Source organism: Paenibacillus sp. FSL L8-0502 (assembly GCF_038593055.1).
In the GTDB taxonomy this organism is placed as follows: domain Bacteria; phylum Bacillota; class Bacilli; order Paenibacillales; family Paenibacillaceae; genus Paenibacillus; species Paenibacillus polymyxa_D.
In genome coordinates, this window is sequence record NZ_CP151958.1 from 4,902,203 (window position 1) to 5,005,000 (window position 102,798).

The window sequence follows — 102,798 nt, forward strand, 5'->3', positions numbered from 1 at the left end:
CGTTGTACTAAAAAATCACCATGAATCACTATTCTCCTTTCTAAGGATTCGGCCGAATTTTAGAATTGAGTTTTAGTACAACGTTTTAGTATAACGTTGTACTTATTGACAGACTCATTTTATATCAATAAAATGAGCAAATCAAGGTTATGTTCTACTTTTCACAATTGTTCACATTTACTGAAAATTAGATTATGATTATATTTAAGGAAAGTATGACCAATTATTTATTAGATTGGAGACCTTTAGATGGTTACACTGAAGGATGTTGCTAAATTGGCTGAGGTATCCGTTTCGACGGTTTCCATTGTCATTAACGGCAAAACCAAGGAACGGAATATTCCCTTGAAAACCTACAATAAAGTCATGAAAGCCATAGATGAATTAGGTTATCAGCCGAATGTTAGTGCAAGACGTTTACGCAATTTAGATCGGGCCAAGCCGATCATTGCCTTATATTGGACATTAGATGCCCGGACGAACATGCTCACGGCACTGTTGGCGGGGATTCAATCCGAAATAGAAAAAAAACAATTTGATTTCGAGCTTGTTATACGTATTTATACGAATGATCAAATCGCAAAAGACGCTAAAGAGATCATGAACAATACGTATAATGGAATTATTATAGGTGCTACTTCCGAGGCGGATCTTGCGTATTTGGAGTCATTGTCGCCCCGCATGCCAATCGTTTTGATTAATCGCCAATCCAAAAAATTCTCCACAGTTTATGTTGACTCCGGCGAAGTTGCAATAGAGGCAGTTTCTTTGCTTACTAAACAGTCGGTACAACAAATCGGAGTGGTTGCAGTGGAAAGTCCTTATGTTGCTTCCAACCAGCGTATCAATGCGTTTCTTGAAGAGTGTAGGAAGCAGCATATTTCGGTTGATCAACCACATATTATGATGGCACCAAATACGCTTGCCGGTGGAGTTGCAGCGGCCGGGAGATATCTCCAAATGACGGATAGGCCTAAAACTATATTCTGTGAATCGGATACCATTGTTCTGGGAATGACCCATGAATTTAACCGTTTGAATATTAGAATCCCTGAGGAAGTTGCTATTATATCGATCGGGATGACCGGACCGGATGCTACCCAATATTCTACACCGCCCATTACGGCCATCGATATACCATCCGAGAAAATAGCCGCAGCAGCTATATCTATACTTTATAAATCGTTATCCAAGAAGAACCTACATGAACGGATGTTGCCCGTTCATCAAAAAATAGCTCCAACAACTTATATTCGAGCGTCATTTCCGTTACCGCCGGATGATGTCCTTAACTTTCCGCGGATATAAAAGGTTGATCATATGCCCGTTCCTGGATTTTTGCAATCTTCGCTTTACTCTCATGGAAATGAAGTGCCTGCCTCTTTAAAATAGATGGAGCAGGCACTTTTTCGTGAACATCTTTCATGTTTGTTGTCTATCTTTTTCTTTTTAAAATTAACCTAAAAATTTAGAGTTTCCAAGACTCCTCTGCTTGAACCCTGCTAATTCACTCGCCATAGTTAACCTTTATCCGCTAGAAAAGCAAACATCTTCGCACAAACAGAGTAACATATCCCTAAACCATTCCATCCAAATCTCTCTGCATTTTTATTATGAGGGTACTCCCCTTGCCCGCTTTGCTTTCAACAGAGATTTCACAGTCCACAATATCTACCACTCGCTTCACTTCCAGATTGATACCACAGCCAGTATCCGAAACCTTCACTACTGCAAATCCTTCTTCTATTTTCAGTCTAACAGTCACCTTAACGCTTGGCTCGCTAACTTTATGGCATTAGAAAAGAGATTGTTCCACACTAAAGCACTCGATCTTCCAGTTGCGTAATCCGGTAGTAATCGTTTAATTCTTCTAACGCCCCGTTAGTTGAATAAGAGCACAACTTGTGATTTATTAGGAGGGTAGGAATTGATGTATCAGCAGAACAACTTTCACACATAAGAATTATTGGAGGAATTTATGGATAATAAAAGGTATTTTTCAATTGGGGAAGTTTCCAGATTAAAAAATGTTACGATAAAAACCTTACGTTATTATCATAATATTGGTTTATTAATACCTGCATACACTAATCCCGATAACGGTTATCGCTATTATACAGTTAATCAATTTATCTATCTGGATATTATAAAAATTTGTAAGCAAAGTAATGTAAGTGTTAAAGAAATTAAAGCCTTATTTGCTAAAGCCGATACTAATTACCTTAAACTTTACTTAGAACAGAAAAATGAAGAAATTCATAAAGAAATAAAGAAATTAGAGAAACTTAATAAACAAATAGAAATTTTAAAGGCAGCTATCCATTCATCTGAAGATGAACTTATGAACAATGGATTTAATATTCAGACATTTGAAGACAGATACTTTTTAAGTTTACCTACATCAGGTGGAGAACTTAATGAGATAAAGTCATTCGATAAATTAGATGAAAAATTAGGCGAATTCGCAACTCATACGTTTCAGTGTGGATTAATTTATTCATGTCAGTATGATAATTGGAAAATCAGTGATGTATTTCGTCTAATAACATCAGATGATTATAGATTGCTTAAAGATACCTTTAATATATCTGAATTACCAAAAGGAGAATATTTAACTGTTAATTGTACGGGAGATACTGAGATTGAAATATTTCAATTGGTAAAAGAATATTTGGAGAAAAACAGTTTGACGTGTAATAAGGTTTATTTGTTTTATTTAGTGACAGATGTTTTTAATCAATATAATCACTTCTCCCAATTTCAAATAAGTCTAAAGCCCACCCCATAAATAAGGTAGGCTGACTTTTAGCTGCTTAAAGTTTGTATTCATAAATAAAATTTGTATTTTCGAGTTTACCGTTAGGTAGATTAAATACAGTTACTTCTTCATCAAGACGAACAAATCCATTATGGTCATAGAATCCATAGTTACTCATTGTATCTGTATACACATAAATTTTATTTGCTTTTGTATTTCTTAAGTAAGAGATGAGCTCATTAAATAATTTTTTCCCTACTTTTTTTCCTCTAGCTTCTTCAGAAACAGCAAAGAATTCTAAGCAACCCTGAAACTCATCTTCTTTTCCTCTAATTAACTTGCTGTATGCCTCATTAGTCATAGAGGTGAGTTCAACAAATACTTTTCGTTCTATGTCATTTAGATTTAAGAGTTGTAGCAATTCACTTGTATAATCTTCTTGTAGCAATCTATAAGATGTTATTTCACCAACTCTTGAACCAAAAATTACACCAATAACTTCTCCATCTAATGTAGCTACTCTTCCAAAAGTACTTTTATTTAATATTGGACTTATGAACTTCATTGTAACTGCTGCATTTATTATGCCGTCATCCTCTATAAAATCCTTTGCGTTCCAGGTATCTGCAATAATCGCTTTAATACGTTCTATATCCTCTTTTCTAATGTCTCTAATATCTAAGTTCATTTTGACTTCCTCCTTTTAATTGATTAGCTTACAAATTGAGTTTAGTGTCTCCCCTAATGGGGAGAGTCAAGTATTTATTGTAATTCTATTTTCAACTAGCCGTTTATTGAATAAAAAAGCTCTCCTTATTTCAGGAAAGCCGCCGTTAGTATAATAAAGATGTAAATCCCATATATCCGTCATCCTTCATCTCTCCCTCCAGGGCTCACTTACAAGGATAGACGGCTAATAGTCATGTTAAATTGGGAAGAACCTGAAATTGCCGGACTCTATTATAAGGAGTCCGGCAATTTCAGGTGAAACAATAAATATCCGAATATCAATAATTGAATACAATTCAGTCAAGAATATATTCAACTCTTCAATAGTCATAACGTATTTACATTCTAATTGAATTTGCCTTTTGAAAATAACTCCGTAGCTAACGATGTCAGTTAAAGCTTCTTCTAAAGCCTTCTATGGAATGCGGAGAAGCTCCGCTTCCTAAACCTCTTATTTCAGATATCTGTATTTCTTCCTGTAGTCTTCGTGTGCCTTTTGTTGTTCTTCTGGTGTCATAGTCAAAAGATTAAACTCGTCTGCAACGATCGGCAATTACTTCTTTTCGTTTTTCGTGTATTCGGATTTTATGGTGGAATTATCTCTGTTTAAATGGTTTGATTCTTAGTATCCCAAAGGTAAACTAAGTTTTCTGTTGTGTTTTGTCGATTTTCCAATAATTGAAATAGTTACTCAGCGGCACTTGACGTCAGATTCCTGTGGTGGATTTTTCCTCTTTATTTGAAAAAAAACACCCGGCAGGATGCGTACCGAGAGAAATACGGCATACACCCAAGCCGGGTAAGGGATTAGAAAATAATATCAATGGCCTCTAGCACATCTTGCTCCTGTTCGGATTGCCCGTTCAGGGAAATATCCTTCAACAGCACCGAAGGCTGTTCGCAAATTTGGGTGATGATCACGAGCAGGTCCTGAGCGAAATTGTCGATCAGATTGCGCGTAAACAACTTGGTAGCATATTCAAACTGCCCGTTCATTCCCTCATCCAGCAACGAAATGACCAAGGTAAGATCAAATTGGGAAACCGTATGAGTTTCCGGATAAGATTCGATCTTGATATCCCCGAAGCTTTGAACGTTATCTTCCTTGGTTTCCAGAACAAACATGACATCGAATACAGGATTGCGGCTTTGATCTCGCGGTGCCTGCAGCTTTTTCACAAGCTCCTCGAACGGATAATCCTGGTGGTCGTAGGCCCCCAGCATCGTTTCTTTGACTTCGTTCAAGTAAGCGAGGAACGTCTTCTCCCCGGACGGATAATGGCGAATCGCCAAAGTGTTGACAAACATTCCGATGAGCGGCTCTAGGTCGGCATGTGTGCGGCCCGAAACCGGCATGCCTACAATGAAGTCTTCTTGTCCCGAGTACTTGCTGAGCAGGATTGAATAGGCCGCCAATAACACCATATAAAGGGTGGCGCCGTTCTCATCGGCGATGCGCTGCAAGCTGTCGGTCATCTGCTTGTCGATGCTGAAAGGCAGCACATCTCCCTCAAAGCTGCGAGCGGCAGGTCTGACAAAGTCCGTAGGCAGTTCAAGCGTCGGCAGTTCGCCTTCCAGCACGTCCAGCCAGTAGGCTTCCTGACGTTTCAGTCGCTCTTTTACAGGTTCGGACTGCTGCCAAGCGGCGAATTCCTTGTATTGAATCCGAAGCGGTTCCAGAGTCTCGCCGTTATACAGGCGCAGCAGCTCTTCGACAAAGATGCCCATCGACATGCCATCCGTGACGATATGATGAATGTCCAGCATGAGCAGTTGCCGTTCCGCTTCCCATTCGACTAAGCCCACACGCAGCAGCGGCGGCCGCTCCAAATCAAAGACGCGCACAAAGCCGTCTACGATGCTCTTCGTTTCACTTTCCGTCGCTTTCGTATACTCGACGGCAAACTTCAAGTCCGGATAAATCCGTTGTACCGGTTCGCCGTCGACCATTTCGAAGCCGGTTCGCAAAATTTCGTGACGAGCTATCAATTCTTTGAGCGCCGCCTCGAATTGATTCCGTTCCAAGCGCCCGACGAGAACCGTCATGCCGGACATGTTGTAGCTAAGCTCGGCGCCTTCCATCTGCTGCTGGATGTACAGCCGTTTTTGCACGGAGGAAAGCGGATAGTAATCCCTCTTATCCAGAACCGGAATGGAGAGGTGTTCCTGCCGCTCCAATTGGCTGATCGCTTCGGCCATCGCTTCGATGGTCGAGTGCCGGAACACATCGCGCAGCGGCAGGTCCACGCTCAGCTCCTTGTGCACCTTGCTGACCAGTGTCGTCGCCCGCAGGGAGTGACCGCCGAGGTCGAAGAAGTTGTCCGTCACGCCAATCGTGACCGCCCCCAGCACGTCCTGCCAGATGGCGACCAGTTTCGCCTCCAGTTCGGTGCGCGGCGCCACATATTCGCGGCCTCCGCCTGCTCCCCCTTCCGGTGCCGGCAGCGCCTTCCGATCGATCTTTCCGTTCGGCGTCAAAGGCAGGTGCTCCAGCTCCACGAAGTACGACGGGATCATGTACCCCGGCAGCTCGCTGGCAATCGCCCGCTTCAGGTCCGCCGCCGTCAAGCCTTCTTCCGCTGTATAATAAGCGCACAAAGCTTTCTGACCTTCTTGATCTTCCCTGACGACGACGACCGCTTCCTTCACGCCACCTACACTCAGCAGCTTCGCTTCGACTTCACCCGTCTCAATCCGGTACCCCCGGATTTTCGCCTGGTTATCGATCCGGCCGATGAAGTCCACGTTCCCGTCCTCCATCCACCGCGCCAAGTCTCCCGTGCGGTACAACCGCTCGCCCGCGGCGAACGGACTGTCTACGAACTTCTCTTCTGTCAGCTCCGGACGGTTCAAGTACCCGCGCGCCACTCCGACTCCGCCGATAACCAGCTCGCCCAGCACCCCCACCGGCACCGGGTTCAGGTACGCGTCCACGATGTAGAATTTCGCATTCAGCCACGCTTTGCCGATCGGCACATGGCCTGTCTGCGGCAGCTTCGTCAGCTCCTCGTCGTAGAAACTGGAGTCGATTGCCGCTTCCGTCACACCGTATGCGTTGATGATCCGGAACAACGAGCCGAAGCGTTCCTGCAAGGTTCGGTAATCCGCCACGCTACAGCTGTCCGAGCTCGTGATCAACAGCTCCATCCAGCTTATATCCAGTTGCTGCTCGTGCACGTACTCCAGGAACGGCACGATCAGCGCTGGCGTCGATTCGAAGATGGTGACCCGCTCTCGCTCAATCCAGTAGTGCAGACGAGACGGATCGATCCGGTCGTCCTTCGGCACGATCACCATCGTACCTCCGTTGTACAGCGTCCGCGCGATATCTCCCACGAACACGTCGAACGAGAAGCTTGCGAGCTGCAGCAGCCGCACCGGGAACTGATCCAACCGGTATTCCCGCCGGTAGCCCGCCGCCGTGTTCACCAGACTGCGGTGCTCGATCATCACGCCCTTCGGCTTGCCCGTCGTTCCCGACGTGTAGATCACGTATGCCAAATCCTCCGGACGGGCTTCATGGAAGCTGTCGGCATTCGTCCGCTCGTCGCTGTACGACGCTTCGTCGTCGAGGTACAGCACCGCCGCCAGCGCCAGTTCCTCTTCGCCGAGCCAGGCTTCGGCACGCTCTCGCAGCGGCGTTTGCGTTAGCAGCACCTTCGCTCCACTGTCTTCGAGCATGAACCGCACGCGGTCCGCCGGATAATCCGGGTCGAGTGGCACATACGCCCCGCCCGCTTTCCAGACGGCCAGCACGGCCACCAGCAAGTCCACCGAACGCTCGGCGAGAATGCCGACGATCGTCTCCCGGCCGATGCCGCTTGTGCGCAGCGTAGCCGCCAAGCGGTTCGCCCGCTCGTTCAGCTCCGCATACGTCAGCCGGTCGTTCTCGTACACGACGGCCGCCTCTTCCGGCGTGCGCTCCGCCTGTTCCTCAAACAGCCGGTGGAACGCGGCCGCCGGAGTCGCTTCCGGCTGCGCCGGGTTAAACGCGCCGAGAATTTGCTCTTTTTCCGCCGGTGTCAAAATACCCATCTCGGCAATAGTCGCCGACGGGTTGCGGAGAATGGATTCAAGCAGCTGCAAGTAGTGAGCGGCCAATTTCTCCACCGTTTCGGTTTTATAAAGAGCAGTGGCGTATTCAAACAGATATTCCAAGCCTTCCTCGATCTCCGTGACGTCCAAGCTGAGATCGAATTTAGAAACAATTTCTTCGCTGGCATACGTCGACAAATGGAGTCCGGGAAGCTGGATTTCCAAATTCTCTGTATTCTGCAAAGCAAACATCGTATCGAACAGCGGATTGCGGCTTAAATCGCGAGCTACGTTCACCTTATCCACCAGTTCCTCAAACGGATAATTCTGATGTTCAAAAGCGCCCAGCGTCGTCTCCTTGATTTCCTTCAAGTAGTCAAGGAACGTTTTACCGGCAGCCGGATAACTGCGGATGGCCAGAGTATTGACGAACATCCCAATCAGCGGCTGAACGTCGCTGTGATTTCTTCCCGCAATCGGCGTACCGACCACCACGTCTTCTTGCCCTGTATACTTATGCAATAATATTGTATAACCAGCAAGCAGAACCATGTAAAGCGTTGCGCCGTTCTCGGCTGCAAGCCGTTTCAGACCCTCGCTTTTCTCGCTATCCATAAACAATTGCAGCGTGCGGCCCTCGTAGCTCTGCATAGCCGGGCGCGGATAGTCCGTCGGCAATTCCAAAACCGGCAGCTCTCCGCGGAACATGTCGAGCCAGTAGGCTTCCTGCTTGGCAAGCTGAGCTTTCTGCTCATCCGATTGCTGCCATACCGCATAATCTTTGTACTGAATGCGGAGCGGCTCCAACTGCTCCCCGCTGTACAAGCGGACGAACTCTTCGATCAGTACGTCAATCGAAACGCCGTCGGATACGATATGATGCGTATCGAACATTAGTATGTGCCGGTCCGGCGCCAGTTCGGCAAGGCCTACCCGCAGAAGTGGCGGCTTCGCTAGATCAAACGGACGAACGAATTGGCGCACCGTTTCTTCCGCCTGCTCCCCGCTGATCTGCACATATTCCACCTGGAAGGCGGCTTCTTCGTAAATCCGCTGAACCGCTTCGCCTTTTACCATCTCAAAGCCGGTACGCAGCGTCTCATGACGAGCTACGAGCCCGCGGAACGCTTCTTCAAACCGCTGCCGGTCGAGCTCCCCTTCGAGCAGCATAGCTCCCGGTATGTTGTAGCTCAGCTCGGCTCCTTCCAGCTGGTTCAAGATATAGAGACGTTTTTGAGCGGAAGAGAGCGGATAATACTCGTTAGGTTTCGCAGCCGGAATAGCCGTGAACGAGCCGATCTCCAGCCGCTCCATAGCCGCGGCCATTTCCTCAACCGTCGAGTAGCGGAATACGTCGCGAAGCGGGAATTCAATGCCCAGCTCCTTATGCATTTTGCTGACAAGCGTCGTCGCCCGCAGGGAGTGTCCGCCGAGGTCGAAGAAGTTGTCTGTCACGCCTACCGCCTTCTCCCGAACAAGCACATCCTGCCAAATGGCGGCCAGCTTCGCCTCAAGTTCGGTGCGCGGCGCCACGTATTCGCGGCCTACGCCTGCTCCCCCTTCCGGTGCCGGCAGCGCCTTCCGGTCGATTTTCCCGTTTGGCGTCAGAGGCAGGCGCTCCAGCTCCACGAAGTACGACGGGATCATGTACCCCGGCAGCTCGCTGGCAATCGCCCGCTTCAGGTCCGCCGCCGTCAAGCCTTCTTCCGCTGTATAATAAGCGCACAAAGCTTTCTGACCTTCTTGATCTTCCCTGACGACGACGACCGCTTCCTTCACGCCACCTACACTCAGCAGCTTCGCTTCGACTTCGCCCGTCTCAATCCGGTACCCCCGGATTTTCGCCTGGTTGTCGATCCGGCCGATGAAGTCCACGTTCCCGTCCTCCATCCACCGCGCCAAGTCTCCCGTGCGGTACAGCCGCCCGCCCGCGGCGAACGGGCTGTCTACGAACTTCTCTTCTGTCAGCTCCGGACGGTTCAAGTACCCGCGCGCTACCCCGACTCCGCCGATAACCAGCTCGCCCAGCACCCCGACCGGCACCGGGTTCAGATGCGCGTCCACGATGTAGAATTTCGCATTCAGCCACGCTTTGCCGATCGGCACATGGCCTGTCTGCGGCAGCTTCGTCAGTGGCTCGTCGTAGAAACTGGAGTCGATCGCCGCTTCCGTCACGCCGTATGCGTTGATGATCCGGAACAACGAGCCGAAGCGTTCCTGCAAGGTCCGGTAATCCGCCACGCTGCAGCTGTCCGAGCTCGTGATCAACAGCTCCATCCAGCTCATATCCAGTTGCTGATCGTGCACGTACTCCAGGAACGGCACGATCAGCGCCGGCGTCGATTCGAAGATGGTGACCCGCTCCCGCTCCATCCAGTGATGCAGACGAGATGGATCGATCCGGTCGTCCTTCGGCACGATCACCATCGTACCTCCGTTGTACAGCGTCCGCGCGATATCTCCCACGAACACGTCGAACGAGAAGCTTGCGAGCTGCAGCAGCCGCACCGGGAACTGATCCAACCGGTATTCCCGCCGGTAGCCCGCCGCCGTGTTCACCAGACTGCGGTGCTCGATCATCACGCCCTTCGGCTTGCCCGTCGTTCCCGACGTGTAGATCACGTATGCCAAATCCTCCGGACGGGCTTCATGGAAGCTGTCGGCATTCGTCCGCTCGTCGCTGTACGACGCTTCGTCGTCGAGGTACAGCACCGCCGCCAGCGCCAGTTCCTCTTCGCCGAGCCAGGCTTCGGCACGCTCTCGCAGCGGCGTTTGCGTTAGCAGCACCTTCGCTCCACTGTCTTCGAGCATGAACCGCACGCGGTCCGCCGGATAATCCGGGTCGAGTGGCACATACGCCCCGCCCGCTTTCCAGACGGCCAGCACGGCCACCAGCAAGTCCACCGAACGCTCGGCGAGAATGCCGACGATCGTCTCCCGGCCGATGCCACTTGCGCGCAGCGTGGCCGCCAAGCGGTTCGCCCGCTCGTTCAGCTCCGCATACGTCAGTCGGTCGTTCTCGTACACGACGGCCGCCGCTTCCGGCGTGCGCTCCGCCTGTTCCTCAAACAGCCGGTGGAACGCGGCCGCCGGAGCCGCTTCCGGCTGCGCCGGGTTAAACGCGCCGAGAATTTGCTCTTTTTCCGCCGCCGTCAAAAGCTCCAACTGATTCACGCGGATGTTCGGGTTAGCCGCAACCTTCTCCAGTGCCCGGGCAAAATGACCGTGGATCAGCCTGATGTCTTCCTCTCTGAACGTCAGCGCATTGTACGTAAACCGCAGCAAAATATGCTCTTCCGGAATGACGGTAATGTCCAGGTCGTAGTTCGTTTGCTCCGGCGAATGGATATTAGCGATTTTCAGCGCTTCTTTGTCTCCGCCGACGACCTGCTCAATCTGTTCTTCCATCGGATAATTTTCAAAGACCATGATATGGTTGATCAAGTCGCGCTTTTGCTCGCTCAGCGACTGAATCTCGAACAGCGGGAACGTTTCGTAAGCTCCCGATGCCAGCGCTTGGTCCTGGGTTTTTCTCAAGATATCGGCTACCGTCTCCTCGGCTTTGCCTTGAATACGGACCGGGATCGTATTAATAAACAGGCCGATCATGCTTTCGATGCCCGGAATTTCCGCCGGACGCCCGGATACGACGGAGCCGAATACAACATCCTCGCTGTTGTTGTATACCTGCAGAACCAGTCCCCATACGGTCTGCATGAACGTATTGAGCGTCACCTGCTGCTGGCGCGCCACCCGCCCGATTTGCCCGGTCAGTTCCTTGCTGAGTTCCACATCGATTTCAGCTGCTTCAAAAGCGCCCTGCTTCAGCTGCGTTTTCTCCTGGGGCAGCTTGGTCTGCTGATCGTAACCCGCCAAATACTCGGACCAGTAACGCGAAGCTTTCGCGGCATCTTGAGCTTCCAGCCATTCGATATACCGGGAGTACGAGGTAACCGGAGGAAGCTCCAGCGTCCGCTTCTCGTGGAACGCGAAGTAGGTGTCGAACACTTCCTTGATCATGAAGGACATGCACCAGCCGTCCATCAAAATGTGATGGTGACTCCAGATCACATGGTAGGACTCGTCGCCCGTGCGCAAAACTGTCACGCGCATAAGAGAGCCTCGGGCCAAATCGAACTTGTTCGCTTTATCCGCGCTGACAAAATCGGCTATCGTCTTCTCCGGGTCTTCATCGCTTACCGAGCGAATATCTTTGAAGTACACTTCACACTTCCGCTCGCGGAATACCACTTGAAGCGGCTCGTCTCTCCAGCCAGTAATAAAGTTGGTCCGCAGCGCCTCATTCCGCTGCACCAGCGTATCCAATCCTTGGGTGAAGGCTTCGACATTCAGGCTTCCGTACAGATCGAAGGTCACCTGTTCGAAGTAAGCTTCCGAATCGGCATCCAGCAGGCTGTGGAACAACATCCCTTTTTGCAGCGGAGTCAGGGTGTATACATTCTCCAGTTCGCCGAGCGCCGCCGTATGTTCGGACAGCCGCTCCAGTTCTTCCACCGTCACATCTTGAAGCAGTACGTCGCTAGGCGTAAGCTCCGGCCGCTCTTTCGATACGCAATGGCTGATGACTTCACGCAAGCTCGATTGAAGCAGGGTGCCCAGGCGCTCTACCGTTTCCCGTTTATACTGGGTTTCCCCATAACGGATCGTGAGTTCCAGCACTCCTTCCGACACCATACCGTTAATATCGAGGACAAAATCCATCACTGCATTCGGGCTTGAATCGGAGCCCGGGCTGAACGGAGACGGCTGCGAGTCGCTGCTTTCGTAATCCTGGTCGAACTGACCCAAATAGTTAAAGCTGATCTCCGGCTCCAAAGCGAAGCGCTCGCCGTCACGCGACGCCGACAAATAACGCAGGATGCCGTAGCCGATTCCTTTGTTCGGAATGCGGCGCAAGCTTTCCTTAACCTGTTTCACCTGATGACCGAGCGCCTGGGCGTGACCCGGCTCCAGAACGACAGGGAATTGGCTTGTAAACCAGCCTACTGTGCGCGTAATGTCCACATCCGGCAAAATATCTTCCCGGCCGTGGCCTTCGAGATTCACCAGCACGCGTTCCCGGCCGCTCCAAGCTTGTACCGCGAGGCCAAGCGCAGCAAGCAGCAAATCGTTCATTTCCGTATGGTAAGCACGGTGTGCCTGCTTCAGCAGCTGTTCGGTTTCCTCTGCCGTCCAGCGAACGGTCACGAGCCCGCTGTCCTTCAGCTTGGATCTGCCTTGTTCAAAATCCTTCGGAAGCGGCTCATAGGTCAATTGCTCGATATGTTGCCAATACTCTCTCTCGCTTTCCATCGCCGGACCGTTCGCATAATCAGCGAGCTGTTTCGCCCACGTTTGGAATGAATCCGTTTTGAGCGGCAGACGGATCGGCTGCCCTTGCAGCGCCTGCTCATAGCCGGCAGCAAAATCCTCAAGCAGAACCCGCCAGGATACGCCGTCTACGACCAAGTGATGGATCGCGATGAGCAGGTGGTCGCCGTCGTCGCAGCGGAACAAGCCGAGCTTCACCAGCGGACCGTTTTCCAGATCGATGCTCGCTTGAATGTCATTCGCCTTAGCCTCTACCGCTTCTTTCACGTCGCCGACTCCTTTGAAATCGACAACTTCCAGATCGAACAGTGCTTCGTTCTCCCCGGCGCCACGGTTCCATGCGGTATAGCCGTTCTCGGTTTGGCGGTAAACCGTACGGAGAGCATCGTGATGCACAACAAGCTGACGCACCGCTTGGCGTAAAGCTTCTTCGTCAAAGCCTTGCTTGGAGAACTGCATGAACGCCTGGTTGCTGTGATGTACGTCAGCCGGATTTTGTTCAAAGAACCAGCGCTGAATCGGGGTCAAGATGACCTCTCCCGTCACTTCGGTCTGGCTTGCCGTTCTCTCCGCCGTTTGCAGATGCAAACTAAGGGCGGAAATCGTCGGGTAATGGAACAAATCTTTCATGACCAGCTTGTACCCCGTTTGCAAAAGACGGGACGATACCTGCAAGGCCTTGATCGAATCGCCGCCGAGCGCAAAGAAATTGTCCATCGTGCCGACCTGATCCACGCCCAGCACCGACTGCCAGACCGACGCAAGTGCTTGCTCGGCAGGAGTACGAGGCGCCGTGTATGCAGCCTCGACACGAATGCTTCCTTCCGGCACAGGCAGCGCTTTACGGTCGATCTTCCCGTTCGGCGTAAGCGGCATTTGATCCAGGCGCATGATGCGCGAAGGCACCATATGGGAAGGCAGCGCGGCGTCCAGATGGGCCACAAGCCTTTCCAGATCGAAGCTGGAATCCGCTACGACATACCCGCACAAATATTTCTGCCCCCGCTCGTCCGTCCGGTCGATGACAAGCGCTTGACGCACGCCGGCAAAATTTTTCATGGCCGCTTCAATTTCACCAAGCTCGATCCGATAGCCGCGAATTTTAACCTGGTTGTCGATCCGGCCGATGAAGTCCACGTTGCCGTCTGGCATCCAGCGCGCCAGGTCGCCCGTCCGGTACAGCCGCTCCCCAGCGGCGAACGGGCTGTCTACGAATTTCTCCGCCGTCAAATCCTGGCGGTTCAAGTAACCGCGGGCCACACCCGCTCCGCCGATAACCAGCTCACCCAACACCCCGATCGGCACCGGCTTCAGATTCGCATCCACGATGTAGAACTTGGCGTTCAGCCACGCTTTCCCGATCGGCACGCTGCCCGTCTTCGGCAGCTTCTCCAGCGGCTCGTCATAGAAGCTGGAGTCAATCGCCGCTTCCGTTACGCCATAGCTGTTAATAATACGGAACTGCGAGCCGAAGCGCTCCTGCAAGGTGCGGTAATCCGCTACGCTGCACGCATCCGAGCTTGAGATCAGCAGCTGCATCGAGCTGAGGTCCAGACCCTCGGCATGCACATGCTCCATGAACGGCACGATCAGCGCCGGAGTCGATTCGAACACCGTCACGGCGTAGTCGCGAATCCAGCCGTAGAGGCGGGTTGGATCAATCCGGTCGTCCTTCGGCACGATGACCATGGTGCCGCCGTTGTACAGCGTCCGCGCAATGTCCCCGACGAACACGTCGAACGAGAAGCTCGCGAGCTGCAGCAGCCGGATCGGGAACTGATCCAGGCGGTATTCCCGCCGGTAGCCCGCCGCCGTGTTCACCAGGCTGCGGTGCTCGATCATCACGCCCTTCGGCTTGCCCGTCGTACCGGAGGTGTAGATGACGTAAGCCAAATCGCGCGGCTTGTTCACATTCGCCGGATTCGATGCGAGATCCGCCGCTAGTACGTTCTTCTCGGCTTCTGCCGTGGCGGACATTTCGGCAGAAGCCGTTTCCGCTTGCGCCAAAGCCTCCGCCTCTGCGCCTGCTTCGCCCAAAGCTTGTACGCCCACAGCCGCTCCGAGGCTGTACGTCGTGGCGTCGTCAAGCGCAACCACCGTTTGCAGCACTAGAGCTCCGTCGCTGCGCCAAGCTTCCGCCTGCTCCAGCAGGCGGGTCTGCGTGAGCAGCACCGACGCCCCGCTGTCCGCGAGCATATACTCGATCCGCTCCGCCGGATAGTCCGGGTCGAGTGGCACATAAGCGCCGCCCGCTTTCCATACGGCGAGCACCCCGATCAACAGCTCCGCCGAACGGCCGGCCAAAATGCCGACCACCTGCTCCGGCTTCACCCCGCGCGCCCGCAGTGCATACGCCAGACGATTCGCTTTGGCGTTCAGCTCCGCATACGTCAGCTTGCTGTCTTCGTAGACAACCGCCAGCGCTCCCGGAGTGCGCTCCGCCTGCTCCTCGAACAGCTCGTGGAACGTTCTCTCTCTCCACGACTCATCCGCTTCCAAACCTGTACCCTCTGCGGCGGGTTGCTTCGCAAGAGCCGAAGACGACACGTCAAACCCGACCAGCAAATCATGCTTTTCGCTGTCCGGCAAGATATCCAAATCTGAAATCCGCGCACCCGGCTGAGCCAAGATCGACGCCAAAAGCTGCTCGTAATGACCCGCCAGCCGTTCCATCGTTTCCTGTCTAAACAACGAGGTAGCGTACTCGATCTTGCAAACCAGCTCGTTATCGGCTTCCACGATATCAAAGCTAAGATCAAACTTTGCCGTCTTTTCCTCGATGTCGAACAGCGACCATTGCAAGCCTTCCAGGGTTAAATCCAAGCTTTCGTGCTTTTGCAAAGAAAACATGGTGTCAAACAGAGGATTCCGGCTTAAATCCCGGCTCACCTGAAGAGCTTCCACCAGCTCCTCGAACGGATAGTCCTGGTGCTCGTAGGCTCCAAGCGTCGTTTCCTTCACTTCCTGCAAGTAATCCAGGAACGTCCGCTCCGCCGCCGGACCCAAGCGAAGGGCCAGCGTATTGACGAACATGCCGATAATCGGCTGCAGGTCGGCGTGAGAACGGGCGGCAATCGGAGTGCCGACCACTATATCTTCCTGTCCCGCGTATTTATGAAGCAATACGGAGTACGCAGCCAGCAGAAGCATGTATAGCGTCGCCCCCGAATCGCCGGCAAGCCGTTTGAGAGCTTCACTTTTCTCCGCATCCAGCGTAAACGTGAGCGTTTGACCGTCAAACTGCTGGACGGCCGGGCGGGAGAAGTCGAGAGGCAGCTCAAGAACCGGAAGCTCGGAGCTGAATACCTCGCGCCAGTATTCCTCCTGCCGTTTGATGCGCTGGCGCTGCTCCTCGGATTGCTGCCAAACGGCGTAATCCTTGTATTGAATCCGCAGCTCCGGCAATTCTTCCCCATTGTAAAGCCGCACGAATTCGCGCAGCAGCACGTCCATGGAAAGGCCGTCGGAACCAATATGATGAATATCCAGCGCGAGCAGGAATTTCTCTTTCTCCAGTTCGATCAGCAGGGCGCGCAGCAAAGGCGGCTGGGTCAAGTCAAAAGGCTGAATGAAGCCTTCAAGAATGGCCGCAACCTGATCTTCGCTTGCTTGAAGCTTCTTGACCTTGAAAGCTACGAGCGGATGAATACGCTGAACCGGCTCCCCATTCACGATTTCAAAACCGGTGCGCAGCATATCGTGCCGGGCCACCAAAGTAGTCAGCGCCTTTTCCACTTTGACCTCGTTCAAAGCCCCTTCCAATTGCAAGGCGCTTGGGAGGTTATAATTCAGCTCCGAACTATCCAGCTGGTGCAGGACGTACAGCCTTTTTTGCGCGGAGGAAACCGGATAGTACGCTTTCTCTTCCGCTTTCGGAATCGAGCAGTGCCGCGTTTCTTCCAAGCTGGCAATAGCCCCGGCCATCGACTCTACCGTCGTATAGCGGAACACATCGCGCAGCGGAAGTTCGACGTTCATTTCCTTCTGAATCTTGCTGACAAGGTTCGTCGCCCGCAAGGAGTGGCCTCCGAGCTCGAAGAAATTGTCCAGGACTCCAATGCCGGAGTAGCCCAGTACTTCCTCCCAGATCTTCACAAGCTGGGACTCCGTCCGGTTACGCGGCGCTACGTATTCGACGCCCGTTTGTATGCCGCCTTGCGGCTCCGGCAGCGCTTTGCGGTCCACTTTACCGTTGGTCGTCAGCGGCATGCGCTCCAGCTGCACGAAGTACGACGGGATCATGTATCCCGGAATTTCCTGGGCCAGCGAGGTTCTCATTTCGCTGACCGTCAGCATCCGGTCCGCCACAAAGTAGGCGACAAGCGCCTTCTCGCCCCCGCCGTCCTGACGGGCGAGCACCACCGCTTCTTCCACGCCCTCGACGTTCAGAAGCTGCGTCTCGATTTCGTCCAGCTCGATCCGGTACCCGCGGATTTTCACCTGATGATCGATCCGGCCCAGGTATTCGATGTTGCCGTCCGGTAGCCAAGCCGCCAAGTCGCCCGAGCGGTACAGTTTCTCCCCCTCCGCAAACGGGGAATCGACGAACTTCTCCGCCGTCAGATCCGGACGGTTCAGGTATCCTCTCGCAAGGCCTTCCCCGGCCACGTACATTTCGCCCGCTACGCCGATCGGCACAGGGCGGCGGTTTTCATCCAGGACGTACACCTTCAGCGTCGGGATCGGCTTGCCGATATTACTCTTCGCCGCCTCCATTTCGACCCACGTGATTTCCTTATATGTAACGTGAACAGTCGTCTCGGTAATGCCGTACATATTGATCAGCTTCGTCTCCGGGTACTTCGTCTTGAAGCCCTTGAGCTGCAGCGGACTGAGCGCTTCGCCCCCAAAGATGACGTTTCGAATCCGCAAATCGTACGGATGGTCCGCCAAGACCTCACGCAGCAGCTGGTAGAAGTACGTTGGCGTCTGGTTCAAAATGGTAACCTGTTCGCGGCCCAGCAGCGCCAGGAAATCGGCCGGATTTTTCGCCGTCAGCGGCGGTACGATGACCAGCTTGCCTCCGTACAGCAGCGCTCCGTACATTTCCCAGACGGAGAAATCGAAGCAGAACGAGTGGAACAGCGTCCACGTGTCGGACGGCCCGAAATCGAACAGGTTCTTGTCGTTGAACAGGAGCCGCACGACGTTCTTATGCTCGATCAGCGTTCCTTTCGGTCTGCCGGTCGTTCCCGACGTGTAGATGACATATGCCAGGTTGCTCGGCCCGGAAATCGGCTCCAGGTTCGAAGCGTCCAGCGCACCTTCGGAGTCCGCCCCTCTGTCGCCCCAAACGAAATCGTCCAATTCGAGGCGCGTCCCTGCGAAATCGGTCTTCTCGTGCAGATGCTTTTGAATCAGCAATAACGGCGCGCCCGAATCCTCGATCATGAAGCGGATACGCTCCTCCGGGTAGTCGGGATCGACAGGCACGTAGGCTCCGCCCGCTTTGAGAATCGCCAGAATGCCGACAACCATATCGAGCGAGCGTTCGGCCAGAATCGCTACCAGTTGGTCCGCTTCTACTCCCGTCTCCCGCAGCTTCCGCGCAAGGCGGTTGGATCGCTCGTTCAGCTCACGGTAGGTCAGCTGCCGCTCGTTCATGACGGCGGCCACGTGATCCGGGTAAAGCTCCGCCTGTTCTTCGAACAAGCCGTGAATCGTCTGCCGCCGCGGGTAGTCCGCCTCCGAATCGTTGAAACCGCGCACCAGCTCGCGGATTTCCTCCTCCTTGAGCATTTCCAGCGAGGTAATATCCCCGTCCGGCGCTGCTGCGATGGTTTCAAGCAGCTTGTCATAATGTCTGGCGAACCGCTCCGCGGTCTCCTGCTTATACAAAGCCGTAGCGTACTCCAACCGACATTCGAGCTGACCGTCTAGCTCCGAAATGTCCAGTAGCAGCTCGAACTTGGATGTTCGGTTTTCCAGCGGATAAAATGATTGCTCCAGCCCCTCGATGACAATTTGCTCGTTCTCCGTATTTTGCAGGGAGAAGAACGTGTCAAAGAGCGGATTCCGGCCAGTCGCGCGCGGAATGTGAAGACTTTCCACCAAGTCTTCGAACAAATAATTTTGGTGTTCGAAAGCCCCGAGCGTGATTTCCTTGATTTCTTCCAGGTACGAAAGGTACGGCTTGGAACGCTCCGGACGGCTGCGAATGGCCAGCGTGTTGATAAACATCCCTACGATCGGCTGCACTTCTTCCTGTGTTCTTCCGGCAATCGGCGTTCCTACGATCAGATCTTCCTGACCCGAATATTTATGCATAAGGATGGTGTAAGCCGACAGCAGCACCATGTACAGGGTCGTCCCTGTCCGTGCCGCCAGCTCTTTCAGCTTCTCCGTCCGATCTTTCTCGATATAAAACTTCACGGTTCGGCCGTCAAAGCTTTGCACCGCAGGCCGCGGGAAGTCCGTCGGTAGCTCCAAGACCGGCAGCTCGCCCGACAGCTGTTCCAGCCAATACTCCTTCTGCGGCTGGAGCATCTGCCCGTAAGCTTCGGAATGCTGCCAAACGGAATAATCTTTGTATTGAATGCGCAGCGGGGTCAGCTCCTCGCCCCGATACAGGCGGCTGAACTCGTCGAAGAGCAGCGCTGTCGAAATGCCGTCCGAGACGATATGGTGCATATCGAACAGCAGAATGTGGCGATCCTCGGCGACTTCGATCAGGCCGATGCGGAGAAGTGGCGGCTTGGTCAGATCAAACGGGTGATAGTAAGCTTCTACCACTTGCTCCACTTCCCGCTCGCTCGCTTGGAAATAATCCACAGCAAACTCCACCTCGTCATAGATGCGCTGGACAAGCTCGCCTTGAACCTGCTCGATCCCGGTACGCAGCGTCTCATGGCGCTGAATCAGCGCCCGGAACGCATGCTCGACGCGCGTGCAGTCCAGCTTGCCTTCGAGAAGAAGCGCCGCCGACATATTATAGCTGCGCTCAGCCCCGTCAAGCTGGCGCAGGACGTACAGACGCTTTTGTTCGGATGAAACCGGATAGTACTCGGCCTCAGCCGCCTTTGTAATCTCATACGTCTCCTGCTGCCTTAAACCGCCGATTCTTTGGGCCAACTGTTCGATCGTGGTGTAGCGGAAAACTTCCCGCAGCGGAACCTCGACTTGCAGCTCTTTCCGAATCTTGGAAACCAGCGTGGAGGCCCGCAAGGAATGACCACCCAAGTCAAAGAAATCGTCTTGGACTCCAACTCGCGCAATACCCAGCACCTGCTGCCAAATGAGAGCAAGTCTTGTTTCCAGCGTTGTGCGAGGAGCCACATACTCACGGCCTGCTTCTACCTCTCCGGTCGGTTCAGGCAGCGCCTTACGGTCAATTTTGCCGTTCGGCGTGAGCGGAAGCTTATCAAGAGACACCAGCCGGGCCGGGACCATATGGGCCGGCAGCTCTTGCTTCAATTGGGACAGCAGATCGCTCAGCTGCACGGAAGCATCCGCCGCCACGTAGCCGCACAAATACTTTTGCCCCTGCTCATCCGTACGGTCGGTCACCACAGCCTGCTTGACGCCCGGGAAACGCAGCAGGGCCGTTTCAATTTCGCCGAGTTCGATCCGGAACCCGCGAATTTTCACCTGATAGTCGATTCGGCCGATGAAGTCGACGTTGCCGTCTTCCAGCCAGCGGGCCAAATCGCCTGTCCGGTACAGACGTTCGCCTGGCACAAACGGGCTGTCCGCAAACTTCTCGGCGGTTAGGTCCGGACGGTTCCAGTACCCGCGCGCCACCCCGGCGCCGCCGATGACAAGCTCGCCCGGAACCCCTACAGGAACCGGCTTTAACGCGGCATCGACAATGTAAAACCGGGCGTTCAGCCATGCTTTGCCGATCGGCACATGACCCGACGGCGGCAGCTTATCCAGCGGCTCACCGTAAAAGCTGCTGTCAATGGCCGCTTCGGTAACTCCATAGCTGTTGATGATGCGAAATTGTCCGCCGAATCTTTCCTGCAGCAATCGGTAATCGGTGACACTGCAAGCATCCGAGCTGGTAATCAGCAACTGCATGGAGCTAACGTCCAGCCCTTCTTCATAAATATGCTGCATGAACGGCAGGATGAGCGCAGGCGTCGATTCGAATACCGTAATGCTTTGGTCCCGAATCCAGCCGTATAAGAGGTTCGGATCAATCCGGTCATCCTTCGGCACAATCACCATCGTGCCTCCGTTATATAGCGTCCGCGCGATGTCTCCGACAAACACGTCAAACGAGAAGCTGGCCAGCTGCAGCAGCCGCACCGGAAACTGATCCAACCGGTACTCGCGACGGTACGCATCCGCCGTATTCACGAGACTGCCGTGCTCGATCATGACGCCTTTCGGGCGTCCCGTCGTACCCGAGGTGTAAATCACATAAGCCAAGTCTTGCGGGGCGCTGTCGGCAGATTCAAATTCCACGGCTAAGGCATCCCCGTTATAAATCTGTTCATCGTCCATGGCATAGACAGCTTGAAGCTTCAGCCGGTCATCGGCCAACCAACCTCCGGCCCGCTCCAACAGATGACGCTGCGTAAGCAGCACCGATGCATCGCTATCGCTGAGCATGTACTCAATCCGCTCCGCCGGATAATCGGGGTCCAGCGGTACATAGGCTCCGCCGGCTTTCCAAACGGCGAGCACCCCGACCAGCAGTTCCACCGAACGCTCCGCCCAGATCCCCGTAATCGTCTCCCTTCCCACGCCCTGTTCGCGAAGGAGAGAAGCCAGCCGCTCGGCGCGTTCGTTCAATTCGCCGTAGGTCAGCTGTTTGTCCATGTAGACGACTGCCGGATGATCTGGAATTTCTCGAGCAAACTTTTCAACATACCGATGAAACGCTTCTCCCTCGCTCAGCCCTGCCACCGGCGGGTTAAAAACGTTGAGAATGCGGTGTCTCTCCTCATCGCTCAGCAGAGAAATCTCGCGTACCGGCAGTTCGGGAGTCTGAAGAAACTGGTCCAGAACGGTTACATACTGTTCCATAATCCGATCAATCTCGGCCGTCTCGAACAAGCCGGTACGATAGGAAGCATGGAGAATGACATGTCCTTCATTCAGCATATGGTCGAAGCGCAGCAGCAAATCGTCCATCTCGTGCCTAGCGAAGTGAGCCTCCAGGCGTACCTTGATTTCTTCGTACTCCACGATTTTCAAAGGCAGATATTCCAGAGACGTGCGGAACAGCCCCGAAAGATCGTTGCGGCCGTGTTGTTCGCGTAAATCCTGGATCAATTGGTTATAAGGGTATTTCTGATACCGCAGATCCGCCGTATTTTCCTTGGAAACCGTTTGGATCAAGGAAAGCACGTTCCTGTCTGGATTCAGACGAATCCGCGTAGCCACGGTGCTGACGAACATGCCAATCGTTTCTTTTTCCTTCTTGCTGGTGCGATTGGCAAAAACCGTGCCGACCGGAACATCGGTGCTGTCGGTCAGCTTGTACAATAAGGCGTACATGGCGGACAGAAATAATGTATATAAGCTGACCTGATATTGTTCGCTGAAGGCCAGAATGCGTTCATACCGGGAACCGTCCAAAGTGATGGACAGTTTATTGGATTCGCTGCCGATCGAGAATGGCGGATACGATTTAATGCCGGTCGTTTCAGGCAAAGTGTTGTACTTCGTCAGCCAGTATTCCTTGCCTTTCTGATAACGCTGCGATTGCTCATATTCACGCTCCGCGGAAATATAATCTAGATAGGAAGGGGGCTGGTAACTGCTGGAGATGCCTTTGCGCAGTTCCAGGTATTTTTCCATCACCGCATGCAGCAAAGCATTGACGGACAAGCCGTCGGCGATAATATGGTTTACCGTCAAATTGAGCCATACTTGGCCGTTCGCAAAATGAATAATCGTAAATTCGTAGAGGTGTTCGTCGAACACGCTGGCCGGTTTTTCGCTTACTTCCTTCACCCAAGCATAGAATTGTTCGATTGTGCCTATTTCGAGGCGGCTTATCCTAGCTTGGACATTCTCCGGCTCTTCGAACCACTGCGTTGGATTTTGCAAATCCCCGCTAATGCGGATTCGGAAAACGTCATAGGTTTTGACGATCTCTGCCGCCGCTTGCTTCAGAAGCTGTGTGTTGATCTCGCCCGTAATCTGGTAGGTCGCGGAAAGCATCGTGATGGACGTTCCCGGATTCATAATTTCCATGAACCATATTCGGCGCTGGGCTTGCGTTAATCCATATTGCTCGTTGGTATTCTCTGTCACATCGACACACTCCCGGTTTAGAGATTCTTTATAGATAGGCTTTGTACCTAGATGTCACTTAGTCACTCTTAGAAGAACCGCGCAGGCCATTCCCGGAACGGCTCCATCGGACTCTTCCTCATTTTTCGTGTCTACGTTTTCTGGTAACTACCGGTTATAAAGTCATACCTTGGATTACTAAAAGACTCTGTCGCATTCGCGAGCAAGAAGCCGCCCGCCGTAAAGCGGATCTAGCCGTACAGCCGGGCGTAAAAACCTCCGAGCGCCAGCAGGTCCTGATGGCGGCCCCGCTCGACGACCGTCCCTTGGTTCATGACGGTAATCAAATCCGCATGTTCCACGGTGCTGAGTCGGTGGGCGATCAGAATGGTGGTGCGCCCCTTCATCAATACGTTCAAGGCCTGCTGTACCCAATGCTGGGATTCGTTATCCAGCGCGGAAGTCGCTTCGTCCAGCAGCAGAATCGGGGCGTTTTTGAGAATCGCCCGTGCGATCGCAATTCGCTGCCTTTGTCCGCCCGACAACGACGCTCCTCTCTCTCCCACCGGCGTTTTATACTGTTCAGGAAGTTCCTGAATGAAATGGTGAGCGTACGCCGCTTTGGCCGCTTCGATCACTTCTTCATCCGTTGCATCCGGGTTGCCGTAGCGGATGTTTTCCTCAATCGTGCCGGTAAACAAGAACGGCTCCTGCGGAACGTATGCAATCTGCCTGCGGATTTCGTCCAGCGTGTAATGGCCGAACGGTTTGCCTTGGAGCAGGATTTCTCCGCTGTCCACAGGATAAAAGCCAAGCAGCAGCTTGATCAGCGTACTTTTGCCGCTGCCGCTGGCCCCCACGATAGCGGCGACCTGGCCGGGAAACACCTGCATGGAGATGTCGACAAGCACCTTTTTATCCGCCTGATAGGAAAATTCCACATCGCGAAACTCCACCGCAGCCTCCGACACGAGCTCGCTATGAGGAGATCCCAAACGCTCCGGTTCCTCTTCCTCTCTTAGTACCTCTTGAATCCGATGAGCGCCCGCGAGCGAATTTTGGGTCATCGACAGAACCATCCCCAAGTTCAACAAGGCGTGCGTCAGATTCACTTGCAGAACCGCCAGGGCGGCGACGCTTCCCATTCCCATCAGTCCGTAGGCATAAAGAAGACTGCCGATGACGATGATGCCGCAGAACGTAACGTAGCTGATAAAATGATTCACCGCAGCCTGCATGCCGTTCTTCTGCGCGGTTTGCCGAAGCGTCTGCGTCATTTGTTCGTTCAACGCCTCGTACTGGCCGTAAATCGTGCGGATGCGGAACAGCTTCACAATTTGAATGCCGCCCATAAAATCTTTGAATTTTTCGGTCATTTTACCGAGCGTTTGCAAGCCTTGTTCGGACAAGGCGCGAATATCCCGCGCAAATTTCAGACTGACCACGGAGGACAGCAGCAGAATGACGAAGGATACGCCGGCAAACCGCCAATCGATCAACACCATGGAGACAATGGAGCCGATGCAAAAGACAACTTGAAGCAGCAAAACGAAGTAAACCTGCGAGAATGTAAACTCAACGGTCGTTACGTCGTTGTTCACCCGCGACAGCAAGTCCCCATGGTGCGTCTGCTCCAGGAATCTCGGCCGCACCCGGCACAGCTTGTCATAAAGACGTTCGCGGATATTCAGCACAGTCAGCTCGACACTGCGCTGGTATAAGTAAATGAACCAGGGAGAAATCACATTTTCCAGGAACAAGACCGCGCCCAAAATAATAAAGGCTTCCACCATCAGGGACGTATCTCGGGACACGGCGAAATCAACCAAGTTATGTACGACCAAGCTGAAGGCGATCAGGAACAATGTCTGGGTGAGCGCCGTCACGGCCAGGCCAATGGCGTACTGGGTTTTGCGCTTGCGGTTCATAAACATCAGCAAGTAGCCGAGTTCTTTCACTTGCGAGAGCCATCCGCACTTTTTCATGTGTACGCCACCTCCCTGCGTTCGGCAGACTCAGTAAATTCCTGATAGTACGACTGGGCGTACAGTCCCTTCATCTTCAACAATTGTTCATGAGTGCCCTTTTCAACAATACTCCCCTGTTCCATGACCCAAATTTCGTCGGCGTTTTGTACTGTAGAAAGCCGGTGGGCAATAACCATCGTCGTTCTCTGCTTCATCAATACGCCCAGCGCTTCCTGAACCGCGCTTTCCGACTCCGGATCAAGAGCCGACGTTGGCTCGTCCAGCAGCAGAACAGGAGCATCCTTCAGGAAAGCCCGGGCCATTGCAATGCGCTGGCGCTGTCCGCCGGACAAAAAGCCTCCTCGCTCTCCAACATATGTCTGGTAGCCGTCGGGAAGCTGCATAATGAAGGAATGCGCCTGAGCGGCTTTGGCGGCTTCGATAATCTCGTCCATCGACGCTACTTCCCGCCCGTAGCCGATATTTTCAGCGATCGTGCCGCTAAACAAATATGAATCCTGGGTTACCACGGAAAAATGCGACCGAAGCTGCTCCGGATCAGCGCCGTGGATCAGGCTGCCAAACACGCGGATCTCGCCCTGGTCCTCCGGAAGCGGATAAAAGCCGTATACAAGCTTAAACACCGTGCTCTTCCCTCCGCCGCTCGCTCCGACAAGCGCGATCGTCTTCCCTTCCGGCACCGAGAAGCTAACATTCCGCAGAATCGGGGAGCTCTCCTCATACCCGAAGGTTACGTTCTGAAACTCGATGGGGGCGGCGCTCGCTTTCGGAAGCGAACGGCCATTTTCCGTTTCGGTCGGCTGCTCGACGATTTCGGAGACCCTTCTCAGGGCACCGGTCATTTCGAACGTCCGCGTGATGAGCTCGGGAATATGCTCCAGCGGTTCCAGACACAGATTCAGCAAGTACAGGAAGGCGATCAGCTCTCCCGCGCCTAGCTGCCCTTTGTAGATCAAATAGCTTCCGTAACTGACGGCGAAAATGATCGGGCTGATCATCAGCGTGGAAAGCAGCGGGTTGACCCAGGCTTCCCGCTTTTTCACGGCCAGCTTTTTTTGGGCCGTCAATTGCAGCAGCACTTGGTAGGAGCGAGATAACATGCCGGATAGCAGGTAGCTTTTTACAATAGGCATACCCCCAAGCGTATCCTGGAGGTTGACGTTCATTCGGCCCATGTTCGCCTGGGCTTCCTCCGTCAACCGCTCCAACTGCTTGCCGATCCATTGGGAAACCAGCAGCGCTACGGGAAATAACAGCAGGCTGTACAGCATCAGCTCCCATTGGAGGTAGATCAAATAACCGAAACAGCCGATGAACAACAGCGGATGATAAAACCACTGGGCGAGGTCCCGAATCATAAACTGCTGGATGAGCTGCAGGTCGTTGTTGATCCGCGACAATACGTCGCCGGAGTGCTGCTTTTCCAAATAGGAGACCGGGAGTTTACCGATATGACGCATGACATGGTTGCGGATATCCTGCACCGCAGAGGCGCTGCTTCGCTCCACGCCGAAGCTCATGAAAAACTTCGCCGGCACACCGATCAAGATGACCACAAAGACCGCGTACACGATTTGCAGAACGATTGGCCCCGCCCCCTTCTCGGCCTGGGTGGTCAGCTGCTCGATCAAACTTCCCGTCCATATCTCAATAACGGCGGCGGCAATCGCAGACAAGACACCGACGATCATCCAGCCTTTGTGACGGCTTACATAGGACATCAACCAGCGGAACGCTTTCCAGGCGGCATAAGCGGTTTGGGACTTGGAAGGCGCCGCTGTGCCTTGTTCTAGAGCAGACGGCTGGCGGTCAGCTTCCATGCAGTACCCCGGCCTCCGCTTCGATCTGCCGCTTGACTTGCTCTAAGATGTCCCGGATGACGACGGCCGTTTCTTCCACGCGCGCGAGTTCCAGCAATTCCTCGTGCGCACCCTCCAGCCGGTAATCGGCGTAAGCTTGCGTCGTTGCCCCCCGCCAGGAAGGCAATTGGTGCTTCAGGCGGAACGCTTCGCTGTCCTTCGCAATCAGTTCGTAAATCCGGGCCGGGATCGTGCCGGAATTAATAAGCTGCGCTTCGTACGCCAAGGTCGCTTTGACCTTCCGATGAACCCGCTCCCGCACGAGCGGGTTGCTCATTAATTCCTTCTCTTCTTCGTCGAAATCGGCAAGCATTTCTTCAAGCTCTTTCTCCGACGTTTCGGAAGACGTCAGCGTGTCCTTAATCCACGAGTCCACCATGAGCACGTCCGTTACGGAATAGCCTCTTTTCTCCATCGTTTTGGCTACCTCGAACGTCAGGTTGCCTCCAAAGCAGTAGCCGAGCAGCACGTAAGGTCCTTCCGGCTGGATGCGGACGATCTCGTCCACATAACGGTTCAGCATGGCCTCGTAATCGACGGCATCGTCGATAAAATCAATGCCGTAGAGCACGAACCCGCCGTCGAGCCTGCTTGCAAGCTCTCGATAACCGATGCCAAAGCCGCTGCCCGGAGGGAAGCAGAACACGTTCAGATCTCCTGCTTTATTCAGCTTAATGAAGGAGTCTCCTCCTTTATCCAGGCCCTGATCCCCCTCTCCGAAAGCCATGGCTTCAACTGTTACATTATGGAATTGGCGGTTCAGCGGTATCTCAATGCCCGTTTCATCGTAAACGGCTTGAACGAGCCTCATCAGACTTAACGAATTGCCACCCAACTCAAAAAAGTTATCCTTTACGCCGACCTGCGGAACGCCAAGCGTATCCTGCCAGACGCGGGCGATCTTCATTTCGAGCAGCGTTCTCGGCGCGACATATTCCGTTCCTCCGTCCGCGGCTTCCTCCGGCGCGGGCAGCGCTTTGCGGTCGATTTTCCCGTTCGGGGTCAGCGGCATCCGCGAAAGCTGCACGAGGTACGAAGGAATCATATAACCCGGAAGCTGCTTGGCGAGCTCCTCTTTGAGTTCATTCGCCGCCAGCCTCGTTTCTGCGACGTAATAAGCGACAAGTTGCTTATGGCCGTTCGCGTCGTCGCAGTCGAGCACCTTGGCTTCTTGCACGGCGGCGATCTTCAGCAGCTGCGTCTCGATTTCGTCCAGCTCGATCCGGTACCCGCGGATTTTCACCTGGTGGTCGATCCGGCCCAGGTATTCGATGTTGCCGTCCGGCAGCCAAGCCGCCAAGTCACCCGAGCGGTACAGTTTCTCCCCCTCCGCAAACGGGGAATCGACGAACTTCTCCGCCGTCAGATCCGGACGGTTCAGGTATCCTCTCGCAAGGCCTTCCCCGGCCACGTACATTTCGCCCGCTACGCCAATCGGCACAGGGCGGCGGTTTTCATCAAGGATGTACACCCTCAGCGTCGGGATCGGCTTGCCGATATTGCTCTTCGCCGCCTCCATTTCGACCCACGTGATTTCCTTATACGTCACGTGAACCGTCGTCTCGGTAATGCCGTACATATTGATCAGCTTCGTCTCCGGGTACTTCGCCTTGAAGCCCTTGAGCAGCAGCGGACTCAGCGCTTCGCCCCCAAAGATGACGTTGCGAATCCGCAGATCGTACGGATGGTCCGCCAAGACCTTACGCAGCAGCTGATAGAAGTACGTTGGTGTCTGGTTCAAAATCGTGACCTGTTCGCGGCTCAGCAGCGCCAGGAAATCGGCCGGATTTTTCGCCGTGAGCGGCGGTACGATGACCAGCTTGCCTCCGTTCAGCAGCGCTCCGTACATTTCCCAGACAGAGAAATCGAAGCAGAACGAGTGGAACAGCGTCCACGTGTCGGACGGCCCGAAGTCGAACAGGTTCTTGTCGTTGAACAGGAGACGCACGACGTTCTTATGTTCGATCAGCGTTCCTTTCGGTCTGCCGGTCGTTCCCGACGTGTAGATGACATATGCCAGGTTGCCCGGCCCGGAAATTGGCTCCAGGTTCGAAGCGTCCAGCGCATCGGCGGAGTCCGCCCCTCTGTCGCCCCAAACGAAATCGTCCAATTCGAGGCGCGTTCCTGCGAAGTCGGTCTTCTCATGCAGATGCTTCTGAATCAGCAATAACGGCGCGCCCGAATCCTCGATCATGAAGCGGATGCGATCCTCCGGGTAGTCGGGATCGACAGGCACGTAGGCTCCGCCCGCTTTGAGAATCGCCAGAATGCCGACAACCATATCGAGCGAGCGTTCGGCCAGAATCGCTACCAGCTGATCCGCTTCTACTCCCGTCTTTCGCAGCTTCCGCGCAAGGCGGTTGGATCGCTCGTTCAGCTCGCGGTAGGTCAGCTGCCGCTCGTTCATGACGGCGGCCACGTTGTCCGGGTAAAGCTCCGCCTGTTCTTCGAACAAGCCGTAAATCGTTTTCCCCCGCTCGAACCCGGTTTCGGTGTCATTAAATCGCTTCAGCAGCGTCTCCCTCTCGTCTGGGGACAGCACATCGGCTTGTCCGAGCTCCAGATCCGGCTGAAATAAAAGCACGGACAGCAGCCGAACAAGATGGTCGGCCGCCTGGTCCACAAATGCCCGCTCGTACCGCTGCCCGTCAAAGCTTATTTCCAGCTCAATGGAGTGGTTTTGAAGGTCGAAGCGAAAAACTGTATCGGCCGCCACCCGGTTACCCAGCGGTTCCGGATGAATCGGGGCGAAGGATGCGACGGTGTTGACGACCGGGAGGCCGTCCCCCGTATAGTCCAGATGGAGCGGCTCCACCATTTTCCGAAAAGGCAGGTGTTGATGCTCCAGCGCCTCGCCGATGGAAGCTTTGATGCCCCCGAGCAGCGTTTTCAGCGTAGTCTGGCGGCTTACGGACGTCTTGATCACCAAGATGTCATGCGGCGGCGGAGTCCCGTCGGGGTCTGCGCTATAAGAAGGCATGCCGACCAGCACTTGGTCCCGCCCGGTATATTTGAACAGCAGGCTTTTTACTCCTGCCAAAACAATCATGTACAAAGCCAAATCCGAACCGTTGGCGAGGCTAATGATTCTCTCCGAGAGTTCACTCGGCAGAGTACGGTGAAGCAAGCCCGGCTCGGCCGCAGCTTCCCCGTCGGCGGATAATTTGGAGGATTGACTGTAGGGAAGGAAGCTCAGGCTGTCATCGGCGTCAAACTTGCCGCTCCAGTACCGTTCTTCCTTTTCAAACAAAGATTTCATTTGTACCTCCCCTAAAAATGAAGTGACCGCATGCCCCGGCGCAGGTCCGAAAAAGCTTGCTTTCGGCCTGCGCGTTTACGGGCTTGGATGTTGTTCGCCGTCTTCCTTGGGATGCGCGCCGCTTTCACTTGACGGCGGAGGCGCGCTTGTAGGATTAGAACGCGAATTCGATCGTATCGACGGCACTCTTTGCGCCTGCCGCCGGTTTATGACATTCAATCCGGCTTAGCTCGAGTTGTGGATTTTCCGCAATTTGAGACAGTACCCGCAGGTAATCCTCGGTCAAGGTGCGGATCATCGCTTCTTTGAACAGCTTGGTGGCGTAGAAGAAGCCCCCGCTCAGCGCCCCGTTGTTTTCATACATAAACAGCGTCAGATCGAACTTCGCTTCTTCCAAATGGTCAAGCTCGTAAGTCTTCAGGCTGACCCCTTCCAGCTCGGCGTCTCGTTCTTCGATATTTTGCAAGTCGAAAACGGCATCGAACAGCGGGAAGCGACCCGGCTCCCGCTTCACATTCAAACGCTCCACGAGCTCCTCGAATGGATAATCCTGGTTCTCGAAAGCACCCAAAGCCGTTTCCTTCACTTCTTCCAGGTAGGACAAGAACGTTTTGTCGCCCGACGGACGATTGCGGATCGCCAGCGTATTGACAAACATCCCGATGACCGGTTCCAAATCAGCGTTCGTTCTTCCCGCCACCGGGGTACCCACGACCAAGTCCTCCTGCCCGCTGTACTTGGACAGCAGCACGGTATAAGCCGCAAGCAGCACCATGAACAGCGTGCTTTCACGCTCGGCCGCCAATTCGCGCAGCCGCGCAGAGAGAGAAGCTTCGACGTCGAACTCCAGATGCGCGCCTTCGTAGCTGCGAGCCGCAGACCGTTCGTAGTCCATCGGCAGGTCCGCCGTCGGCAACTCGCCTTCGAAGGTTTGCAGCCAGTACGCTTCCTGCCGCCCAATCCGCTCTCGGTGGGCCTTCGACTGCTGCCAAACGGCATAATCCTTGTATTGAATGCGCAGTGGCGGCAGTTCTTCCCCGGCGTAGAAACTCGAGAACTCATCGATCACAATCGCCATCGATACGCCGTCGGACACCATATGGTGCATGTCGAAAAGGAGAATATGCAGGTTCGGCTCCAGCTCGATGACCCCGGCGCGCAGCAGCGGCGGCTTGCCGAGATCAAACGGACGAACGAAGCTGCGGACGATCTGCTCGATTTGAGCCGCATCCTCTTTATCCGCTTGATGATGCTCGATAGCAAAATCGACCTGCGGGTAAATCCGCTGAACCGCTTCGGCCTTCACGATTTCAAAACCGGTGCGCAGCGATTCATGCCGTGTTATCAATTTCCGCAAGGCGGCTTCCAACCGGTCTAAGTCAAACTCGCCTTCCACCTGCACCAGCTCCGGCATGTTGTAAAGCTGATCCGCTCCATCCAGCGTGTGCTGAATGAACAGCCGTTTCTGCGCGGAGGACAGAGGGTAGTACTCTCTCTCCTCCGCTTGAGGAATGGCCTCATGCTCCCGCCGTTCCATCCGGGCGATCGCCTCGGCCATCGCCGCAATCGTCGAGTGACGGAATACGTCGCGCAGCGGCAGGTTGACGTTTAATTCCTTAAATACCTTGCCCGCCAGCGTCGTCGCCCGCAGGGAGTGGCCGCCGATGTCGAAGAAGTTGTCGTGAACGCCAATCTCCTTCGCAAGCCCCAGCACCTCCTGCCAAATCGCCGCCAGCTTCGTTTCCAGCTCATTGCGCGGTGCGACGTACTCCGTTCCGCTTCCCGCTTCCCCTTCCGGCGCTGGCAGCGCCTTCCGGTCAATCTTTCCGTTCTGCGTCAGAGGCAGGCGCTCCATCTCCACGAAGTACGACGGGATCATGTAGCCCGGCAGCTCCTGCGCCAGCGCGCCGCGCAGATCGTTCACTGCCAGCTCCGCTCCGGGATCCGGTGTGTAATACGCGCATAGCGCCTTCTGCCCGTTCGCGTCACTTCGAACCAGCACCACCGCTTCGCGCACGCCTTCCACCCGCAGCAGCTGCGACTCGATCTCGCCCGTCTCGATCCGGTACCCCCGAATTTTCGCCTGGTTGTCGATCCGGCCGATGAAGTCCACGTTGCCGTCTTCCATCCACCGCGCCAAGTCTCCCGTGCGGTACAACCGCTCGCCCGCGGCGAACGGGCTGTCTACGAACTTCTCTTCTGTCAGCCCCGGACGGTTCAAGTACCCGCGAGCTACCCCGACTCCGCCGATAACCAGCTCGCCCAGCACCCCGACCGGCACCGGATTCAGGTGCGCATCCACGATGTAGAATTTCGCATTCAGCCACGCTCTGCCGATCGGCACATGGCCTGTCTGCGGCAGCTTCGTCAGCGGCTCGTCGTAGAAACTTGAGTCGATCGCCGCTTCCGTCACGCCGTATGCGTTGATGATCCGGAACAACGAGCCGAAGCGTTCCTGCAAGGTCCGGTAATCCGCCACGCTGCAGCTGTCCGAGCTCGTGATCAACAGCTCCATCCAGCTCATATCCAGCCGCTGCTCGTGCACGTACTCCAGGAACGGCACGATCAGCGCCGGCGTCGATTCGAAGATCGTCACTTGCTGCTGGCTGATCCAGTAGTGCAGACGAGACGGATCGATCCGGTCGTCCTTCGGCACAATCACCATCGTGCCTCCGTTGTACAGCGCCCGCGCGATATCTCCCACGAACACGTCGAACGAGAAGCTTGCGAGCTGCAGCAGCCGCACCGGGAACTGATCCAACCGGTATTCCCGCCGGTAGCCCGCCGCCGTGTTCACCAGGCTGCGGTGCTCGATCATCACGCCCTTCGGCTTGCCCGTCGTTCCCGACGTATAGATCACGTACGCCAGATCCTCCGGACGGGCTTCATGGAAGCTGTCGGTGCCAACATTCTGATGGCTCTCATCGCCGTCGTCCACAGTATCCGTCAGCTTGCCGGAGACTATGCCCGAGCCAATCGGCGCATTCGCCCGCTCCTCGCTGTACGACGCTTCGTCGTCCAGGTACAGCACCGCCGCCAGCGCCAGCTCCTCTTCGTCAAGCCAGGCTTCAGCACGCTCTCGCAGCGCCGTTTGCGTCAGCAGCACCTTCGCTCCGCTGTCTTCGAGCATGAACCGCACGCGCTCCGCCGGATAATCCGGGTCGAGCGGCACATACGCCCCGCCCGCTTTCCAGACGGCCAGCACGGCCACCAGCAAGTCCACCGAACGCTCGGCGAGAATGCCGACGATCGTCTCCCGGCCGATGCCGCTTGCGCGCAGCGTAGCCGCCAAGCGGTTCGCCCGCTCGTTCAGCTCCGCATACGTCAGCCGGTCGTTCTCGTACACGACGGCCGCCTCTTCCGGCGTGCGCTCCGCCTGTTCCTCAAACAGCCGGTGGAACGCGGCCGCAGGAGCCGCTTCCGGCTGCGCCGGGTTGAACGCGCCGATAATTTGTTCTTTTTCCTCTGCCGTCAGCAAGTTCAGCTCGGCAATCTTCGCATCCGGACGGCTTACGATCGTTTCGAGCAGCTGCTCGTAATGTTTCGCCAGCCGTTCGATCGTCTCCCTTTTGTAGAGAGCCGTCGCATATTCGAAGCTGTAATCCAAGCCGCCGTTCTCCTCGCCCACATCCAAGCTGATATCAAACTTCGCGGTATCTAATACGCTCGGATAAGGAATCAGGCGAAGCCCTTCCAGCTCAAATTCCTCGTTTTCCGTATTCTGCATCGTAAACAGCGTGTCGAAGAGCGGATTGCGGCTTAAATCACGGGTGACTTGCACCTTGTCCACCAATTCTTCGAACGGATAGTTTTGATGCTCGAAGGCATGGAGGGTCGTTTCTTTGACTTCGTTCAGGTATGACAGGAATGTCTTTTCCGAAGCCGGATAACTGCGGATAGCCAGCGTGTTTAAGAAAATCCCGATCAACGGCTGCACATCTCCATGATTCCTTCCGGCAATCGGCGTACCGACGATCACGTCTTCCTGACCTGAATATTTATGCAGAAGGACGTTATACGCCGCAAGCAGCACCATAAACAGCGTCGTGCCCGTTTCCGAGGCCAGCTGCTTCAGGCCGTCGGTTTTCGAAGCGTCGAAGGAAAACTCCAGCGTTTGGCCTTCGTAGCTCTGCACGGCCGGACGCGGATAGTCGGCCGGCATTTCCAGCACCGGCAGCTCGCCTTGGAACATGTCCAGCCAGTACGCCTCCTGACGCTGAAGCCGTTCTTTCTGCTCCTGCGAATGCTGCCAAACGGTGTAGTCTTTGTACTGAATGCGCAGAGGCTCCAATTGCTCGCCGCCGTACAAGCGGACGAATTCTTCAACAAAGATTTCCATCGAGACGCCATCGGAAATAATATGATGCATGTCGTACATTAGAATATGACGTTCCGGAGCCAGCTCGACAAGGCCTACCCTCAGCAGCGGAGGCTTCGCCAAGTCAAACGGACGGACGAAACGGCGAACCATCTCTTCGGCCTCTTGCTCATCCACTCGATAGAACTCCACGGCAACATTCACGTCCTGGTAAATCCGCTGCGATGCTTCGCCGTCCACCATTTCGAACCCGGTGCGCAGCGTTTCATGCCGCGCCACGAGCTTACGGAACGCTTCTTCGAACCTTGCCCGGTCCAAAGCACCCTCCAGCAACATCGCTTCTGGCATGTTGTAGCTAAGCTCCGCGCCTTCCAGTTGATTCAGGATAAAGAGACGTTTTTGAGCAAAAGATTGCGGGTACACCTCTCGGTCATCCGCCACCGGAATGGCAACGAATGTCTGCTCATCCAGCCGGGAAATGGCGGCGGCCATGCTCTCAATGGTGGAATGGCGGAACACGTCGCGCAGCGGCAGATCCACGCTCAATTCTTTATGAATCTTGCTGACCAGCGTCGTCGCCCGCAGGGAGTGACCACCGATGTCGAAGAAGTTGTCGTGAACGCCAATCTCCTTCGCAAGCCCCAGCACCTCCTGCCAAATCGCCGCCAGCTTCGTTTCCAGCTCATTGCGCGGTGCGACGTACTCCGTTCCGCTTCCCGCTTCCCCTTCCGGCGCTGGCAGCGCCTTCCGGTCAATCTTTCCGTTCTGCGTCAGAGGCAGGCGCTCCATCTCCACGAAGTACGACGGGATCATGTAGCCCGGCAGCTCCTGCGCCAGCGCGCCGCGCAGATCGTTCACTGCCAGCTCCGCTCCGGTATCCGGCGTGTAATACGCGCACAGCGCTTTCTGCCCGTTCGCGTCACTTCGAACCAGCACCACCGCTTCGCGCACGCCTTCCACCCGCAGCAGCTGCGACTCGATCTCGCCCGTCTCGATCCGGTAGCCCCGGATTTTCGCCTGGTTGTCGATCCGGCCGATGAAGTCCACGTTGCCGTCTTCCATCCACCGCGCCAAGTCGCCCGTGCGGTACAGCCGCTCGCCCGCGGCGAACGGGCTGTCTACGAACTTCTCTTCCGTCAGCTCCGGACGGTTCAAGTACCCGCGCGCCACTCCGACTCCGCCGATGACCAGCTCGCCCAGCACCCCGACCGGCACCGGATTCAGGTGCGCATCCACGATGTAGAATTTCGCATTCAGCCACGCTTTGCCGATCGGCACATGGCCTGTCTGCGGCAGCTTCGTCAGCGGCTCGTCGTAGAAACTGGAGTCGATCGCCGCTTCCGTCACGCCGTATGCGTTGATGATCCGGAACAACGAGCCGAAGCGTTCCTGCAAGATCCGGTAATCCGCCACGCTGCAGCTGTCCGAGCTCGTGATCAACAGCTCCATCCAGCTCATATTCAGTTGCTGCTCGTGCACGTACTCCAGGAACGGCACGATCAGCGCCGGCGTCGATTCGAAGATGGTGACCCGCTCCCGCTCCATCCAGTGGTGCAGACGAGACGGATCGATCCGGTCTTCCTTCGGCACAATCACCATCGTGCCTCCGTTGTACAGCGTCCGCCCGATATCTCCCACGAACACGTCGAACGAGAAGCTTGCGAGCTGCAGCAGCCGCACCGGGAACTGATCCAGCCGATATTCCCGCCGGTAGCCCGCCGCCGTGTTCACCAGGCTGCGGTGCTCGATCATCACGCCCTTCGGCTTGCCCGTCGTTCCCGACGTGTAGATCACGTACGCCAGATCCTCCGGACGGGCTTCATGGAAGCTGTCGGCATTCGCCCGCTCCTCGCTGTACGACGCTTCGTCGTCCAGGTACAACACCGCCGCCAGCGCCAGCTCCTCTTCGCCGAGCCAAGCTTCGGCACGCTCTCGCAGCGGCGTTTGCGTCAGCAGCACCTTCGCTCCGCTGTCTTCTAGCATGAACCGCACGCGTTCCGCCGGATAATCCGGGTCGAGTGGCACATACGCCCCGCCCGCTTTCCAGACGGCCAGCACGGCCACCAGCAAGTCCACCGAACGCTCGGCGAGAATGCCGACGATCGTCTCCCGGCCGATGCCGTTTGCGCGCAGCGTGGCCGCCAAGCGGTTCGCCCGCTCGTTCAGCTCCGCATACGTCAGCCGGTCATTCTCGTACACGACGGCCGCCTCTTCCGGCGTGCGCTCTGCCTGTTCCTCAAACAGCTGGTGGAACGCGGCCGCAGGAGCCGCTTCCGGCTGCGCCGGGTTAAATGCGCCAAGAATTTGCTCTTTTTCCTCTGCCGTCAACAAGTTCAGCTCGGCAATCTTCGCATCCGGACGGCTTACGATCGCCGCAAGCAAATGTCCGAAATGAGTCGACAGCCGCCGGATCGTGCTTTCTTTATAAAGAGCTGTTGCGAATTCAAAGCTGCACTCCAGGCCGCCGTTTTCTTCCGTAACATCCACACTCAGGTCGAACTTGGCCGTGCCGTATTCGCTAGGGTACGGGGACAATTTCAGCCCTTCCAGCTCAAACTCTTTATCCTCCAAGTTTTGCAGGGAGAACATCGTGTCAAACAGCGGGTTGCGACTCAAATCCCGGCTGACCTGCACTTTATCGACGAGCTCTTCGAACGGATAATTCTGATGCTCGTAAGCGCCTAAGGTCGTTTCTTTCACTTCTTCCAGATACGAGAGGAAGGTCTTCTCCGAAGCCGGATAATTGCGGAGCGCCAGCGTATTGACGAACATTCCGATCAAAGGCTGCGTGTCTCCGTGCGTTCTGCCCGCAATCGACGTTCCGACGACCAAATCGTCCTGACCTGTGTATTTATGCAAAAGCACGGTATATGCCGCAAGCAGCACCATATACAGCGTCGTTCCTCTTTGGGCCGCCAGTTGCTTTAAGCCTTCGTTCGTTGCCTCGTCCACGAAGGACGTCAGCGTTTGTCCCTCAAAGCTCTGCACGGCAGGACGCGGATAGTCCGTCGGCATTTCCAGAACCGGCAGCTCGCCCCGGTAACGGTCCAGCCAGTAAGCTTCCTCGCGTTTCAACTGCACTTTTTGCTCGTCCGACTGCTGCCATACCGCATAGTCCTTGTATTGAATGCGCAAAGGCTCTAATGACTCGCCGCCGTACAGACGAACGAGTTCCTCGACTAACACGTCCATCGAAACCCCGTCGGAGACGATATGGTGCATGTCGAACATCAGCAAATAACGTTCGGCTGCCAGCCCTACGAGCTCCGCCCGCAGCAGCGGAGGCTTCGCCAAGTCGAAAGGCCGGATGAAGGCCTGCACGACTTCAGGCGCTTCTTCCTCGCTCGCACGACGGTACTCGACGGCAAAGTCGACGCTCTCGTAAATGCGCTGTACTGCTTCGCCTTGTACAATCTCAAAGCCGGTTCGCAGCGTTTCGTGCCGTGCGATCAGTCCGCGGAAAGCCTTCTCCAGCAGGCTCCGGTCAATTGATCCTTCCAGCAGCAGCACGCCCGGCATGTTGTAGCTCTGATCGGCCCCTTCCAGTTGATTCAGGATAAACAGCCGCTTCTGAGCTGAGGAAAGCGGATAATATGCTCTTGTGCCTGCCAGCGGAATCGACGAGAACGACTGCTCTCCGATCGAGGAGATGGCGAGAGCCATCTCCTCGATCGTCGAGTAGCGGAATACGTCGCGCAGAGGCAGCTCAACGTTCAGCTCCTGATGCACCTTGCTCACCAGTGTCGTCGCCCGCAGGGAATGGCCTCCCAGGTCGAAGAAATTGTCCAGGACTCCAATGCCGGAGTAGCCCAGTACTTCCTCCCAGATCTTCACAAGCTGGGACTCCGTCCGGTTACGCGGCGCTACGTATTCGACGCCCGTTTGTATGCCGCCTTGCGGCTCCGGCAGCGCTTTGCGGTCCACTTTGCCGTTGGTCGTCAGCGGCATGCGCTCCAACTGCACGAAGTACGACGGGATCATGTACCCCGGCATTCCCTGGGCCAGCGAGGTTCTCATTTCGCTGACCGTCAGCGTTCGGTCCGCCACAAAGTAGGCAACAAGCGCCTTCTCGCCCTCGCCGTCCTGACGGGCGAGCACCACCGCTTCTTCCACGCCCTCGACGTTCAGCAGCTGCGTCTCGATTTCGTCCAGCTCGATCCGGTACCCGCGGATCTTCACCTGATGATCGATCCGGCCCAGGTATTCGATGTTGCCGTCCGGTAGCCAAGCCGCCAAGTCACCCGAGCGGTACAGTTTCTCCCCCTCCGCAAACGGGGAATCGACGAACTTCTCCGCCGTCAGATCCGGACGGTTCAGGTATCCTCTCGCAAGGCCTTCCCCGGCCACGTACATTTCGCCCGCTACGCCGATCGGCACAGGGCGGCGGTTTTCATCCAGGACGTACACCTTCAGCGTCGGGATCGGCTTGCCGATATTACTCTTCGCCGCCTCCATTTCGACCCACGTGATTTCCTTATATGTAACGTGAACAGTCGTCTCGGTAATGCCGTACATATTGATCAGCTTCGTCTCCGGGTACTTCGTCTTGAAGCCCTTGAGCTGCAGCGGACTCAGCGCTTCGCCCCCGAAGATGACGTTGCGAATCCGCAGATCGTACGGATGGTCCGCCAAGACCTCACGCAGTAGCTGGTAGAAGTACGTTGGCGTCTGGTTCAAAATCGTGACCTGTTCGCGGCCCAGCAGCGCCAGGAAATCGGCCGGATTTTTCGCCGTCAGCGGCGGTACGATGACCAGCTTGCCTCCGTACAGCAGCGCTCCGTACATTTCCCAGACGGAGAAATCGAAGCAGAACGAGTGGAACAGCGTCCACGTGTCAGACGGCCCGAAGTCGAACAGGTTCTTGTCGTTGAACAGGAGGCGCACGACGTTCTTATGCTCGATCAGCGTTCCTTTCGGTCTGCCGGTCGTTCCCGACGTGTAGATGACATATGCCAGGTTGCCCGGCCCGGAAATTGGCTCCAGGTTCGAAGCGTCCAACGCACCTTCGGAGTCCGCCCCTCTGTCGCCCCAAACGAAATCGTCCAATTCGAGGCGCGTTCCTGCGAAGTCGGTCTTCTCGTGCAGATGCTTTTGAATCAGCAATAACGGCGCGCCCGAATCCTCGATCATGAAGCGGATGCGCTCCTCCGGGTAGTCCGGATCGACAGGCACGTATGCTCCGCCCGCTTTGAGAATCGCCAGAATGCCAACGACCATATCGAGCGAGCGTTCGGCCAGAATCGCTACCAGTTGGTCCGCTTCTACTCCCGTCTCCCGCAGCTTCCGCGCAAGGCGGTTGGATCGCTCGTTCAGCTCGCGGTAAGCCAGCTGTCGCTCGTTCATGACGGCGGCCACGTTGTCCGGGTAAAGCTCCGCCTGTTCTTCGAACAATTGAACGAGCGTCTTCTCGCGCGGAAATTCCGTGGTGGTGTCGTTAAAACGTCCGAGAAGGTCGGCCTTTTCCGCCTCCGTCACAAGTTCCAGCTCGCCCACTGTAATTTCCGGGTTATCCGTCACCTGCTCCAGCAGATGGACGAGATGTCCCTTGAGCCGCTCGATGCTGTCTTTATCGAACACTTCGGCGTTAAAGTCAAACCGGATTTCGATTTCGACTCCCGGCACCACGGTCACGTTGAAGTTATAGTTCGTCTGCTCCTCCATCTGAACGTCAGCGATCGTCAGGTCGCCGTGCTGCTGGTCGCCCGCCTGCTCCATCTGCTCGTCCACCGGATAGTTCTCGAAAGCGATGATATGGTTGATCAGGTTCTGCTTTTGCACGCTGCGGGCTTGAATTTCATACAACGGATAGTAATCATAACGCCCGGACTCCAGCGCCCACTCTTGGAGCTTCGCCATCAGGTCGGCGAACACGGTGTCCGCTTCGCTCGTGACGCGGACCGGCACCGTATTGATGAACAGCCCGATCATGGACTCGATACCCGGGATTTCCGCCGGTCTTCCGGCCACGACGCTGCCGAATACGGCATCGTTTGTTCCGTTATATTTTTGCAGCATAACGCCCCAAGCGGCTTGCAGCAGCGTATTGACCGTAACCAGGCGCTGTTTCGCCACCCGGTCCATCCGCTCGCTCAAGTCCTTGCCCAGCTCGGCGGTGACGTGATCAGCCGTAAATCTGCCGTTCGGCGCCGATTCCTTTTGTCCCGGGAGTACGGTTTGCCCTTCATAACCTGCCAGGAATGCCGTCCAATAGCCGGATGCCGCCTGATCGTCCTGTTTCTCCAACCATTCGATGTAAGCGCCATAATCCGATCCCTTATCTCCCGCTGGCTGCTTGCCGGATGCCAAGGCCGAGTACGTCTCAAACAGCTCCTGCGTCAGCTGCGGCAGGCACCAGCCGTCCATCAAAATATGCTGGAAACTCCACAGCACATGATAGCTTTGCTCTTCGGTGCGCAGGATCGTAACCCGAACGAGCGCGTCATGTTCCATGTCGAAGCCGCGAAGTTTGTCATCCTCGGCCTTTTTATCCAAATACGCTTGTTTCTCGTCCGCCTGCAAATGAAGCAGCTCTTCATATTCAAAGCCGACCGGCTTGTCGCGGTATATGATTTGCAGCGGCTCGCCCGCCGGTCCTTGCACAAAATTCGCCCGCAGCACCAAATGACGTTTCGCAAGTTCCGTCCAGCTCCTCTCGAAAAGCTGGACGTCGAGTACTCCCCTCATCGTAAATCGCGTCTGCTCGAAGTAAGCGGCCGTTTGCCGGTCAAGCGCGCTGTGGAACCACATGCCCTTCTGCATCGGCGTAAGCGAGTAAATATTTTCGATTTCCCCGAGATGGCCCGAGCGCTGGGCGATTTGCTCTAGTTCGGCGATGGTCAAGCCTTTAAATTGCACGTCGCTAGGCGTCAATTCGGTATTTTCTTTGCCTGCGCAGTGGATAATGAGCTCTCGTAGACTTTGCTCAAGCCGCTGAGCGAAGGCTTCCATCGTTACCTTGTGATACTGCTTCCGGCTGTAGCTAAGATCAAGCGATAAAGCGCCGTCCAGCACCATGCCGTTGATATCCAGCACAAAGCTGCGGGCCTGCCGGTCGCTGGCCGGGCTGCCGCTGGAATAAGAAGATATACCGATCTCGTCCTGGTTGACATCATCGTCGAACTGGCCGAGGTAATTAAAATTAATTTCCGGCTCTGCGCCCCAAACAAAGCCATCCTCCGATTTGGAGAGATAGCGGCATATGCCGTACCCAAGCCCTTTGTTCGGAATGCGGCGCAAACTTTCCTTGACCTGTTTAATCTGATAGGCCAAATCCCGGTCGGTTTCCGGCTCTAGGACGACCGGAAACTTGGTCGTAAACCAGCCGACTGTGCGCGTGATGTCGATATCCGTTCCGATCGATTCGCGTCCGTGTCCTTCGAGATTGATCCGCACCCGTTCGTGTCCCGTCCACTTGCGAACGGCTATGCCGAGCGCCGTTACCAAAATATCGTTCATTTCGGTGTTGTAGGCCCGGTGAACCCGCTTCAGCAGCAGCTCCGTTTCTTCGGGAGTCAAACGCACGAACAGCGATTCGCTGTCCTGCTGCGTCGTAACGTCCGCCTCCAGATCCTTCGGCACGGCCGGAACCGCAATTTGTTCCACGGCCTGCCAATAGGCCCGTTCCTTCGCCATCTCCGGGCTTTGCGCGTAAGCGGCCTGCTGCTCGGACCAAGTGCGGTACGCATCCGTTTTGGCCGGGAAACGAATTTCCTCGCTTTTGCCGGCCTGCTCGTAACCCAGAGCGAAATCCTCCATCAAAATGCGCCAAGACACGCCGTCCACCACGGCATGATGAACCGCGAGCAGCAAATGATCGTCGTCCGCGCACCGGAACAGTCCCGCCTTCACGAGGGGCCCGTTCTCCAGATCGATGCCCGCTTGAATGTCCGTTGCCTTCGCTTCCACAGCCTGCGCGGTATTCTCCGCATCCTTGAAGTCGAACACGTCCAGCGTGAACAGCCCGCCTTCCTGAATCGCGCGGGTCCGCGCGCTAAACCCTTGTTCCGTCTTGCGGAACACCATCCGCAAGGCGTCATGATGCTCGGCCAGCTTTTGCAGCACCTGACGCACCGTCTCTTCGTCGAAGCGTTCCTTCCGGTACAGCATCACCGACTGGTTGAAATGATGCGGGTCCGCAAAGGAGCTCTCGAAAAACCAATGCTGAATCGGCGTCAGCGCCGTTTCACCCGTTATTTCGCCTTGATCGATGGTACGTCCGATCGGTTTCACATGCAGGCTGAGCTGTGAGATAGTCGGATATTTGAACAAATCCCGGATTTCCAGCTTGTACCCGGCTTGATGAAGCCGCGAAGATACTTGAATGGACTTGATCGAGTCTCCGCCCAGCTCGAAGAAATGATCCGTTACCCCAACGCGATCGGCGTTCAATACCGCCTGCCACACATCGGCAAGCGTCCGCTCCGCTTCATTGCGGGGAGCTACGTACGCGCCGCCGGTCAGTGCGTTTCCTTCCGGGGCGGGCAAAGCCTTGCGGTCGATTTTGTCGTTCGGCGTGAGCGGCATCCGCGGAAGCTGAACAAAATGCGCCGGAATCATGTAATTCGGCAACTTTTGCGCCAGCTCGCTTCTCAGCTCGCCGAGCGTAAGCGGGCGGCCCGCGACCAGGTAAGCGCACAGTTCTTGCCCGCTTTTGCCTTCCCGCGCGATTACGATCGTCTCCTGCACGGAGTCGATCTTCAGAAGCTGCTCTTCAATCTCGCCGATCTCGATCCGGAATCCACGGATTTTCACCTGATGGTCAATCCGGCCCAAGTACTCAATATTTCCGTCCGGCAGCCAGCGGGCCAAGTCGCCCGTCCGGTACAGTCTCTCTCCGGGCTCAAACGGGTGTTCGATGAATTTCTCCGCCGTCAGATCCGGCCGGTTCCAATATCCCCGGGCGAGGCCGACGCCCGCGATGCATAATTCTCCCTCCACTCCGATAGGCGCTAGCTGATTCTGTGCGCCCAGTATATACAAGCGATGGTTCCAGATCGGACGTCCGATCGGTATCGCTCTGCGTTCGGTGTCATACGTAGACGCCGCCCACACGGATGTGGCGATCGAGGCTTCCGTCGGACCGTACGCGTTATAGTACTGTACCTTGTCTTTCCACTGCTGCACGAATTCTGCTGAAACGGCGGAGCCCGCCGTGATGAGCCTGCTCAGACTCGGCAGGCGGTCTGAATTCAAATAAGCCGCATAAGTTGGCGGCAAAGTGGCGATCGTAATTGCATGCTCGTTCATGAAACGTTCGAACAGCTGATCATCCAAAACCGTCTCGGTTGACGGTATATATAAGGTCGCCCCGAAATACAGGGCGTTGAACATCTCCCAGCACGACGCATCGAACGATAGGCTGGCGAATTGCAGCACTCGATCCTGTTCGGTCGTGTGAAGCGTATGGGCAAACGTCAGTTTCAGGCTGACCAGCCCGCGATGCTCCAGCATGACCCCTTTGGGTTTGCCCGTCGTACCTGATGTATAGATGACATAAGCCAGATCGTTCGGACCGCTGGCCGGCTCCAGGTTCGAGCCATCGTCGCTGTAGGCCTGCTCGTCATCCAGCGCCACCACGGTCCCTTCGAACGGCACCTGCAGCAGCAGCTCCCTTTGAGTCAGCAGCAACTGCGCGTTCGAGTTCTCCAGAATGTAGCGGATGCGTTCTTCCGGGTATTCCGGGTCGATCGGCACGTAGGCACCGCCAGCTTTCAGAACCGCCAGAATGCCAACGACCGTCTCCAGCGATCTCCTGGCCATCAAGCCTACCAGCTGATTGGGCAGCACGCCGACCGATCGCAGCGTCCGCGCCAGCCGGTTCGCCCGTTCATTCAGCTCCGCGTACGAAAGCCGCCGCCCCTCAAAGACAACCGCCGTCGCTTCGGGCACCCGCTTCGCCTGCTCCTCCACGAGCTGATGAATCGTCCGATCACGGGGATAGTCCTTCTCGGTATCGTTAAAGCTTTGCAGCAATTGAAATTTCTCGTCCTCCGACAGCATGTCCGCCCGCACGATGTCCAGCTCCAACTCGTGAAGCCCCACGGCCAGCAGGCGATTCAGATGGCCGACGACCCGAGTCATGAACTCGGAGTCATATAAGTGCTCGTTATATGACAGCGCTAGCTGTATCGTCCCGCCGGTTAAGCTGAATTCAAAGGAACAATCCGTGACCACGTTTTGCCCGATTTCGTCCAGATGCAGCTCCTTAAGGGATACTAGCGTATGGATGACGGGTATCCCGTCTGCATATTGCAGGTCCAGCTTCTCCGCCATTTTCAAGAACGGAATATGTTGGTGCTGAATCGCTTCCGGCAAGGAAGTCCTCAGCTCGCTCAGAAGCGTTTTAAAAGTCGCACCCACCGAAAGCGAGTTTTTCAAAATGACCGTATGATTAACGGATCGGCGCGTCTCCGTCGGTTTCCGTACAACTGGCATGCCGACCAGAATGTCAGAAGCGCCTGTATATTTATGCAAGAGCGACTGAACACCGGCGAGCAAAATCATAAAAGTGGCCAGTGGAGCCCCCTTGCTCATTTGAAGGACGCGCTGCGCCACTTCCTCCGAAAGCGAACCGCCGACGGTTGTCATAATGGGCGCCAGGGAGCTTGGAGCTTTGCTGTAAGGCAGCCGCGTCAAGGTATAATCGTCGCTACCGAATTTTTCGTTCCAAAACAACGTTTCTTTTTCAAAAGCCATCTGGATCGTTCCCCTCTCTTCATCGGCAAAAGCAATCCGGCGGAGCATATGCCGCAGCAACGCTCCAGCCTCGCTCCCCGCCTTTTCAAACATGTGACAACAATGTCAATGGCTTTCGCCAGGTCACCGCTTCGCTTGCCCGGTTGATCGCATGCGGCAATCCTCTGCCTAGCAGCTGTCCCGCTCGGCTCCCATGCGTGAAAGACAACAAAGAGCATTGTTCTACGCAAGAGATGCGGCTGCTTCCGGCTCCTCTGCTTCAATATGCTTGCTGCGGACGAGCCGCCCGAAGACGGGCTTTGGTTTAACATTGGGTTCGGAATTGGATTTGGGGGTGGACAAGGGATGTTCCTCCCATCGATGTAAGACTTGCTGTAGGGTTCCGGCCGGCCAGCAGAAAGTCGGCCGTACCTCCGGATTCGGCACCCGAGCTGCCTTTGTCGAAGCCTATGTTTAAGGATATTGATACACTCTATGTACGATTTGTGTATTCCCCCGCCTGGTGTGGATAAGTAAAGATCCGGCTGCGGGGTAGTGAGCTTTTCCTGACGATTAGATGTGACGATGGTGCTGCATGAGGCTCAAAGAATGCTCCGTATGGCATGAACGGGACAGCCCTTGGATTGGCGGTGAATTCCAGCTTTTCAAAAATGCTCACGCGCTTCATCTTCCATCGGAATTGGGATAAGGTTGGCTTCATCCTTTCTGAACCTTCTGACGTCATGGAGCAACATATTCTCGACTGTCATTTTCCACAATTGTCGGTCTCCGCATGCCAGCTTGCTGGGTTGCCAGTGGACTGGTCTCTCGCGGCACAGCTTGGACAGGTATAAAAACCATCCAATTCTATTTTCTATCATAATTGGAAGGTTGACCTAGGTAGAATTATATCAAAATTCCCAATAATGTATAGTAAAACTTTAGTTAAATTGGGTCTTCCCAACATAAAGTGTTAATATTTTGCCTAAAAAGAGCGAATGGAGAAGAAACACTGGGAATGGCTTGCCATCAATCGGGGAATTCGACGCGTGTCGACACTGAGGCGGGGTGCCGGCCAATTTGGGAGATCTTCCCTGTATACATTCTCTGCTGGTGCTCCGAATCCTTGCGCTTGCGTCTATTTTCTAAAATAATCATGGATTGTAGAGTAGGCTGTATTAGATGAGTCATATCCAGTACCCACTTGGTAAACCAAATAATTCATCTTGTTCTCTTGTAACTTTCGCAAATGGTTTTTCACTTTGTTGAATAGCATAATAGAGATTATCTTCGAGACTATTTATATGGTGATTTGACAACTTATCGTTGTTTTTAGCATTATGAAGCCATTCGACATTCCTGAATAAATTGTAGTTTATCTGCCTTTCCGTAATAAGTGCCCACTCTATCTTTTGGTCTTTAAAGAACTCTTTTTCAATCTGTAATTTCTCTACAACTCGTTTTGTCAACTTGTTAGAAGGTTTGATAGAATGTGCAATAAATTTTATACTTTTTTCTTGTTTTACTGTAAGTAACATATCTGTAGTCATAATGATGGGAAGCTTATTCTTGGGGTCAGTTGGATGTTTAACTTTTATGCAATATAGAGGGTTTTATCTAGGGGTAATAAAGGAAATTGTTCGCGAATATCAATCACTTGCTCTGACCACTTCCATTTGGCAATGATGTGCCAATTCAAAGTGTTCAGACAGATAATGGTGAAGTCGACCACTTTTCCAACCAAGAATTCGAGTAACTATCCCTATTGAAGGTACATCATGTACCGTCAACCAAGGTTTATATTCCGAAAAGTGGCCTTGACCTCTTCCTTCTTTGATTTTCCGTTGAATAGATGCTATAGAGTTACTTGATCGAATTTTGCTCATTATTTACCTTCTTTTTAGAACTACTAAATCAGAGTAAAGTTCAGTTATCTTTTTCTACTCCTAAGATATATTTTAGTTTTACTTCAAAATACAAATGTAGAATATAACAACTCACAGCTTTATACAATAGCAAAGTAATATTTTTTAGCTATATTTTACTTCGTAGCCTATTCATAGGCTACTCGTAGGGTACAGTAGGGTATGAATAAGCTATAATATGGGCTATAAGTAAGTATAATTAGTAAGCAGATGGGTCGGGTAAAAGCTATTTGATTTTCTCAATAGAGATGAATTCATGAATACTTTGGAACAGCGATGTAAAAATTCGAGACTACTCCATGAATGGATACAAAAGGAAATTTCTAATAAAATCGGGGTAACTAAACAGGTTGTTTCTAATTGGGAGCGAAACGTAGCACGGCCTAAAATTAATCATTTAATATCTTTAGCAAAGGTTTTTGACGTTACAACTGATTATTTACTTTGTATTGCTAATCGAATGACGTTCCCTACTGTGTGGGCTCAATTGATACAGGCGTATCTCCAAAGATTAACCACTCTATATGGGAATTGAAGTTTTCTTTAATTGCTATAATTATATCAAGAGAGGGTCTGTATTTATCTTGCTCCAGCTCACTCAACGTTCTTTGAGAAATGCCAATTATATTTGCAAACTTTATTTAATTTAAGTTGTTGTTTTTCTAATAGTTCGAATTCGTTGGCCTATTGTAGACATAATTGCCCTCCTAAGCTAAAAAGATCCCGATATATCATCGGGATCTTTCTTGATGTTTGTAAAATGACTAGTTCCAGACTTTTTTTACTGGTTCCACAGTTTTTTTATTGGTTCCATACATCTTTTACTGGTTCCACACTCTTTTATCACCAGATGTTCGATTACATTATAGTTGGTAAATGAAAAAACGAGCAATATCAGTACTTTTCCAACGTTTTATCAAAAACTAAATGACATTATAGTTGGTAAATCCAAATAGTTCACAATTTAAAGTTACATTATAGTTGGTAAATCCATAATAATACCATTGTATAAACTCATCAATATTAATGATTGAATTTGACTTTATACTCATACTCCCTTCATTGAGATTCTATATATTCTCCACAACTCACACAAAGTCCATCATCTTCTTGGTTTAAAATCCTGTCACACCTCATACAAACTCCTAATGTATTGTTCTTGCCGCATTTAAGACATTGCCCAATGGCGAATTTCCCATCTTCCTCTGCCTCCGATAAATCATCCCTATAATATATTGAATATGAATCACATGCCTTACAAGATACATCTGCTATCTCATTCTCCCTAATTTCAGGAAAATGTCGCTCTATTAACGAAGATATAATTTTCTCCATTTTTGAGAGTGCAGATGCTACATTCCAGTAATCCTGAACTAGTGGCATATAGTTCGTTTGATCAGGGTTATATTCTACTTCTCCATTCGTGTAATCAAGATTAAAAGTACCTTTAAAACCCTCGGATAATACTTCTAATGTAACTGTACTTGTAACCCCTTCTGAAGAGTCGATATACGGGATAACTCTCACTTTTAGGTCATTTCCAATTAAATTATGCTTAATTACTAATATGTCACACTCCTCTTTAAGATCAGGTTCAAAATATATGATTTCTAAATCTGTACGATAATAAAAATTATCTATTAATTCGTCGAAAGCTGTAGATATGTAGTCTTGATATTTCTCGATGATCTCACTTTCATCAAGAATGCGGACTCCAGCCTCTTCTTCTATATACTCTTTCCAATCTTGGACACGCTGTCTCTCCATTGCTTCAGCTTCAAACTTGATTTCCTCCAAGTAGTTGGCTGCTTCTGTCTCCGTATATGTAATAAACTTACCCTCAGCTTCTGTAATAAGCTTTTGTAGTTCAGTCATACTTTTATTGAATTTATCACTCAATTTTACATCTATAAGTTTATTATGAGCCACGTGGTTTCGGTCAGTTGTAAACTCATGCCACAGACCGCTGAACCTTCTAAAATCACATGAAAACCAGGGACAAAAATAATCTTTCCAAAAATCTTTGTCCACCTCCATTTGATCTCTCAAAGCTTCTATTAAATTAAGATGTAACTTGTCAATTGATTTTGAGTTGAAGAAGATACTGTTCATTGTGCTTTGGAAATGAAATAGTTTTTCTTTCTCGTCTCGGGAAAGTGCATTTGCTGGTTCTGCGAAACCTTCAAATGGATTAGATTCCATGTCGTCATCTCTAAATATGCTATTTTTTCGTAGTTTATACGTTTTGTAACTCAATATGCGAATTAAATCTCCTGTATCAATGGACATTAAGTTAGTATGTATATTGTCAAAACTTGGAGTTCGTCGTCTGTACTGGTCGTTTCTTTGATTGTATTTGTTTATTAAATCAGCAGGCATATAATTTCCCCACCAGTCTCCTCCCAATTTAAAAAACAATATGCTATTGATCAATCTTCTCAGAGAATTCTCCACATTATGTACTTTCTTATACAACTCTTCTGCAAAAAGTTCAGACTGGCTGTCTTCTAACCATACACATTGTTCCCATTCTCCAATCATTAGATCTTTAATCTTTATCTTTACATCATGTAGTTCAAGATTTGAAGTATCTTTAGTAGGTAGAGTAATATCTACTTTAAGTTGGATTGTCTCGGAAGTAGCTACAACAGTAAAGTTAATTAAGAATTCTTTTTGTTTATATTCAAAGGTAGCTTTACGAATAGTTTCCTTATTTAAATAAAACTCCAATCCATTGGACTCTAACTCAATCTTTAAATTATTCATAATCTCATTTGTATAGCTATAAAAATCAAATCGATTATTCTTCTTATTGATCATGACAAACTTAATCAACAGTCACTCCTCCTTTTGGATCAATGATTTAACAGTTATTATTTTCAGCATAAACAAGCTTAAATTAAAAGTCAGAGAATGACAACTTCCTCTTGCAAACATCACATTTCACTTCAATGACCAGACCAATCCCTGTAGGAATAAACGTATAAGAAAATTTTGCTCCCGATACATCAATCGGTTTGCACGAATCCCACTCTCGTATTTGTTCTTGCATTTGATCCGTAATTTCGAATATCATATGACACCTCGTTTCCCATTTATATTAGTTAGTTTAAATGAACAAACTGATTCCAACAACAAGTAACCTTTTAATTAATCATTACATACTCATTGTATTTCTCTCATAATTCGCATTCGTTCATGATACTGTTCTGTAGTTTCAACTACTTGTTCCAGCTTAGCACGACTTTGGGGTAATTTTTGACGTTTAGTGTAGATCATCGTCGTACAATGAAGCTGCCTTGTTATTTCAGAACGTGATATACGTCTGGTATGCGTTGTTTTCAATAAAGTAACTATTCTTTCAATGGCCTGTAGCAATTGCTCATCTCTTTTTCCCCAATCTACACGCTTATAAGGAACTTTATGATCATCACGATTTATTCTTTGACGTATAGGTTTACGACGAGCACATTGATGCTTTGTATTTGGATAAGAAGTCGCTAAACTTAACTCTGAATAATTTGAGTACTTTTTGACCGTTCCTGGATCAACTCCCAACCTTCTTGCTTTTTCACGCAAGCTCAAGGCTGGATTTGAGGACAATTCATTCAACTTGTCCATCCATTCGGCACCTAACTGCTTAATTCTTCCGATTCGATACATGTCCGTTTCAGTCTGATCTGGACCTCTCCGTGAATAGATAAAACCGCAGCTACACTGAAATGTTCCAACAGGTTTGGCAGTTGTTGAACATCTGCTCACTGAGACAGATTTAATTACTTTATTCCTAAAGTGGGTTGCTGCTTTGTTTAAACATGGCCAAGGTCCTTGGCCAAACGCATTTGCCTTAATATATTGGTTCTTTACCTCCAGGTCCTTCATATCCACATTTAGAAAATACTGCACTAAAAGATGTCTTAGAGGGTGAGTTGAGTGGCGAGGCTTCCTTAACATTTTGTGAAGCCAAGTATCCTGACTACCTTTATTCAATTTACAACCTAAGTCTTCAAGCATAGTCGTGCTATAGAAGGAATTGAACTGAGGAACAAGGTCTCTAAATTTGATGTTGCCTGCAGCAGTTAGGAATCCCATATATTGAAGCCTGTAGAGGTAATATTTTCTGGTTGCTTCCATATCAAGTGAGCCATAATTGTTTTTTAGGAGATCAACTGCTTTCTGAGCTATAGTGATTTCCTTGTCACTACCTTGGAGGGCAAGCGGAACAATATCTTGAAGTATAGATTCAAGAGGTATAAACTCGTGTTTCTTCCCTTTTTGTGCATAGAGAATGGGAGATTCCAAAAGATAGCACTGATGTTCCGGACACACGAAGGCACCGGTTAGTTGATGAGAACGATGCCAGTAAGCTATCCCAAACTTCAAACGATCGATCGACACACATTGATTACAGTATCTAAGAAAAAGTGGGCTTTCCACTCCGCTTGCAGGCAGGCCCATCCACATATAGATAGATTGGCAGTTCGTGTGTACTAAACTTTGAAGTATACGATTATATCGATTTTCGAGAATAAAAGGACGATAATAAGGAATGAGCGTGTGGTGCTCCAATAAGTATGAAACAGGGATAGCCTTCCCTGGTATTCGCGTGTGTAAAGCATATAGATGACCGGAATACGCAGTTACAGCAGAATCATTAGATGTAGAAAACAAGTCCCTTAATGTCTTTCTACTGCTTTCATTACCAGAATTAACATGGTACCTTGCAAAAACACTATACAATACTTCATCTGGTAATGGAGTTGGGAAGTTGATCATGTCTTTGTTTCCTTTCTGCAAACTATCTAGTCTGGCGTTCTATTTCTTTAATAACCCAGTCTTGTACTTCTTTCGAACATTTTTTATACAGAGGAAACCTATTCTGAACTAATTTAAGACTAGGATTTTTATATCGAGATTGTTTAAACCATTCAATGACTCGACTAACTGTACGTAGTGCATACGCATCCTCTGTCTCGATCTTCGATTCGAGAAGCCCCCTACTACGTGGGAGATTAGATCGGTAAGCATAGTACAGCTGATACTTAGCTTTTGAGAGCTCTCGGAAGATAACCATTCCAGATATTCGCTCACGTGGATTTTCACTATAGACTTTTGTAATAGCTTGTTTCAATTCTTGATACATCTCATCATCTTTTGTTTCCCAATTAATGGCTGTGGATATTGGTTTCCTAGGCGGGAGATGTTGCTCCATCCATTCTCTTTCTCTCTTCATGAGCCAATCATATCTATGCATGTTATACTTTCGAATTTTGGGCCTGGTGGCATCGTTCCCTAATGTCTTGATCGCCTCCAAGATAGTTTCCTTACAAGTTGTTACTTTATCTTCTGCAGCAACTGCTGCTTCGAAAAAACCGATTTCCAATACCTTTTCTTCTTCAATCCCTCTAGGGTATTTATGTTTTCTGCGTCGACCCATATATGGTCTTAAATATTTCCGAACAGTGGTTCGGTTAGAATACAATTTTTCACCAATCTGTTCTAGAGTCATCCCCATTTCAAAGTATTCTATTACCTTCTGTATGAACAAAAAACCCCAAGTTTCAATGGAATAACCAGAGTTTTCTTCTTCATTTGGCTTTGTTTTGCGAGTATAGATAAGACCGCAATGCGAACAAGTAAATCTGCCTGTAACCCACTCATGGGCTTTTCGTCTAATATTGGTAATCACAAGCTCATTATAGTGCGCGCAAATTGGGTTAAGACATGGCCAAGGACCGACCCCAAACGGGATTTTTATCGAATAACTTTCTTGACTATTTAAAAATGATTTTACGGAGCCTGATAAAAATCTCATCATAAGAATGTATACAATTATAAAGCTCCCCATATATCTTTTATCAAATAATCGTGTTATATTTTTTTCACTCAGCAACTCTTCCGTAAGTATTCCTAGTTCAAGCAAATACCTTTCACCGTAGAACTCAATAAATTCAAGCATTAATTTTTTTTTATATATAAAATCTCCACGAAAATGAATGAAGCCCCGTATACCGATACAGATCATTAGTTTTAAATGGATTGACTCTATATCTAATCCCTTTTCATTCAGCAATGTATTAATATCATTCAATAATGCTTGGTCTACCTGTCTCTTGTTTAAGACTCTATTCTCAATAACATCCTGATTACAGAAAGGACAATAGAGATCATGTAACATTTCCTTTCCATTTTTTTTGATTAGTGATTCTCCACATGTGTTACATCTAGAAATCAGGTCGCACCCATGTATCAGACACTGACTCAAAAATGAGAACTGATGCAAACGATGAAGATATACCACACGATATTGATTGTAATCTTCAATCATGCAATCAGGGCAGTATCTACCTTCTGTGCTAATAAAAGAATACAGCGAACGGGAGTTCAATTGATTTCTCGATGAGTTTACTCTCATACCTTCTTGAGTATCTGCTTGCTTTTCTTTTGTAAGGAATGGTCTTATGATTGGAAAAAAACTATGATTCTCAATGATATGATCCACGAAGTCTTCTGTAACACCTAAATCTAATGACATACGAGCAAGATTTTGGGGATAGATGATCCGCTCTGGTACGGAGTTCCCCAAAAGCTCTATTTTACTAAGTGCATATGTTTTTGTAGATCTCAAGTAATACCGGTGAACAATACTCCGGAAATCCTCATCCGGGTACGTGGGTGGAAAATATATAATTTTCCCCATTCCCCCTCCTCCTCTCATATAAATTCATCAAACGCCGCAACAAGTCCAGCACGCTTAATAGCTTCATCTGAAGAAATACCTTGTTTATTGGCCTCGGAACAAATGGAACGCATATCATCAGGTCTCAATATATCTTTGGTTTTAGACTTCGTTCTTATTGCTTTCTTTTGGTTAATTGACGACTTTGAATCCTCCTCTGGTTCTGATTTTTTACTGTCGAGAACTTTTTGAGCAATCAGTGAGTATAGTAACTCTACATCCACTTGCATATTTCGGTTTTCTAATTCAATTTGTTCCGCAAAAAACGTGGCTTTTTCAGTCGTAGCACCCATCTTCATTGCAAATGTGCACAATTGTTCGATCAAGACCTTCCGATTATGCTGAATTAATATGAGCTTATGTTCCTCAGAAAGATGGCCATCAATTGTAATTCGATGCTGGGCATCCATAATATATTTTTTAAAAGCGATCCAATCGGGCTTTAAATCTTCATACTCAGCTGGATCTATTTCATCGCCGCGTCGTATGCGCTCAAAAATGGGTTGTACAAGTCTAAATGTTTTGTTTGCAACCATTTCAAGCACATCCATCGTGATTTTTTCTGTATCCCCGTACAGAATCGTATGGCATTGCACATGCATAAATAGTTTTACAGCGAAATCAGGAATACCAAGGGTGTGGTAATACATCGCGGCTTTCAACTCAGGTGTTAGAGGCGTAAATGTTTTGGTATACTGTAAATCCCATAGTCCTTGCAAAAAGAGCTCCCACTCCAGGCCATCTTTCATTCGGTCAGTAATGTTCTCAGCATAACCATCAGGTATGCCTCGTCGGGTGTTAGCTAGTGAACTCTTAAATAGGTACAGTGCTTTAAACGTTCCAATCATAACGATCGGAATCCCAATTGAATTGGTCAGTTCCGTGATGAAATCAATCATCTTTTCTTCTCCACCTGAGTGACCTCGATGTATGCGCTGTATCTCATCAATAACAAGTACACCTAAATTGATTTGTCCCGCTACTTTCGACATCCGTTTAGCCAGAACTTCTGCACGTCCATCCTTTTCAGCTAAGTCATCATAATAGGAGGTTCCTAGCAGTTTATCCACAGCAAAATAGAAATTACGACAAAGTGCCCCTACCGATTTATTACTTGGACATTCAATATGAAGCCAAACGACTTGCTTACAAGCCAGATAGTCGGATTTATACTTGGTATGGTGAATAACCTGGGGAATTAGACTCAACACTCTCTCGTAAGATTTGGATTTCCCCATCCCACTTAGACCTATATCAGCCATTTGCTGAGCTGTCTGAATATTGCCAGCTAAATTCTCTCCATCTTCATTGGTCCCTGCGGACAATATATGATCTAAACCAATAGAAAGCTGCCTTTGATACATGGGGCTAATTGGATTTCTCGACTGGTAACCAATCTTAATCATGGTGTATAGATTTCTATATCTCTCGAAGTGGGACACTAAAGGTTGCCAGTAGGTGGGCTTGATTTGTTGGACAAGTTCCACGCGTTCTTCATCGTTCAGTTGAGAAAGATCCCCTGTAAATCGAGGCATTGAATATAAGAGTTGGTAAAGTTGATCTTGAGTCAGTCTAGGTGGGATAGCTTCAATAAAGGGGTTGTTTTGATAGGATTCAATTATTTGTGGATGGTACTTTGCCTCGATCTGTCTCCCCTTAAGATACATAAAACGATCTGATTTACTGTTCATTTATAGACCGCCTCTCTTTATTTTTACTCAAAAGAAAAAGCTGCATCTTATTTATAGGAGGAGTATGAGAAGACGTCTCCGGTGACATTAATCGAGATTCTGTAAATTCGATTGGATTTTCTTCAGTTTTCCGCTTCGCTGCCCATGAGATGGAGCTTCCATGGAGACGAGACTCAAGTTTCCTCTTGATCCGTTTATTTTTATATCTAGTGGACTTAGGTTCCCCTTGTCGACGTTCTTCCATTGCACTTCTTTCAACTTTAGTCATATATTTTGCAACAGCATCCAATTCCGATTCAATCTGATATCGCTCATTTTTTGCCGCTTTCAATTGTTTCTTTTTGAAATTTAGGAGGGCTTTCACATCATCCACATGTAGCCCTTCATATTCTTTGAACTTAGTCGTGAGACTGCATGGAATAATAGATCCATTTTTGAGTCTTATAAAAATGCTGCTGCAGTTACGGGGATCGTAGCTAACCTCAATTTCATGGTTACCCTCTATCAACTCATCTTCAAACCAACCTTCTTTTACACCGAGTTCACAAGCATAATTCAATTTATTGGCCATAATACCCCGACGTGTAACCGTCCCTTTTACTTTAGGCAGAAGGATATACCGGATCATTTCGCGAGGTTTTTCCTGAAGCAGGCTTCGCTTTGCCCCCCAATTCCACATGGAAAGTGGTGTTAACTCGACATTGTCCCTTGCCATTTCAGAAGTTACAAGATAATCATCACTGAGTGCCTTACGGTTGTATTCCAGAACAAATAAAATAACAATCTTCATAAAAGCCTCGAATGTATACACGCTGTTCTTTGAAGGATCAAGGTCTCCTCTTTCACGGTGCTGCTTATGGACTGCTCCAGGAATTAATTCCTTCACACGCCCACAAAAAGAACGAAATTGTTGCTCAATGTATGGCTTTAAATCTGCCCGATAAGAAGGAGGGTTCCCCACACGCACATTTAAACTTACTAAGTTGTTGGAGTTTTTGCTCTTCATTTCCCCCCGATCACCGACTACCATCTGCGGAAGATGCTTACACGGCCAGTCTTCTTCATTGATTGTGATTCCGTATTGAGCGCAAAATTCTACTTTGTCAGTAGATGCATTCTCGAGTGCGACCATTGCTTCGGACCAAGCATTCGTTTTAGAAATATGAGCTCCTGCAATTAGACGGCTCATTACATCTTTGACAAAATACACATGAGGTCTGCCAATTACGGTTTTATAATCAGATGAAAGTAGAAGTACATCCGCTGGCGTAGCATCAATCTCATAAAGTGCACCTGGGCTATGAATGGCTTCAACGGGTGACCCTAGCAACGCTCTCGCTTTCATCTCCGCTTTACGATCCCCTAGTTTTGCAGCCAGACGTCTCTTTTTGTTATACTCCTTTTCATACCAATATCTAAATTGCCTAAGTGACGGACAATTATCCATAATTACAATGGGCACCATAACATTGTGTTTTCGGTAGAATCCTTCGTTGTAATGCTCTTCACACATATGCTTATGGGTAGCAATGATATTCATTTTTAACCTTACATGGTATTTCTTTATCGCAGCCTTAAATCTTTCTTTATCCTTGTCCGTAATTACATAATTATGGTTTCCTTTTGGTTTGGGTCCTGTCTTTTTACTTATCTTTCTCTTATCCGAAGCAACACCTACGTCATGATAATCATGAAGTAAACCATTAATTGATTTTCCATAGAACCAATATCTTTTTAATAGATGATATATTGTTTTTGGGGGTGTTCCTGTTCGTTCAGATTCTTCTTTAATTAATGGCCCGCGTGATACGCTAAAATAAATTTCTGGCTCTTTACTTGCGATAGACTTAATTAATGCAAATTTCTTCTCTCTCTCTGCTCCATATTTATTTAGATAGTCATCCGTAGGGTGTAAGATTTTTAGATCGGGCTCATAAGAATATAAGCTGGCGGCCTCTACCTCTAACAGATTGAGCAGTTCTTTATAATCTCTACAATATGGTAAATGTATTTTTCGTTTATTATCAATATTTATCAAAACAACGTACGATTGATCAGGAGCAATCCAGAGGACTCTTTCAAAGGACATTACTTCTTCATCGTCCGAACTATGCTTTCGAAAAGCAACGACAGAATTGAGATGAATCATGGTTGCACCACCTTTGTAATTAAACTGAGCTTTCAATATGCAGAGGGGCACTTTCACGTATTGGTTCCATCATTGATGTGATCCAATGCTTGTTGGCTAGCATATGTTTTACCATGAACATTGATGTTCCTGGCTCTATGCCCAATTGATTATCGCAGTTAAGACATTTCTTGCTGATAGATAAGTCTTTACCAAGTGTTTGAAGTTTTAGCAGTATAGGTTCTGCTAACATGCTTACCATTTCCTTATCTAAGCCTGGCCTAGCATCAAGGCGTTTCGCATCGTACAACCAATCAATATTTTGAATGAACGAGACAGGTCTTCCAACATCAAAAACAACTCTCCACTGTAAATTCATTTCTTTATAATATTGATGCTCAATCTCAAATAGCTCTAAGGTACGTTTACTTAATTTATGGGTTGGTTTGATGGTCCGCGGATGTTCCTGTAGTTCTCCATCACTACTCATCGTGGTTAACATAAAATCAGTGGACATAACTATATCCTTACCTTCATATTGAGGGTGTTTTATATTCAGCTTTGCTGCAATTTCTTGAGTAACTTCGATTGGTGTTAGGGGATATTGCTCTCTGATGTCTACAACCTGATCTGACCATTCCTGAACAAGCAAATATTGATATTCATATTTAGAGAGGGTATGGTGGATACGATTGGAGTGCCATCCTAAAGTACGGGTCAACCATCCCTCTGATGCTACTTTATTATCATTGGCTTTTATAAAGGGAATATAGTTCTCCCCACGGCCTTGTCCTCTTCCATCCTTTAAACGATTAAAATGAGTTGGATGAATAGCCATTTCCTACGTGCTCCTTTCTCAAAAGAAGGCACACAACATTGATGTTATGTGCCTTCTAGTTGTGTATATTTTCCTCATCATATCACAGTGTAATTAGGTTTATAATCCTTTTTGTATAAATTTGTCCAGGGAATTCGCCAGATTACGAATTTATACGATCTTTTCTTTGCCTTTGTCTTCGTCGTACCTTTTGCAATTGTTACCAATACGATAACATAAAATATGATGCTCAATAGTAGAGTTGAATTGTAGAATCAGTATGTCTTCTTGTTCTTTATATTGAAAGACAGGTATCATCCATCCCAAAATGAAGGCACTCTCGTACCAATGTTCTTTCAGTGCTTTCTGACATGTATAGAAACGGTCTTGAAACCGCTCTATGCACCGAGATGATATTGTTTCAATTTAGGTTTATATGGTATTTTAACGTAATTTGAAGCATCTAAAACAGAATATACCCTATCATTCATAAATATGCGCAAGTCATGAATCGTCTATGACTTCCATAAACTTTCCTGACTAAATCGTGATAATCGAAGTTGCTTTTTAAGAAAAAATTCATGCATCCATCCGTCTTTCTCCAGGTTGGTCAGTATATATCTACTCGTTATATTTTTTAACTGACGAAACCGATTGATCTCAGATTTTTTAAAGAAACCTTTTGCAGCATATTCCATCACTAACTCATAATTAATACGCCCAGCACAAACTAAAGAATCCTCACTTAATTGACCCAGTGCATCGATGATTTTAAGCTGCGGACTTGGGATCACTACATTCAAACTTCCAGAAGGAAGCTCTACTCTTTGAATTTCCTCTTTCATTTCTCGTACCGTGCTTTTCCGCAGAGCATCCCACCGTCGTAATTCCTGGTCATAAAAGAGACGGATTCTTTTCCACTCCTCGATCTGCTGTATAATGTCTAGCTGTTTAACGTGTGTCTCGAAGCCCCTTAACTCGTCAGCATCAATCCATAATGATTTTTTGGGCGAAAAACGTAAATAAGACTGTTTTGGAATTGAAAGCTGTTCAAGCTTCTTTTGTTCCTCGGGCATAAGTTTGTCCCATTCAATGTTTAAAACCAGAGAAAGTAAACCATAACTATTTAAAAAATCGAACAGATTTCTCTTGTCTTCCTCATAGGTATGTAACAAGCAAAACGTTCCCACAACTCTCTGCTCTAACCATACCATGCGTTTCAGACCTAGACTTTCTTGATGATTCATCACACTATTACGTAATAATGCCAACTTCTTTTCCCTTCGTTTTAGATTTTTATAGTTCCCCTCCTTAATAAACCGTTCAAGTTGATCTAAATACACTGGTACATCGCTCCTTGTGTAAATGCATATCTATGGTTACCAAGTGCTTGCCCTGCAAAAAATAGGACTCTAATCGTTATTTTTTATGATCTGCTTAGCTAGTTTCATTAGTTGGACACTCTGTACATACTCATCCAAGTTAAGACCTTGCAATGACTCTCTTACAACAATTCTGCATTCTTCAAGTTCTTCGGAATCCGCTTCTAGATAAATAACACTCAAGTCAGTTGGGGTATATTGAATGCGGATATTCCATCCCCCGTCTCTTTGGGCTATCTCAAACCAACGCTCTCGTATCGCTTTGGAACAAGTATAATAAAGCTGCTGATACCGAATACCCATAGGTGTTACTGAAGCAAAATCATACATTTTAAAACAATCTGATTTCAGGGGCATCATCGTTCCTCCCTTTAGCTTATATCTATATTTATTGACAATAAGATTTTTTATATTCATTACATAATAAAATATCCGAATATAAATAATACTGAATAGGCTTCACCTTAGAAATGAACTTAACACTTTATTCAGGTAAAGTCAGCTTTCATACTGAATTTCGTCTTTTAACCGAGATTTTCGTGTGATAAAACAACATTCAAAAAGGAGGCACTCCGGATTGTACTATTCAATCATACTCAACAATAGATACTGTGTGGTGTTGGAGATAGGGTCGCTGAAGCATTAATCATGGAGCTTCCAACCGAAGTACTTGCAGATGAAGTTGCTTTTCAACTCCAAATGGCTTGGTTCGATGGAGAGTCTTGGGGAAAGAATGAGATGAAAAAACAACTTGATCCAGATGGCTACTATTCAGAAATCATAGAGCAATAACAAGCATTAAAAACTGGAATCACAGCGAACAAAAAAAACAACATGCCGAAATGACAGAACAATATAAATCACAACGAAAGAAGTCAGACAACACGTATTACGTTTGAAAAAATGATTCCCCTGGTAAAGCTCAGATGATAAAAATATCATCATCATCTTAAGGTAAAATAAGGACTATCTCCCATAGGAAATAGTCCCTTGCTGTATCGATTTAATTATTTGGAAGGATAAAATCCCTTCAATACATCACGCATTTCTTGCTTGACATGGATATTCGGACGTTTTTCTTTAGCTAAGGTCTCTGCATGTCACAGAAGAACTTTCTTGTAAGACGGATAGTGATAGCTTAATTGTTGGTGCATCTGATTCTTCAAGCCACTGGCATGTTCGACGATGACATTCCGCCTTGCTACCAGTTGCACAATTGTCCAGTACATGTCTAACGGAACTGTAAGATATTTTGTGTAAACATTTCACAGTGTGGACATGAACCTCTGAATTTTGTTTTGTAATTTGACCTTGAAAGGCTGTACTCGCTGAAAATAACGAGTTCTCATGTAATCGATAACTTATATACCATTTTAAACAGATAACTACACTACATACATTCTTCATCATAACGCCATAATGACATCAAAGTCAGCTCATTACCGAACTAGTTTTGGTTGACTCAAGTGACCATTCCTTTAAAGGGGGTATTTCAGACTTGGACTGTCTACTCAAAGTATCGGCCAAATGCTGTGCTAAACCTACCATGGTCAAAGTTGGATTCCAAGAACCACTAACAGGCCAAAGAGATGCACCAGTAACGTACACATTTTCTACGCCCTTAGGTCGATAATCCAGTCCTACAACTGCATCCTCATCGGAACCAATGTATAGGGTAGATCCTTCGTGTACCATGCCTGGCACTCTTATTTCTGAGGGATCTGGCCTAATGGCTTGCCATGTGCCTGATCCATTAGCATCTCCATGCCAATATTCTACTCTGCCTGGACCTTGGGGTGAGAGAACGCGTTCTAAGGCTTCAAAAGTTCCCTCCTCCATGGTGTCCCATACGGCAAGATCCTTTTCATTTTCCTCTACCTGCAGGAGCACATTACTAGTGAGGTCATTCCCTTCCGTTTTTCGAACTCTATTTCTTGGATTATTATAATCAAGCTCACCTAGCACAGCGCAGACAAACACAACATAGTCTTTGGACGATAGCAGCTGCTGCATCGATGCGGTAGCTACTACATCTGGCATATGACGTGCAGCAGTAGCGGCATTGGCTAGTGGATCGCGATCCGACAGAGCTGTGATTTGAATGTGATACTGGCCCTGAGTATGTTCATTCTCTCCCGCTAAATAAATGGCAGCTAACTCTAACTCTTCCAGTTCAGAGTTGAACTCATAGTCGTTACGCGGGATACGAGCCACAATAGAACTAATGAAATGTGCCGTAAATCGGCTTCCCGCATTGGTTACCTGTGGAAAAGAATTCAATATCAAGGTTGTGGGAGGAAGCGTACCCATTGCAAGGATTACTTTTGCATCACCCACGTTAACAATCCCGCGGCTTGTTTCCAACGCAGTAGCTTTGCCTTCCTGCTGCACAACACGGCTTACTATGCAATCAGTTGCAATTTTCAAAGAGCCCCCTTTTTCTTGTTGCTCTAACTGTCTCTGCTTCATTAGCAATGATAGAAGGGGTGCCGGCGTAGAAAACTTATTGAAATCTATACCTTGCACGGTTGACGACCCAACAGCCAATGGGGCGGGAATAACCCTTGTGGCCGATCCAATTTTGTTCAAATTCTTTTCGAGGCGTTTGGTGAGTTGTTCCTGCAAAACACCAAATATTGGACGATATCCTACCGGAAGCGCCGTGCAATCTTTATCGATTTCATTAGCCGGAATCACGTTAAGCAGGTATTCTGCCTGCTCAAAATATTCTTGAGCTGTGTTGATAACCTCCTCAGGCCAATGTCTCATCTCATCACGTGTTGGACGTGGGCACCAAGCACTCCAAAGTGTCGATCGACCACCAAAAAAGGGAACCATCCCGTGCTGCCACTTAATATACTGCTGGTTGATTGTGGATGCTGAAAGAGTCCATGGAAACGTTTCAGACAACCCACCTAATGTTTGCTGAAATGGGAGTGGCAAGTTTTGAAAATGCTCTGGCAAGAAAAAAGGTCCACGTTCAATGATCAGGATTCGAGCGTGAGGATCATTTTGCAATACACGATCTGCAAAACCAAGAGCACAAAAACCACTTCCAATAATGATGAAATTGAACCTCTCTTCCTCACGCACCCGCTTCCACTCCTCTTGAGAGAGGAAAAAAACATGATCCATAACCTGGGGACCCGTAGGATTTTGGGGACCCGGGGTGGGATATCCATAATTAAAATTGGGGGCTGAAGATGCAGTCTTCATACATAAGCCTCCTCATATGTTATTACTACTTCACATACGCCCTTTTCATCTGATTTTGTGTAATGAATGTTAGTATTTTTTTATGGTAATTTATTTTAAACGGGTACAGCAGACCTGAATTTCGGAAAAAATGTTCTGGGATGTTTTTCCTCATCCTGTGTTCTCCAAACAATTAAGTCAAACTCTTCTCCATTAACCTCTACTAATATTTTCTCTTTACCATTTAAGAAAGCAACAGTACCGATTGCTAGTAAGCCTTCAGCACTAAGTCCGACAAAAAAACCACCTTTTAGTTTTAGAAGTCTTTCCTCACCCTGATTATCCTTTTTTGTATAGTTGTATTGAATAGTAATAAATTCAGCTTTATTGCTTTTCTCTAATCGATTAACCTCCACATATTTCAAGAAATAAATCGTGTCTTCAAGAGCAGTAATTTCAAAAGGACCATCATTAATATAATAATGATACCAGAAGTGATGTCCATCAAGTTTACCAGGTGAGTCTCCTTCCTCTCCAATAAAGACATGCTCAAAAGCAGATGTACTCGTATCATCGTATTTATATTGCTCGAACCACATAGACTTCAATTTTTCTATCCATTCTACGTTAGAACTATTATTTGATAAAAAACCCTTTTTTTCTGCATATATCCTTGCGATTTTCATCGGTTCAGTTGTTATTGCAAATTGCAAGAAATTGTTTATTTCATTAGCTTCTTCTGTTGTAAGCAAGTCATCCTGATGTCTACGCCAATTATAATTATCATGCAGTTTTCTGAACAATTCATAGGACTTCATTTTTATATTCGGAATATAAACTTCAGTGAGTACGTGAACTTGCCGTTCTTTACTAGGAGTTGATGATTCGTTAGGGTAAGGATCCCTATCAACGATAACAAATCCATCACTTGCATTTTTTTCATTATCACTTACTCCTTTAATCAAGGGTTGCAAACCATTTTGCTTCATATCAGCTTGCCAAATTTCATTAACCCACATTTCAATATGCGCCACTACATACATCTCCCTTCAAGAATTTACTGTTCTTCCTGTAAGTTATGTTTTACATAATTAGCGTTCATTATTTATTCCAATTCAAGCTAATATTCAGAGATACCCGTATTCAAAAAACAGTGAGAATTACCGAGCCCCCGTCTTCCGAAAAAGTACTGCGAACCAATTTTGCAAATTAATTCACAAAAAAATAATGCACTAAGTAAGGTCTTCCTTATTTTCAATAAACTAAAAACTATGCCCGTCTCCAATATTTTTTTGAAATCGTGACCAATCGAATAAGTCTCTTAAATCAAAATGTAGATCAGGAATCTCCAATGAATAAAAAAGCATCTATAAAAACCATTTATATTGTGGTTTTTCAGATGCTTCTGCTCATTTTATGAGACTGTTCTTCTATTGGAAAACCTTTAAAGTTAGGGCATCATATGACCTGAACCATTACAAATGAGACTTGGCAAGGATATGTACTGCAAATGAATATTTCTTTCATAATTTGACAGCACTCACTTTTTGAATCCTCATCCAGACTGGTTTAAATCTGAAGCGAACCAGTCTGACTAAACATGATCTTAAAATTCAAATCACAGAGATATGGACTTAATAGCAGATATTGGTGGTTGAAAATAATATTCGCCCCCCGTTGGAATGACAAAATCATTCATAAGGTTAATTGGGCAACCATTTAAATCAAATGTGCGTGTACGAGGATTATTTTGACTAGGATCATTATTTTGACCAATGATTGGATCTTCTCCCCCTTCTCTAGGCAGTTTTTTTGAATTCGTCCATTTATTACTAATAAATTCAAACTGTTCCTCTATAGAGGTTTGATAGGAAAGAAACATAAGTCCCCTATCACCGTTTTGAGAATCCTCATATGGTGGAAGAGCTAAATTTATATTTAACGGTTCGCCATATGGTATACCTCGGCGAATGATTCTACGGGTTAAATTTGCACTTGCTGGCCTATCTGTATCGACATCTCGTGGATAAACTTTTCGAATATGTGCGGAGACCGGACAAACTTCCCCAAATTCATCTGCTTTAGCTTGATCAATTTCATCTTTAAAATCAATATCAGAACGGATTTTAGCTGCTGATGAATCGTTTTGAAAATTGAAATTGTTATTCGCTAAATCAGCCTTAGCTAATTCTTTGTTATCTTGAGTAGGTGATCTCATTATTGGTGCTCCACTTGGCCAACGTCCTACTAATTTTGCGCCAAACATAAAAGGATCGGAAATACCCACTTTAGGCCCTTCGTTAATTAAAAACTCCCAGAAACCTTTTACATCTTGGCGTAAACGTCGAACTACCAAAAACGAACCATTCTTCGCCCAAACAGGTACAGAATATACACTAGGAAGATCACTATCTTTTATTTGATCAGGAGTTATTGGATCATCATCTTTCTGTTTCGGGTAACCAAATACAAACTCTCCTGGCCAGATAAGCTTTTGTCCTGGACTAGCTTCAATTTGTGATCGAGGATCAGATGAATCAATAAATCGTTTTGTTAAGTAATCATCTAATGCAACAGAAATTTTTCCACGCACTCCTGGTTGGGATACACCATCTTTAAAACCAAAATGCTCGTGACCTGGTAAATCAAAACGTGTCTTACATGCTTGTTCAAAAACCATTTTTAAACCAGAGGATTTACCAAAACCAGGAACTTTATCAATGCTTAATTTTATTGTTGAAATCATTGCCTCAAGTTGATTGTGACTATCACTTGCTATAATTAAGCATATGTCAGGATTATTAGCACTTCCCCCCAAAACCCATTTATTCGGATGGCCTTCTGCTGTAGGATCAGTTGGATCTCCCAAATCTCCCGAACGTTTTTGTAATCCCTTTACGTATGCACTTTCCTGCCCGAAATCCAATAATTTTTCCTTTGGTAGAATTTTTTGAAGTCCCGAATATGAAAATGCCAAATTCATCCATGTGGCTATTAAGCCCTTAGGCTCATTTCCTTGGCGAGCCCACATAGTTTGATATAAGCGATTAAATGAAACAACTTCTCTCAACGTGGAAATTTTGGGTTCAATGTAACGGAGCCAATCTTTAACCAAATCAGGTTTTTCAATCTCAAAAAATATAAATTGTTGGTGATCTTTATTGAATCCTGCAAGGATATTTCCTTGAATATCATCAGCTTCTAATAAGGGTTCAGTTATAGACACTATGAAACATCTCCTTTCGAATTCGTGAAAAAACATTTATTTTTTACAGACGTCTGCATCCATCCAATGTGCCTGACTCACAATCAACTGCCTGATTTTGTGCTTGACCGAAACGACAAGCAATCCCTGTCAATTTAATAATTATATGTTCTGCAATTTGCCCTCCAAATTTAATATTTGTACCTCCGATCTTGATGTCACTTACAGTGAATGGAGCTGAATCAGGTACCTCAAAAACAGCACGTACAATCATTCCATCTTGTCCCCTTAAAATTTTCCAATAGTCCATTGCATTGGAACCATCCGGAGTTACAAATCCATCTGTATCAATACTATCTATATAAAGACCTACTGGATCTTTAAGTGTAATTGATGCACCCTTACGTGCTAACGCATTTACCTGGCCACCAATTGTAGGATCACTAGCTCTGAGTGGCGCACCATATTGTGCACAACAAATTAGTTCATTAGCATCAGTAATAAGTGTTCCATCTTGCTTCTTACGTAAAACTGTTGCATTTGCAGCAATGTCAATTTCTGCATTCAAAGTATTATTTGGCTGTATTAAATGTAAGCAACCGTGTGTAGTGTTCCACTTATTATATGGAAAATAAACACCTTCTAAAAAAAGATCTTCCATCTGCACATTTGGACTTATATATTGACGATATAGGGCTAACAACTTATTTTTATCCCCCTTAGCACCAGCTGTTTTCGACCCTTTATATAAAAGTGGATATCCTCCTGCTAAAGCTTCCCAATATTCAGGCCCTTCACAGGTAAACGTAACTTTTTTTACATTGCCATTTTGATCAAAAAAAGTATGCCACTCCAAGTATTCATCTTGTTGACGGACTTTAACAGAATTAACACCCCAAATTAATTGATCATCCTCCCTTAAAGAGATCTCCTTTAATTCTTCTGCAACTTTATATGCTGCTTCTTTAGGGTGAACTTTTTCCAAAAGCGCCCTTGGAAAACCTAACCAACTAATAACGCGGGATTTTTCGTCTTGTGTTGTTTCCGTAAATAAGGGATTATAAAACTGACTTTTACCTTGTTCGAGTTTTTCTTCAACATTTTTTATTCCTTCATTAAAAAAGTATGAGATGGCTTCACTCCAAGCTTCTCTCTGATTTGGAATGGAATCGAAATCTGTCAAATTTGCTGGTGGTGAAAAAAAGTTTAATTTCATGGCTATCTTCCTTCCGATATCAACTTATATTTGTAAGTAATTTCTTCTGCAGCTCTGAAAATCTCGTTCTTGTTCTATTATTGGAATAAACAATTAATTTTATACAATATTTAACAAAAAATTATTGCATAAATAACAAATTGTATCTTTCATATAAATCATTATGTAGATGACCCCAAAAAATGTATTCACTTCATTTTGAGTGGAATTTCGTTTCTATTTGTTATAGGATGCCTATGTAGCATTTCATAACCTGTAAATTCAAAACTTAAGAGTATCGGAATTAAGATGATAAAACAAAGTAGTTCTTATAAATATTTAATAAAATCTAGCATTTGTCGAGCAAATCAAATAAAAGGAACCCTTTAAGGGTTCCTTTTAAAAACTAAACCATAAATGATAACTGCACTTCACCAATTAACATCTTTTTGATTTCCATAGCTATAGTTTCAGCCATCAACGGCGGAACAGCATTACCTATCTGTGTAAATACAGCTGTACGTGGTCCCTCAAAATAAAAATTATCAGGAAACGACTGAAGTCTCGCTGCCTCTCTGACAGATATTGATCTGGACTGGTTAATATCCGGATGTATATAATAATGCCCGTCCTTGGCTATATGAGCCACTACTGTATGTGAATAAGGTAAATCTCTTGCTACAACCTTGAATCGATCCAGAAAAGCCTTAAGATTATTATGCGTTCTTAATCTTTCTGGGAGATCTGTGTACTTCAAACGCTTTTTTTCTCGATTCCAAAGGTCTATTGCAATATTGTATATTTCAAGATCCCTCTCATTATGCATTCTGGTTAAGTGCTGTGTTAATATATCCTCTTCATTCCTGATATTAGTATCCTTAAGGTATGATGTTGGTTCTTTAACATATTCATTCAATTGTTCACCTGGTACAAGTGGATGCAGGTCCGAAAAAATATCTTCGACTAATGCAAGTTGTTCGATTTGGGTAAAACGCGGATATTCGTATCCCAACTTCCTGTTCCATCCAATTAGTATAACTCTCTTTCTCTTTTGTAACACTCCGTAATGAGAAGCATCCAAGGTTTTATGTTTGATTTCATATCCGATTTCTCTCATTAAATCTTGAATATCCCTATAATAAGATCCTCCACCAGCATTTAAAATACCAGGTACATTTTCAAACACAAAAATATCAGGCTGATATTTGACCAGAAATTTCACATACTGTTTATAGAGATAGTTCCTCGGATCATTCTCCTTCTTCTGTGGATCTCTGGCTCGTCCAACAAGCGAATAGGCCTGACAGGGCGGACCGCCAATCAAAACATCAATTTTTTGAGTCTGGCCGGTATTCTCTAGTAACAACTCGTCAATCTTATTGAAAATATCCGGAATCGTGTCATCATTAATCTCTTGGTTTATTATACTTTCCAATAAACTCGCTGGGATTTCCTGATATAAATTTTCCTTAGTTATATTTCCTCTCAAATATTCCTTATATACATCAAGGCGGCCTTTACTTTTTAAATAATGATAGGCAGTCCTTGTTTTAATTGTCTCGGCTGCGTATGAATCCATTTCAACATGAGCTATTGGATTAAATCCCTGTCTCACAAATCCTTCTGAAAGCCCACCAGCACCGGCAAATAGGTCAATAAAGTTCATTTTCAAATCTCCCAATTCGTTATGTAGAAATTATACCAGGTTAAATTACGGAATCATATAAGTATTTCAAATTCCGAGCATAATCTCCACGTCCATGTCCCTGAACTGGTTCCAACATTCTTCTTTTTTACACCATTCTGTTATATTCTCTCCACCGGGAGGGTCAACAATGTGTCGATATGCTGCATCCGTCACTCTGTCAATCACATCTTCCAAACTCGCGGGAATTGCCTGTTTGCGCCAGATCAATTCCAAATCAATCTGCTGTTGCGTCTTATAGGATAGCCAGGCTATAGTATAGGTCACAATATTTGCTCGGTATTTATAATGGACTCTTTTCGATACACCATTAAATAGAATTGCCTTTGATATCAAATCCTTAAAATAATCCTGTTCTATCTTGGATACGTCCATGACAGATATTTTTTTTGTGAATTCGAGGAAGTTCTTTTGCGATCCCCTACTTACAATATGAGGAATCTGATCCCAAGAATTAATGTACTTAGCCAAATCAGTTTTTGTAAATAATTGAGATTTGGGATAAGTTTGGTCAAATTGTATTCGAGCGTTACGTGTTTTGTCTCTCCCTTTCAAATCAAGGTATTGACCACGAGCACGTTCATAGAACCATCTGGTTTGCCTTTGCTTTCCTTCAGTAGCGGGAGCCCATATAGTTCGGGAAAACTGTTCAATCTTTCTATGATATGGATCATTTGCGAAAAAATCATCCGTTTGAATTTTATTTTGACTATTGGCATAAGCCGAAATTCTGGGGACAATCTCGTCCAATTTTTTCGAATCCTTTATTACTGTTAATTTCATTTGTACATTTATACGTGAAACATCATTTTTCTTTTTAAGTGTGTGATATATGGAGGCTGTCGTCTGCCCGCCATTCACTATCTGAAAATCATGAATTTTCGATAGAACAAGGCTCCCGTCTTTTCGTTCCTCAAATTCCACTCTGTCAGAAGTTGCAGAGATCCCATTATTGTATGCCACAAACATTTCCGGCTCATTTATGATGGTGTCTCTTATCCCCCTATTAGTCCCTCTCATCTGAAGAAATGAACGTACATTTCGTTCAATTAAACGTTCTCCAAATTCCTCATATATATCGGCAAGTAATTGACCTGGAATAAACAACAAATATGCCTCGTATATCTCATTGGACAAAGGCATCTTCAAACATGGCAGCCCGGCCCCAAACTTGCTTAATATATCGAACTCAACTGGCTCCCTGCCCTTGCCTGAACTTAAAAGTCGATAAAGACGCTCCATATCCCAGATCTGCAGTTCCACAGAAGCGATTCCTGTCTTAGTTTCATCCAGTTTAACATTTCTGGCCATACCGTCAGTCAATAAAACTATTTTCAACTGATGAATTTGTTCATGATGATCGTATATAAACTTGGCTAATTCAAAGACTTCACTTTGTGTGGTCAACGCTTTATAAAGCCCACCAATACTTTTTTTGTAGAAAGAAACGGCCCTTCTGAGTGCAGGTTCCCAATCATTTTTCCTCAGTACAAGAGGAGGTGCAATCCTTGTATGCAGAGAGATAACCAAGGTTAGGGCATAAAGATCATTGTCCTCAACAATGGAAAAACCATTAACCTGGATACCGGTTCTTCTGAAATTAAGCACTTCAAAATCGCCAATTTCTCCGGATTCCCTTATAAAATCAAGAACAACTTCCGTGAAGACCCCCTGCTGTTCCCTATCGTGTTCTTTTGCCAGCCCATCTACATAATTTTTAAAGTCTTCTGAATAATCCCTGAAATCCTTCTCCAAATTGGTTCACTCACTTTTCCTGTTTCTTATGATAAAATCCGCTATTAGAGAAACGGTCTCGTCAAATTTTGTTTTGAAATCATGCTCCCAGATTCGTAGTATCTTCCATTCGGAACTTACATAGTGTCCAGTGACCTTTTTATCTCTTTCTACATTCCCCAACAGCTTTTCCTTCCAAAATTCCCCGTTATTCTTTGGGATATTGGAGTGAAGGGGACATTGATGCCAAAAACAGGAATCGATAAAGATAACCAGTTTATATTTTTTTATGCTAAATTAAACCATTACCCTAATATTTAACTAATTCTCCCGCCTGTTCAAGAGCAAAAAAATGCCTGGAGACTTTTCTTGCAGGTTCACCCTCAATTCTCAAACCTAATTCGATATTGGATCCCATGCCATGATAGGTCATGTTTGCGGACCCAATATATAACTCGATATTATCTACTATTAAAAGCTTGGCATGAAGACTCGCCAAGGGATCATCAGCATTTCCAATCCATTTCAGCATTGTAGGTTCTGGAATATTTCCCTTCCAGTTTGCTAGAAACTCTTTAATATTGCTGCCATTATCATGTAATGCAATCCTTACACTGCATCCCCTGAGGATGGCAGCAGCAAGAGCATCCAAAATACTAAGTGTCCTGTCATTAGCTGTAAAACTATAGCCCACTAAAAAGATTTCCCTTCTTGCACGTTCAATCATCTCTTTAATGAGTGCATAATTGCTTCTAGCTAAAGACATGGGGTTGGCAAATGGACCCGACCATGCGAGTTCCACTTCTGGAATACTCATTTCCATATTCCTTTTAGTATGCATAGCCGAGTGAAAAATTAAAATAATCACATCCGGATGTAATTCTTGCTTTCTCCACTGAGATATTAAATCCTGAATTAATGGCAGTGGAACGTTGGCAGGAAGTGTTGCTCTTTTCCATTCAGCCAGGCTGGTATATTGATCGATTTCTCCACTCCTGATGTACTGGACTATTCTCTCAAGATCAGCTAAAGAGCAGGAACATGTAATGGAAGAAATAGATTTTGCAATGGATTCGCTCTGCATTTTTCCCCCTATTCAAAGTAGGCCAGTTCAGTTTCCGAAACGGTGGGAACCAGAAACGCTCGATCCAGAAAACGATTTGACTTTTCACACGATGTTTCTGCGGCAAGCTGACACGCATGACAGGCAGCACCATTCAAGTCACCAATAGCATGCGGTTTATGTTCGGAACATAATGGGTCACCAGAACAAAAACGAGCCTCCTGAAGAGCACTCCAGAGTATCTCCTCAAACCTATCTTTCTTACCCAGTTCGACCAATCCCCCCAGACTGCCCTCCGAATCCGGTGTAGCTGTATATATAAGAATTCCTGCCATTCTTTCTGTATCGGTATTTCTGGAATATATCCTTTCCCTCAAAGAAGTTGCGGAGTATCCAGAATCCATGCATAATTGCCTCATTAATGCGTGCGAAAGGGTATGGAGAAGTACATATCTGGGTTCAGGACCTCCGGGGTACTCCATGTTTCTATCATCACAATATTGTCTGAACGCCTCTGCCATTGGAATCTGGTTGCTATTAAATTTTTCTTCCCATATTTTCAATGCATCATCGTTTAAAGTTATGAATATCCCTTCTCCTTTTGTAATGATTCCGGGTCTCCAGTTAAGATAATCCTTTTTGCTCAATGACGCCTTATACGAAGCTTTTGTCGTTTCGCTATCTGCTTTTTCAATGTTATCCGGGAGGGCTTCAATTCGGCTGAATCCATCCAGGACTCTAACCTCTGTTAATCTTCTAACCATGATAATATTGGATAATTTATCTTTGTACCGTTCTGGCACTCCCTGTTCTTCTATCTCAAAATCATGCTTGGCATCCATGGATGTTCCCTTCAACAAAGCCTGCCATTCAGGGTAATACAAATCCTGATCCACTCCTTCTCCGAGTGAGCGCTGGTTTTGTATGGCACTCCATACATCATCGACATTTTTATCCTCAAACTCTGCAAAAACCCCCATATCAATAAGCATCTGGAGATTTTCCTTGCTTTCCACTTTGGTTAGACGATCCATTACACCCGCAACATCCTGGTGTATGGGACTTGAATAGGGAGGTATGGAAAGTGCGCTCACCACTACAGGAAAATAAAGATTGGAAGCACCCCTGAGCAAAGCCCTCTGTTCTTCCTCACAAGGTTGGGTGTCCCAAGGACCCAGCCAGTTCCTGTGCCCCAAGCATTTTCCCAAACCTTTACCCATAAAAGCTTCATCAAGTGAACGTTTTTGGCCACATCCCCTGCACTCAATCTCCACGTCGGAAATTGAACCTGTAGCACCCTTGTCATTCAGGTATAACAAGTCCTTACACTTTTCTGATTTGTCCTCCTTGTGTACATAGAAATCCCATGGAAAATCATCAATATGTCCGGCAGAGCAGGCCACAATAAAACGTGCAGGAAAAACTTTTGTTAAGCCGTTTTCCTCACCACATTTACAATAACTTACATTTTCATTTTCTTTCTTGAAAAAGTTTTTGGCGAGTGACAGTTTTCTGCATTTTGGGCACACAAGGAATCGAGGGAAACGATAGGCTGGAAGCGATCCCTGCCGTGTTTCATTCTTACTCTCCACCATGGGAGGTGTGTAAATCTTTTGAATACCCAGTTTCCGTGTTAACCTCGGTTCATTTATTGGAACACATTGTTTCAGATTCCAGTCATCCACTCCGGCAATTATGATTGAAAAGTCCGGCAAATCCATGATAGCCCCAGGGCCAAAAGTAGATACAAGCTGGCTGTTTCTAACTTCTCCTATTTTCCCGTTCATGAGTCTACTCCTTTAATAAATAAATTCCAACTGATGACTCCACGTCTCTCATGGAATTTGGAATTGAAAATGTTGAAGCAGGGGCCTTTTCCCCTAATGGATATAACAATTTCTCCTTACCTCCGGTATATGTCAGACTTGTTCCGAAAGTTTTGGATTCCCACTTGTCCATCAAGGACTTTAAATGTTCTTCCACTTCATCTTCACGTTGTAATCCCATATTCTCAAGCCGCTTCCTCATAAATTCCATAATGCTTTCAATATACGCTGCATTGGACCTGAATTTTTTGGCAGTTTCTCTTTTGGACAGTTTATATTCGGACAATCTTGTCATTGAAACAAGGACTGCTGAAAGGGCTCTATCACGTGCACGGGATGAAAAAGGGGTAACGCTAATTGCTTCCACATATCGGTATAATGCAGCATGATATGAGCCAAAACGCTCGTAATGTGATACATCCCTTGGCCTCGCCCAGTTATAAACCGTAATGACCAAGCCTGGATGTTCGCGCCCCACACGGCTTGTAGCCTGGATATATTCTGCAGTTGTTTTAGGTTGTCCCGTCACTACCATCAGGCCCAAACGACTAACATCAACCCCTACGGATATCATGTTGCTGGCAAATACAACGTCAACAGGATTAACATGATTTGGAGAGTCCACATGGAAGGGCTGCTCCAGCCTTTGAAGCAATGCCGGAATCTGTGATGAATCCACCCGGCTTGTAAGTTCGGGTACATTCTCCTTAAGTTTACGATCGACAAATTGATATTTCTGTCCGCGATTGGAAGATGACAGTACACTCATTCTGCTTCTTACGTCATCTTCAATTAATCTTACAGCTCCGCCTAGTTCTCTCAAACTATTGAAATAACCAACAAGTGTTTGGTAGGGATCAAGATCTTCATCCAAATGTTTCATTGCCCCAGTTGACGAAAGTAAAGCTGCATATACCCGGACCAAGGCTGTTTTAACGCTTCGACCAGGAGCAAATATCCCCACATAGTTTCGCCCTGGTAGTTCTTTAGTTGGTTGCTCTACTGCGAAGTAGGAGTTGCCCGAATCCAGAGCAGGACTTGGAAAAATGGAAAGGCTTCTTGCGAAAAGTGACTGGATCTGTTCTTTTGCACGTCGGATTGTGGCTGTCGATGCTACAACCTTCGGTGTTACCTCCACTCCGTTCCTTATTCCACTGCATAGATAATCTATAGCTGTTTCATACAGACCCACCATTGTTCCCAAAGGCCCTGAAATTAAGTGCAATTCATCCTGGATAACTAGTTCCGGGGGAAGTAACTCACGTTGATCCATGGAATCACCTGTTATTGTACTTGTTTTCAAAACATCTTTTATCCATCCTTGAGTGTTTGGAGCAGCCCCTTCAGGAACAAATCCCCAAGGCTGAATTTGACCTTTAACTTTTCCAAATAGTGACTGGGTTTCTCCAACCCATGGCAGTCGGGCAAATTTATCAACAGTTCCAATTAAAAGCGTTGGTAACAATCTATATATTTCCTCGTCAGTAACCACAGCCGGAATCCCTTCTGGATTTTTCAAACGGTGAAACTCGCATTCACGTCTTGAACATCCGATTAAAATTCTCCTATTTTTCTTATCAAGAAAATAGTTACTACGACTGTGCAGTTCCGAACCACACCACGGACATGAAACCAACTGAACGGGAGTAGGTGCTCCAGGGCTTGGTTGTTCATTTTCCATTAGCTTTACACTTTCATCGAAGTCATTCGGGGTGTTTTTGCTACCCACCCATAATCCAATTCTGAAGGGCTCTTCCCCCCAAGAATCCTTGTCCTGTATTCGTTCCATTTCGCATGCACAGATTAAGGTTGCTGCTCTTTGGAATTGCTGGATGGTCAATAGCCTCAGGGTGTAGCGCATTAGGATGGTTACACCAGCATCTCCACGCTTTCCATTTTGCTCTTTTCGAAGTCTTCTCAGGGCCATTACAAATGCCGACAATCCGAGATATGCCTCCGTTTTACCACCACCTGTCGGAAACCACAGCAAATCAGCGACTTTTCTGTCATCATGGTCGGGTTCAACGATGCCCGTAAGGGACTGCAAAATAAATGCGATCTGGAACGGCCTCCATTGAGTACGTATTCCCTTTGGTTCCTCGGACCAATTTTTGGTTTTGCTTGCTTTTCGTGCCCAAATACTCTGTATTCGTTGTTTTGACATGACCCTATTGGCAAAGCAAAACGCTCTGAATACCTCTCTGTCCCTCCCTTCATCCCTTATTAAGCCAAGTCCCTTTCTCATACGCTTCAGGGACTCCTTGCACAATCGCAAATGTTCCTCCCCCGTGTTATATTGCTCCTCATCGAGGTCAATTTTTATCGTCTCCAAGATATCGCCTTGTTCCTCAATCCATCCTTCGTATTCATCGAGCATCGGGTTAAGACAATTATAGATTTCATCGCCATTCCTTGCTTTCGATATTTCCTTCATATCAAGCGATCCATTCCCCAGCCAGTCAGGGGGGATAACACGCGGAATTTCATATACGGGTATGATTTTGGTAAATAGACTGCCAACGAGTTCTTCATCATTCGAGAAATCATTCCAGTCAACGGCAACACCATGCCCTACTGCGAAAACACGCTGTTTTCTATACAACAAATTGTCTGCCGCCACGTCGGGAGCCTGATAACCCCGGTCCATGTTTAATTTCCTTACCGAGAACGGGTATTCGCATCCATATCCCTTTACTTTTAACAGAGGCTGATAAAGACAAAATGCATCCTTGAGAGTGTCCGGTTTCTCTCTCCGATTGACCAAAAATAAGCTGACCGCCAATCTTCCTGATCCATCTTTGAGAGGACGGGCAAGCCATTCAAGATTAACCTCTCCCATAGCGTCTGATTTCAGTGCAATTATGCGCCTCAAACCATCAGCCGGCATTAAATCAATTGTTTTTTTGTCCTTAATGGGAGTTCTTTTCCAAGGTGACTTTTTCTTCTCACCCAGCTTAAAGTACTCGCCCCATTCATAGAACACGCGAATCTTCTCCTGACCGGCTTCAACAACAAAAGACAAGCCGATTGAAGAAGGCTTCATGGCCTGCATTAAAGGTGCAATAGCTTCGGGGGTGCCATGGCCATCTTCATTGTCATCCGTCTCTGTCTTTTCATCATCTTCCTTTTCCATTAAGGTACCATTCGGCCATAGTATACCGGTCAAATATCTCTGGGAAGGAGATTCCCCGATCTCCTCATCTTCATAATTTGGTCCTACCAACTCCAATGTCAATCGATCTATTAAGTCATTACGAATATTAACCTTTTCCTGTTCTCCCATAAATATCACTCCCTATGGAATTATTATACTTTAATATTTCATTAAAAGTAGGAATAAAGTCCTTTTATGTCGAACTATATTCTGAAATTATATTATTGGGGGATGTAGCATTTGACTCTTGATACTTTAATATCCCGATTCAACAAAGAACAACAGGAAGTAATAAAGGCCCCTTTGGGAAGCTTGGCAATTAATGCAGCTGCTGGAACGGGTAAGACCAGTACTTTAGCAGCACGCATATTATATTTGCAACTTGAAATGAACATACCGGCTGATTCAATTATAGCCTTATCTTTCTCTAGAACCGCACGAAGTCGATTATTGCAAAAGCTTGAAGAATTTTGTATGGAAATTGGTATGGGTAGGACCGTACCCGTATATACATTTCATGGATTGTCATATCGTATACTAAGATTGGCAATTGAATGTAATGAAACTTGGCTTCGTCCAAATTTCAGGCTGATAGAAGGCAATGAGATATTGAATAATAATTTTGATTATCTTTTCGATAAACTGGAGAGCGCCAAAAAAGTCCCTATTGATTGTTACCTCAAGATATTGGATGAACTTCGACAAGGTTCAAATGACATGGATTGCCTTACAAAACCTAATGAACTACCTTCCAATCAGCACATATGCTGGACTGACGGTAGTAGAAATTTTAATATCAAGACCGATGATCTAAAGAAGCTATGGGCGAGATATAATAACCTGCTTCAAGTTAACAACTGCATAGATTATTGTGGTTTGATTACCGAAGCCATTCGTGTACTCGGAAATTCAGATGGACAAACATTAAAACGGTTGAGAAACGGACTGAAATATATTTTGGTGGATGAGTATCAGGATACATCGCGCGCACAAGAATCATTATTGTTTTCTATTTCCCGGGATGATATTTGCCTTAATGTTGTAGGCGATGCTGGACAAACCATTTATACGTTTAATGGTTCAAGCATATCAAATATTCTGAATTTTGAAGATCGGGCTAGATCTGTGGCACAGAAGGTACTATCTTCTACTTCTCTTATAAGAAACTACCGATCAACCGAGAATATTATAAAGGTTGCAAACCGAATAAACCTGATCAGTGGAATAGCTAATAAATTGATACCGGAATCAAAACTTGTTAATGAGGCGGTAAAGTTGATCCATGCACCATCTCTTCAGCTTGCAGGTGATTATATTGCATCTGAAGTCTCAACTCTCTTCGAAAATAGTGACATTACGCCACAGGAGATTTGTGTGTTGGTCAGAAAGAACACAGAGCATTCTCCCCAAGGAACCATTGTGATGGAAGCGTTAAATGCTCATAATTTGTCTGCAAACGTGATAAGGGATTCCGATGTTGATCACAAACGTGAAATACGCAATTATATTTCTCAAATCTGTATGAGCCCCGACTACTATGGAATGACCATTGTCGAGTTTATTAAGGCAGATACACATCGCTTACTTACCGATATTCCAGAAGGCATTCTATCTGAAGATATCAGAGATGAAATTACGGAATTTCAGAAAATGGGACTTGAATTCTGCTTTGAAATATCGGAAGAGATATATAATACCATCGAATCAGGGAACGAGCCCGAACCGAGTATACTGGATGCAAATATACAGATTCGGACAATTCATTCAGCCAAAGGAGAAGAGTTTAAAGTTGTCTTTCTTTTGTACCTCGGTGACAGAACATTTCCAAATGGAAGTTCTCCAGATATAGACGAGGAAAGAAGATTGCTTTACGTAGGTTTAACCCGTGCCAAGGAAAAGCTTTATGTAATTGGGCACCCAGGAATACACTTTGATAGTTTTTTTGATGAGTGTATGGGGGAAGGTACGGAGTTGATAGAACACTATGAGTTTAACGGTTTTACACCGACTTCCACAGATGACGACAAGATACTCGAATTGGGCGACATAGAGCTTATTAATAATGCGAAAAAGCTCCAGGAAAAAGCGGAACAGAAGTATAAAACCGAGGTGCTAAATTTTTTTGGGGATGATTTCTAAAATCAAGCTGGCAAGGAGAATAAAATATGGCACTAAAACTAATTAAATTGACAGAAGAACAAGAAAAGTGCGTGCAGTTTACTCCAAAAGGAGAATTGTTGATAAGGGGTATTCCGGGTGCCGGAAAAACGACAATTCTTCTTGAAAGAGCGAACTATCTGAACAAGTTAGAGTCTAATGAAGGAGAACGAAATGTTTTATTTTTAACTTTTAATCGGGCTTTGTCTACCTATTTAAGACAACTTGCTAAAAAGGCAACCACACAAACACCTGTTGAAGCATTAACCTTTCATACTTGGGGAGCGCAGATTCTAAAAGAGATTGGGGCCTTGAACACCAGAAATATTGCTGGAAAAGAACAAGTGGAAATGATTGCTTACGCAAAAAGGACAATCGCAAAATACGGAGACCCCACCTTTCCAAACATTAAAGCAAAAACACCACAGATGACCGAATACCAATTAATAAAGTTTCTTAAGGAGGAAGTATCCTGGATTAAGAACAACAACATGAATGAGAGAGAGAAATATTTAAGTTGTGCTCGTACAGGACGGGGAAATCAAATTCAGGTTACTAAATTGCATCGTGAATCCATTTTTGATGTTTATGAGAAATACCAGTCCATACTCACAAGCAAAAACGCACATGATTTTGATGATATTGCCATTCTGTTACTGATACATGAACACGAAATCACTGTTGATCGGAGACCGTTACATGTACTCATCGATGAAGCACAAGACCTGTCTCCTGCGCAATTAAAGGTCGTCAAGTTGCTTGCTGTTAAGAGTCTTACAATTGCAGCCGACAAAGGACAACAAATATATAGAAGATCTTTTACTTGGAAAAGCGTGGATATTGATATAAAAGGGACACGAAGTAAAATACTTAATAAAAGCTTTCGCTCCACCAAACAAATTATTCAACTTGCGAAAAGTTTGCAGGCTCACGACAAGACACTGTTAAACGATTCAGAATTTCTGCCATCCACAGATCCGGATATTAAGGGGCCAGTTCCAGAATTAAGCATGGTCAGCTCAACTGCCGAAGAAAAAAAGCAGCTTATAAAAAAAATTAAAGAGCTTATTACAGAATTCCCTACGGATACAATTGGAGTGATTGCACATTCAAATGACCGATTGGATGATATTGCACTTGCCTTAGCCAAAGTAAACATTGCTGCAATAAAAATAAAGTCGGATGAGGCCGATTTTCTAACTCAGGGTGTTAAACTTGTTTCGTTTCATTCATCCAAAGGCTTGGAATTCGATCATGTCATCGTAACCGGTCTTCAGGAGGGCAAACTTCCTATCAAACTATCAGATCCAGGCGATGATCCCGATGCTCACGTAGCGACCGAACGTCGCAAGCTGTATGTGGCCATGACTCGTGCCCGATTGACGCTTTCTCTTATTGCTGTAACTCCATTTTCCCAGTTTGTCGGGGAGCTGGATAACGATCTTTATAAGATAGTTTAAAATTCCGAAAAATTATTTAGAAGATAAATAGTTCCTAGTAATTATATATATCTAGAAAAGTCTTAGATTAAGCTGTTTTGGAGCTATTATTTACCCTTAGTTAAACATGTTGCTCACTGTAATTCCACTCAATAACCCAATCACTTGTACCAGGGTTACCCTTGCACCCACAAAGCTGCCATGGTAGCCCTGCTCTTCTTTATCTAGACTCCCGTATCAGTAAACGCTAACGTGAATCTGGTTCCTGATTTCGTTCTTCTACCATAAACATCCGTTGCAACTGTGTACAGTACATTAATCTCCATACTTAAAATCCTAACAGTCAGCATGCGCCAAACAACAAACCCGGCTGACGTCTTGGGATCCCCCCATCTGAGTCCCAAGAGTATATTGAAAGAACGAAGTGGTAGAATCCGTTTATTCAGATAGTCACAGCCGGAAAACCGTGAACTGCTCCTAGTACTCCTCTCTGAAGCCCCGAGTAATGGAGAATAACTTGCAGGGCATAGATGTATGGAGAAAATAAAGTATTAGACTCGGCGAAGCGATCTGCGACTGGCTAAGTCGGCCAGTTGCTCCTCAATGCTTCAGCTTGCCACTCTTGGTTCTCAAAGGATACACCGGGCGCGCGGGAATCGAAAGCCGGTCACGACGACCAACTGCTGCGCGAAGCTTCACAGTCTAATACTTATTATCTGGTTTGATTCGTTTTAAGGATTCACTTAATGCCTCAGTCTAAAACTTATTTTTCAAAACCTGACGATCAACAGAACCGAAAACCGCATCGAATCAACAACTCCAGTCTAATACTTTATTTTCTTCCGACAATAGAGAGTGTTGCCCCCCTTTACTCCCATGGCATGTAACATCTTAAAAGCCGAAAAATGGCTTTTATAAAAATTCTATTTGGTGACAGCATATATACGGTGCACCTTCCCGTGTACAATTCAGACAAGGGAGACTTGATATGAAATTCAAAGAAACGACGAATGAGATTCCGGCTAATCTAGACCCCAGACTGCAGCGGGTAATTGCTTTCAATCAAAGCGGGACGGAAGCTGCCGGACGGCATGCATTCAACGCAGAATCAGCGGATAAAAACGCCAATGAGATAGCGGTCATCGCCAAAGTGAAGGATATCGAGGCGTGGAAAAACCTGTCCGGGGTCCGGCAAATTTCCGACCTGGGCAGTGTACCTGAGGAGCAGGAGAACGTGCGGCTTGTGACAGCACGAATTGCCGCCGACCAGATTGAACAGATCCGCAAATCCCCGACGGTCATGAGCTTGAAGGCCTCGCAGTTATTAAAACCTCAGCAATTTAAATCCATTGAGGAAACCAAAGCCCGTGCTGACTTGCTGCCTCAAGACACTAAAAGTAACGGCGGCAAAGGGGTAGTCATCGGAATTGTGGATTACGGATGTGACTTTACACACCAAAACTTCATTAATCCAGATGGGACAAGCCGTATCCTCAGCTACTGGGACCAGACAGTTAAAAACTCCAGCGATACCGAGTTTGGATATGGCAAGGTGTTCTCACAAGAACAACTGACCAACGCTTTGAAAACACAAGACCCGTTTGCCGCATTAAAGATTCCTAACCCTAAAGATGAAGAAGAACCCTGGCATGGAACCCATGTTATGGACACTGCTGCCGGCAACGGTAACGGAACCAAAGTGCCCGGAGCAGCGCCGCAAGCAGATATCGTTTTTGTGCAATTAAATGACAAAGATGTTCCGTGGCGGGGGCCAGAGGCAGTTGAGGGGAACTTTGGAGGTTCGGTTCATCTGCTGGAGGCTCTGCAATACATCTTCAAGCTTGCTGACAACCGGCCTTGTGTCACCAATGTAAGTTTGGGCACCAATGGCGGCCCGCATGACGGCACTTCCCTGGTTGAGGCTGGACTCGATACTCTCGTTAGTGCTGCTAACAATCGCGCTATTGTACTGGCGGCCAGCAACTCTTATGCCGACGGCATCCACACGAGCGGAACAATCCAGCAGAATGAAACCCAAGATCTCCACTGGATCGTTGAAAGCTCAGACATAACTTCGAATGAAATCGAAATTTGGTACGATAAAACAGATGAATTCTCCTGCCAACTGATCGCGCCAAACGGGTTAAACCTCGGGGAGATTAAGCTTGGCACGAACCATCAGGTGCTCGGGGAACAGAACGAGATCCTGATCTTTATCTCCCACCGCGAACAAGATCCGAACAACGGTGACAACGTCATCAATATCTTCATGGAGAGAAATTTACTACCTGGTTCATGGACTCTTAAACTGCGGGGAATAAGAATTCAATCGGGTAAATATCATGCTTGGATTGAACGGGATGATAATTGGGAAGACGCTAACGGTGTGTTTTATAAAAACCAATCCCATTTCAAGCAGCCGCTGGATAATACCCACACCCTTGGTTCCATCTGCTGTGGCAAAAAATCCATCGTTGTCGGGTCTTACAGTGCCAAGGAAGCGGGTACACCGCTCTCCTACTTTTCCAGCGCCGGTCCGACACGTGACGGAAGACAAAAGCCGGAGATTAGTGCGCCGGGAGGAAATGCTACCCGAAATGAACCTAAGCAATTCAAAGTTATGGCCGCTAAATCCGGATCCATAAATGGTGTTACTGATATGATGGGCACCAGTATGGCTGCCCCGGCAGTAACCGGTATTGTTGCCCTGATGCTCGCAGAGGCCAAGGCGCACGGCAATTCCTTGACTATTGAAGATATCCATGAGATTCTCCGCAAGTCGGCTAGATCAATGGCGAACGGCTGGCATGATCGCTACGGCTTTGGCCGTATTGATGCCAATCGGGCGGTTCAACTCGTGGCTGAATTAACGCCTGTCCATTAAGGCAAACTAAAAGGAGCCGACTTTATGGGTTGGCTCCTGCTTTGATATAACAAATTAAGAAGGCGAGAAGATCACATGACACAAAAACTGGCGGTCATTGTTATTCACGGTTTAGGCAAGCAGCATGAGGACTTTGCATCAGCTTTCATTAAGGATCTGCACAAGACCTTCTTCCGAATCAGCGGCGAGAAAAACCCGGAGGCGCGAATGGTGATCAAGCCGGTGTGGTGGGCTTCTGTCTTTGCTGAGCGGGAAGAAGAATTGAAACAGAAGCTGGTAGGCGCTCCGTACAATCTGCGATACACAGAGCTAAGAGAATTCATGATTCACTATCTGGCGGATGCTGTCGCATACCAACCCCTAGAAAGCGGGGACCAGAACTATGAAGCGGTTCATCGGACGATAAGCAAGCAATTGAACCGGCTAAGTACTGAAGCCGGAGCGGATGCTCCGCTCTGCGTTATTTCACATAGTCTGGGTAGCGTTATTGCAAGCAATTTCTTCTATGATCTGCAATATGCCCGGCGGAAACCTGAAATCGTAAACCCGGATTCCGCTCTGGAACGGGGGGACACCTTGTCGCTGTTCTATTCCTGCGGATCTACCTTGCCCTTGTGGAGCCTGCGTTACGCCACGTTTGACAAGCCGATCCAAGTGCCTAGCAAGGACTTCTCCGCCAAATATCCCGATATCCCGGGCGAATGGATCAACTTTTATGATAAAGACGATGTTCTGGGCTATCCGCTGAAGAGCGTTCATCCTGAATACGACAAGGCCGTTAGTGAAGACCGTGACGTCAACGTCGGAACGCTGATCGACAGCTGGAATCCCTTATGCCACAATGGCTACCTCACAAGCAGCAAAGTCATAACCCCGATTGCAGAAGGCCTGCACAATCTATGGCAGCAAGTCAACGTGAATGCAATGACCGTACACAAATAGCTGCAACCTCGCCACCTTGATCCGTCTGGATCCGTCATGCTTTTGCGCCGATGCTGCCTGCCGGAATCCACGGTTGCTCCGGTAGTCGCAGGGTCTGCAACGCTGCGGTTCCCGCGACACAGCAAATGGCCACAGTGCGTATCGCCAGGATCAGCTGCTAGATTGGACAGATTCAACGACTGTTGTCCACTCAATCAATAATCAGGGCGGTTGCTTCCCTTCTTATGCTTAGCAGAGTATCCTGCATAGGCTGAACCATCCGGATCAGGAACTGTATCGTTCCAACGCTAGGAACATGCTCCTGATGAATCCAGGTATAGGCCTCCTGCATCTCAGGATATTCCTCCAGCACCTGTCTCACCGGCTGCACCACCAGTCCCTGCTCGTGTCCGGCCAGGAGGAGTCGGCTGTAGAGCATACCTGCTTTGCCCTATATTATTGTCGCTGCTAAGAATCACGGTTTTAACTGATTATGTGATTCTTTATATAAAAGATACATTCCATTCCGTATAAACGATTCTGGAACGAAACATACTATCCCTAATAAAATTTCTGGAGTTGAAATACAAATGGGTAAAATGGTTATTGTTCAACCCATCATTACAGAAGTAAATGAAGTCCTCAGAAGAAATGTATCCGAAATAGATAACGTGCCCGGTGTAAAATTGATCAATACCCCCAAAATCTGGGAGATTGGTGAGTACGGAAAAGGAATAATCATAGCAGTCCTTGATTCAGGATGTGACTGGCGTCACCCTGATCTTAACGGGCAGGTCATAGCGGGTAAAAACTTCACAGATATTGGAAGCCCGGATGATTATTTAGATGAACATGGGCACGGAACGCATGTCGCAGGGACTATTGCTGCTAAGCTAGATGGAAAAGGTGTTGTTGGGGTTGCCCCTGAGGCAAAACTTTTGATTTTAAAAGTACTTAGAATAGATCAGGATAATCCTCAAAACGCAATTGGCAATACTGACTGGCAAGTGGCAGCAATTGACTATGCAATTTCTTGGAGAGGTCCTAATCAAGAGAAGGTAAGAGTGATCTCTATGTCTATAATAGGTGAAGAGGGCGATGAAGCTTATCATGAGGCTATAAAAAGAGCAATAGATAATGATATTCCTGTTGTTACATGTGCGGGAAATAATGGTGATGTTGATGAAGGTGGGGATTGTAGTCCTGAAAATGATGAAATTAGCTACCCAGGTATTTATCCAGAAGTGATTTCTGTCGGAGCCGTGAAATTGGATAAGTCATTTCCCTGCTACAGTGCAACAAACTCACAGGTTGATATTGTAGCTCCTGGTGGTGATGAAAATGCTCCTATATATTCAACGACCCCAAATGGCGGTTATGGTATGGGCTGGAAAACCTCAATGGCAGTGCCGCATGTTTCAGGGGCACTTGCTCTTCTCATCAATACTATTGAACGGGAACTAGGTCGAAGATTAACAGAACGCGAAATTTATGCACAGCTTATTAAACATACAGTCTCGTTAGGAGAGAGTAAAAAGCGCGAAGGAAATGGACTTCTTGATTTAAGTATTAAATAATGCGGAAAATGTCAGCAGTAGCTGTCTTTATTTTAGCCCACGGTTGCGGGCATAATGGCCAGCTCCTGCTATCTTTCGCAGGAGCTGGCCATTTTATCTTAAGGGCACTACTCTTCAATTTAAAGCATGCGACTTTCCTTATTAACCGTACATTTATACTCTAGTCTAACTTCGTTTTTACAATCTAATTCTCATTTTCACTCTAACAATTTATCCCCTTTGGGCAAACAGTTCTTATTTATTATATCGTTTTAATTTCAAATTTATTATTTCTCCAATTTCTTGTTTATCTTCTAAGTTTAGCTTTCGTAAATTTGAAACCAAGTTTAGCTCAAACTCATCTATTTGAATATGGAATAATCCTATGTTAGAATTCACTGGCTCCTCAAGTAGCAGCCATTCTAAATCAATATCAAAATTTAGTTTTAAAGCAATTATTGTTTCAACAGATGGCCTGTACTTATCTTTCTCCAATTCACTTAATGTACCTTGAGAAACGCCAATAATTGATGAAAATTCCATCTGATTAAGCTTATTCATTTTTCGTATAATTTTTATCTTTTCTCCCAAAGTTTTCATTAATCCACCCACAATCAATAAAATACAAACAGTCCCGATCAAGAGTTTTTCATCGGGACTGTTCAAGTTTGGATATTAAGCTTTTTATAGACGAATTTTATAATTAATTAGTCATAAACGGATATATTATAATTAAATATATTTATCGGCATTTAAAAACCAATTTCTAAATCTACAATTAATAATAATCAATCACAAGCTGCTGTAAATTAGAACACAACTTTATTGTCGGAACACATCAGGATTAATAATTTATTAGACATTATTAGTTTTATTTTTAATGACCACTGTCGTTGATTTACCAACTATAATGTCAATTTACCAACTATAATGTCAATTTACCAACTATAATGTCAATTTACCAACTTTAATGTTCATTTACCAACTTTAATGTAACCGAACACCAGACAATTAATTTAGAATTTTACTAAAGCTTATTCTACGGTAACGCTTTTCGCCAGGTTACGTGGTTTATCAACATCATGACCCAGCGCAAGAGAAGCGTAGTAAGCCAACAGTTGGAGAGATACAACCGAAATTGCAGCAGACAGAATTGGAAGTGTCTTCGGAATGGCAAATACCTGATCCACGGACTTCAACAACTCAACTGCGTGCTCTTCGTACGTAATCGCAAGAACATCTGCACCACGAGCCTTGACTTCCTTAATGTTGCTCACGGTTTTCTCCAACACGGATTCCTGTGTTACCAAAGCGATAACTGGAATTCCCTCTTCGATCAATGCCAGTGTACCGTGCTTCAGCTCACCCGCAGCATATGCCTCGGAATGAATGTAGGAGATTTCCTTGAGCTTCAGGGAGCCTTCCTGTACTACAGCATAGTCCTGACCGCGACCAATAAAGAACAGGTGCTTGTGGCTTGCAATTTGCTCAGCATAGGATTTGATCGCATCTGCTTTACCCAGCATCTCTTCCACTTGCTCTGGCAGAGATTCCATAGCAGCCAGCACATGGGCTACTTGCTCATCCGTTTGTGTGCCACGCACTTGAGCGAGATACAAACCAAACAGATAGAACGCAATCAACTGCGAAGAATAGGCTTTAGTCGAGGCTACGGCAATTTCCGGTCCTGCCAGTGTAACCAACACATCATCTGCATCACGAGCGATGGAGCTACCGACTACGTTTGTAATCGCCAGTACATGAGCGCCGTTTGCTTGTGCTTCACGCAGTGCTGCCAACGTGTCAGCAGTTTCACCGGATTGGCTCACCACGATCACCAATGTCTCTGGTGTTACGATAGGTGAACGATAACGATATTCGGAAGCCACATCATTCTCTACCGGTATACGAGCCAGACTTTCAATAACCGTACGGCCAATCAAACCTGCATTGTAAGCTGTACCACACGCAACAATTTGAATGTTGCGGATATTTTTAATTTGTTCTTCTGTCAGCTTCAGTTCAGGAAGAACAACTTTTTTAGTATCTTTATCGATACGGCCCAACATTGTGTCACGATAAGCCTTAGGCTGCTCGTGAATTTCTTTCAGCATGAAATGCTCATAGCCGCCTTTTTCCGCTGTTACAGCATCCCATTCGACATGAATCATTTCCCGAGAAATAAATTGGCCTTCGATTGTCATTAATTCGACAGCATCACTGGTCAAAACAGCCATTTCGCCATCGTTCAAAATAAATACATTGCGTGTATATTTCAGAATAGCCGGAATGTCGGAACCGATAAAGTTCTCGCCTTCTCCCACACCAATAACCAGCGGGCTAGCTTGACGAACAGCAACCAGCTTATTAGGCTCATGCTCTGTCAGCACACCCAGTGCAAAAGCACCGCGCATAAAGGTAATTGCTTTTTGTACTGCTTTAACGATATCCCCTTTATATTCACGCGCAACCAGATGGGAAATAACTTCGGTGTCCGTTTCGGAAATAAAGGTATGACCTTCGCTGATCAGCTGCTCCTTCAGCTCCAGATAATTCTCAATGATTCCGTTGTGAACTACAGAGAACTTTTGGCTCTCATCCAAATGTGGATGGGAGTTTTCATCAGAAGGCTTACCGTGCGTTGCCCAACGTGTATGTCCGATACCTGCATGGCCTACCAACGGCGTACCATCCAGTTTAGCTTCTAGATTCGCCAGACGACCTTTAGCCTTGGCTACTTGCAATCCTGAATCTGTAAACACGGCAATACCCGCAGAGTCATAACCGCGATACTCCAGCTTCTTCAATCCGTCAATCAATACCTCTTGCGTATTCTGATTACCAATATATCCTACAATGCCACACATATTCGTTATCCTCCCGATCATCATTTCACAAGACGACTCATCACAGGACTAACGTGTGCGGTAGATTGTGGAATAAAGTTCATTCATCTATGAAGTTGTCAATGATAACTATAGAATTTACAGGCATCTCTTCACGAATGTAACGAAATTCCCAAACCGCGCACGCCAATGATGATGGCCGCACATTCATGAAATGAATCTTATAATTTAGGTTATAAAACAATAAAGGCATCTACCGGTGCGTTGTGTAAACAGTTGCCTGTTCATTTTCCGCTGCCGGTTTACGGCTTGATGCTTCACCGGAAGGTCCCCGCCGAATGTTTCGAACACCTTCACCTCGTCAGCTTGTTTTGTCGTGAACCGATCTGCAAGCAACTTTATTTCAACTGAATCCGTTGCTTCTCCACCAAGTTCCCCCGCACAAAATCAAGCTCTGGCGCTTGTATTACGTTACCTTACAACCCTCGCTTTCTCTATCTGAGTCACAGCATCCCTATATTATATTCAGCTAAGTATCATTTGGCAATGACACTTTATTCATAATTACACCATGAAGGCAATAAATCGCTAGTAAATAACCGCAAACGCCGTTGCCTGCTTCTTTTTCACAGGCAACCGACGTTTACAAAATTTTAAACTAATTCTTTCTTCACGACATCTACGATCTGACCGACAAATTGCTCCAGCTCATCTTTATCCGGGCCTTCGGCCATCACACGAATGAGCGATTCTGTGCCTGAAGCACGAACCAGTACACGCCCATTATCGCCCAATTGTTGTTCCACCTGCTCAATTGCTTCTGCAATAGCAGGATTCCCCTCGTAATTGCGTTTGTCCTGCACACGCACATTTACGAGCACTTGCGGATACTGTTTCATGAGCGACTTTAGCTCACTCATTTTCTTGCCGGAAGCTTTCAAGGTATCTACCAGCTGAATCCCAGTCAGCATGCCATCGCCTGTCGTATTGTGATCCAGGAAAATAACATGACCAGACTGCTCACCGCCCAGATTAAATCCACCCCGACGCATTTCTTCCATCACATAACGGTCCCCGACCGCAGTTTTTGCAGTCTTGAGTGCCAGCTTTTCAGTAGCTTTATAAAAACCGATATTACTCATCACTGTCGATACAATAGTGCTGTCCTTGAGTTTTCCAGCGCGGTTCATTGCATCTCCGCAAATGCAGAGAATATAGTCGCCGTCTACCTCTTCCCCGTTCTCATCAATTGCGATCAGACGGTCGGCATCGCCGTCAAAGGCCAGACCAATATCCGCTTTCAAGCGGCGCACTTCCTCTTTCAGCTTTTCAGGATGAGTCGAGCCGCAATGATCATTGATGTTCAAACCGTTAGGCTCGGCACCGATGGTGTGCACCTCAGCTCCCAATTCTGCAAAAAGCTTCGGCGCCAGCTCATAAGCTGCTCCGTTTGCACAATCCAGTACAATTTTTATTCCTTCAAAAGAATGGCTAATTGTTGTTTTCAAGAACTCCAGATAATCGTAACGGGAATGCTCGTCTACAACAACCGTTCCCAATCCGCCGCCAATCGGACGAGGCAGTTGGTCTTCTTTTGCATCCATGAGCTCTTCAATTTTCAATTCCGTTTCGTCTGTCAATTTAAAACCGTCACCGCCAAAAAACTTAATGCCGTTATCTTCAACTGGATTGTGTGATGCTGAGATCATTACACCAGCGTCAGCTTTCAATTGACGTGTGAGATATGCCACCCCAGGCGTCGAAACAATACCTAGGCGAACCACATTAGCTCCAATGGACAGCAAACCGGCTACAAGAGCCGATTCCAGCATCAGACCGGATATCCGTGTATCCATACCAATAACAACTGTCGGTTTCTCTACATTACCTGCTAAAACATATCCGCCGCAGCGGCCAATGCTATATGCCAGTTCGGCTGTAAGTTCCTGATTAGCAACGCCTCGTACACCATCTGTACCAAAATATTTCCCCATGTAAAATGACTCCCTTTTTTTTGTCTAATAAATCATGATTATTTACTACAGATAAAACATGTTATGGCTGACTGTTCTCCGGGGTTCCATTCGCAGAAGAATCTGCGCCGTTATGAGGATTTGTTTTATCCTCCGCAGCTGCGTTGTCCCCGGTCTTAGCGTCAGAGTTTCCACTTTGATTGCCTTGCCCCTCCTGTGGCCTCTCCTGCCCCTTTTCGCCACTACCAGAGGGGTTTGATTCATTCTCACTATTCGGATTCGTTACAGCAGGCGTAGAAGGGCTCTCAATGTTGATCGTTGCCTTTAGTTGGCCAGCATTTCCGGCTTGCGTAATATATTTAGGCAAGCCTACTTTCAGAGTAACCTCGTGTTGACCAGCCGCGAGGCCACTTACATCTGCCACCAAACTAATATCATCATTGGTTAAATTGTTTACCAGATCCTGCGGGCCCTTCACAGTAACATCCATCGTCTTGCCTGCGGGCGCTGTAACAGTCGCAGTCGCTCCATCTCCTGCACCTTGTAAAACGATTGGGATGCCTGACAGCGTCCGTTCCGTATCTGTGACTTCATTGGAAGGAACAACAGTCACCTGAATTTGTATGGACCCTGGCTCGATTTTATCAGAACCTGAGGGGGCTGCCAAATTAGCTTGAACTGTACGAGTCCCCGCTTCCGTAAATTGGCTTAAATCCAATGTAGCCGTGACGTAAGAGCTGAGGCTGCTCAATACATCCTGCGATGCATATACCGCCGCTTCCTTCACGTTTGCATTCACTTTAGAAAGCACCAGTCCGTCTGGCAACTCTCCGGAATAGACAATCTTAACAGGCACAGACTTCGCCTGCTGAGTTACCGGAATTTCAACGGACACAGTAGACGGCTCAATGACCGCTCCCGTAAGTTCCTGTCCCTTTTTATTATAAGCCTTCAGTTTTACACGCTTCTGTTCAAACTTTTCTGAGATGCCATCCGTATTAACAGCCCCCAGAACGGCAGTGACGGTACTCAACTGGCTTTTGGGCAAGGTGACCTTTACGGTCTGAGGAGCAATCACAGGCTTACCAAGCTGCAGTCCCGCATCTGGGTTTCCTTTAGGAACTATAGATACATTAAATGATTTCGTTTGTTTTTCCTCAATCGTCACTGTAACACGGTTAGGAGTCATAGATACCAACTCCACTCCATCCGGCAAGTCCGGTTCGAGTGACAATGTTTTAGTACCTGCTCCTAGGCCGTTTAAGTTTAGCTTTGCTTGATAATTATCCGCAAAAAAGGAAGTCAACACAGAACGCTGTCCTCTGACCTCCATCTTAACATGGTCAGTATCCATGGTTGACAATACATATTTTGAATCATCCAGACCACTGGCCTGAATGGCTACATTATCAATCACTTTATTATTATAAGAAACGGTCAGCGTAGATGAAGGTGTACCTGTATCTAGATGGACCATTCCCCACAGCAGGATAGCAACCGCAAGCGCCAATATCTTGGAAATCGTATTATTGTTAATCCATTTGTCCATCATGAATTTCCACGGCCTCCCCTCCGATTCCAGAATGAGCCGCGTTTTTCCTTCAAAGACGGTGTTGGCCGCAACTCCTCATACAGCTTGGAGATTAGGGATTCTTCCTTAATGTCGCGCACGACCTGTCCATTAATGGCCAAAGAAATTTGTCCTGTTTCCTCCGATACCACGACAGTTACGGCATCCGTTACCTCACTCACCCCAATCGCAGCCCGGTGACGGGTTCCCAGCTCTTTGCTAATGAACGGATTTTCCGATAATGGCAAATAACAGGCCGCAGAAGCAATCTGTTTATTTTGAATAATCACCGCACCATCATGCAGAGGTGTATTAGGAATGAAGATGTTAATTAGCAGTTCAGAACTGACTACAGCCTGTGTCTTGATACCAGACTCCGTATATTCGTTTAGCCCGGTCTCGCGCTCAAATACGACCAAAGCTCCTATTTTCCTACGTGATAAATAATTCAGCGCCTTAATCATTTCTCCGATTAACTTGTTAATCTCTTCATCATCCGCAGACGAACGCCCAAATAATTTGCCACGCCCCAATTGCTCCAGTGCACGACGCAACTCAGGCTGGAAAATAATAAAGATAGCCACCACACCAAAGGTGAACATCTGATTCATCAACCACTTGAGCGTATACAAATCAAACCAGGTGCTAACCGCCCAAATGACAACCAGAAACAGAATCCCTTTCAACAATTGAACTGCACGCGTTCCGCGAACAAGTAAAATAAGCTGATACATAATATAGGTTACGATCAAAATGTCGATAATATCTTTAATGGACTCTTTCCAAGTCAGGTCCGCAAAATAATCCAACATGCGCATGCCCCCGCAATTTTCTGTAGTGAGTGGGTGTAATATGTACACAGTGTGCTCTCTCTATCTAGGTTATAACGATCAGGCTCACGTTGCAAGCTGTGTGACAAAAGAACCGCCAAAATCAGTAAAATACAGTACAATTCGCCAGCTTCATATACAAAAAAACGCCTTTTCCAGCGGAAAGAGGCGCTCGATATCGTCCTTGCCATTTCAAGCTTCTTTTATGGAGAAGAAGGTCCCCCGAATAAATCAGTAACCTTGTACCAAATCCAATCCAAGGTTTGATCAATACTTTTAACCTGTCCTGCAATATGGGCGGTGGACGCTTGATAATAAGAACCATCAATTACAGTGACATTTCCTTCCACTTCGCCGTATACACGGGCTTCACCATTTTGCACTGTTAAATCTCCGGCAATGGATTTCCCCTCAGGCACAATCACAGTATCGCCCTGAATAACAACTTGATCCAGATGACTTCCTTTGACTACCAATTGATGGTCCGTGCTAGAAAAGCTGGCCATGCTTGAGCATATAACAATAAGGAAGAAGGCGGCGGCTGTTACAGCGGGATGCCTTTTCACCCAGGTCAGCATAGGCACCGCAGTCTGTCTTTTATGCGGCGGCAAAGCATTCATAATGCGAAATGTCAGCTCATCCGATACACACGGCACTTGATGATAGCGTGTACCGTAAAGCATCGCATCCGTCCGCTCCAGCTCTTTAAAACGCATGCGGCATTCCGGGCAGTCTAACAAGTGCTGTTCCAACTCATGTTTGTCCTGCTCAGACAGGTCGCCATCTAGATAGTCATGCATAAAAGAGACGGCTTGTTTGCAATCCATATGAGCCAATCCTTTCTAATATTCTTCCGTGTTTCTCAACATAACATGCTCCGGCTTAGAAACTTTGCTCATCTTACATACGTTACAACGAGCATTATGTTTCATAAAAACATCTACGCAGACTCTTTTCCTAGAATCTATGCGCATGATCTATAGCTTGTGCTCCAGTTTTTTGCGCAGAAAATCCCGTCCCCTGTGTACTCTTGTCTTAATAGTGGTGACTGGGAGATTGAGCACATCGCTGATTTCCTGTAAGGAAAGCTCCTGCAAGTACCGTAAAACCATAATCGTTCTGTATTTATCCGGAAGGCTGTCGATGGCGTCATGAATCAAGGCCTGTGTTTCAGACAGAAGCGTGCTCCCCTCAGGGGTAAGCTCTTCACTGGCGAGCATGGCGTACCCATCGACACCTTCCTGATCATTCATTTCAGCATCAAGTGAGTATGTAGGTTTTCTCCTTCGCAGACGATCAATGCACAGATTTGTAGCAATTCGATAAATCCAAGTTGAGAATTTCTGTCCATGATCGTATTTTTCCAAATTACGATACACACGCAAAAAAGTTTCCTGCACCAGATCCTCCGCCTCATGGCGATTACCTAGCATCCGGTAGGAAAGATGAAAAATCCGATCTTTATATAACTCGACTAACTCCGCAAAAGCTCGCTGATCGCCTTTCTGTACCAGCCTTACCAAGCGGCTTTCCATATTATCCACTCTATACTCCCCCAGACTTGCTGATGGGTTACTTATTATATGTTTATGATTATTCATCGTAGTTTAATTTTATCCGGAAATCAACTGTAGTATTGTTACTAACTGCAAGCACGCCTGCCTTCAATATACAAACAGCACAATCGGGTACCCCATGAGTACCCGATTGCCTGTATTCGTACAACCGCACTATATCAGCCCGTATTTCTCAAGCCTGCGGCAATTCCGTTAATCGTCAACAATACCTCACGTAGCATCTCCGTATCATCACCGTTCTGATCCCGCAACTCCCGTAGCTCACTTAGCAATTGAACCTGCAAGTAACTTAACGGATCGACATAAGGATTACGCAAGCGGATAGATTCCTGAATAACCGGCACGTCGTCCAAAATCTCGGATTGTCCGGTTATTTTCAAAATCAACTCAGATGTCAGCTTAAACTCCGCTGAAATCTGCCCGAAAATACGCTGCCGGGCCTCTTCATTATCCGACATCCCAGCGTACTCTTCTGCAATCAGTAAATCCGCTTTAGCGATTGCCATTTGCAGTGTATCAATAAGTGACCGGAAGAAAGCAGAGTCCCTAAACATCGTTTGCAGCACTTTAAGGTTATCCTCATTGTTTTGATAGAAGCTTTGCAAACCTGTTCCAGCCGCATACCATGCAGGTAACAAGTAACGGCTTTGTGTCCATGCAAAAACCCATGGAATGGCGCGCAAGTCCTCAAAACGTTCGCTGTTCTTACGCTTGGACGGACGAGATCCAATGTTGAGCTCGCCCACCTCAGGCAACGGTGTAGATTCTTTGAAGAAGTTGAAGAAATCTGGATCTCGGAAAATCAAATCCTGATACTTATCCAGTGATACTTGGGAAATGCGGGCGATAATCTCCTCCCAGCTCTCCTCAAACACTTCCTTCTTCCCGGAACGATGATATGCTACAGCCGTAATCAGCGCCGATGTTGCCTGCTCCAAGCTCCGGTACGCGATACCTCTGAGCGAGTATCGGGATGATAGTACTTCACCTTGCTCCGTAATCTTGATTCCGCCTCCAATCGTATGAGGAGGTTGAGCCAAAATACTGCGATTAAGTGGCATTCCTCCACGACCCAGCGCACCTCCACGACCGTGGAAAAACTTCACTTTTACGCCAAACTCATTAACTACTTCCGTAATGCTGTTCATAGCGACCCGAAGTTCCCAGTTCGCTGTAACCACACCGCCATCTTTATTGCTGTCCGAGTATCCCAGCATAATCTCCTGAAGCTGGTCCATCGCAGCCACAGATTGTCGATATACAGGCAAGTTCATCAATCTTCTCATAATATCAGGTGCAGCGTGCAGATCATCTATCGTTTCGAACAAAGGGACAGATTGCAGCGTACAGATAACAGTGCCATCCTTCTCGATGCGGAACAGGCCTACCTCTTTGGATAAGACCATAACCTCCAGTAAGTCACTAGCTCCCTGAGTCATACTGATCAAGTAGCTTGTAATGGACTGCTTGCCGAATTCCTCCTGAGCCAAATAAATCGTACGATATACATCAAGACATTCCTGTGTGCTATCGCTATATTTTAAATAAGGTGAAGTAATCGGACGAGGTTCATTCAGCAGCTTTTCCAGCAGATTAATTTTTTCTTCTTCTGACAGCTTACTGTAATCCGACACAATATTCATTTTAGAAAGAATTTCAGTCATCGCATTTTCATGTTCCTGACTATGCTGACGGACATCCAGCGTAGCTGTATGGAATCCAAACAACTCTACCTGGCGAATCATCTTTTGAATATACGTGTTTGCCACATAATCGGCAAAATGATGACGCAGACTGTGGTCAATAACATTTAGGTCTGCAATGAGCTCTTCCGCAGAATTGTAACGCTCATTGGTACCCTGTTTGCTTTCATCCAGGATGTTGTTCACTTTAGCAATCATATATGCCAGTTTAATGCGGTAAGGCTCTTTTTCGTTATGCCATACTTCCATCTTTTTAAGTGTAATGTGAGTACGGTCTTCTTCAATAGAAGCCAGCAGAGCATCGGAAACTCGCACAATGCTGGTGCTGAAACTCAAGTAACCCATGAGTTCCTTTAACGTGTGCTGATATTCTCTCAAAGCCAACTTGCGCTGCATACGTAACGTTTCCCAAGTCACATGAGATGTCACAGACGGATTGCCGTCCCGGTCTCCACCGATCCAGGAACCAAATCTCAGATAAGTGGGTATGTGCCATTTTTGTTCGGGATAATATTTGTCTAAACATCGTTCCAATTCTTGATATACATCTGGCAGTACATGAAACAAGGTCTCGTGAAAATAATACATTCCATTTCTTACTTCATCTAATACAGTTGGCTTGCGATCACGCAGCTCATCTGTCTGCCACAGCGTAATTACTTCGTTTAGCAGATTCTCCCGTACCTGTTCCCGCTCACGCAAGGTAAGCATCGGATTATCCAGCAGCATGACGTCCTCGGAAATGCGCTTATGGATATCAAGTATTACTCGTCGTGTCGCTTCTGTAGGATGTGCGGTCATGACCAGCTCCAAAGAGAGCTCATTCAGCAAGTTACTAACGTCCTCAGCGGAGAAGCCCCCTTGTTTAAGCTCCTGAACGGAACTTTCAATGGAACCAGGTTGAACATCTTCACCAGCCGAATGCTCATAATCCCGCTTACGACGAATACGATGGTTTTGCTCAGCGATATTCACCAACTGAAAATAAATCGCAAACGCGCGAATAACCTGGTGACGAATATCCGTATCCAGTCCGCTGACCATTTGTTTGAAATTCTCATACAACTCCGGCTGATACCCGGCACGTAACGATTTACTTGTCTCACGTATTTTCTCCACGATATCCAAAAGTTCGTTGCCACCCTGATGAACCAATACCTCACCAAGAATATTCCCTAGAAAACGAACGTCCCGCCGCAGCAGATTGTTGGATTGGTTTTTGTTAGCGGTTAACGTAAGCTCAGTCATGCTTTTCCCCCCATCTGATCTGTTCCACACCATATACAGTTGTAGAAAAGGTACGTATACACACGAAATTTGACACTTTCTTAACATCATACAATAAAACCGCATGAAAAGCTGCAAAATTTACAGTAAAAAATCATCTTTTTGAATTACTTCTTTCGAGAAAATATTGGATTCTTATGAATAAATATGAAATTAATAAATAGAAATTAATGTATACACTAGTGATACGTGAAACATTATGCACAGTCTCTTATAAAGAGTGTGTTTTTAAAGGTACAAATTCATGCAACGTAGTGTGTATATGTTTATTATTTGTTGACAAAGTCAACTCCATTAGCCTTCTATCCACAAAGATATACACAAATTAGCCATTTTCTCAGTGTTTCTAAGGTATTTCCTCATTAACACTCCGATTTTTACCCACATAAATAAAGGGAAATGTGCACAACCCAAGAGCAACTGTTGAGTTATCACCATAAATTCGCACCATAATAGCTATAGGATTCCTATATTTAAAGGATTTGATCACGAAATTAGCCTTACTGCAGGAGAAAGGGGTACGTTAGAGGAGGAAATTCGAGATCTAGGTGTCAAAAGTAACAAGAGCCTATGTACAATATACACAAGTCATCCCCAACTGTGCATGACAGGAGACATATTTGCATTGGCCTATATACATAGAAGTAAATGTAATGTGGACAAAATAAAAAGAAGCCTTTCGGCTTCTAGGTAATCGGTAAGCGGGTGATGGGAATCGAACCCACGCTATCAGCTTGGAAGGCTGAAGTTCTACCATTGAACTACACCCGCAAATTAGTATCGGGATGACACGATTTGAACATGCGACCCCCTGGTCCCAAACCAGGTGCTCTACCAAGCTGAGCTACATCCCGATATTATACTTTTTTAAATATGGCGCGCCCTGAGAGATTCGAACTCCCGGCCTTTTGATTCGTAGTCAAACGCTCTATCCAGCTGAGCTAAGGGCGCAAATATGGAGCGGACGACGGGAATCGAACCCGCGACCCTCGCCTTGGCAAGGCGATGCTCTACCGCTGAGCCACGTCCGCAAAAACAATATGCGCGTGGAGGGACTTGAACCCCCACGTCAAAGACGCTAGATCCTAAGTCTAGTGCGTCTGCCAATTCCGCCACACGCGCATGTAATACAATGGTGAGCCATGAAGGACTCGAACCTTCGACACCCTGATTAAAAGTCAGGTGCTCTACCAACTGAGCTAATGGCTCTTAATGGCTGGGGATATAGGATTTGAACCTATGCATGACGGAGTCAAAGTCCGTTGCCTTACCGCTTGGCTAATCCCCAATATGCATATGATTCACAATTCCCCAAGAATTCATCCAGGTAAGAGGATGAAAAATGGTGGAGGCTGAGGGGATCGAACCCCCGACCCTCTGCTTGTAAGGCAGATGCTCTCCCAGCTGAGCTAAGCCTCCATACTACCCTATGACCCGTAGGGGATTCGAACCCCTGTTACCTCCGTGAAAGGGAGGTGTCTTAACCCCTTGACCAACGGGCCATCCTATAACAAGCTCTCAACCGGGTTCGAACCGGTGACCTCATCCTTACCATGGATGCACTCTACCTGCTGAGCTATGAGAGCAAATGGCTCCCCGAACAGGACTCGAACCTGTGACAACTCGATTAACAGTCGAGTGCTCTACCAACTGAGCTATCAGGGAATATTAAGCATAAAGCTCTGCTTGGCGACGTCCTACTCTCCCAGGACCCTGCGGTCCAAGTACCATCGGCGCTGGAGGGCTTAACGGTCGTGTTCGGGATGGGTACGTGTGGAACCCCTCCGCTATCGCCACCAAACATGAATTTGCTATGCAAATTCTTCCGTAAGGTTATTCGCTTCATTACTTATCGTGTGAATGAATAGCCATGCGCTTGTCGTATGTCACTTGTACATACTTCCAAGGTGTTACACCCTGAAAACTGGATCCGAAACTCATTTGCGTTTTATCTTTAGGATAAGCCCTCGACCGATTAGTATTGGTCAGCTCCATGCATTACTGCACTTCCACCCCCAACCTATCTACCTCGTCGTCTTCAAGGGGTCTTACATACTGGGAAATCTCATCTTGAGGGGGGCTTCACGCTTAGATGCTTTCAGCGCTTATCCCTTCCGTACATAGCTACCCAGCGGTGCTCCTGGCGGAACAACTGGTACACCAGCGGTACGTCCATCCCGGTCCTCTCGTACTAAGGACAGCTCCTCTCAAATTTCCTACGCCCACGACAGATAGGGACCGAACTGTCTCACGACGTTCTGAACCCAGCTCGCGTACCGCTTTAATGGGCGAACAGCCCAACCCTTGGGACCTACTTCAGCCCCAGGATGCGATGAGCCGACATCGAGGTGCCAAACCTCCCCGTCGATGTGGACTCTTGGGGGAGATAAGCCTGTTATCCCCAGGGTAGCTTTTATCCGTTGAGCGATGGCCCTTCCATGCGGTACCACCGGATCACTAAGCCCGACTTTCGTCCCTGCTCGACTTGTAGGTCTCGCAGTCAAGCTCCCTTCTGCCTTTGCACTCTTCGAATGATTTCCAACCATTCTGAGGGAACCTTGGGGCGCCTCCGTTACTCTTTAGGAGGCGACCGCCCCAGTCAAACTGCCCACCTGACACTGTCCTCGCACCGGTTTACGGTACCAAGTTAGAACCTAGATACGATCAGGGTGGTATCCCAAGGATGCCTCCCTTCAAGCTGGCGCTCAAAGTTCGACGGCTCCCACCTATCCTGTACAGATCGTACCCAAATTCAATATCAAGCTGCAGTAAAGCTCCATGGGGTCTTTCCGTCTTGTCGCGGGTAACCTGCATCTTCACAGGTATTAAAATTTCACCGGATCTCTCGTTGAGACAGCGCCCAAGTCGTTACGCCATTCGTGCGGGTCAGAATTTACCTGACAAGGAATTTCGCTACCTTAGGACCGTTATAGTTACGGCCGCCGTTTACTGGGGCTTCGGTTCATAGCTTCGCCCCGAAGGGCTTACCACTCCCCTTAACCTTCCAGCACCGGGCAGGCGTCAGCCCGTATACTTCGCCTTGCGGCTTCGCACAGACCTGTGTTTTTGCTAAACAGTCGCTTGGGCCTTTTCACTGCGGCCCCCTCGGGCTATTCACCCTACCGAGGCACCCCTTCTCCCGAAGTTACGGGGTCATTTTGCCGAGTTCCTTAACGAGAGTTCTTCCGCGCGCCTTAGAATTCTCTTCTCGCCTACCTGTGTCGGTTTGCGGTACGGGCACCTTCTCCTGGCTAGAGGCTTTTCTTGGCAGTCTGAGATCATGACCTTCGCTACTACAATTTTCGCTCCCCATCACAGCCCAGCCTTAACGATGTGCGGATTTGCCTACACACCAGCCTCACTGCTTAGACGGACATCCATCAGTCCGCGTCACTACCCTACTGCGTCACCCCATCGCTCATAGCGGATTACGGTGGTACAGGAATTTCGACCTGTTGTCCTTCGACTACGCCTATCGGCCTCGCCTTAGGTCCCGACTTACCCTGAGCGGACGAACCTTCCTCAGGAACCCTTAGGCTTTCGGCGGATCTGATTCTCACAGATCTTTTCGTTACTCATACCGGCATTCTCACTTGAATGCAGTCCAGCGCTCCTTACGGTACACCTTCAACCCGCATTCAACGCTCCCCTACCCCTGATGCAAGCATCAAGCCATAGCTTCGGTGGTGTGTTTAGCCCCGTTACATTTTCGGCGCAGAGTCACTCGACCAGTGAGCTATTACGCACTCTTTCAATGGTGGCTGCTTCTAAGCCAACATCCTGGTTGTCTGTGCAACTCCACATCCTTTCCCACTTAACACACACTTGGGGACCTTAGCTGATGGTCTGGGCTGTTTCCCTTTCGACAATGGATCTTAGCACTCACTGTCTGACTCCCGGAACTAAATCTATGGCATTCGGAGTTTGACTGAGCTTGGTAACCCTTGCGGGCCCCGCACCCAATCAGTGCTCTACCTCCACGATTCTTCTTTCCGAGGCTAGCCCTAAAGCTATTTCGGGGAGAACCAGCTATCTCCGGGTTCGATTGGAATTTCTCCGCTACCCCCACCTCATCCCCGCATTTTTCAACATGCGTGGGTTCGGGCCTCCAGTGCGTGTTACCGCACCTTCACCCTGGACAGGGGTAGATCACCCGGTTTCGGGTCTACGTCCACGTACTCAAATCGCCCTATTCAGACTCGCTTTCGCTGCGGCTTCAGCTCTTCACCTTAACCTTGCACGGGAACGTAACTCGCCGGTTCATTCTACAAAAGGCACGCCATCACCCCTAGATCGGGCTCTGACTTCTTGTAAGCACACGGTTTCAGGATCTATTTCACTCCCCTTCCGGGGTGCTTTTCACCTTTCCCTCACGGTACTGCTTCACTATCGGTCGCCAGGGAGTATTTAGCCTTGGCAGATGGTCCTGCCGGATTCATACGGGGTTTCACGTGCCCCGCACTACTCGGGATCCGTCTCGGAGAGAACAAGTTTTGAACTACAGGGCTTTTACCTTCTCTGGCGGGCCTTTCCAGACCTCTTCATCTAACCGGTTCCTTTGTAACTCCATGTGAGACGTCCCACAACCCCAAGGAGCAAGCTCCTTGGTTTGGGCTAATCCGCGTTCGCTCGCCGCTACTGACGGAATCACTATTGTTTTCTCTTCCTCAGGGTACTTAGATGTTTCAGTTCCCCTGGTCTGCCTCTATTCTGCCTATGTATTCAGCAGAAAGTGACTGTCGATGAAGACAGCCGGGTTTCCCCATTCGGACATCCCCGGATCAAAGCTTGCTTACAGCTCCCCGAGGCCTTATCGTTGTTCGCCACGTCCTTCGTCGGCTCCTGGCGCCTAGGCATCCTCCGTGTGCTCTTTGTAGCTTAACCTAGTATTTACATCGTAAATACGATTTGCTTTGAATTTCGGTTCAACACTTACGTGTGAATGAAATTCAAGGCAGCTACCTTTATTTCACTTGTTTACACAAGATCAGCTTAAAGGAATATTCTAAAACGCAATTTCGTTTCGGTATCCAGTTTTCAAGGTGCAATGCAGTTTCATCGAAACTGTAGCCTGTGCGAACATCGGTCCATCTCAACCGAGTGGATGATATTCATGCAGTTATTTGGTGGAGCCAAGGGGGATCGAACCCCTGACCT

The 102,798-nt window shown here is 47.6% G+C and carries 44 protein-coding genes, 12 tRNA genes, 2 rRNA genes and 1 pseudogene (1 of these 59 running past the window's edge); 10 read left to right on the forward strand and 49 right to left on the reverse strand.

What is annotated here, in order from left to right; all coding sequences use genetic code 11:
- Positions 1 to 249: 249 nt before the first annotated feature.
- Positions 250 to 1,308 carry a LacI family DNA-binding transcriptional regulator gene (locus tag NSQ57_RS21555; protein WP_340933270.1) on the forward strand — a complete coding sequence of 353 codons (1,059 nt, stop codon included), beginning with the start codon at positions 250 to 252 and terminating at the stop codon, positions 1,306 to 1,308.
- A 268-nt stretch (positions 1,309 to 1,576) separates the two neighbouring features.
- On the opposite strand, the gene NSQ57_RS21560 is transcribed toward NSQ57_RS21555, so the two are convergent.
- Entirely contained in the window at positions 1,577 to 1,726 is a 150-nt protein-coding gene (locus NSQ57_RS21560; RefSeq protein ID WP_340956968.1) for a hypothetical protein, read from the reverse strand.
- 252 nt (positions 1,727 to 1,978) lie between these two features.
- Between NSQ57_RS21560 and NSQ57_RS21565 the strand changes: the two genes are divergently transcribed.
- A complete protein-coding gene (locus NSQ57_RS21565) occupies positions 1,979 to 2,788 on the forward strand; it encodes a helix-turn-helix domain-containing protein (protein WP_340933274.1) in 810 nt (269 codons plus the stop codon).
- A gap of 25 nt (positions 2,789 to 2,813) precedes the next feature.
- Here the strand turns inward: NSQ57_RS21565 and NSQ57_RS21570 are convergent, their stop codons facing one another.
- The 6 genes from NSQ57_RS21570 to NSQ57_RS21595 form a co-directional block, all read right to left on the reverse strand.
- On the reverse strand, positions 2,814 to 3,446 hold the full coding sequence (locus NSQ57_RS21570) for a GNAT family N-acetyltransferase (protein ID WP_340933276.1): 633 nt from the start codon (positions 3,444 to 3,446) through the stop codon (positions 2,814 to 2,816).
- Positions 3,447 to 4,294: 848 nt separating this feature from the next.
- Complete coding sequence (locus NSQ57_RS21575; protein ID WP_342425277.1) at positions 4,295 to 23,062, reverse strand: non-ribosomal peptide synthase/polyketide synthase; 18,768 nt, start codon at positions 23,060 to 23,062, stop codon at positions 4,295 to 4,297.
- A gap of 230 nt (positions 23,063 to 23,292) precedes the next feature.
- On the reverse strand, positions 23,293 to 25,026 hold the full coding sequence (locus NSQ57_RS21580) for an ABC transporter ATP-binding protein (protein WP_342425278.1): 1,734 nt from the start codon (positions 25,024 to 25,026) through the stop codon (positions 23,293 to 23,295).
- Positions 25,023 to 26,849: an ABC transporter ATP-binding protein gene (locus tag NSQ57_RS21585; RefSeq protein WP_069012669.1), complete on the reverse strand. Its 1,827-nt coding sequence runs from the start codon at positions 26,847 to 26,849 to the stop codon at positions 25,023 to 25,025. The genes NSQ57_RS21580 and NSQ57_RS21585 overlap by 4 nt, the downstream gene beginning before the upstream one ends.
- On the reverse strand, positions 26,839 to 30,147 hold the full coding sequence (locus NSQ57_RS21590) for an amino acid adenylation domain-containing protein (RefSeq protein WP_342425279.1): 3,309 nt from the start codon (positions 30,145 to 30,147) through the stop codon (positions 26,839 to 26,841). The genes NSQ57_RS21585 and NSQ57_RS21590 overlap by 11 nt, the downstream gene beginning before the upstream one ends.
- 154 nt (positions 30,148 to 30,301) lie before the next feature.
- Positions 30,302 to 45,253, reverse strand: coding sequence for an amino acid adenylation domain-containing protein (locus NSQ57_RS21595; protein ID WP_342425280.1), 14,952 nt, complete (start codon positions 45,251 to 45,253; stop codon positions 30,302 to 30,304).
- Between the two features lie 509 nt (positions 45,254 to 45,762).
- On the opposite strand from NSQ57_RS21595, the gene NSQ57_RS21600 reads away from it, so the two are divergent.
- The gene (locus NSQ57_RS21600; RefSeq protein ID WP_340956976.1) at positions 45,763 to 45,993 is read left to right on the forward strand and encodes a hypothetical protein; all 231 of its coding nucleotides are present in this window, start codon (positions 45,763 to 45,765) and stop codon (positions 45,991 to 45,993) included.
- A 333-nt stretch (positions 45,994 to 46,326) separates the two neighbouring features.
- Here NSQ57_RS21600 and NSQ57_RS21605 read toward each other — a convergent pair whose 3' ends face one another.
- Positions 46,327 to 46,689 carry a TnsA endonuclease N-terminal domain-containing protein gene (locus NSQ57_RS21605; protein ID WP_230585215.1) on the reverse strand — a complete coding sequence of 121 codons (363 nt, stop codon included), beginning with the start codon at positions 46,687 to 46,689 and terminating at the stop codon, positions 46,327 to 46,329.
- A gap of 631 nt (positions 46,690 to 47,320) precedes the next feature.
- Here NSQ57_RS21605 and NSQ57_RS21610 point away from each other — a divergent pair.
- Positions 47,321 to 47,599: a helix-turn-helix transcriptional regulator gene (locus NSQ57_RS21610; RefSeq protein WP_340956978.1), complete on the forward strand. Its 279-nt coding sequence runs from the start codon at positions 47,321 to 47,323 to the stop codon at positions 47,597 to 47,599.
- Between the two features lie 524 nt (positions 47,600 to 48,123).
- Here NSQ57_RS21610 and NSQ57_RS21615 read toward each other — a convergent pair.
- The 8 genes from NSQ57_RS21615 to NSQ57_RS21650 form a co-directional block, all read right to left on the reverse strand.
- Entirely contained in the window at positions 48,124 to 49,899 is a 1,776-nt protein-coding gene (locus tag NSQ57_RS21615) for a hypothetical protein (protein ID WP_342425281.1), read from the reverse strand.
- Positions 49,900 to 50,229: 330 nt separating this feature from the next.
- Complete coding sequence (locus tag NSQ57_RS21620; protein ID WP_342425282.1) at positions 50,230 to 51,840, reverse strand: TnsD family Tn7-like transposition protein; 1,611 nt, start codon at positions 51,838 to 51,840, stop codon at positions 50,230 to 50,232.
- A gap of 22 nt (positions 51,841 to 51,862) precedes the next feature.
- Positions 51,863 to 53,764 (reverse strand): TnsD family Tn7-like transposition protein, encoded by a 1,902-nt coding sequence (locus NSQ57_RS21625; protein WP_342425283.1) that lies wholly within the window; start codon positions 53,762 to 53,764, stop codon positions 51,863 to 51,865.
- A 14-nt stretch (positions 53,765 to 53,778) separates the two neighbouring features.
- Positions 53,779 to 55,494: an ATP-binding protein gene (locus tag NSQ57_RS21630; RefSeq protein WP_342425284.1), complete on the reverse strand. Its 1,716-nt coding sequence runs from the start codon at positions 55,492 to 55,494 to the stop codon at positions 53,779 to 53,781.
- Positions 55,484 to 57,643, reverse strand: coding sequence for a transposase (locus NSQ57_RS21635; protein ID WP_342425285.1), 2,160 nt, complete (start codon positions 57,641 to 57,643; stop codon positions 55,484 to 55,486). The genes NSQ57_RS21630 and NSQ57_RS21635 overlap by 11 nt, the downstream gene beginning before the upstream one ends.
- A gap of 19 nt (positions 57,644 to 57,662) precedes the next feature.
- Complete coding sequence (locus NSQ57_RS21640) at positions 57,663 to 58,460, reverse strand: TnsA endonuclease N-terminal domain-containing protein (RefSeq protein WP_342425286.1); 798 nt, start codon at positions 58,458 to 58,460, stop codon at positions 57,663 to 57,665.
- A gap of 494 nt (positions 58,461 to 58,954) precedes the next feature.
- Entirely contained in the window at positions 58,955 to 59,782 is an 828-nt protein-coding gene (locus NSQ57_RS21645) for a hypothetical protein (protein WP_254330834.1), read from the reverse strand.
- Positions 59,783 to 59,851: 69 nt separating this feature from the next.
- The gene (locus NSQ57_RS21650) at positions 59,852 to 60,178 is read right to left on the reverse strand and encodes a hypothetical protein (RefSeq protein ID WP_254330832.1); all 327 of its coding nucleotides are present in this window, start codon (positions 60,176 to 60,178) and stop codon (positions 59,852 to 59,854) included.
- 291 nt (positions 60,179 to 60,469) lie between these two features.
- On the opposite strand from NSQ57_RS21650, the gene NSQ57_RS21655 reads away from it, so the two are divergent.
- Positions 60,470 to 60,613, forward strand: coding sequence for a hypothetical protein (locus NSQ57_RS21655; protein ID WP_176715723.1), 144 nt, complete (start codon positions 60,470 to 60,472; stop codon positions 60,611 to 60,613).
- A gap of 320 nt (positions 60,614 to 60,933) precedes the next feature.
- On the opposite strand, the pseudogene NSQ57_RS21660 reads toward NSQ57_RS21655, so the two are convergent.
- The 10 genes and pseudogenes from NSQ57_RS21660 to drmA form a co-directional block, all read right to left on the reverse strand.
- Positions 60,934 to 61,053: pseudogene (locus NSQ57_RS21660) on the reverse strand (IS110 family transposase); the annotation flags it as partial.
- A gap of 199 nt (positions 61,054 to 61,252) precedes the next feature.
- Positions 61,253 to 63,037 carry a GMC oxidoreductase gene (locus NSQ57_RS21665; RefSeq protein WP_342425287.1) on the reverse strand — a complete coding sequence of 595 codons (1,785 nt, stop codon included), beginning with the start codon at positions 63,035 to 63,037 and terminating at the stop codon, positions 61,253 to 61,255.
- 95 nt (positions 63,038 to 63,132) lie between these two features.
- On the reverse strand, positions 63,133 to 64,050 hold the full coding sequence (locus NSQ57_RS21670; protein ID WP_342425288.1) for a hypothetical protein: 918 nt from the start codon (positions 64,048 to 64,050) through the stop codon (positions 63,133 to 63,135).
- Between the two features lie 584 nt (positions 64,051 to 64,634).
- Positions 64,635 to 66,242, reverse strand: coding sequence for a Dyp-type peroxidase (locus NSQ57_RS21675; RefSeq protein ID WP_342425289.1), 1,608 nt, complete (start codon positions 66,240 to 66,242; stop codon positions 64,635 to 64,637).
- Positions 66,243 to 66,285: 43 nt separating this feature from the next.
- Positions 66,286 to 67,437: a hypothetical protein gene (locus NSQ57_RS21680; RefSeq protein ID WP_342425290.1), complete on the reverse strand. Its 1,152-nt coding sequence runs from the start codon at positions 67,435 to 67,437 to the stop codon at positions 66,286 to 66,288.
- 385 nt (positions 67,438 to 67,822) lie between these two features.
- A complete protein-coding gene (locus NSQ57_RS21685; RefSeq protein ID WP_342425291.1) occupies positions 67,823 to 69,082 on the reverse strand; it encodes a DNA cytosine methyltransferase in 1,260 nt (419 codons plus the stop codon).
- A gap of 66 nt (positions 69,083 to 69,148) precedes the next feature.
- Positions 69,149 to 70,876 carry an AIPR family protein gene (locus tag NSQ57_RS21690; RefSeq protein WP_342425292.1) on the reverse strand — a complete coding sequence of 576 codons (1,728 nt, stop codon included), beginning with the start codon at positions 70,874 to 70,876 and terminating at the stop codon, positions 69,149 to 69,151.
- Between the two features lie 289 nt (positions 70,877 to 71,165).
- Positions 71,166 to 71,939, reverse strand: a complete 774-nt coding sequence (locus NSQ57_RS21695) for a phospholipase D-like domain-containing protein (RefSeq protein ID WP_342425293.1) — start codon at positions 71,937 to 71,939, stop codon at positions 71,166 to 71,168.
- 8 nt (positions 71,940 to 71,947) lie between these two features.
- Entirely contained in the window at positions 71,948 to 73,705 is a 1,758-nt protein-coding gene (locus tag NSQ57_RS21700; protein ID WP_342425294.1) for a DUF1998 domain-containing protein, read from the reverse strand.
- A gap of 4 nt (positions 73,706 to 73,709) precedes the next feature.
- Complete coding sequence (drmA, locus tag NSQ57_RS21705) at positions 73,710 to 77,027, reverse strand: DISARM system helicase DrmA (RefSeq protein WP_342425295.1); 3,318 nt, start codon at positions 77,025 to 77,027, stop codon at positions 73,710 to 73,712.
- A gap of 111 nt (positions 77,028 to 77,138) precedes the next feature.
- Here drmA and NSQ57_RS21710 point away from each other — a divergent pair, with 111 nt between their 5' ends.
- From NSQ57_RS21710 to NSQ57_RS21725, 4 genes are all read left to right on the forward strand, one after another.
- Complete coding sequence (locus tag NSQ57_RS21710) at positions 77,139 to 79,037, forward strand: ATP-dependent helicase (protein ID WP_342425296.1); 1,899 nt, start codon at positions 77,139 to 77,141, stop codon at positions 79,035 to 79,037.
- 26 nt (positions 79,038 to 79,063) lie between these two features.
- The gene (locus tag NSQ57_RS21715) at positions 79,064 to 80,515 is read left to right on the forward strand and encodes an ATP-dependent helicase (RefSeq protein WP_342425297.1); all 1,452 of its coding nucleotides are present in this window, start codon (positions 79,064 to 79,066) and stop codon (positions 80,513 to 80,515) included.
- A gap of 967 nt (positions 80,516 to 81,482) precedes the next feature.
- Positions 81,483 to 83,378, forward strand: coding sequence for a S8 family peptidase (locus NSQ57_RS21720; RefSeq protein WP_342425298.1), 1,896 nt, complete (start codon positions 81,483 to 81,485; stop codon positions 83,376 to 83,378).
- Between the two features lie 207 nt (positions 83,379 to 83,585).
- A complete protein-coding gene (locus NSQ57_RS21725) occupies positions 83,586 to 84,320 on the forward strand; it encodes a chemotaxis protein (protein ID WP_256026081.1) in 735 nt (244 codons plus the stop codon).
- Between the two features lie 190 nt (positions 84,321 to 84,510).
- On the opposite strand, the gene NSQ57_RS21730 is transcribed toward NSQ57_RS21725, so the two are convergent.
- On the reverse strand, positions 84,511 to 84,738 hold the full coding sequence (locus NSQ57_RS21730; protein WP_342425299.1) for a hypothetical protein: 228 nt from the start codon (positions 84,736 to 84,738) through the stop codon (positions 84,511 to 84,513).
- Between the two features lie 151 nt (positions 84,739 to 84,889).
- On the opposite strand from NSQ57_RS21730, the gene NSQ57_RS21735 reads away from it, so the two are divergent.
- Positions 84,890 to 85,876 (forward strand): S8 family peptidase, encoded by a 987-nt coding sequence (locus NSQ57_RS21735; RefSeq protein WP_069011565.1) that lies wholly within the window; start codon positions 84,890 to 84,892, stop codon positions 85,874 to 85,876.
- Between the two features lie 234 nt (positions 85,877 to 86,110).
- On the opposite strand, the gene NSQ57_RS21740 is transcribed toward NSQ57_RS21735, so the two are convergent.
- From NSQ57_RS21740 to NSQ57_RS21845, 22 genes are all read right to left on the reverse strand, one after another.
- Positions 86,111 to 86,455, reverse strand: coding sequence for a helix-turn-helix transcriptional regulator (locus tag NSQ57_RS21740; protein WP_069011564.1), 345 nt, complete (start codon positions 86,453 to 86,455; stop codon positions 86,111 to 86,113).
- A gap of 434 nt (positions 86,456 to 86,889) precedes the next feature.
- A complete protein-coding gene (gene glmS / locus NSQ57_RS21745; RefSeq protein WP_029516807.1) occupies positions 86,890 to 88,722 on the reverse strand; it encodes a glutamine--fructose-6-phosphate transaminase (isomerizing) in 1,833 nt (610 codons plus the stop codon).
- A 632-nt stretch (positions 88,723 to 89,354) separates the two neighbouring features.
- The gene (gene glmM, locus NSQ57_RS21750) at positions 89,355 to 90,695 is read right to left on the reverse strand and encodes a phosphoglucosamine mutase (RefSeq protein ID WP_029516808.1); all 1,341 of its coding nucleotides are present in this window, start codon (positions 90,693 to 90,695) and stop codon (positions 89,355 to 89,357) included.
- A gap of 61 nt (positions 90,696 to 90,756) precedes the next feature.
- A complete protein-coding gene (locus NSQ57_RS21755) occupies positions 90,757 to 92,226 on the reverse strand; it encodes a CdaR family protein (RefSeq protein ID WP_029516809.1) in 1,470 nt (489 codons plus the stop codon).
- Entirely contained in the window at positions 92,223 to 93,056 is an 834-nt protein-coding gene (gene cdaA, locus NSQ57_RS21760; protein ID WP_013312127.1) for a diadenylate cyclase CdaA, read from the reverse strand. The genes NSQ57_RS21755 and cdaA overlap by 4 nt, the downstream gene beginning before the upstream one ends.
- A 221-nt stretch (positions 93,057 to 93,277) precedes the next feature.
- Positions 93,278 to 93,901 (reverse strand): zf-HC2 domain-containing protein, encoded by a 624-nt coding sequence (locus NSQ57_RS21765; RefSeq protein WP_307353483.1) that lies wholly within the window; start codon positions 93,899 to 93,901, stop codon positions 93,278 to 93,280.
- 150 nt (positions 93,902 to 94,051) lie between these two features.
- Positions 94,052 to 94,618: an RNA polymerase sigma factor SigW gene (sigW, locus tag NSQ57_RS21770; RefSeq protein ID WP_016818747.1), complete on the reverse strand. Its 567-nt coding sequence runs from the start codon at positions 94,616 to 94,618 to the stop codon at positions 94,052 to 94,054.
- Positions 94,619 to 94,809: 191 nt separating this feature from the next.
- Positions 94,810 to 97,602, reverse strand: a complete 2,793-nt coding sequence (ppc, locus tag NSQ57_RS21775) for a phosphoenolpyruvate carboxylase (RefSeq protein ID WP_029516811.1) — start codon at positions 97,600 to 97,602, stop codon at positions 94,810 to 94,812.
- Positions 97,603 to 98,341: 739 nt separating this feature from the next.
- Positions 98,342 to 98,412: transfer RNA gene (locus NSQ57_RS21780), tRNA-Gly, on the reverse strand.
- Positions 98,413 to 98,421: 9 nt separating this feature from the next.
- Positions 98,422 to 98,495 (reverse strand) — tRNA-Pro (locus NSQ57_RS21785).
- Positions 98,496 to 98,515: 20 nt separating this feature from the next.
- Positions 98,516 to 98,592 (reverse strand) — tRNA-Arg (locus tag NSQ57_RS21790).
- A 5-nt stretch (positions 98,593 to 98,597) separates the two neighbouring features.
- Positions 98,598 to 98,672, reverse strand: a tRNA-Gly gene (locus tag NSQ57_RS21795).
- A gap of 10 nt (positions 98,673 to 98,682) precedes the next feature.
- Positions 98,683 to 98,763, reverse strand: a tRNA-Leu gene (locus tag NSQ57_RS21800).
- An 11-nt stretch (positions 98,764 to 98,774) separates the two neighbouring features.
- Positions 98,775 to 98,850: transfer RNA gene (locus NSQ57_RS21805), tRNA-Lys, on the reverse strand.
- 4 nt (positions 98,851 to 98,854) lie between these two features.
- Positions 98,855 to 98,929, reverse strand: a tRNA-Gln gene (locus tag NSQ57_RS21810).
- A 55-nt stretch (positions 98,930 to 98,984) separates the two neighbouring features.
- Positions 98,985 to 99,060 (reverse strand) — tRNA-Val (locus NSQ57_RS21815).
- An 11-nt stretch (positions 99,061 to 99,071) separates the two neighbouring features.
- Positions 99,072 to 99,143, reverse strand: a tRNA-Glu gene (locus NSQ57_RS21820).
- Positions 99,144 to 99,154: 11 nt separating this feature from the next.
- Positions 99,155 to 99,227: transfer RNA gene (locus NSQ57_RS21825), tRNA-Thr, on the reverse strand.
- 3 nt (positions 99,228 to 99,230) lie between these two features.
- Positions 99,231 to 99,306: transfer RNA gene (locus tag NSQ57_RS21830), tRNA-Asn, on the reverse strand.
- A gap of 19 nt (positions 99,307 to 99,325) precedes the next feature.
- Positions 99,326 to 99,442: ribosomal RNA gene (rrf, locus tag NSQ57_RS21835) — 5S ribosomal RNA — on the reverse strand.
- Between the two features lie 154 nt (positions 99,443 to 99,596).
- Positions 99,597 to 102,525 (reverse strand): 23S ribosomal RNA (locus NSQ57_RS21840).
- A gap of 240 nt (positions 102,526 to 102,765) precedes the next feature.
- Positions 102,766 to 102,798 (reverse strand) — tRNA-Ala (locus NSQ57_RS21845); it runs 43 nt beyond the window's last position.

Excerpts from the sequence above, each read along its gene's own strand:
- NSQ57_RS21655 (WP_176715723.1), top strand. The coding sequence starts at position 60,470 with ATGGAGCTTCCAACCGAAGTACTTGCAGATGAAGTTGCTTTTCAACTC.
- NSQ57_RS21680 (WP_342425290.1), bottom strand. The coding sequence starts at position 67,437 with ATGAAATTAAACTTTTTTTCACCACCAGCAAATTTGACAGATTTCGAT.
- NSQ57_RS21695 (WP_342425293.1), bottom strand. The coding sequence starts at position 71,939 with ATGCAGAGCGAATCCATTGCAAAATCTATTTCTTCCATTACATGTTCC.
- NSQ57_RS21735 (WP_069011565.1), top strand. The coding sequence starts at position 84,890 with ATGGGTAAAATGGTTATTGTTCAACCCATCATTACAGAAGTAAATGAA.
- glmM (WP_029516808.1), bottom strand. The coding sequence starts at position 90,695 with ATGGGGAAATATTTTGGTACAGATGGTGTACGAGGCGTTGCTAATCAG.
- NSQ57_RS21605 (WP_230585215.1), bottom strand. The coding sequence starts at position 46,689 with ATGACTACAGATATGTTACTTACAGTAAAACAAGAAAAAAGTATAAAA.
- drmA (WP_342425295.1), bottom strand. The coding sequence starts at position 77,027 with ATGGGAGAACAGGAAAAGGTTAATATTCGTAATGACTTAATAGATCGA.
- NSQ57_RS21720 (WP_342425298.1), top strand. The coding sequence starts at position 81,483 with ATGAAATTCAAAGAAACGACGAATGAGATTCCGGCTAATCTAGACCCC.
- glmS (WP_029516807.1), bottom strand. The coding sequence starts at position 88,722 with ATGTGTGGCATTGTAGGATATATTGGTAATCAGAATACGCAAGAGGTA.
- NSQ57_RS21740 (WP_069011564.1), bottom strand. The coding sequence starts at position 86,455 with ATGAAAACTTTGGGAGAAAAGATAAAAATTATACGAAAAATGAATAAG.
- NSQ57_RS21650 (WP_254330832.1), bottom strand. The coding sequence starts at position 60,178 with ATGCCCCTGAAATCAGATTGTTTTAAAATGTATGATTTTGCTTCAGTA.
- NSQ57_RS21620 (WP_342425282.1), bottom strand. The coding sequence starts at position 51,840 with ATGATCAACTTCCCAACTCCATTACCAGATGAAGTATTGTATAGTGTT.
- NSQ57_RS21565 (WP_340933274.1), top strand. The coding sequence starts at position 1,979 with ATGGATAATAAAAGGTATTTTTCAATTGGGGAAGTTTCCAGATTAAAA.
- NSQ57_RS21635 (WP_342425285.1), bottom strand. The coding sequence starts at position 57,643 with ATGATTCATCTCAATTCTGTCGTTGCTTTTCGAAAGCATAGTTCGGAC.
- NSQ57_RS21580 (WP_342425278.1), bottom strand. The coding sequence starts at position 25,026 with ATGAAAAAGTGCGGATGGCTCTCGCAAGTGAAAGAACTCGGCTACTTG.
- ppc (WP_029516811.1), bottom strand. The coding sequence starts at position 97,602 with ATGACTGAGCTTACGTTAACCGCTAACAAAAACCAATCCAACAATCTG.
- NSQ57_RS21585 (WP_069012669.1), bottom strand. The coding sequence starts at position 26,849 with ATGGAAGCTGACCGCCAGCCGTCTGCTCTAGAACAAGGCACAGCGGCG.
- NSQ57_RS21730 (WP_342425299.1), bottom strand. The coding sequence starts at position 84,738 with ATGCTCTACAGCCGACTCCTCCTGGCCGGACACGAGCAGGGACTGGTG.
- NSQ57_RS21630 (WP_342425284.1), bottom strand. The coding sequence starts at position 55,494 with ATGAACAGTAAATCAGATCGTTTTATGTATCTTAAGGGGAGACAGATC.
- NSQ57_RS21765 (WP_307353483.1), bottom strand. The coding sequence starts at position 93,901 with ATGGATTGCAAACAAGCCGTCTCTTTTATGCATGACTATCTAGATGGC.
- NSQ57_RS21600 (WP_340956976.1), top strand. The coding sequence starts at position 45,763 with ATGAACGGGACAGCCCTTGGATTGGCGGTGAATTCCAGCTTTTCAAAA.
- NSQ57_RS21590 (WP_342425279.1), bottom strand. The coding sequence starts at position 30,147 with ATGAAATCTTTGTTTGAAAAGGAAGAACGGTACTGGAGCGGCAAGTTT.
- NSQ57_RS21715 (WP_342425297.1), top strand. The coding sequence starts at position 79,064 with ATGGCACTAAAACTAATTAAATTGACAGAAGAACAAGAAAAGTGCGTG.
- NSQ57_RS21665 (WP_342425287.1), bottom strand. The coding sequence starts at position 63,037 with ATGAAGACTGCATCTTCAGCCCCCAATTTTAATTATGGATATCCCACC.
- NSQ57_RS21755 (WP_029516809.1), bottom strand. The coding sequence starts at position 92,226 with ATGATGGACAAATGGATTAACAATAATACGATTTCCAAGATATTGGCG.
- NSQ57_RS21725 (WP_256026081.1), top strand. The coding sequence starts at position 83,586 with ATGGTGATCAAGCCGGTGTGGTGGGCTTCTGTCTTTGCTGAGCGGGAA.
- NSQ57_RS21625 (WP_342425283.1), bottom strand. The coding sequence starts at position 53,764 with ATGGGGAAAATTATATATTTTCCACCCACGTACCCGGATGAGGATTTC.
- NSQ57_RS21700 (WP_342425294.1), bottom strand. The coding sequence starts at position 73,705 with ATGAACGGGAAAATAGGAGAAGTTAGAAACAGCCAGCTTGTATCTACT.
- NSQ57_RS21555 (WP_340933270.1), top strand. The coding sequence starts at position 250 with ATGGTTACACTGAAGGATGTTGCTAAATTGGCTGAGGTATCCGTTTCG.
- NSQ57_RS21610 (WP_340956978.1), top strand. The coding sequence starts at position 47,321 with ATGAATACTTTGGAACAGCGATGTAAAAATTCGAGACTACTCCATGAA.
- NSQ57_RS21595 (WP_342425280.1), bottom strand. The coding sequence starts at position 45,253 with ATGTTTGAAAAGGCGGGGAGCGAGGCTGGAGCGTTGCTGCGGCATATG.
- NSQ57_RS21685 (WP_342425291.1), bottom strand. The coding sequence starts at position 69,082 with ATGAACTTTATTGACCTATTTGCCGGTGCTGGTGGGCTTTCAGAAGGA.
- cdaA (WP_013312127.1), bottom strand. The coding sequence starts at position 93,056 with ATGTTGGATTATTTTGCGGACCTGACTTGGAAAGAGTCCATTAAAGAT.
- NSQ57_RS21570 (WP_340933276.1), bottom strand. The coding sequence starts at position 3,446 with ATGAACTTAGATATTAGAGACATTAGAAAAGAGGATATAGAACGTATT.
- NSQ57_RS21640 (WP_342425286.1), bottom strand. The coding sequence starts at position 58,460 with ATGGCTATTCATCCAACTCATTTTAATCGTTTAAAGGATGGAAGAGGA.